Origin of the sequence: Bacillus cereus group sp. RP29 (genome assembly GCF_040459765.1) — a bacterium.
Taxonomy (GTDB): Bacteria; Bacillota; Bacilli; order Bacillales; family Bacillaceae_G; genus Bacillus_A; species Bacillus_A paranthracis.
Genome location: NZ_JARVHN010000001.1, coordinates 2,190,996 through 2,306,338 on the forward strand (window position 1 = coordinate 2,190,996; position 115,343 = coordinate 2,306,338).

Below are 115,343 nucleotides of genomic sequence, written 5' to 3' on the forward strand. Positions count from 1 at the left end.
GATTGAAGGGATAAGCATTGTTTTGCCACAAGCTAAATATTGTGCTAAAAGATTCTATAAGAGTCTTCTAGCTTCAGATGATTTTATTATTCCATTTATTAATGTATTGAAGAAGGCTAAAGCTACGAATAAAGAAGACGTTATTAAAATTTTGAAAGAAATAAGTGAGAAACAACCACAACAATATTTTGAAAAAGTTGATTTGATTTGTAAAGAGGTTATTTAATACTTTAATTATAAAATAACTTTAAAGTTTGCGTGTAGGATCATGAAAATAGCTTTAATATGTTTCATTAAAATATCAATCTAGATAAATAATATGGTTAATACTAGCTAGAGTGGCTTCGAAAAATATTTAAATAGCACGCCAAAAGCAATGGGAAATTTGAAATCAATCCTTGTAATGGGGTGTACTATTGAGGATTACTTTGTGTAATTCTATCCTAGAAAAGGATTGAATATTTATTAGAAGGTGAAGTTATGTGGAGAGAGAAGATTAGTCATATATCCAAAATAAGAGAGAAACGAAATCGAAAACTCAATTTACCTATCAACGAAAGGGAGTTATCAAAATTTCGTAAATCTGTAGTAGAAAAATTTGGTGAAGATGTCCTGCCACAGCAGTACTATGAATTTTTACAAACAGTTAATGGAATTGCATTTAATGGATTAATAATATATGGGATTGATCAAAGTTTTTTAGATTTTAAGCCAATAAATGAGGTAGATAGTTTTTTTGATGCTAATGAAATATGGGAATCAATTAAAGACGAAGATGAACTGATTTTTTTCGGAGATTCAGATATAGCTTGGTATTGTTATAATGTTTCCAAAAAGAAATTTGTTGAACTAGACAAGCCTTCAGGCGAGCATATGGAAACTTTTTGCGATTTTGATACTATGCTTAAATCTGCTCTCTCAGTAGCACTTAGCTAAATGTATCGTAGTCAATGTCTAACTGTTTAAGCTAAATGAAAATAGTGCAGGAGGATTCTATGGAAAGTAAGGAAAAAGCGATAAAAATCTATGATTTCATTAAAAAAGGTGATATAGAACAAGCGAAAGAGATCATTATTACTGATAAAAGTTTGCTTGATTTTGTAACGCCTTATGGAACGTGGCTACATGCTGCAGCTAGAGCTGGTGAACTGGATATGATAAAATTTCTTGTTGAATCTGGTATGGATATTAACCGTAATGAAGGTGTACCAAAATCAGCGCCTATTGCACATGCAGCTAGTGAGGGTGAAATTGGTATTGTAGAGTACTTATTTAATAAGGGTGCAATATTAGATGTTGGTGACCCGAATAGGAATCCTTTATTCTCAGCGATTTATGGTGGGCATCTTGATGTTGTAAAGTATATTGTTCAGAATGGTATTGATATTACTGTTAAGTATACAGGAGATACTATGAAAGATATGGGAGCTTATGAATTTGCTATTGAAAGAGGAGAAGTAGAAATTGCTGAATATTTAAAAATGTACACTTGAGATGGAAGCGATATATTGATGTAATAGAAAAGTTGAAAACTAATGATCATATTAATTTAATTATCCAATTCATTTAAAAGGAGAAATTTATATGGACAGCAAATCTGAGATCAAGAGATTATATAGTTGTAGATTTTTAAAAAATCAATCGGAATGTGAAGAGTTTGACAGTGTATTAGAAAACTTAGCAGATTGTGATGATGAGAAGCTTATTAAAGAGTTGTGTATAGTATTTGAGGATGAAACACAAGAGGAAGAAGTTATGTTTGGTCTAGTTCATTTTATTGAAGATTTTGAAATGGGAAAATATCTAACAGAGATGCCTAAAGCTTTACCAAAAATGGTTGAGAGTGCAAAAGAGTGGGCAATGCTACTAAACATAAGAATTTTAAATAATGATTTATATAGAAGTGAGTATGCTAAAGTACTTGTAGGAATGAATCATGATATACAACTAACGATAATTAATTTACTTAATGAAATTATTGCTGATAACCCTAAAAGATTTGAGAGGACTGCCAATGAGGTTCTTAGTCAATTACAAGGAGTTCATAAAAATAAATAAGAATTGTAGAACTACTGTATTATAGATAAAACTAAGAATACCCTAGCGAAGAGCTAGGGTGTTTGTGTTATATAGTTTCACCATATGCTTCCGAATTAGGAGCAGGAGTAATCAACGAACCTTTTGTAGCGTTTCCTATAATAGAATGAAAGTGTTTAACGTTTAAATATAGGAAGAAAAACAATTAAGCTTTTATTTTATTTAAAATGGATACTCTATTAGTAGTGAATAATAAATAATTTTGTTTTACTGTCTTAATTAAAATACGATCAGTTGTACCATATGCTGTTCCAATTCGGATTACGCTTTTTTCTTCAACACCAGCATATGTATTATCTTCCGTTACCTCAGTGATTTCACATAATGGAATATGAATTTTAGAGAATTGCCATGAAATAATTAGTTCATCTTTTGTTTTTTCAACATGAATACCTAACATATTACCAGAACCTTTCTATAATAAAATTTTACTCGTACTATTTTATTATACAAATTTATAAATTGTAATTGTATTTTTTTACAGAGAGTATACAATTAACAACGAGAAAATGTTCATTATTACTTTCATTCCTATTATAACGAATTCTACAATAGAAAACAGAACGTATATTTGGTATAATCGGAATATACTATATGAAACGATGTACATGAGTTTGGGATTTATGAAAAAAGGTAACATAATAATACATACGCTATAGGATTCAGTTCATGTTATACAAATCAATCGTTAGAAAGGAAAAGAAGTATGAATCAAATTTCATTCGAAGATTTATTTGAAGAAGAAAACAAACGAGAAAAGGTGGAGGTAGCTGAGCCCCCCGTGCCTTTATCGCCCTTACAAAAGGATATTTTAGAGTTAATTAATTCTGAAGAAATAAGTGCACTTGAGTTATGCGAACAATTAATACGAGCTGGTAAAATATCAGATGAGAGATTCACAACGAATAAGCCTAAAGCATATGGGCAAGTATGCTTACTATTAGAAGGTTTTGTTAAAGAAGGAAAGCTTATTTTTGTCAAAAGTGATGAGAAAAGAGATAGAGTATATAAATTGAATGAAGAAGATTCTAACGAATAAAATGTGTAAAGTATAGTAATGAAATAAGGAAGTCCTCATATTTGTGTTGAAAGATTATTTTCACATAAGCGTGGGGATTTTTTTTGAGGGAGGATGTATGAAAGATTGGGAGTATAATGAATTATTTCATGCAATTCGGGAGGCGTATGAAGAGTTATTAGATGAAGAGAGAGGGTATCGATATGCTATAGCAAAACTAGCGGATGAATTTGATAATTTAGGAAAGATTGAAGGTGTTATCGTTGATACTGCCATAGGAGAAATTGCAGTCGATCATCATATAGTTTTTGTTGGGCGTATTGAAGGTATAACAAAGAGGCTAAGTATGTTTAACCCTCAAGAGGCAGAAGGAGAATTGACAGTAGAGGAAATAAAAGATTTATTGGGAAGAATAAATAATGTAATAGAAGGATTGAAAAATGTAAAGGTTGCTTATAAATCTTCGGTTGAATAGTTCATGTTTCTGCAAATCTAGGAGACATAGTTAGACAAGAGAAAAGAAATATAGGAGGTGATGTTGTGGAGGAGAAAAATATAAATAAAAAAATAAGAAATGGTATTAAGCTTGGTGACATTAATGAAGTAAAACGTCTAATAGGTGATAATCCAAAATTTTATATTCGATGACACCATTTGGTACGTGGTTACATGTTGCAGCAAAGAAAGGACATATTGAAATTGTTCAGCATTTGATTAATAAAGGGAGAGATATGAATGCTAGAAATATTTGAAGCAACATATGGAACAGTCCTTTGTTGGGTATATGAAGATAATGTACATGTTGGTTTTTACGATTTAGTGAAAGACTGTATGACAGATATAAATAAGATTTTAAATGTAATTTATTAAGGTCTCTTATAACTATTTTAGATGTGTAGTAATTAATTGAGGAAATTCAGAGGGATGGTGCGAGATGAATAAAGTAGAATGGAGATCACCAGATAAGCCTTTATTGCGAGAAAATGTAAAGAATGTGGAAAAAGAGTTGGGCATTCATTTTCCTTTAGATTATATAGAATGTGTAATGAAGAATAACGGAGCACATGTTAGCCCAGAAGTATTTGAAGTTGAGGGGAAGAGAAAAGTTTTTGGTACATTACTAACTTATGATATGGATGATGATGAAAATATTATTGAGGTATTCAATGACTACAATGGCACATTACCTAGTGCATTGGTGCCATTCGCATTTGACCCAGCAGGAAATTTAATCTGCTTTGATTATAAAAATCATAAAGAAGATCCCATTGTCGTCTTTTTGGAACATGAGGGAGCATGGGAAAAGGAAATATTGATGGAAAGTGAAGGGGTTACGGCTCAGGAAGCAGAGGAAGTAGCGAGAGAAAATGTATTTTTTGTAGCTAATAATTTTACGGAGCTTTTAAATAAGTTACATGATTAATAGTGGGAAAGGGATTTAAACTTATTTGGCTGTGATAAAGCAAATAAAAGGAGTAGTAAAATGAAACCGAATTATTTTACAATCGCAATGTATCCGACTGTAGCATTTAACGAGGAAGAGATATTGAATCGTCTTCTAGATGTATTTGAGTCAAACGAAAAATCCGCTCCTACTCATTGGGGAAACTGTGAAACGGTGCAGGTAGAATATAATCGCCAGGAAATCATAGAAAAAGTAATTTCGGAGCGTAGAGTGTCTGAAGTTCAACTCTATCATGATAAAATGACGGGTTATATTCACTTAAGAATATAACCCTATTTATTAGAACCAGTAGTATATAAGGAGATTATCTCACGGGTTATTTGCAAATATTAGACGGGGGATATTTGACGCTGTAAAAGAAAAAATATTGACTCTTATATCATTATTGATGTTGTCCTCAATTTTCCTCATGTAGCACTTGAAAATCAGTAACAAGTGAAACGATTTTTCCTGCTTCATCGATTCCCCAATAGGAAGGATAAAATCCATCTCCATAACCTGAACGGAATATAATGATATTACTTCCTGTTTCCTCACAAACCACGCAATTTCCCCAATCTTCATCATGTTCTGTTAGTATGTCATCTATAAGATCATCATACAAACTAGTAAATTCTTCTCCTAGTTCTTGTTGTAACCTGTCTTCTATTTCTTCTAACTTACTAATTGCTTCAACATCTGCAAAGCACCCTAAGCTTGTATCAACTGGGTAACCAAAAATATAACCGTCTTCCAGTTCACTTACATTTTGTCCTGGTTTTGTTGCCATCTTCCATCCTACCGCTTTTGACTCCGACAATTTCAATTCAGCACCAGCAATGACTCCATCTTCCTTATGCCACCAAGCAACAATTGGATATGTACCTGGCTGAATTGTTTGTTCGAAGTGATTTTCATTAAAAATAAGAGGATCACAAGCGACAATTTTACCTGAAGTAACTTTCAACTGTTCTAGTGCTTCGGAACGCAGAGCCTCACTATCCGGTTTAGATAATTCACGTAATAACTTTGACATAATGTTTCTCTCCCTTTCCTTTTAAAATATTTGTTGGTGCTGCCTCCCATATATTTTTATATGAGTTACATTTGTGTTCCGTGGTATTTCTAGCGCCTTTGTATGTTTCTATAACTTCGATATTATCGCCATGAACTTCTAAAAACTCTGCGGCATATCGTACCCGCGTTTTTCTAATAGTTCCGCAACATATTCTTCATGCGTTTTACGTTTTCGGATATATTGCCCCGTACAAGTGTAGATGGAACAAACATTTATTCATTGAAAAATATAACAAATGAATTTGACTTTAAAATTAGAACCAGTTTTGAGGATGTAAATAATAATCCACCCGTTGATTATATTATTTTAAGGGTAAAAATGCATTAATTAAAAATTCAATAAAAGAAGATCGAACTAGATAGTCTTTCTAGATTAATCTTCTTATTTTATATTCTCAAGGGATATCCCACTTCACTGCGACTCATTGCAATATGTCTACTTCTGTGACACATTACACAATTGTACAGAGATAATGAAGTAATATGAAAAAAAATATAAAGATTTAAATTTAATCCTATATATTTTTTATAAATTCTAAAAGTAAATCCCTTATTTTTGGTATGATTGACAGAGACTATTTAATTTCTTATGAATATTCTTGAAAAGGAAGTCATGCTGTATGAAATCAATAAATGTAAATGGGAATATATATTATATTGAATCTGTTCCTTTTGAAGATAAGAGTGAGCAGGATGAAGAAGGATACTACGAATATTTTTACAAAGGAGTCAATTTATCGTTTCACTCGGACAAAGAAATAATTAAAGCCCGAATTTATGACGACGAAGAAATAATATATTTCTTAAAAAATCCATTTCTTGCTTTTGGTAAAGATTTTGAAGCTATAAAAGTATATATAATTAAAGAATATGATGTAAATAAATTTAAAATTCCAGGTGAAAAAAAGCCTATATAGAATTATAGCTATAATTCTATATAGGCGTTACCATGACCAATTATAATAAAACAGGAAAACTCACAAAGTACTTATGCCTGTGGGCTATGAAAGGAATGTATTCGAAATTGAGTAAATCAAGTGAAATAAGTAGATTTGAAAATAGATTCTCAGAAAATGTGATTGAAATAGCAGCTGTCACAGGGGCATTAGGAATCGGTGCATCAAAAGGCGGTGACAACATTTTGTGGACTGCGTCAATTGATTTGATTGCGTGGAAAGACTTACATAACAATGAAACGATTAGAAAAGAAGACATACGACTGGCATGGTTGGTTGATGATGCAGAATGGAGAAAATCAAAAGGCATTTTGACAGCAAATACAGTTGTAGCATTACAGGTGCGCAAGTCAGAAAATTCATTGATGCTTGTTAAGGTTTTGGAAACACCATATAAAGATGATGAGTTGGAAATCATCTTACAAGATGCAATGAAACCGCTTTTTTATCATGATGAGATGTTGGGTGTGTTCGAACTCGATAAAAGAGTGAAAACTTTTGAAAAGAGAATATCTTGGGCTGGTGAAGAATGTCATTTATATTTTGATTGGAGTGAAGACAAACATATGATGAAGTCTGCACTGGAAACAGCACATGCACTTTTCAAAGAGCAAGATGAATGGAAAATGAAAATGAAAATGTACGCTGCAAAAGAACTGGTAGAGTTAGCAAATGAATGGCTACAAGATGATGATGAAGCAGAAATCAACGAAATTACAAAAGAAATGTTCATTAATTCCATCACATTAAGCAGCTTAAGCGTTTATTCAGAAGGTGATTTTGAAATATTCTTTTCGGATGGAGATATATTTTGGGGACATTCTATCATTGTAAGCGGAAATATTCATGAGGGGCTCTCTTCGGCTGAGATTGCAGGATAAAGTGAAACTTCCATCAGTGAGGATTTTTCTTCATCCTTACTGATGGATTATTTAAACCACTCAGGCACTTACTGCCCAAAAGTAGCGCGATAAATTGTTATAGTTTTTGATTATTAGGCGTTTTCTTCTCGTCTATCTCTTCTCTTATTAAGTGAGAACTCCAAACCTCTTTAATAATTAATGAAATTTAAGGTTTACATATACGATGGAACTTGCATAGATGTTTTAAATAATCCCTTAGTATCTGATATGGACACGTTATTTGATAGTTGGCTATCTACAATGAAATATTTAGAATCAGCACAAGCAATGGCTATACCAAGTTTTGAGGAGGATCGGAGAGGTGTATCCTTTTCTCCAAATGTTTCTGGGAAGGATTATCTAAAAAATTAAAAGAAACGAGGTCGTAATTAGACTGGAATTTACATAAAAGCTTAGATGATGCAATTAGTTATTTCGGATAAACGTGATGTGATTTGTTAGGAGGTGAAGTTGAATGAGAAATGACTTAACATGGCCAGTACCGGATGAGCCAGTTTCAGCAGAATATATAAACATTGTGGGAAAAGAGATAGGGTGTATATTTCCAAGTGACTATGTAGAATGTGCTACAAATAATAATGGTTCAGCTATATTACCTTATAAATTTGAAATAGATACGATAACAAAGGTATTTGGAACTTTACTTTCTTATGATGTAGATAGTAGTGAATATATCGTTAAAGTATATAACCAGTATATTTCTACTCTGCCAAATGAATTGGTACCATTCGCATTTGATCCAGCAGGAAATTTAATTTGCTTTGATTATAAAAATCATAAAGAAGATCCAATTGTCGTCTTTTGGGAACATGAGGGGACATGGGAAAAGGAAACATTGATGGAAAGTGAAGGGATTACGGCTGAGGAGGCAGAGGAAGTAGCGAGGGAAAATGTATTTTTTGTGGCTAATGATTTTACGGAGTTTTTAAATAAGTTACATGATTAATAATATTATTCATATGAAATGGTTCGTATAAATGTAAGCAGCAATAAAAGGAGAGAGAATGATGGACTTAGAGCATTTAAAAAAAGATATTTGGTATGGAGAAGTTTCTAATCATACAATTGAAACTCTTAAGTCTAACTTAAGGGATAGTGCAACAGAGAAAGAATCCTTTATTTTAATTAATGAATTGTTAAAGCTTGGTGATTTCTCTGTAAAGAGGTTACTAATCGAACTTATGAATAGTACTCGAGATGAGCTTATTTTGAATTTATGCACTAGACTATTTTGTTCAGCAGCTACTCACGATGATTTATTAGAAACGAATAATTTGAAATTCCTTTCAAGTGCTTCAGAGGATGGAGTTCATAATTTTGTAGTAAGTGCTGGTGAAACTCTTTCATATCATGTAGTACCATATCTTTTAGCATTACTAGAAGAGTGGGAAGATACCTTTGTTGAAAAAGCTATAAGAAATGAACTTTCATGGATGCTTGGAATTGAGGACGAGTATTATGAAGTATCGTTAGAAGAATTTAATGAAGCTTATTCTAAATTTATCGAAAATAACGATACGCAAGAATACTATTATCGTAATAGACTATCTTTTCCTGGAGATTTGGCAAAGGAGTTAGTTTCGGAAGTTATGAGTTCTTTAAGAGATAGAACTACTTATAATGTTGTTACTATACCTTCCGTTTTATCAATTTGGAGTGGAATCAAATGTCCTATTCAATACGATACGATAATAAAAAATGAAAAACATAGAGAGTTGATGTCATATATCGATGTTTTAACAAAGAAAGAATGGAAGATTGGTAAAAAGTATTTTTATGGACATGTAGTCGTATAAGAAAGCAATATACGAGTAAAATCGAATACAGAGTGTATGATATACAGGAGGATAAAATGATCTCACCACAAGATTTTTTAGTGAATTGGAATGAAGAAATATACGGTTTAATTCATTATAATGAAAAAATCATTCACTCGTTTTCCTTCTCGAAAGAAACGAAAGACTTCTTAATTAAAGCAGGTTTTCCCGAGTCTGCTCCTCCATTTCTTACATTTGAACCTGCGGATAACGGTGGCGGGATAAGGTTGAGCGAGATACAAAATGAATTAGGTACGATGTATGATAAGTTTATATACTTTGGATTTACTGGTAGTGGAAATCCAATCTGTATTGATGAATCTAAATCACAACTCGTATATATAGATTATGACAATGAAAATAAAGTCGTTCTTATAAATAGTACGGTAGAGAAGTTTGCAGAATCTTTACTTGTCTATGTGGAATTTATAAAAGAAGTAAAGGCTGCCAATGGAAGAAAGGCTTATATTGAAAAAAATATACCTAAAGGTTTGGTGGAGTGGATTTCTAGTGCACTTCGAAAAATTGATGCAGCTGCTTTAACAGAAGGATGTTTTTGGACAGAGGAACTAGGGAGTTTTAGTGAATAAGTGTAGATAATACTAGATGGTATTTTTAGTGTGGGAAAAATAAAAATACATCTAGTAGCCCAATTAAATCTTAAAAGACATAAACACATCAAGAAGGTGAAAAAATGATATTACCAGAGGATTTTCGGGAGAAATGGGATGTTAATAAAGATGGCCCACTCATTACATTTCCTGAAAAAGAATTAATAAACAAAAACTTTTCAGCTGAAGTGAAACGATTTTTGTCTATAGGAGGCTTGCCAGAAACACCGCTACCATATTTAGAATTTACTTCATCTCAGTCTTTCGTAAGGTCTATTATAAATGTATTTCATATGCCAGAAGAGTTTCGAAAATATTGGTATTTAGGAACAACAAGCTCTGGAGATCCAATTTGTATAATTGAAAAACAAGAAAAAATAGTATTTCTAAATAATAGTGATGCGTATAAAGAAGTGTTTATGAATCCTTCTATACAACAATTTGCAGCATGTTTATTAGTATATTCAAAAATGATTGATAAGGCAGTAGAGATAAATGGTGAGGATGCCTTTATCGATAATAATATACCAGAGTGTACAATAAGTTGGTTGAAGGAAGAATTTAAAAAAATTGATGATAAGTGTATGGAAAAGGGTTCTTTTTGGTGTATGGAAATTGAGAGCTTATATGAATAATTGGAAGTGAAAGAAAAGAATAAATGGAGTACAAAGAAGAAAGTGAACGTATTTGGGCTGAGATTATTTGTATTTATTGGATTACCTATTATCGAAGGGTATCAGAATAGTAAACTAGTTGAAGAAGGTACATCATTACATGCAGAAATTGTAGGTAGGCATGTAGAGGAGGAATTCATATTTACACACCCAACATTAGTAGTTGAGGTAGACGGTAAAAAGCATAATGTATGGGTAAGTGAAGAGACATATAACGGAGCAGAGTGGTTAGGTAGACTAAAAGTCATCAAAACAAAAGATGGTAAAGTGGAGAAAGACCCTAGATATGAGGGTGAAGACTTAATCACGAGTTATTAAGGGACAAGATAAGGTTCCTATAGTGGTAGAAAGAAATGGTTCACTATTTGTTTTAAATAATGTAAGTGGAAAGAACGAATTCGAGGATTTCGAACGTGGTTGTTTATAGAGGTTTCGAATAGTTTAAATGAGTTGATTTCTAGTTTGAGATTACAAAAATAGTAAAGTGAAGAATGTTTATATGAATTATAGACCGGCTAGAGGGGCGTGGAAAAGTGGAATATAGTGGAATGGCTTCAGTTTGGTTTGGGATTTCTAAATCACTCCAAAATCTTGAGGAGTATGTCGAAATAGATTACACGACAAATGGTGATTCAGTTCATTCAAAGTTTGGAACAAGCTTTGAATTCGGTTATTATGATGAAGATAATATTGAAATTTGTTTTTATGAGAATAATAAAAGGGACGTTGAACATATTTTAAGTGATTTTTCTTATAGTGAACGAATTATTCCTAAAATAAAAAAGCTAGTAAATGGAGATAGTTTAGCGAACGATATTAACTTTGCTATTGTTCTTTATGATTTTAAATATAATGAAGTGAAAAGAGAGGATATGTTTGATGGTTTAGAGGTTACATTTATTGGTTCTATGCCGTACAGGTAGTTTGCAGGGAGCTGCAAATTCATTTCATAAACACATGGATAAACCTTGTAAAGGAGGGATACAAATGCATGCTTTGCCAAATCGTTTAGAAGAAATCTTTGAAGAAGATATATATAAACGGGAAGATAAAGGTCAGGTGAATGAAGTAATAAATAGGTTAGGTGTAGAAGTGTCTAATACATTTAGAGAGTTTTATTATCGATTTGCAGGACCATTTTGGGAAGAGCATGTTCCTTATGAATTACTTGACATTATAGATGAAGAGAATAATATAGAATATTACACAATTATTGCTCGAAAGGAACATGGATTTCCTAATAAGTATTTAGTATTAACGGAAATGACAGCAAATGCTGTATTGGCCCTTCATAGTGTAACCGATAAAGTTTACTCAGTAAATTTTGAAGGTAGAGATGAATTACTTTTAAATGGAGAATTAAAGGAGAGTTGGCCAACGTTTTATATGTTTTTGAAAGAGTATTTCAAGTGTTAAGTGTTGATGGAAGTTAACAATTCAGTTTTTGGAGAGATTGAATATAATTATGCTTGGGCTAAGTGTATGCCTATAACTTTTATAGGCAATGTAACTGAGATTGATTTGATGATAGATGGTGAAGAAGATGGAGTGTTTGATGAAGGGCAGTATGTAGCGTATCAATCATTAATAAAAAATTGGGAAGAGGTACAAATAAGTTTACTACAGTCTATATTAGACTATTATAAACAAAGGCGATGTGAATTAGGATATGATATTGGAGTGCGAGAAAGTTATCCATTAGTTGAAACAACTGATCAAATGCTAGAGATGGTCAGTTTAGATGGTATTGTTGTTCCGTATGCACATATTACGGAAGGACGAGAGGTTGGAATTACATTTAATTGTACGTGGGATATAGAAAATGGTGTAGGAGTTCGTTTATTAAATGAAAAGGTAATGGAAGTAGGTTATCAGGATATTATTTTTTAATATAAGTTAAAAGTAAATGAGGGGATATATAACCTGAATGAAAAAGGTGTCAACCTTTATCAAATTGACACCCAGATACGAATCTGTTTAACATCTTACATACTTACGTTTGAAACCAAGTCTTCCTCTATCAAGTTCTTTCTGAATACTCTCTGTAGCATTTAACAAACTGCTTTTTTTCTTATCACGTTTGATTTCAACTATACCAACTTCTTTTGCAGTCTCGACTGCTTTTTCATGTAGTGGTACATATGAAATTGCCACGGTGTTTAGGAAGTTATTCATAGCGGATTTTGTTCGTTCTGGAGAATGATGAATTGTATCTTTCACCATTTCAAGCATATCGGAAATTTTACTTTCGGAAAACTCATTGTCTTTGCGATTTCCTAATAGCCAACAGTAGCAACTCCAGCCGGCAGACATTTTAAGCTCGTCCCCACTTGCAATCCATTTATCAGCAACGTCTTGCGCAATATTTGACTCCGATAAAGTTACGGCTACAACATAATCAGATAGCATATAAAAATATGCCCCGTCTATCCAGCGATCAAAATCAGACTCACTCATAGCTTTTGGATCCGCAATAATCCCTGCAAAATACATAGCATCGTAGTTGCCTGTGGCATACAGTTCTTCAGCTAACTCTTGGTTTACTTTTATTTTTTTAGCGATTGGTTTCATAGCGCCTGTAGCTACGCCAAAAACTGGCTCGTGGGCACCGTTAGATATGTATATTTTTTTCGTACGTTCCTTACCTAGAGCCTCAAGTTCTTGCATAACTGTTTTAAAATCCAAAGTTGTGCACTTCCTTCCTTCATGTAAGAGCCTTTTTAAGTCTTTCATATTTCTTATTTTAATACTAATTGTATTTAAGAGGTATGTCTACTTTCTAAAGGCATCGAAACTTGGTTTGATTTTTAGATGAACTACATTACACTTTAGTGTAAATAAAGAGCTAATTAAAAGAATGGTATAATATAGAAAAAGTAAGTGATGAAAATTAAATAGGGGGAATTTAATTGGAAATAAAATTGAATCGATTATATAGAGAGATAGCGGAAACGGTTCATGCCATGATTCCAGAAGAATGGGAGAAATTTTATTTTTACGCTCAAATATCAGAAGATGGAGGGGGAACTTACTTTTACTATAATACACTTGAAGATAGAGAAGATTTTAATTATAGTGTGAAAATCCCGTTTTACTTTGCTGTTGATAAAATAGAATTTAGAAGGAATAAAAGAAAGTTATTTGAATTGAGTGATGAATTAAGAAATGTTTTCAAAGATAATCAGCAAGAGCTTTGGTATTCTTTTACAATGTCTCTGGAACATAGTGGGGAATTTAACATGCATTTCGATTATACAAATTGGTTCGATACAGAATATAGTTTTAGTGATCAGATGATTATTTGGAAACATAAATACTTAGGTGAAGTACCAATTGATGAAAATGATAAAGAGCTAATTCATAAGTATGAAAATGAATTTCCGAATAATCCTATTTGACTGAAAGGAAAGAAGAAATAGTTTTTATAAAAATCTCGACTTTTAAAGTAGTCAGTAAGTTATAAAATTGGTTCTGCAAGATAAAGAAGAACTACAATGGAAGTACACGGAATGGTTTCAATATGGTTCGGTAATATGCAAACGCAAGATCAGTTGGATACATATATAGATGTTACGTATGATGAAGAAGGAGACTCTATACCAGCAAGATTTTTTGTTGATTTTAATATTGATATGATTGATGTAGATGCAGATTTTATTGAAAAGGAAGTGTTAGAAGAAGCGAGTGATGACATTTCTATGTTATTAACGGGATGTTCATATGATGATAAAATACTTTCTCGAATTAAGGAAGTAGTTGAATTAAATAAATCCTATAATTCTATCGTTTTAATTTATAATTTTCAATATGACAATTCAGTAAGTAATTGTGAAGGTTTTAATTTTGTAACTGCTACAAGTTATCTATAGATACAAGAAAATTGCAGTAGAATAAAAAATACATTTGTATAGTTTTTTCAATGAATTTTTAGTATGCATGTTATTTTTTAATAAATTTACAAACGGAATTTAAAGGTAAGTATGAGGAGTTGTTTATAAATGATAAAGAAATTTACTAGAGTAGTACTAACTACGGTGATGCCAATTGGTCTTATCATGGGTTGTGGGAACGTTGAAAAAACTAAAGCAGAAGAACCGAAAACGGCGGAGAAAAAGGACTATACGGATTACTCATATGGAAGTAAAGGTATAGTAGTAAGCGGCAAAGCGAAAGAACGTCAACAATACGAGGTTGGATATATGGATGATAACAAGTTAATTGGGATTGACGAAAATATTGAGGACTGTATAGTGTTAGATAATAAAGATGAAGCAGGTCTTGTTTGGAAGCAAATAGAGCGTGGATCGATTATTGAAGTGCAATATGGTAAGGACCGCAATGATATTGTAGGCGTACAATTAGTAGGAGATCGTGAGCCATACGAAATTAGTGATAAGTTTGATCGAAATACGATAAACGAGATTGTTGGAAACGTTAAAGGGAATTTGTAATAGAAGCTAAAATAAAAAATATTTTACTATTAAGAAAGTCGATTCCTTATTAAAATAAGAAATCGACTTTTTATAATTATTTATTTTGTAAGTTGTCTTTCCAAAAATTATAGCTATTATCAATAACTTCTTTTAATTTGAAATAGTTTTCCCAAGTATCTTTCACGTGGTAGAGAGTTTCTTCGTCTATAAAAACGTCTGAGTAATCACTTATATACTTCCATTCCTCATCATTATTAAAGTAATACATCGCGAATTGGTTACCTTCGTCATTTAACATGTCATCTGCCAAAACGCCATCCCAGTTCATATAAATTTCTGTGCCGGTCATTTGTCTAAGTTTAAACTGTTTAATTTCGTTTGGAGACTCTTCTTCAAATTCTTCACTATATAAATTATGTTCAATTATCCATCCTAAAAACATACCAGTATGTACAAAAGCTTGATCAATTGATAAGTCCGCAGGAAAATCACCTTGATAATGGTACTTCGCTTTATCGTAAACAATCGTATGTAACAATTCGTTCATCCCCTTTAAATAACGTATTCTCTAATAAATTTGTACTGTTTGTTTTAATAGTTCAACTATGTTTTCAAGCCATTCTAGCGGTGTTATTTCTAGTCCTTCAAAATATATACCATCTGCTGAATATCATGTGTACCCTCGTTTTTCTTCATCATTTTTTGGTCTTCTTCATTTCAGGTATCGATATGAGAAATCTTTTCCAAATAAAACTCATTTCAATGTAAAAGGTTACATCTATATTATCGCAAGAATGTAAAAATGTTAATATTTTCAAAGAGAAAAGTACAAGGAAACAGCATTTATTTAATAGAGACTTGATAGTTATGAAAAATTATAAACATCCTTCTTGTTGAAGCAAAACAGTAAAAGGTATCCTAATCTATTTTTTGAGAAGTAGTAGTGTGCAAAAGGGGACAAGTTCTTTTGACGGCAATAGCAATTGGTTATAAAATAATGTCTGTTAAGGGATTTTCTAGAAAATATAATTCGCCTTCTGGGGATAAAATGAAAAGGTGGAATAAACATATTTTCATACATAGTAGATTCATAGTCTTTCACGAATGAGAAAATAAAGGGAGGTTGAGATATTTACACGGATAGTGTAGGTATCGATTACAGCAATGAATATAAAAAAACGAGTAATCGCACTATCAACAAGTTTAGTGATTTTAGGGAGTGCACCTTTATCAATATCAGCAGAAGAGATAAACAAATCTCATACTGACCAGCTTAGTATTGCACAAGGGGAACGTGGAACGAGCGGATTACGTTATTCTGATTTCAATCTAGAAACTCCTGATCACATGCAAATTAATGAAGCGGAAGTATCAGGAAATGAGAAAATTCTTTTAGAAGAATATAAGCATAAATATTCTGAATCAGAAGAATTACATAAAATGAAAGAAGCGAAAAAAGGTCAAGTAGCAGAAGAAGAAGCTATTTCAAACATTGAAAAGGCATTTGAACATGTAGACGGACGAAATGATGGTTCTACTCGCGAAATGAAGCCGGTTGAAAAACGGAGAGCTATTCAGTATAGCGCATCGATGACTACGAAGAAATATGGAACGCTTGCAGGTACTCCATTTGTAGAGTGGATTGTTCCAGCAGGAAACCCTGATATTCGCCCCGCTAATCCGATGAAAGCACGTTATATTACAATTCACGAAACTGCAAACACTGCCCGCGGTGCAAATGCTGAAAACCATGCGAAGTATTTATATCAACAAGCAACGGAAGGTACGTTCCGAACAGCTTCATGGCATTTTACTGTAGACGATAAACAAATTTATCAGCACTTACCAACAAATGAAAACGGTTGGCATGCAGGAGATGGCGATGGTTCCGGAAATAGAGAATCAATCGGTATCGAGATTGCGGTTAACCAAGATGGAGATTACAATAAAGCGCTAGAGAATGCAAAGAGACTTGCAGGTTATTTAATGAACAAAGAAGGTATTAGTGCGGACCACATTTATAGGCATCAACAATGGAGCGGGAAAAACTGTCCTGATATTTTAATTTCTCGTGGGAATTGGACTGGCTTCGTACAAGGTATTCAATGGTATGCAAATGTTAACGCACAAATTGATTCGCCTTTACAAGAAAGAAATGAGCTATTTGATTCCAATGAATATAATCCAGCTGAACCTAATATGGAGCTTGTAGTGAATGGTGATGGTATAAACGTACGTAGTGGTTCGGGACTTGAACATCATATCGTTCGTAAAGCTTCAAACGGAGATCGTTACAAAGTGTTAGCAGTTAAAAATGGTTGGTATAAAGTAGGTAACGATGAGTGGATTTTCTATAACCCAAGTTGGATTAAGATAAACTATAATGTGCCACATAAAGAAGTACAAAAACCAAAAGATGATATTACAGGTGGATGGTTTGAAGGGAACATTCGTAAGCTGAACAGCCTAGGAATTATGAACGGTGAAGGAAATGGTGTATTTGCGCCTTATCGTAATGTTACGAGAGCTGAGTTTGCAACATTAATCTCAAATGCTCTCAAGCTACCGGAAGGAAATAAGTCATTTGTAGATATTAACAAAGCGCATCCATCACTTCATAGCGGTATTAAACGTAGTGCAAGTGCGGGAATTATTAACGGTCGTGGCGGCGGGATTTTTGATCCTAATGCATCTATTACACGTGAAGAAGCATCGATCATGATTGACAACGCATTACAGTATAACGGTGTTACAGGTGAATTAGTTGCATTACCATTTACAGATCAACATCTAATCACATACAAACAACATGTTCAACGATTATACAGTTTAAAGGTAGTTACTGGTGTTGGAAATAATGTGTTTAATCCGAAAGGGACAGCAACTCGTGGTGAAGCAGCTGCCTTTTTAGTGAAGATGTTAGATGCAAGTCAAAAATAGAAAGAATGATAAAGGAGCTATCCAAAATGAGAATTTGGAACAGCTCCTTTTTATATAAGCCCTTATTAAGCCCCTTGCAAGCCCCTTATAAGCACCTACCAAGTAATAAATCACTAAGAAAAAACAAAACAAAAACAACTACAAAAACAAAAAAGCGCGAAAAAATAAAACCGTCGTTGTAGTAGTTAAAAAAGTTTGGAATTCAACTGCAAAAAACAATCCCTCACTCCTATATGTATATTGAAGGATTGAAATCTGCCTTTTTATAAGTGCGAGGGGGAGGTAAACATATGGCGGTGTACCGTAATGTGCAAGTGAACTTTTGGCAAGATGAATTCATATTAGATTTAACGCCAGAGGAGCGTTATTTTTACATATATTTGTTAACTGGTACGAAAACGAAGCAATGTGGAATTTACGTATTACCGAAACGTTTAGCAGAACTGGAAACAGGCTACAGTATGGAGACTGTTGAGAAGCTGTTAAATAGGTTTGTTGCATATGGGAAAATTTTATACGATGCGGAAACGAAAGAGTTATACATACTAAATTGGTTACACTATAACCCTATTTTAAATACGAATGTAGAAAAATGTGTGTTACGTGAGTTAAAGACTATAAAAAATAAAGAATTCATACATATGTTTTTACGTAAATGTCTGGAAGAAGAATGGAAGATTCCATTGTTGTTGCAACATTTTGGTATGCCAGAGGAAGAGGATACTAGTAGTTTACAAGAAGTTGTTGAAAAAATAGAAGATATGGAAGTGGAAGAGGATACTCAACATAGTGAAGTTTACAAATTTTACGAACAAAATATAAGTAGTCTATCTCCATATATTGTGAAGGAATTGAAGGGGTGGATACGAAAAGTTTCAGGAAATACCGTACTAGAGGCACTTAAAATTGCGTTTGAACAGAATAAGCGAACGTTTGCTTATGTGAAGGGGATTTTGAGGAATTGGTGTAAGAAAGGACAGGGGAATTTAATTGAAGGAAAGGAAGGAGAAGTTTGTTTACATGATCCATAACATGGGAAAAGAAGGATTTTTCCTTTTCAAAAAGGTTCTTTCAAAATAGAAGCGAATAGTTTGAGAAAGGAGGGGTTATATGGAAGTTGTTATAAAGAAGAAACGAACTAGGGGTAAGAAAATTTTCATTTGGTCTAGTAGTACCGTTCTTTTATTAGTTATTTGTACAGCGATTTTTTTAAACATATATACGCTGAAATCTGTGCCAAAGATAGATGGAACGATAAAACTAGAGGATTTACAACGTGCTGTTACGGTAAAGCGAGATAGTAAAGGAGTACCACATATTAAAGCGGAAAATGCACATGATTTATATTTTTCGCAAGGGTATGTACAAGCGCAAGATCGATTATTTCAAATGGATTTAAGTAGAAGGCAGGCTTCTGGGATGTTAAGTGAAGTTGTGGGGGAAGCAGCTGTTGATCGAGATAAGTTGTTTCGAACGCTCGGTTTACGGCGAGCAGCCGAAGCGTCTGTTAGTCAATATGATGGGGAGGCGAAAGATGCTCTGCAGTCATTTGCTGATGGGGTGAACGCTTTTATACGCGAGGCAAAAGAGGAAAAGAAATTGCCGGTCGAGTTTACTATATTAGGCTATGAACCTGCTGAATGGTCTATTGTTGATACGTTAACAATTGGAAAGTATATGGCGTTTGATTTAGGTGGACATTGGCATGGACAGGCATTTCGATATTGGGCGCTGAAAAATTTGCCGAAAGAGCAAGCAAATGAGTTATTTCCTACATATCCGAAAGATGCGCCTAGATTGCTAGCTGAACTCGAGAATACAAATGTGAATGTTGCACAAAGTTTTGCAAAAGCAATCATTCCACCAGAGTTTAATGGTAGTAATAACTGGGTTATAAGCGGTGAGAAGAGTGCGTCTGGTAAGCCAATTTTAGCGGATGATCCTCATTTATCACTTGCGACACCTTCTATTTGGTATCAATCGAAACTTGAGATGAAAGATTTACATGTGAGTGGCGTTATTTTCGCTGGCGTACCCGGGGTTATATTAGGACACAATGACAAAATAGCATGGGGCGTTACGAATACAGGTCCTGATGTGCAAGATTTATATATTGAGAAGAGAAATCCTAATAATGAAAATGAATTTCTGTATAACGATAAGTGGGAAAAAGCTACCGTTGTGGATGAATCTATTAAAGTAAAAGGCGGAAAGACAATACCGTATAACGTTACCGTTACGAGGCATGGTCCAGTCATTTCAGAGTTTGCGGATAAGGGGAAGAAGAAAACGAAAACCGTATTCGCTTTGAAATGGACTGCTTTGGAGCCTTCCGCTGAATTAAAGGCTGTATTAAATATGAATAAGGCGAAAGACTGGAATGAGTTTGAAACGGCTCTTCAAGATTTCCATACCCCAACTCAAAACTTTGTATTTGCATCAAACGACGGCACAATTGCTTATAAAGCAAATGGAAATATACCAGTGCGTAAAAAAGGTGATGGTAGTTTACCTGTTCCAGGATGGACAGATGAATATGAATGGGAAGGGTATATTCCGTATGATCAGCTTCCAAAAGTAATCAATCCAAAACAAGGGTTTATTTCAACTGCGAATAATAAAATTGTAGATGATAATTATCCGTATCATATTAGTAATACGTGGGCGCAGCCATATAGGCAAATGCGTATTCAAGAGTTTTTACAAGAGAAGGAAAAATATACAGTGAAAGATTTAGAAAAATTACAGATGGATCAAAAAAATTTATACGGGAAAGAGTTTGCTCCTATATTTTTAAAAGAGTTAAATAAAGCATCTTTAAATGAAGTAGAGAAAGAGGGCGTAAAACAATTAACGAAGTGGAATTTTTACGATAGTAAAGATGAAGCGGCACCGTTACTATTCCATTTGTTAATGAAAGAGATTTCAAATACGTTATTTTCAAAAGAAATACCGAAAGATGTGATGGAGTTATTTGAAGGGAAGTCACAAGTTGTGGATGAATTGATTCGAAAAGAAGTAGCAGGAGAAAATAGCGCTTGGTTTAAGAAATACGGGGGCTTCACAAAAGTTGTGCATACATCGTACGAGAATGTAATGAAGAAATTACAGAAGGAATATGGACCCGATGTTACAGAGTGGAAGTGGGGCGATTACCATCAACTTGCTTTTACACATCCAATCTCAAAATCATCTAGTATGTTAGCGTTACTAGCATTTAATCGTGAGAAACCAGTTCCAATTGGCGGAAGTCAAGTTACCGTTCAAGCGGCGAGTTACGGAGATAACGGTATTGTCAATCACGGAGCTTCTTGGCGATTCGTTATTGATACGAAAGATATGTCAAACGGTTATCATATTGTAGGACCAGGACAATCAGGACATTTTAGAAGTGATTGGTATCATGATCAAATAGATGATTGGGTAAATGGCACGTATCATACGACCACATTGAATACGGAGGGGATAGAAGGGAAGGTGTTAAATTTGGAGCCGAAGTGATAGAGTGTTTTTGTTTGTGGAGAGGACTAGTAATAATCTTTTTGATAATGAAATCTTATCATTTAGAACATAACCCAGTTCTTAAATCATTTTAACAGCCAGCCTACTATCATTTAATTGGATAGTAGGCTGTTTCCATCTTCGAAATACGCTGTAGCAACCTCTTCAGGATTACGATTATTTCTACATGCTGCAAGTACTGTAACTAATAAAGCCATTACAACTATTAACATGATCATTCCAGTTTTAAGGGAAATTAGTTAACAAAGACCAGATATTATTTGCAACAGAACTGTTCCTCTGTACCCCTTGTTTCATCATTTTTCTAGGCCATTCAACTTGACAAATGTTTTTTTATCAAACTACAATGAAAATCATTATCAATAATATAGGGAGGATATTTTTGTCAATAAATGAAAAACAATATATTTATAGGTTAATAACTAGATGTTGTTAAGTCGTATGTACTATTTTTAGTTTAGCGTTGCCCAGAATGTACACCAATTAATCTCACGAATTACAAGAAAACTATAATTGAAATGAGGCTTGCATTGTGAAGTTGGACGTGAATGAGTTAGCAGAGTATCTTGCCAATACTCCTTTCCGAGTAGAAGGAGTATATCGTTATGCTAAAAATCCAGGTGTGCCTTGTGCTGAGTCTACAGATTCTTTCCCAGGATTTGTATTTCCACTTACAGGGAAGACGCAATTTCAATTTAATGGTACGCCGTATATCCTTTCCCCAGGAAAAGTTATACATGGGGGTGCAAAAATGACATTAGCCCATAAAATGTTTGGTGAAATAAACTGGGAATATATTCTTGTTTTATATCGGATAAGCAATTCAGAACGAGAAGACTCTGGCTTTACTCATCAGCATTTTGAATTGTTAACAGGACAATCTCCTCGTCTTGTCGAATTACTTATGCGTCTTTGGGATGTGTATAATCAGCGAGGAGGCATTTCGATGTTTCAGACTGAAATGCTGTTTCGCGAAGCGTTGAATGAAGCTTTATTAAGTGTTGTCAATAGAGAAAACAACTATGAATCGCATACTTTATTCGAACGAATATCTAGTTATGTCCATAAATACTATTATAAAGATATTACAATAAATACGCTTACAGAACAAAATAATGTTAATCGAAATCGTCTTTCTTACGTGTTTAGAAAGCATGCAGGTATGGGGCCAGCAGAATATTTATTGAACTATCGTATAAAGATGGCTCAAAAAATGTTATGTACAAGTGGTGTGCCTGTACAACAAATTGCGCAGGCTGTTGGAATCGCAGACCCTTTTTATTTTAGTAGAGTTTTCAAGAAGCGAGTTGGCATTTCGCCTACTAAATATCGCGAGAAGTTCATCAATAATCCATACTAATGTCAACAGAGGTCCATTCTTATTTGAAAATCATTGTTCTATACTTATGGAGAGTTAAAGGAAACATTAGATTGAAAGTACTTTCATTGAAATCACTCCTTTGTACTATCTGAATGAAAAGTTCTGGCCTGAGCATTTTCTTTTTAAGCGTAATAACGACTTTTTTACTTAGATTACTGTAATATAGTGGAAGTTGAAAATGAGGAGGGATCATTATCCATTACCAACCTATTAAACTAAATGACGAGTTATCTAAAATTAACGATTATTGGTATCCACAAGTGATTAGTGAAATGAATGACGATCAAATTCAGCTTTTTAAAGCTAATGGAGATTTTATATGGCATGAGCATCCTAATACAGATAAGCTATTTATTGTGCTTGAAGGGGAGATGTTCATCGATTTTCGTGATGGACAGGTGAAAATTTCTAAAGGAGAGATGTTTATTGTCCCGAGGGGCGTTGAGCATAAACCGTTCACTGAAAAGGAATCCCACATTATGTTGGTAGAGCCTAAAAGGGAAATGGATTGATAATCGTAAAAAGATAAAAAAGGAGCGGAAATCCGTTCCTTTTTTATTTATCTTACTATTTTTGGAAACTCAGTGTGAATAAAATGTGAATAAGGGATGAATAGCATTTTTATCAATAAAAATTTATTGTTTTTTTTGTGGAATATATATGAAACGTTGTATAAAATAATCAAGAAAGCCAAAAATTACAGGGGGAAAGTTGTGAAGAAAAATAAGAGTTTAATAAGTTTTTTAGGAGTGTTTATTATGCTGTTTTCTTTTTGTTTTCAAGGAAATGTACAGGCAGATGTAAATACTGTTCAATCTGGAAAAATTAAATCAGGAAATGTAACGGTATGGGAAGTTGGAAATGTAGCGAAAGTGTTAGCTGATGTAGAGCGCTTAAATTTAAATACAGTAAATGTACCAATTCAGGTAGATATTCCGAATGTGACTTCTACGAACATGGTAATTAATCAAGCGCAAAAGCAACAGGCTATTATTTTAATTCAAGAATTATTAAAGCGTAATATTCAAGTTATAGTAGAACCGTTCCCATATATTCAGCAAGGAAATGTTGGAGAAACGGAATGGAATCCAAGTAATATTAATGATTTCTTCTGGAATTGGAAAACGGTTATTTTGCAAGACATCTTTAACTCGATTACAAGTAAATACAATGTGTACGGGCTCAAGATTGCTTCTAATTTCGTGAATATGGAATATGCAGAAGGATATTGGAGCGATACGATTGATTTTGTTCGCCAGCAGTATAAAGGAAATGTTTTGTATCAAATGAATTGGTGGTTAACAGCAAGCTGGGATCCTTCATATGAAGCGAAGTTTGTTGAGAAAATAAATCGTCCGTATTTAAAGAAGGTAGACATTGTTAGTATCGATAGTTGGTTTGAAGTTTCGGAAAAAAGAAATCCATCATACGAAGAAGTGAAGCAAAGTTTATTTGCGACGACAGTGTATAACCGTGGACAAAATGTTGTTCAACAACTAGAACAATTACATAAAGCAACAGGAAAACCGGTTTATTTTGGCGGATTTAACGTTCCAGCGCGTGAACTAGGCTTGCAAAATCCGTGGAATCCAGATGTTTCTAATGTGTTTTCAAAAGACGTACAATTAAACGGATGGCGCGCTTACCGTGACGTATTAGAACCAAAGCCATATTTTAAAGGTTTTTCAATTTGGTTTATTGGTTCTAATGATAGTACGCATGCGTATCAAATACATAGTCAAGAAACGGCGGCAGTTATTAACGGCTGGTACCGAAAATAATTTTTATAAAATAGGTAAGTTTTAAAGTTTGGCACATATATTTCTAGTGAAAGGCCTTTCACCATCTTATCACCTAGGGGGCAATCATAATGAAATTTTTGTCTTACCTTACAGTAATTTTGGTGATTCTTGGCGGTTTGAATTGGTTATTTGTAGCGTTAGATTACAATGTAGTTGAGAAATGGTTTGGTTCTATGCCGGCGCTTGTGGACACTATTTATTGGCTCATTGGTCTTTCTGCAATTTATCAAATTTTTGATCGGTTCTTTACGGACAATTAGCAATTATACTTTATTACTAGAGTGTTAAGTACGATTATGTACTTAACACTTTTTTATGTGTTTATAAAAACATTGGCACTTGCAAGCGATTCCATTGCGTCTTACGCCGTAATAATAGAAAACAAATTGACCGTGTCTTGTATTGTGGGTTATAATTCAGAAAGTTTAAAAAATACCAAAATGAGAAATAGGGAGGTCATCCGGGTGATGGAAAGAGTGTATAATTTTTCAGCAGGACCATCAATACTCCCTTTGCCAGTTTTAGAGAAAGTGCAAAAGGAGCTAGTAAATTATAACGGGACAGGCATGTCTATTATGGAAATGAGTCATCGATCTTCTTATTTTCAAAGTATTATAGAGGAAGCGAGTAGCTTACTTCGTGAATTAATGAACATTCCTGATGAGTATGAAATATTGTTTTTACAAGGCGGTGCGTCATTACAATTTTCTATGATACCGCTGAATGTAATGAATACGTATAAAAAAGCAGGATATATATTGACTGGCTCATGGTCTAAAAAGGCGATGCAAGAAGCTGAAAAAGTAGGAGAAGTGCAAGTGATTGCTTCTTCTGAAAATGAGAAGTTTACTACAATTCCTAAACTGGATGGTTTACTAGGCGATGAAAAACTAGATTATGTACATATTACAACGAACAATACAATTGAGGGAACGAAGTATGTGGACATTCCACATGTAGATAAAGTACCGCTCGTTGCGGATATGTCCTCAAATATTTTATCAGAACGATATGATGTTTCGAAGTTTGGTCTTATATATGCGGGAGCGCAAAAGAATTTAGGGCCAGCAGGCTTAACGATTGCAATTATAAAAAGAGATTTAATTGGGGGAGCAGATCGCTCTTGTCCTACGATGTTAAACTATGAAACTTACAGTAAAAATAACTCCTTATATAATACACCGCCGTCCTTTAGTATTTACGTAACGAAACTTGTACTAGAGTGGCTGAAAGAGCAAGGTGGAGTATCTGCGATTGAAGAACAAAATAAAATAAAATCTTCACTTCTTTACAATTTCTTAGATGAATCAAAATTGTTTACTTCACCAGTTGATCCTACGTATCGATCACTTATGAACATTCCGTTTACAACACCGTCAGAAGAGCTGAACAGTGAGTTTTTACAAAAAGCGAAAGAACGAGGACTTGTTACACTAAAAGGACATCGTTCAGTCGGTGGTATGCGCGCAAGTATTTACAATGCGATGCCAGCACACGGCGTACAGCAATTAGTAAATTATATGAAGGAATTTGAGCTTGAGAATAGATAGGGAGATGGGGATATGTTTCGTGTTCAAACGTTAAATCAAATTGCAGAAAAAGGTTTGCAAGTGCTTAGCGGAGAGCGCTATGAAGTAGGGGAGAGAATGGACCACCCAGACGGTATTTTACTTCGCAGCTATTCTTTACATCAAGAAGAATTTTCAAAAGATTTAAAGGCGATTGCGAGAGCTGGTGCTGGTGTAAATAATATTCCTGTCGAGCGATGTACAGAAAAAGGGATTGTAGTCTTTAATACGCCAGGGGCGAATGCTAATGCAGTAAAGGAACTTATTATCGCCAGTCTTATTATGTCTTCACGTAACATTATTAACGGAGTAAGCTGGACGAAAAATTTAGAAGGTGAAGAAGTACCGCAGCTTGTTGAATCAGGAAAAAAACAATTTGTTGGATCTGAAATTGCGGGAAAACGTCTAGGAGTTATCGGGCTTGGTGCAATAGGTGCTTTAGTTGCGAACGATGCGTTAGCTTTAGGGATGGACGTTGTCGGATATGACCCTTACATTTCAGTTGAAACAGCTTGGCGCCTTTCTACACATGTGCAAAGAGCATTTAGTTTAGATGAAATTTTTGCAACGTGTGATTATATTACACTGCATATTCCTCTTACGAATCAAACGAAGGGGATTATTGGTGAACACGCTGTAGAGAAGATGAAAAAAGGAATGCGTCTATTCAATTTCTCTAGAGGTGAACTTGTAGATGAAAAGGTTCTTCAAAAAGCGTTAGAAGAAGAAATTATTGCGCATTACGTAACGGACTTCCCAAATGAAAATGTGATAAAGATGAAAAATGTAACTGCGACGCCACACCTTGGTGCATCTACATCTGAATCAGAAGAAAATTGTGCGGTCATGGCAGCGCGTCAATTACGTGAATATTTAGAGACAGGAAATATTCGTAACTCAGTCAACTATCCAAACGTAGAATTGCCGTATATCGGAAAGAAACGTATTACAATCATGCATCAAAACGTTCCGAATATGGTAGGACAAATTACAGGATGCTTAGCAGAACATCATATAAATATTGCGGATATGATTAATCGTAGTAAACATTCTTGGGCGTACACGATGATTGATATTGATAACGGAATTGATGATATAATAAAAGAGAACATTGTGGAAAATATAAGCAAAATTACAGGTGTTGTAGCCGTTCGAATGATTGTGTAAAGGAGAGAGGAATGTGGCAAAAATCCGACCGTTTCGGGCCATTCGTCCAGTAGAAGAAAAAGCAGCACAAGTTGCAGCTTTACCGTATGACGTATTAAATAGTGAAGAAGCAAGAGAGGTTGTAAAAGGGAATCCGTATTCTTTCTTACACGTTGATAAAGCAGAAATTGATTTAGACCCAGCGCTTTCACCGTACGATGATCGCGTATATGAAAAAGCGGGTGAAAATTTAAATCGATTGATACGAGAAGAAGTGTTCATTCAAGACGAAGAGCCAGCACTATATATTTATGAACTGACGATGCAAGGAAGAACGCAGTCCGGTCTTGTCGTTTGTACATCTATTGATGAGTATGAAGACGATACAATTAAAAAACATGAAAGAACGCGCCATGAAAAAGAACTTGATCGTATTCGCCACGTAGATGTGTGTGACGCAAATACAGGTCCTATCTTTTTAACATATCGTACAAAAGAAGAAGTGAAACGTTTCATCGCAAACTGGAAAGCAGAACATACGCCAATCTATATATTTACAGCGGAAGACGGCGTTAGGCATATTGCTTGGAAAATAGATGATGAAGAAGTAATTGCAAGTTTAGTAAACTTATTTGAAGATATTCCTAATCTTTATATTGCAGATGGACATCACCGCTCGGCATCAGCTGCAAAAGTAGGGCTCATGCGAAGAGAACAATATCCGAACTACACAGGAGAAGAGGAGTTTAATTTCTTCCTATCAGTTTTATTCCCTCACGATGAATTATCAATTTGGGACTATAACCGAGTTGTGAAAGATTTAAATGGCTTGTCAGAGGAGCAGTTTTTAAATCAAATTACGCAGTACTTTTATGTAGAAGAAGCATCTGTTTCACCGTATAAACCAAATGAACCAAAAACATTTGGCATGTATGTGAACGAGAAGTGGTATAAGCTCACAGTGAAAGAGGAAACGTTTGATGCGAATGATCTTGTGAAAGGTTTAGATGTATCTATTTTGCAAGATCACTTATTAAGCCAAGTACTTGAAATACATGATCCGCGATCTGATTCACGTATCGACTTTGTCGGAGGAATCCGCGGATTAGAAGAACTAGAACGCCTTGTAAATAGCGGTGCATATAAAGCGGCGTTCTCATTATATCCGACATCAATGGAATCTTTATTAGCAATCGCAGACGCTGGAGAAGTTATGCCGCCAAAATCAACGTGGTTTGAACCGAAACTGCGTAGTGGGTTATTTGTACATTCTTTAAAATAATGATAGACTTCATTAGTTTGAAAAACCGAAATGATTTTAGTTTCGGTTTTTCTTATTTTAAAAGAGTTAAGGACATTCCTAGTATTACAAGAAATGTCCTTTCCACTAATTTATAGGATGTTTTGCTAAAATTTAAACTCTAAAATTAGTTTACTAGTTTGACCTGTAAACTGATAATTATAGAATCCTCGTAGGTTTTCTAAGTTACCGGTAGCTTTAATAATTGTTCCTGGGGAATCTAAATTTCCTTTATCAAATATACCTTGCTCTATAGCTGTAAATGTTCCTTGTTGCCCCTTATAAATCCCTTCAAAGTGTAAAAAACCAGAAATTTTAGCAGTAGCCAAGTGACCATCATTTATATTTGAGTCTAAATAATATAATAAGTATTCAACAAAAGCTTTTCCTTTTAATTCCCCATCAATATCATATTCAACATGAGCAATATTAATAGGAAAATCTTTTCTAGTGTCATCAATTGGTTTTTCATCCCATTTACTTACTGTAAATGTTACTTCCATACACGTAATCTCCCTCCAATTATATACTTTTAAAAAGTACCAATTCACAGACATATCTCATAGGAGTGATTTTATTCATTCCACGCCACTCTCTAAAATAGAAAAAGATACATTTTCACAATCAATTTCTGCCATTGCGCCGTAAGGTAAAATAAACTTCGGTTCAGTATGGCCAAAATTAAAATTATAAAGAATCGGCAAATCTTCTAAGTTATGTTCTTTCATTACTTGCAGTATTTCGTGTTTATATTCTTCATAATACATTTCGTCTTTTGGTTTACCAAAAATGATGCCTTTTGCTTTTTGCAGAATGCCTTGCGCTGCATAATTTCGTAACCAATACTTTATATAACTTGGTTCTGGATGATCTTCAGAAGTTTCAAAGAAGAGAATGCTATCCTCCCAATGTTTTTTCTCAGGCCAAAGTTCCGTTCCTTTTGCAAATTCCAGTACTTCTATACATCCGCCAATTAAACGCCCTTGTACAGTAGTAGAACCTTGAAGTACCTCATATCCATTGTTTTGCTGCATCGTCCGTCTTGTATCCTTATTTATCTCTATCCATTCTAAACGTTCACTCGTCCATTCAGGAGCTGGTTGAATTTCGCCAATCACTTCATTGGAAAAGAGAGTTCGATTTACCATTTCAACCGTATATGGATCCATCTCTACATTTTCAGCAAAGTCGGTCAAAATTGCCGGACCGTATAAAGAGGAAAGACCTGCTTTATGACAAAATAAATGTGAAATAGTAACGTCAGAGTATCCCATAAAAATTTTCGGATTTTCACGTATTACATTAAAATCTATATGAGGAAGTAAGCGAATGCTATCTTGACCGCCAATATTCGCAATAATTGCTTTCACGCGCGTATCTTTAAATGCTGTCATTAAATCTTCCGCACGAGCTTGTGGGTTGTTATAAATGAATTCGCTACCTTTTAAACTATTTGGCATGGGAACAACCGTAAGACCGAAAACTTCTTCTAACCTCTTTACCCCTTGCTCATATCGCCATCTTATTTCAGGATCACCTGCTCCTCCCCATGAAGGACTTACTGTTGCCACAACATCTCCTGCCTGTAATCTCTTTGGTTTTATTAACATGTTAACTCCGCTCCTACATAATGTAATGGACTACGATTATCAAACTGTAGTATTGAAAAATATGATGCATGACATTAGTTTCTTCATCATCAATTCGTTTACCTGCTGGGATTCAAGAATTCAGTTTTAGTGTTGAATTGCATTTGAAAATTATAGTATGTAACATTGTATGAGAAAGATGGTTGCTATTTTCTATAAATTGAAACTGTAATAGTTACAGGTTCGTCGTATCCAATCAAAAATAAAATCATCATGAATGGAGAGGTTACAGCTTTTCCTGAACAAGAAAGCTATCGTCTTTAGGCACTTGAGATGAAAGTGGGATTGGATCCGGAGTGTCACTAAAAATCGTAACGTTCGTGGTACTTTAAGTGTCTGAAGTATAGGGAGTTTCTTCGTTTTTTTTGTTGGGGTTTTTAGGGGAGTATTCTTTAATTATTAGATAGAGAGATAAAATAAAATACACCTAGTTAATAGGTGTATTTTTTAGAATTGAAAACCACATAACATCGAATGGTTTTCTTGTAAACATATAGGAACAGTAGTATAGATTGTTTTTAATTTTGTTAACTTACCAACCTGTACCATGTTCAGAATTAGCAGGAGCACCGCCAGTATTGCCATGAGCTTCAAATTTTGGAGCAGGGAAATGTGTATGTCCTTCTTGTTTAGGAGCCCCACCAGTGTCACCAATGTTTAATGCAGGAGCCCAAGTATCCGCATGTGAATCTAATTTTGAGCTTAAATCAGCATGTGTCTCTTGTTTAGGAGCAGGGAAATGTTCGTGCCCCTCAAGCTTCGGAGTCGGCGTATCACCAACATTTAAAGCAGGAGCGCCAGTATTACCATGCGCTTCTAACGTAGGAGCAAAGAAGTCAGCGTGACTCTCTTGTTTAGGAGCCATTCCTTCTCCATGAGTATTTGTATAAGAAGGAGCCCAAGTATCCCCTATATTGTATGATGAAATAGGAGGTCTGCCATGATCATAAGCAGGAGCGCCACCGCCATCTCCAATGCTTACTGATTTCGGAGCAGGAGTATCCCCAACATTGAAAGCAGGAGCGCCACCGTAGTCACCATGATTTTCTAATTTCGGAGCAAAAGTTTCACCGTGCTCAGCTTTTACAACGCCGCCATCCCCAATATTTACACCAAAAAGACCAAAGCTAAACACTGATAACCCTACAACAGCTGTACTAATTTTTCTTTTCAATCTATCTCTCTCCTTTTTATTGTTTTATTTCATTTTGTCTAAACGTGGTAGATAAAATGAAACGAATCGTAAAAAAATTCCAAATATATTATGATATACGAATAATTCTGTGTAATATTTTGTAAAACCTCCTTGAAATTTGAATTTTATGAAAATAAAATTCGACATGGTTCATTATTCAACTAGTTGAATAAATTTTGATTGAGTTTTTATAAAGGTATTCGCTAACCTTAGGACTGAAAGTAGTTCTTAATTTCTTTATACCGTGGTCATAAGATTATTTTAGCTTTGAATTAAATTAAAGCCCTCTTACTGTATATTTAAAAATCACAGTATGCAACATTGCATAAGAAAGAGGGTTGCTATTTTCTATAACCTGTAACTATAATAGTTACAGGTTGGTCGTATCCAATCAAATATAAAATCATCATGAATGGAGATGTTTCATAATGGGTATGAAAAAATTAATTTTAGCAGGTGCTTTAGGAATCGCAGCATTATCAGGAACAAATTTACCAGGACTAGAAGTAACAACAGCGAGTGCAGCTTCTATTGAATCGAATTTCTCGACGTTAGAAGGACGAGTAGTAGAAGTAGATAACGGTGTAATTGTCGTAAAATCTAAGCAATACGAAGAACCTGTTAGTGTATACATGGATACTTTCTCAAATGTGAAAGTAGGAGATGAGGTTAAAGCTACTGGATCTATGATGCGTAATTTTACAGAATATATGGTTGCAACTGCAATTGAAAATACAACAAACAAGTTAGGCATGCACATGAAAGAAGATGGCTCACCTGATTATGTAATTGGTGAAGTATCAAAAGTAGGAACAGACGGTGCTACTAAATATGTCGTAGTGGGGTATCCATCGTTAAACGGGAAGAAAGATATTATTGATGTTTTCTTAACAAAGGGACAAGTATTTCATGTGGGTGAGAAAGTGAAAATTGATATGAATTATGTGGGCTGGGGTGGAAGTTCTATTAATTGGAACACAGTTGATCATATCGAAAAAGTGCATGAAGTAAAAAACAACGTTGAAAATAATGACGATGTTTGGATTTGGTCTTAATTAGATTTCTGTAAATAATAAATGGATTATTCAGTACCTAGCAAATGGTCATACACATGACCATTTGCTAGGTACTTTTTTGTTTTGTATTTTTTGAGAATAAGGTATTCCTGACTAGAATATGATGTTTAAATCGGAGTAAATTTTAAAAATACAATAATGAAAGAGGTGTTTATATATGGAGCGAGATGAGAATTATTTACGAGCTAAAAAAAGAGTGGAGAATTTAAAAGCGTTTTATATTCATTTAGCATTATATATACTAGTTAACTTAATGCTTTTTTTTATAAATATAAGCTCTGATTCAAGTAAATTATGGTTTTTATATCCACTTGCAGGCTGGGGGATTGGTATCGTTATACATGGTTTGACAACTTTTCCATTCGGGATATTCGGAAAAGAGTGGGAAGAACGAAAGATTAAAGAATATATGGAGAAAGATAAGTAAATTTATTTTGGAATGTATGAATATAAATCTCTACAATCAAACGCTTAATGCGAAGCCTATTCTATAGCTTCGCCTATTTGTTTTGTACTCGAAGTTCATGCGAGTACGTGTTCCTATTCGGTTTTTAGCATGAATAACATGTGAAATCAAAACTTTACTTGTAGTACATAATAAATACAGTTGTTACCCTTTTAAAATTACATGTGGATATAGAATAAAGTTGATTTATCATCCTATATGAAAATAAAAATAAACCACTGTTCGATTTGAATATTCCACGATATAATGGTGAGAGTTTATGACAGAATAAATATTTACATAAGAAGTGAGGTACTGTATGAAAAAAAGAACGACAGACATTATTTTTATTATTATCGGTGCATTTCTTTTTGCGTTAGGTGTCAATTTGTTTGTTATCCCGAACGAGTTTGGTGAGGGCGGGGTAACAGGTATTACGATTATTACGTACTACTTATTTGAGTGGTCACCAGGTTTAGTCAACTTAATTTTAAATGCGATCTTATTAATAGTCGGCTATAAATTTTTGAATAAAATCACAACGATTTATACGATTATCGCTGTAGTTACGAACTCGCTATTTCTTCATTTAACAGAAGGATGGACGATTGCTTCGGATGAAATGCTCGTAAATGCCATTTTCGGTGGAATATTTATCGGGTGCGGGATTGGTCTCATCATTCGCGTCGGTGGAACGACAGCAGGTACTACCATCTTAGCACGGATGACGCATAAATATTTAGGATGGAGCATTAGCTATGGTCTACTGTTCTTCGATTTAATTGTTGCGTTTTCATCTTATTTCATCATTGGTGCAGAAAAACTGATGCTGACAATTATTATGTTATATGTAGGAACGAAAGTAATGGAATTTGTAATTGAAGGTTTAAATCCGAAAAAGGCCATTACGATTATTTCGGATAAACCAGATGAAATTGCAGGGAAGGTAACAACCTTAATGGGCAGAGGAGTTACCGTGTATTCAGGTCATGGCTATTACACGAAAACGCCGAAGGACATTCTTTACGTTGTTATTAATAAGCAAGAAGTAGTGAAGCTAAAGAGGATTGTTCAAACTACAGATCCAGCTGCGTTCATTGCTATACATGATGTTCGTGACGTATTCGGAGAAGGGTTTGTTGATATTTCGAAAGCTTAGAAATTATTTTTGCTTAAAATAATCTTAATACTAAAACGTGAGAATCTATTTTGAATAATCTTTTTTCAAAATAGATTCTTTTTTAATTAAACGCCATTCACTTTTAGTTCAACCTTTTGCGTTCTAATGGAAACGGCCGATAAAGCGCTCCAGTCTGTTTTTTAATTTTGAAATGTGAGAGTTGAATTACAATGGATTATATGTGATTGTTTAATCTACTCCCCATGAGTTCCGCCATTTGTTTTGCATCTGGATTTTCTTCATCGTACAATTTTTCAATAATATTAATATAATCCGTCTCATTTCGATTTTGACTTAATTTATATGCAGCCTGAATGTCTCCTACTTTAATTTTAAACCCAACTATGCCCTTCAGTTCATTTTCTAAGAGAGTGGGGGAAAGTTTATCCCATAATACTGGATTTTCACGATGCTCTTCATATTTTTTCAGCATTGTGGTTAATTCATCTATTAATTCCTCTTTATGTAAAATACTTGCTTTACCATATATATGGACGGCTTGATAATTCCATGTTGGAACTTCTTCATTTTCATACCAAGAAGAAGAGATATAAGAGTGCGGTCCCTGAAACATTACAAGAACATTCTCACAGGTTTCAAATGTTCTCCACTGGGGGTTCCCATAAGCCATATGTCCGGTAATAAAATAGTCATCACCTTTTTTAGTTAATCCAAAGGGCAAATGAGTTGCGATTGGTTTCTCTTTTTTTGTTGTGACGATTGTTCCAAAAGAGTTTTTTTGAACAAAATCCCAAATTTCATCAACATTTGTGACTTTAAAATACTTTGGAATATACATAATAGCCCACCTCTCAAAAAATTTATATGAGTGTTTTAATCATGATAAGGTCAACTTGTTCATCATCTCCCATATAAAAGGAGTGAGAGCCAGCTTGTACAAACCCTAATTTTTTATAAAAAGCAATAGCATTTTCATTTTTCTCCCATACGCCTAGCCAAATATTCTTTTTATTATTTGCTATTGCAATTTCGATAGCGTTATTTAGTAGATATTTGCCAAGACCATGTTTTTGAAAGGAGCTCTTTATATAAATTCTCTCGACTTCAAGTGATTCATCGCCCATTTCTTCAGACTGAGCATCATCAGTATTGATCTTCAGATACCCAGCAATTTTATCGTTGAAGTAGACAAAAAAGAATTGAGAAGAGTTATTGGATAATTCTTTTTCTAATTGCTTTAAGTTAAATGCCTTTTCCAAATAATGATGCATATTTTCGGGTGAATTTTGATGTTTAAAAGTTTCATTAAATGTTTCATAACTAATTTCTTGAAGTTTGTGTATATCTTTAAGGGTGCACTTTTCTATATGTGTAGTCATATTAATAGTTCGCTCCTTTATATAATCAATAATCTCTCTTATTTCCCTTTTTTACAAATTCCCAATCTTTTTCTATATTTTTTCTTACTCTTTGAAGAAGGTTAGAAATAGTTTCCGCTTCTGTTTCCGAAAATCCCTCTAATGCAACAGTATTGGAATAATCATTTTCTCTCTTAATGAAAGGATAAACATTTTTTCCTTTTTCTGTCGGGAAAAGTTTTTTAATTTTTTTGTTAGATTCATCTTCTTTCTTTTCGATAAATCCATTGATTTCAAGCTTTTTGATAGCCCGGGCTGCAGTTGTACGATCTACTTTTATCATCTCAGATAGCTTTTCTTGAATGATTCCTGGGTTTTCACATATTCGCACAAGATACAAATACTGACCTTTTGTAAGCTCATATTCTTTAAATTCTATATTACTGATAGAATCTAACGCCCTTGCAATCATGCCAATTTCACGAAGAATTTCTTTCATAATGAACTCCTTATCTTTTATTTTTGTTGCAAATGCAACAATTCGAAGTTACATTTAATATAAAATATTTTTATTGTAAATGCAACAAAAATAACGATGAAGAGGTTGATTAAAATGAAGTATATTTTTTATGTATTAGGAATTTTAATATTAACCCTTGGTATTTCTTTTACAATACAATCAGATCTTGGAACGTCACCTTTTGATGCACTTTTAGTAGGACTTTCTTTAAATGTGGGACTTACTGTGGGAAGCTGGGAAATAATAATAGCTTTATTATTAATATGTTGTAACTCAATTTTAAAAAGACATAGACCAGAGATAATAGGGTTGTTAACAGCATTCATCACGGGTATTGGTATTGATGTGTGGCTATTTTTATTACGCAATTTAATTACACCAGAAATATGGTACAGTAAAATGATTTATTTTGGAATTGGCTTAGTTATTACAGGATTAGGAACTGCGATATATTTACAAACAAATTTTGCTCCCATTCCAATTGACCAATTAACTTTAATCATACAAGAATTAACGAGAACGAATATCTTTATATCGCGAACATGTATTTACCTTATATTCTTAATAATGGCAACGATTTTACATGGACCAATTGGAATTGGAACTATATTAACCGTTTGTTTAGGTGGGCTATTACTGAATTTCTTTATGCCACTTACTAAAAAAGTATTAGATCACTTATTCGTACACCAGAGTACATCACCAAGTTATAAGAGTAATAAAGCAGCTGACCACAATGATAACAAGAGTATCTTCTAAGGAATCCTTTTCTTTTTCTTGCAAAAAATCCAATTGTTTCTTAATGTATTGATGTAGAAGGATGAATAAGAGAGGGTTTAATGAAGATGATACATATTTTATTAGCTGATGATGATAAGCATATTAGAGAGTTGTTACATTATCATTTACAAAAAGAGGGGTTTACAGTTTTTGAAGCAGAAGATGGAAAGGTAGCGCAAGAAGTATTAGAGAAGGAAAATATTCATCTTGCGATCGTAGACATTATGATGCCGTTCGTTGATGGCTATACGTTATGTGAAGAAATTCGGAAGTATCATGATATTCCTGTTATTTTATTAACAGCAAAGGATCAGTTAGTCGATAAAGAAAAAGGATTTATTTCTGGTACAGACGATTATATCGTAAAACCATTTGAACCAGCTGAAGTCATTTTCCGTATGAAAGCTTTATTACGCCGTTATCAAATGCTAAGTGCGGACATAATTACACTTCACGGGACGACAATTGATCGTAAAGGTGTTGAAGTAAAGTGTAACGGGCAGACGATTTTGCTTCCATTAAAGGAATTTGAATTATTATCACAATTAGCTAGTTATCCTGGGAGAACATTTTCAAGAGAAGAATTAATTGAGCTAGTATGGGGAATGGATTTTGAAGGGGATGAACGAACAGTTGATGTTCATGTGAAAAGGCTCCGAGATCGTTTCTCAAAACGAACGGATGATTTTCAAATTACGACAGTACGCGGACTCGGGTATAAGTTGGAGCTGAAATAAAATGAAATCATTATACTCTAGATTTGTTTTTATGACGGTCGGTATTATGCTACTCAGTAGTATTATCGGCTTTTTATTAACGAACGTATATTATCAAGTGAAGTTAAAACCGTATAATAGTGAAAAGATTTTAAAGTATGCGGAAGAAGTTAAATCGTTATATGAAAAGCAAAGCGAAGAAAATCAAGAGGCGTACTTACAATCTATTGCGAAGCTAGGGTATGAAATTTATATTGTCGATGATCAAAAGAATGGAAAGCGTATCGGCAATGCGTTTCGTAAGACGTCTATTAGTGATGATACCGTTCATAAAGTATTGCAAGGGGAAACGTTTAATGGTGTTTCTACATATCCGACTCGTCTATTTATTACTGGTTTTTTCGATAATGAATTAATAAATAGTGTCGGTGTACCGGTAAAGCACGGTGATAAACAGTACGCATTATTTATTCGTCCTGACATTCAAAACCAATTTGGCGAGATGCGAATTTTCTTAGCGGTATTACTTGGGTTTATCGTACTATTAAGTATTATCTTTATAGCGATTGCAGCAGGTTACATCGTTCGTCCCATTCGTAAATTTACGAATGCTACGCAAAAAATTGCGAGTGGGGAATATGAAATTGAATTAGATGTAAAACGAAAAGATGAAATAGGAACGTTATCTACAAGCTTCCAAAAGATGACGAAAAGTATTAAAGAACTCGATGAAATGAGACAAGAATTCGTTTCGAACGTTTCACATGAATTCCAGTCACCGCTTTCTTCCATACAAGGATTTTCGAAGACATTACAAACAGAAAAGATGAGCGTGGAAGAAAGAAACCATTACTTACAAATTATTGAGGGCGAAAGTAAGCGAATGTCTAGTTTATGTAAACAGTTACTTACGCTAGCGTCATTAGATAAAGAAGAGAAAGTTTTACAAATAAAAGAATTCAATTTGCAGAAGCAAATTAAAGACGTCATTTTTATGCTCGAATGGAAATGGCGTGAGAAAGATATCGCCGTTGAATTTGATGTGCCAGATATCACTATAAAAGGTGATGAAAACTTACTTCATCAAGTATGGAGTAATATCTTTACGAATAGCATTAAATTTTCAAACGACGGTGGGACCATTGAGTTTTTTGTCGAAGAGTTAGAGTCTAGCGTTATAATCTCGATATCCGATAACGGAATCGGCATGGAAAAAGAAGAAATGGATCGTATTTTTGATCGTTTTTATAAGGTGGATACAGCAAGGGCAAGAAACGTAGAAGGTAGCGGTTTAGGATTATCGATTGTGCAGAAGATTGTTGAACTGCATAACGGAACTGTTTCAGTTTATAGCACGAAAGGGGAAGGGACGACTGTTCGGGTGGAGCTTCCGATTTAATTTAACAATTAAATAAATGCAAAAAAAGGGACAAATTTGTAATTGGAAATTTGTCTCTTTTATTTAATAATAGTGTATAACTGAAAGAGAAAATGAAATGTTTTTTAAACTGAATGAAGTGAAAAAATCTAAATTAAGATAGCGGTTATTTGTATTAATGTTAATTTTAGGGGGAAGGTTCATTATCTAGTTCTTAAGACTTAATCCAAATTCAAGTGCGAAAAACAGTTGCTTTATCTTATAAAGTTAATAGAAGGGATAGAAAAATCTAAAAAATACATGAAGTATTTAATCGGATTGTTTTTGGGGAGTTAAAAGTATTAATTAAAAATTTAGTTTATATAGATAAAATAGTTTTTTGTGTAATAATTTAAAAGTAATATTTGACATGGGAGGATTAAAAAATGAATATTTCTAGTGATATACATGAAGCAATCAAAAATGATAAGTTGGTATTTTTTGTAGGTTCTGGTTTTTCTAAAATTCTTAATTTTCCAAATTGGAGAGGGATGGTTATTAAGGTTTTGGAAAAGCTTGAGAAAGAAGATCCTAAGTATACAAAATTAATGAACGCACTAGAATTCTTTCCTGAAATAGAAGTTCTGGAACAGATAAAAAATTCAGATTTAAAAAATAAAAAAATAGTATATGATGTTCTTAAAGATACGTTTTTATTAACAAATGATCATAAAAATCTTTTAGACAACCATAAGAAAATTGGTCAAATTACCTCGAAAATTATTACTACAAACTACGATAAAGCAATAGAGGAAGCGAATCCAGAAATTCGATCATTTGACCAAACCAATGAATATTTTTTAGCTGAAATGGGACAGTTAGATGGTTATATATTTAAATTACATGGATCCATTGATAATCCTACGAATTGTATTGTATTTAAGAATGATTATGAGGAATTATATGATGGAAGTTCTCCATCAATAGAACGATTGAAAAATATAATAAGTGATCATACTATAATCTTTTTAGGATTCAGTATGACAGATCCATTTGTGCAAATGCAGTTTGAATACATAAATTCATTATATAAAGGCCTTGGAAAGATACATTATATTTTAACTACCTCGGATGAAAAGGGATTAGAAAAGTATGGAGTGTCCCAAATAAAACTAGAGGGATGGGAGGAGCTACCAGGTTTTTTAGATGCGCTTTGTGAAAAAAAAAAGCTTTTAATGAAATAGCAACCAGTGTTGTCGTTCAAGATATTCCAAGTAAAGTTTTGGATGAGAAATTGGTTAAAATAGCTATTTTAGTGGCGGATCCAATAGACATGGATTTAGGGTATGATATAGAGAAGATTATTAAATGTTTTTCTAAATTACAAGTAGAGATAAGTCAGTACTATTTATCAGAGGAAAGCCTTAATAGTTTAATTGATTACGATTATATTTTTATTTTTTCGAAAGTAATGAAAAATAAGGTGATTATAGAGAGTACATATTTTAAAACGAGTCTTGTAACACTTTCAAAGATAGAAGAAATGATTTGGGAGGATTCTGTAAAAGGTATATTTGTATTTACTGATAAACGTATAAATAAGAGTGAAACGGAATTGTTGAATTTCCCTGTGGTTCAAGGGATATTTAAAAGTGAAAAAGAAGTGCAAAAATTAATATATAATGCCTTTAAAAAAAGCGACATTAACAAATTAACAAATTATACATTCTTAAATATGGAAAGGTTAAAATTGGAAATAATTGATCATGGGAAAGCACAAGAGAAGAAAATTGGTATTAGAAATAAAAGCACAGTCATTTCTGATGAAATCAATCCAAGGCGTTTAATTAACTTTGTTGGTAGGATAACTGATGTTGAAGATCTTGTAAGAAAGGTAGTAGAATTAGATAATCGAATCTTAACAATCAAAGGTTCCGGTGGAATTGGGAAAACGACAATAATATTAAAAGTTGCACTAGAACTATTGAAACGGAATTATTTTGAAGATGGTATTCATTTTATTGATTGCGAACATATTACTGAATATGAAAAGTTTGAGCACAAGGTAGCCGGTTGTTTCGATCTAGACATGTCATTAAATTTTAAAGAGCATTTAAGAAAAAATCCTAGGGGCTTAAACAAATTAATAATATTAGATAATTTCGAACCATTGTTATATATTCCAGAGGTTAATAAAATAAGGGAACTTGTTAATTTTATATGTGATTATTCAAAATGCGTAGTTACCTCAAGAGAGTGGATTGGGGTTGATTTTGAAGAAAAGCACCAGTTACGTTCGCTCACTACTGAAGAAGCATATGAATTGTTTATTAAATTGTATCCTGTAAGAATGGATGAAATTGATATAAGTATTTTGAAAGAAGAAATATTGGAAAAGTTATTAAACAATAACCCCTTAGCAATAAAAATAATAACCAAAAATATCCCTAAGAATATGAAAATGATGAGCTTGAAAAGTGAACTAATGAATGCTTTTTTTGACACGACTAATTTGGGATATAAAGATGTTTATACCGAAAACGCTGATAAAAACATAGAAAGAACCGAATCTTTATTTCAATCTATAAATTATTCATATGTACGATTGACATCAAAAGAACAAAGAGCATTAGAGATGTTATCACTGTTTCCGAATGGAATACACTTAGAAAATTTCGGTGATTTTTTCAACTCTCCTGAATTTAAAAAAGATATTAATAAAGTGACATATAAGGAGATAAAATTACTTGAAGATAAGTCATTAGTTGAGATAATCGGTCCGATAGTTAAATTACAATCTGTAATCGGAAGATTTGCGGAGTTTCACTTCGAAAGAAGGCCTAATGAGGAAAAAAGTATGTATTATAAACGAGCATTTCTTTATAATGATGTTGTATTAGATGTTATTATTAATCTTAATACTTTGAAAGCTCCTAAGGCATTTTCAATTTATGATCAAAATGTAGATAATTTGCAAAAAACGATTAGCTTTATTGATAAATTTGAATTAGATAAAAGCAGAAAGCTAGGTTATATTAACTCGTTACACTATGAAATTGTTGAGATATCAAATAAAATAATTGAAAGTATCGAGTTACTTAGTGATTATTTTGAAAAGAGTGAAGAAAGAATTTTAATTGATATGATAGTATGCCGACTAAGATATTATCAAGGTTCATTTGATGAAACATATAATATTTTAGAAAATATACTTCCGTTTGAAAATTTAGCGGATTTATTCACTTCAGATTTAGTTACGGAGCGAAGTAGCGCATTTCTTGCTGCATCTATATATGTGTTTGAAGGGAAAGATTTTGAAGTACTAAGAATTTTATTAAATAATTGGAGATATTCTAATATAGAATTGGTAACCAGTATATTGTTTAAATTAGGATATTACAATGCTTTGCGGAAAATTAGTGAATCAGAGTCATTTGAGCGTTTTGATTTGATGGGGAATGAAGATGATTTAGATACTGAGGAAATTAATAAATATATTAATAGTCTATCTAAAAAAGCCCATTTAGAGAAGATGCAAGCAACATACATAAAAGCTAAAACAGAATCTGTTTCAATTGATGAAATTGAGGAGCTAGTAGTAACAAATCCGTATTCTTTAGGATTGAGGAAATTAATGCAAGCATTTATCATGGAAGATTCTGAGAAAAGTACCTTGTTATTTAAATCGGCTATAAAAGATTTAGAACATATTAAATATTATTATGTTGAGGCTATTTACTTTTTAGCAAAACATTTAAAGAAAATAGGAGCAGAGCAATATCAATATTGGTTTGAAAAAGGATATAATCTGGCTAAACAACATTGGTATAGATTTTTATTACATCAATTCAGTTGTTTGAAAACTGGAGTATACAAAAAATATGATGAAGATGAATATCCAATCCCTATAATGTTTGATGAAAATAGAATTGAAGATTTAAATGACTACAAACGTAAGTCTTGTGAATTGGCGAAAAAGGAACTTCAATTTTCCATAAGAAAGCGTTAGTATTGTCTATATGAGGTTATAGCTTGATTACGAATGGAGTATATTTTTAGAGATAGAAGTGTACTTTAAAATGGGTTCCGATAATAAGAACGAAAAAGAACTATAGTTTTGTAGTATAATGAGAAAAGAAGCCAATTTCGTAATGAAAATTGGCTTCTTTTTGTTATAAAGCCGCACCTTTCCCGCGCTCTTCCTTAAACCGAACACCAAAAGTATCCGCTGTAATTTCATCAGCTTTCGGCAATGCTCGTAATTTCGGATGGAGTAGCCATACGAGAGAAATAAATAAAATCCCGATGCTAGCGAATGCAAAAATGAGTTGGCTACTAAATACATTTGCAGCATATCCGCCAATTAAAGAACCGAACGGCATAGCAATTGTGCCCATACTTCGCATAACTGAATTGATGCGGCCAATATATTGGTTTGGAATTAAAATTTGACTAATTGTCGCAAATAATATGTTGGTTGCACCAATCGGTACCCAAGCTAGGCCGAATAAGAAAATAGATAACCATTGAAACGGTACAATCGTAGAGAGGAACCAAAAGATAGCACCAGTCGCAAAGCTAATAATAGATGCGCGGCCAACGTTACGTTTGCCAACCCATGAACTGAATAAAGCACCAATCAGACTACCTGCTGATATAGCAGCTAAGAAGAATCCGTATGATTTCACGCCTCCTAAAGAATCAGCGAAAGAAGGGAGTATGGCCATCGTCATACCGATAGAAAAATTGGCAACAACTGAACCGATTAAGAATACGCTCATTAAGGAACGAAAGACGATTGAAAAACCTTCTTTTAAATCAGAGAAATATTGTTTAGTTGAAAGTGATGTGTTTGCTGCAGTTTGCTGTGGCATTTTCAATGAAAAGAACAAAAGGGCAGTAATCGCGAATGTGAAAGAGTCAATTACATATAAAGAGATTGCGCCAAGTAGTGCTACTAATATTCCAGAAAGAGTCGTACAAATTAAATCGATGCCTTGATACGCAAATGAGAAGAGTGAGTTTCCTTTTAATAATTGTGTTTTATGCAGTAGAAGTGGTAAAGCTTTTAACTGTGCAGGATAGGCGAATTGTTCGATAAAGGCTACGATGGGCATGATGATGAGTAGTAGTTGGACTGTTAATAGGTCGAAGTAGTGTGTAATAGGAATGATTAATATAAGAATGCATTGCAAAACTTGTGTGATGACGAGGGTGTTTTTAATTGGCCATCTATCAACGAATGGGCCGGTAAGAAATTGTAATGCAGAAGGTAGTAACGTAAGGAAACCAGCCAATCCAGAATAAAAAGGATTACCACTTAGCTTATATACGAGCCACATTGCTGCTACGTAATATAAGCTATCTCCTATGTTTGTAAAAATTCTCCCTAAAAATAATAAGAGGAAATTCCGGTTTTTTAATATGTCCACTTTATCTACTCCTTTATAATAAATTTATTCGGTAAAATAAATTTGACCGTTTATGTAAAAAAAATCGTATTACGATTTTTCTTCTTCTTTAACAAATTGCTGCATTGTTCTCTCTGCGATTTGAAGTGCAGTAGTAGAAATATAATAAGGTTTACTATTCGGATCTTTATCTGCACCTTTTGTGATTTCGTTTAATTCAGACATTAATTCATAAAACTTTTTTACCCACACTTGAAATTGTTCTGGCGTAGCATCAAACTCCCAGCAAGATGAAACGTAATTCCACTTAGCTGGGTCTTCACTTGCATTTCGTAATGTAAAAGCTTCCTCTGGTGCAGCGAGAATTTGGCTTTTCGTTCTTTCTATCATTTGTAAAAAGATTTGGCGACCTGATTCGCTTACTATTTCTAAATGAGGTAATAGTTCGGCAGCAGGGGTAAAGCCTCTAGCGACAGATTGATAAAATTTTTGAACGATGCCATTTTTTTCTTCTGTATATACGATTTCTATAAAGCCATTTTTCTCTAATTCTTTTAAATGATAATGAATTTTCGCCCTTGAAATGCCGAATTTTTCAGATAGTAGTTGTCCTGTATAAGGACGTTCACATAGACGCATCATCATTTCGACACGTAGTGGATCGCTCATTGCTTTTAGTTGGCTATAAGTAGTTAGTGTGAACATGGGCTTCAAAATGATCAACTCCTTGAATAAAATTACTCGGTCAATATTATTTGACTGAATTGTATCAAGGATTCTATTTATTTTCAATACTTTCCGAAAATTTAATCTTTCCTCTGTAATCTTCTGTTCATATTCCGTTCATATTTCTTTTTTATGATAAGTGCATAGAAAGAAAGAGGAAGGAGCGAGCGAAATGTTTTTAGCTCTGCGTGAATTGAAACAATCAAAATTAAGATACGGATTAATCGGATTGATTATGGTGTTATTATCATTTTTAGTCCTTGTGATTTCAGGATTAGCAAATGGATTATCATATGATAATGCTTCATCGATTCAAAATATGGAGGCAAACAAGTTCGTTTTAGCAGATGATGCGGAAAATAAATTACTTCGTTCACAAATTAAGAAAGACGATGTAGATAACGTAGTAAGTCAAGTAGGCGAGAAAGAGGCTGTTCCGTTTCGTGTGAAAGTTTCAACATATGAAAAGAAAGATAGTTCGAAAAAGGTTGATATCGCTATTTTCTCAAGTGAACGCGATACATTTTTAGAACCGAACATTATAAAAGGTGAGAAATTAAGTACAGCAAATAACGAAATGGTTGCTGACGAATCCATTAAAGAAAAAGGAATCGATATTGGGGATACAATTATCGATCCTGTTTCAAAGAAAGAATTTACAATCGTCGGATTTACGAAAGATCAAATGTTTAGCCATACACCAGTCGTTTATGTAAATGAAGACGTATGGGGGTCTATTTCACAACCAAACCAAAAAGATTATAGTGCAATTGCACTGAATACAGATAAAGAGATTAAAAATGCACATGTTATCGACAAAAAAGAAGTACTGCAAAGTATTCCAGGGTTTAAAGAAGAGCAAGGAACGTTAACGATGATCATTGCATTCTTACTTGTAATCGCTGCTTTATTAATCGGTGTATTCTTCTACGTCATTACACTGCAAAAAACACAGCAATTAGGTGTATTAAAAGCAATCGGTACGAAGAACTCGTATTTAGCAAATAGCTTAGTCGTGCAGGCGTTATTCTTATCAGTCGTTGCGATGGTAATTAGTATCGTTCTTGTACAAGGATTAGAACAAATTTTACCAGCAGGTATGCCGTTCTTATTAACAACACCGATGATTGCACAATATGCAGCAATCTTTATCGTCATTAGTATTTTAGGAACACTTATTTCGTTATATCAAGTATTAAAAGTTGATGCGCTAGAAGCAATTGGAGGCGGGATGTAATGACTTCATTATTAAAATTAGACAAAGTAAGTAAAGTGTACGGGGAAGGGAATACGGAAGTAACTGCCCTTCATCCGATATCGCTTGATGTAAAAGCTGGAGAATTTATCGGAATCGTCGGTCCTTCTGGATCAGGGAAAAGTACGTTATTATCAATCGCGGGTGCACTATTATCACCGTCAAAAGGGGATATTTACATTCGTGAGCAAAATATTACGAAGTTATCAGAAAAGGAAATGACAGACATTCGTTTGAAAAAAATCGGCTTCATTTTCCAGTTTGCAAATCTTGTTCCATATTTAAATGTAAAAGAACAATTACTTTACATTGCAAAGCTTAAAAAAGAAAACAAACAAGAATCAGAAAAGCGTGCGGATCATTTATTAGCGGCATTTGGATTAGGAGAAAGAAAAAATCATTATCCAAATCAACTATCTGGTGGGGAAAAACAAAGGGTAGCAATTGCTCGTGCGTTCATGAATAACCCAGATTTAATATTAGCGGATGAGCCAACGGCAAGCTTAGACTCAAAACGCGCACGTGAAGTTGTTGAAATGATGAAACGTGAAGTGAAAGAAAGTCAAAAAGCAGCAATTATGATTACACATGATGAAAGAATGCTTGATGTATGTGATCGTATATTGACGCTAAGAGATGGACAATTAATATAAAGAAAAAGGGCCAACCGTACATGTGAAGTGCACCCCAATTGTTAGACACAGTCTAACAATTGGAGGTGCATTTTTTATGGCTAAATTTTCTTCAAAAGAAAAAATCCAAGCGGTGAAACGATATTTAGATGGTACAGAAAGTGGAAAAATAATTGCTAAATCTGTAGGAGTTAACCCTAGCGTACTTCGTGAGTGGATTAGACGATATGAGTCTTCAGGTGAAAAGGCCTTTGAAAAGTGCTATACATTCTACCCAGCGCAGTATAAACTAGATGTACTTTATTATATGAATGAACACGGGACATCTATCAGAGAAACAGCGGCACTTTTCAATATACCGTCTTATGAAACACTTCGGAAATGGAAAATAGCTTATGAAACAGGAGGATTGGATGCCCTACAATTAAAGAAAAAGGGGCGTCCAACCATGAAAGATAAAAAAATAAAACCAGTAGATGAAGGATCAATCAAAGCCTTACAAGCGGAAAATGAGCGTTTACGTATGGAAAATGCATATTTAAAAAAGTTGAATGCCTTAGTTCAAAACAAAGAAAAATCACCAAACAAGACAAAGCGCAAGTAATCTACGAGTTAAGGCATGAATTTCCTATCAAGGAGTTACTTCAACTCGCAAACATTCCACGTAGTACGTACTATTACTGGATGAAACGTTTTAATCGTCCTGATCCAAATGCGGAGGTAAAAGAACTGATTCAAGCTATTTATAATGAACACGATGGGTGTTATGGCTATCGTCGTATTCGTGATGAACTTATGAATCGTGGACACAAAGTAAATCATAAAAAAGTGTATCGCCTTATGAAAGAATTAGGATTAAAATGTCTGGTTCGTATGAAAAAATATCGCTCTTACAAAGGGACAGTTGGGAAAATTGCGCCAAATATTTTAAATCGCAACTTCCAAGCTGAAAAACCAAATGAAAAGTGGGTTACAGATATTACGGAGTTTAAATTATTTGGGGAGAAGTTATACCTATCACCAATGTTGGATTTATTTAATGGTGAAATTATCACGTATACAATTGGTCCCAGACCGACCTATTCCCTTGTTTCAACGATGTTGGACCAAGCACTTTATTGTGTAACCGATCCGGATAAACTCCTCATTCACTCTGATCAAGGTTGGCACTATCAAATGAAACAATACCGTCATTCTCTTAAGAATTGTGGCATAACTCAAAGTATGTCTCGCAAAGGAAACTGTTATGACAATGCCGTTATTGAAAATTTCTTCGGTATCATGAAATCGGAATTTCTGTATCGAAAAGAATTTGAAAATATAACACATTTCAAACAAGAATTAGCAAAGTATATAGAATACTATAACCATAAAAGAATTAAGGCAAAATTAAAGGGTATGAGCCCAGTACAATACCGGGCTCATACCCTAGAGGCTGCCTAATGAAACGACCTGTCTAACTTTCGGGGGTCACTTCATACATGCGATTGGCCTTTGTATAATTATTTCTAATAAGTATAATGGCTTTATTTTGAGAATAACGTTTTAATTTTATTGCGCGCAATTAATAAAACGCCGCCTAAAACAGATAACATACCTAAAGCCATATTATTTGATTGCTCACTACCAGCGTTAGGAAGTTCTCTAGCATTATTGTTTGCATTTGTAGTACCAGTCTTTGTTTCTGTTTGTTTCGATTGAGATACTTCGTTGATCTTGTTATCTACATTTTGCTTAGTTGTATGTAACTCAGCTAATTTGTCATCAATTTTTTTCTCAGTATGTTTAAAGTCGTTGATTTTAATATCTAAGTCTTGTTTTTTCTTTGATAAATCGTCTGAAACAGTTTGTTTCGATTGCTTAATCTCGTTAATTTTATTGATTAAATCTTGTCTAGCTTCTTGTAATGCAGCTAGTTTGTTTTTTACATCTTGTTTAGCTAGTTCTAAGTTAGCGGAAAGGCTATCTAAATTACCTTTAATTTTCTTAAGTTCCTCTAACGTGTTACCAGTATTCGGTTTGTTTTCTTTTAGCTCAGCAAGTTTGTCCTCAGCAGTTTGTTTCGCTTTCTTTAACTCAGCTAACTTTTCATCGACTTGTTTTTTAACTTCCTTAAGTTCATTAATCTTTTGATCAATGTTCTCTTTATGCTGCTTAATTTCATTCACTTTTTCATCGACAGTTTGTTTATGTTCTTTAATCTCATTAACCTTATTATCGATATTTTGCTTATGTTCTTTCACTTCAGCAACTTTATCTTCTACTTGTTTTTTATGCTCTTTTATTTCAGCGATTTTATCTTCGGCGATTTGCTTGTCTTGCTGAAGCTTTGCATCGAACTCTTCTTTACGTTGCTTAATTTCGTTAATTTTTTCATCGGCAACTTGTTTACGCTCGTGTAGTTCATTCACCTTCGTATCAACATTTTCCTTAACTTTGTTAAGTTCATTCAATGTTTGATCCACGTTTTCTTTGTGTTGCTGCAATTTCGCATCTAACTCTTGTTTATGTTGCTTAATTTCAGCTAATCGATCTCCCGTACTTTGCTGAGGAGTAGCATCAGTTACTTCCGCATGAGCAGAGTTTGCGCCAGCAATCATTGCTAAAGCTAGTGTAGACGCAGCGATTGTTTGTTTTGTTTTCATATTTTTGTACCTCTTTTCTTTCATATGCATGAACTGTTTTGTGTAAAAATGAGCATATAGAAGTAGATTATCTTATCATTATATACTATGTTAGGTGCTTAGAGGAAGGATTTGCATAATAATCTATCATTATGTAATTTTTAAATTCTTTTATTTTGGGGTAGGGGACAAATCTTTAGCAAGATGAACAATTTCTTCAATAGTAAAGCTTACATCTTTACTATTGCGAATAACAAACAAATAATCAGCTTCGTTTTCTACAGGATCCACGACATCCTCGTGAAATGATTCAGCTTGTTGCCGATCGAGTACTTCTTTGAAACTAGAGTAGCTACCTCTAAAAATATTCGTACTTCGCGTGCTTCGAGCCACTCTTTCGTAAAGTACATCATCTGGAATGTCAAAATGAACGAGTATGCGTACATATTCATTTGGCGGAAATAATTCATTTAGTAAATATAGTCGTCCGTTTTTACTGCGATTGGAATTACAAATAATAAGGTGTAAACTCGTATGTTCTTTCGCATAATCAACAATGAATTTTGAAAGGCCGTGCTTAAATGTATTAGCGCCTTCAGCTGGTTGTAATTTTTCATAATGCGCGTTAATAAATTCTGCTTGGTTATCTTGATCCATAACGAAAGAGTGAGGGAACTCTTTTTCTAATTCTCTTGCAAATGTAGTTTTTCCGCTGTGTGTTTTTCCTACTGTAATAATGACGAATCGTTTCATATTGGCCTCCATGTGTATTGTTATAGTCTGGAATATTCTGTGTGAATCGACAATTTTCCTGCTAGAGAATATACAAAGTGTCGGAGTGATAGTAGGCTAAAAACTTGACAAAAAAACTTATTTATGCTATAATTTACCAATATAAAAATAAAGTGTATAATAGGGTTCTCCTGGCCAGGGGAACCCTATTTTTGTTGTGAAAATGAAGGAGTGTATGTGCGTGAAAAAAGGTGAAGCAAGTATAACGTCGTTAGTATCAGCTTTCGGAAGGGCATATCATAGTGAATTTGATAATCCGAAAATCTTTGATGATTATGTAGCTAAAGAGTTCATTTCTCAAAAAGAACGTAACGACATTGAAATGAATATGGTTCAAGGAATACATTTTTTCAATACAGACATTGCACAGCAGTTTCAAGATAATCCACAAGAAATATTAAAATGGATTACACAAGTGCAATTATCACCAACACCTTTAGCGCGTGCGGCATATTGTGAAAGAGTATTACTACACGAGATTACGCTGGGAACGAAACAATACGTTATACTCGGTGCGGGATTAGATACATTTAGTTTTAGACACCGAGAATTAGAGAGTAATATAGAAATATTTGAAGTGGATCATCCTTCTACACAAGGGTTTAAGAAGGAGAGAATAAAAGAAGCAGAACTTGAAGTTCCAAATAATCTTCATTTTATTTCGATGGATTTCACGAAAGGATTTTCCTATGAACAGTTACGGAATGAAGGATTTGAAAATAAAAAGACGTTCTTTAGTCTATTAGGTGTAACGTACTATTTAACGAAAGAGGAACTTTCTAGTTTAATAGAATGTCTATTTGCGATGGTTCCAGAAGGGAGCTCTATCGTTTTCGATTATCCAGATGAAAACTTATTTACAGAAAAGGGACTGTCCAATCGAGTGGAAAATATGGTGAAAATGGCTACAATAGGCGGAGAACCGATGAAATCATGTTTTTCTTATACCGAAATGGAAGCACTATTAGAGAAGGCGGGCTTACTCATTTATGAGCACTTATCACCAGAGGACATAAATAAATTATATTTTGAAGGACGAAATGATTATTTAGAAGCTTTTGAGACGGTGCATTATGTGCATGCGGTAAAGAGGTAGAGGATTATTAGGCATGGAGAGGAATCTCTGTGTCTTTTTTATGGGAGAACAAGTGGGAAACATTAATAGGAAGGGAAATTCGATAATTTAAAGAATATGAAGTATGAATGTAACAAATTAAGTAGTGATGCTAAAGGAGAACAGAATGTACACAATTGGACAAGTTGCAAAATTTTTAGATGTATCTAGAGATACTTTGAAGTTTTATGAGGAAAAAGATTTGGTCAAGCCAAAGCAAAGTGTTGAGAATGGGTATAGGAAATATAATCATTTTGATATATATGATATAACAACGGTCAATTTCTATAGGGAAATGGATATCGAAATAAAAAAAATTCAGGAATTAAGAAAAAGTAAGAGCGTAGAGGGAATAAAAGCATTGTTAGAAGAGAAAGAAAAAGAAGTTTTAGAGGAGATAGAGTATAAAAAACTTCTTTTAAAAAAGCTTCAAATTGCAAAAGAAGATTGCGAAAAAATAAAGCAATTCTTAGGGAAATACGTAGTAAAAGAAATGAAGCCTTTAGAAGTAAATGGAGAAATAGAGCATTTTACTGCGTATGATAAATATGAATCTTTGAAAAAGAATACGGATCGTTTAAAAAAGGCAGTTACTTTAACATCTCTACGAAGAGTTATAAGTTTTAATGAAGAAGGTATTATAGAAGATAAATTTATAATTGTAAGAAAAGTAGAGGACTTTGACAAAGAATTAGAAGGGGAAATTCTATCACATCCAAAATGTATGTATACAGTTATTGAAGATGGAAGGTGGTCGACTGGTGGGAATAGTATTGATCATATCGTGGGATCCAGTTTAAGAAAAGCAGCAATAGAACAAGGGCATGAGCTTTTGGGGCTAGTGTATATAAACATATTACTTACCACGTATGAAGATGAACTTGAGCGTATATTTTTAGAAATTTATGCACCTGTAAAATAATGCAGACATGTATTGACCTGTGAGTAACCCCCAGGTTTAAGCTGGGAGTATCTGTAAATATAAATACTATTATATTTGCGAAATACATAGTTTGAAATGGGGATTGTGCATGAATAGAGAAAAGAAATTAAAAAAGCCAGTAGCTAGTTTTATTGTACTAACCAATATTATTTTTCTGCCACTTTTTTTACTTGTAGGAGCTACAAGTATGTTGGGGTTCCCTGTATGGGTTTTTGATGTAATGTTTTGTATATCGTCTTGGTCTTCAACTTTTGCTTTTGTAATGCTATTTAAAAAAATTTATCCGGGGCAGAGCGTTATACAATTTGTAAAAGATAAATTCAGGACTAAACTTAAATTATCTGTGATTCTTACTGCAAGTATGATTCAGGCTTTTATATTTTTATTGATTTTGTTTCTAATATCTAAAAATAGTAAAGTAGGCTCTATTTTTACTGTATCTTCATGGGGAATACTAATCTATTTCTTTGTTAAAAATTTTCTTGCGGGGCCATTGGGAGAAGAACTAGGATGGAGAGGATTTGCACAAATTGAGCTTCAAAAGAAGTATTCACCATTAAAGGCTTCAATAATCATTGGATTTTGGTGGGGGATGTGGCATCTACCTATTTGGTTTACTACAGGATTTGTTGGCATGGACCTAATGAAATATATTCTATTTTTTATGATCTCTATCATATGTATAAAAATCGTCATGACTGCATTTTACAACTTGAATCAGAATTTAATTATTCCAATCATTATCCATCAATTCTTTAATTTTTTTATTGGTATTATAAACGGAAATTTAATAAATCTAATCATGTATAACGCGATATTTTATTTAGTGGTAGCAGTTGTAATGATTGTTATAAATCCAAAGAGAGTTTTGTATGGAGCGGAAAATATAAATAGTAGCAATCGAAAGTATTAAGTATATTGCTATTGGAAGGCGAGGAATTATGAAAATTATATAAGTATTTATAAAGGATTAGTCGTTGCTATAATCATTTTAATCCTTTCAATTGTTTTTCTATATTTCAACCCGCATAGCAGAAAAATGCCCGATAAGGAAGTATATATTACTGTATTTTTCATGCCCTTACTCCCTTCTTTTCTAGCAGTTATTAGGAGAAAAACTTTTATGATTTTTTACGGCATTTGGTTGTTACCAAGAACTTTTTATTTGAGTGTAGCTGCGATATCTACGTTATGGAATTTATATATTCTATCTTGAATGATTTATTTTACTAAGTTTTTGAAAGGGAAGGATGAGGAGTATAATGAAACAAGAATTATCTAAATTAGCAGATATACTAGTCAACCATTCTACGAAAGTACAGCCTGGTGACCAAGTGTTAATTCAAAGTGTTAATTCAAAGTGTTACGGAAATAGATCCTATAGTAGTTCGTGAAATTATAAAGTCAGTGGAAAAAGCAGGTGGATATGCACATGTATCAATGCGTGACGTTTCTGTTACGAGGCAATTGATTTTATCAGGATCTGAAGAACAATTTAAGTTATTAGCAGATTGGGAATGTTATCGACTAAGTAAAATGCAAGTGTATATTAATCTCCGTAGTCCCAGAAATGCATATGAATTAGCAGATGTACCAGCAGAAAAAATGAAGTTATATCAAAAGATATTCGGAAAAGCTCATAGTGAAGCGGTGTATAAAAAGAGATGGGTGACAACTCGCATTCCGAATGCGGCTTCTGCACAAGAAGCAAATATGAGCACGGAGGCTTATGAAAAATTCTATTATGATGTATGTACGCTAGATTACAACAATATGTCGAAAGCGATGGAGCCATTAAAAGAATTAATGGAAAAGACAAAACGAGTGAGGATAATTGGAGAAGGAACAGATTTGGAGTTTTCCATTGAAGGAATAGGCGTTTTAAAGGGGGATGGTACGGATAATATCCCGGATGGCGAAATATATACAGCACCTGTTAAAGATTCTGTAAATGGAGTAATAACATTTAACACAGCTTCCATTCAACAAGGTTATGCGTTTCAAAATATAAAGTTACATGTTAAACATGGGAAAATAATAGAGGCATATGCAAATGATACAGAGCGAATGAATCGCATTCTTGATACGGATGAGGGAGCAAGATATGTTGGAGAGTTCGCGCTAGCTTTTAACCCTTACATACTACATCCGATGAATAATACGTTATTTGATGAAAAAATATATGGTAGTTTTCATCTAGCGATTGGAGATTCGTTGCAAGGTGCAGATAATGGGAATACATCAGCGATACATTGGGATTTAGTAAACATTCAAAGGCCAGAGTACGGCGGTGGTGAAATTTGGTTTGATGATGTACTGATTAGAAAAGATGGGGGTTTTATTTTACCAGAGCTGTTAGGATTAAATGAAAAGAATTTAAAAAGGTAAAGTGCTTTTTGGAAGTTGTGTAAAGGAGATTAAAACCCTAGGACAGGGGCAATATAGGAGGAAGTTAAAATGGGAAAGAGTGAAATGTTTCAGGATTTTAACTTTAAATTAGTGATAATTGAAGCTTTATTAGATAAAGAGCCACTATTTCAAAAGGAATTGAAAGACTTAATAGATAAGTATACGAATAATTTCGAATGGTATGCAGGAGCTGGACCAATTGTTGAAATCAAAGATTTTTTAGAAGAGTTAACTTTGGAAATAAGTGATTTGGAAAAGATTGAATCCCTTTGCTTTGATGGCGGGAATGAAATTTATCATATTTTAAAGCCTGATTGGGACGGTGAAGACAGTTTATTTGATGTTATATCTGTTGAAGGATTTCAAAATCTAAAAAATTTAAAAACAGTGGAGTATATTTCAATGTGTTATCCGAAAGTATTAGAACCATTAAAACAAGCTGGAATAGAAATTGAGGATTAATGAAGAGAATTTAAAATAATAAAGTACTTTATTGAAATTGTGTAAAGGAAATTAAAACACAACATATTAAACGAAGTGATTTATCGTATAAATTTACATTCAGTTAATATTAGTAGGTTAATAGAAAAGTTAGTGTTAATTGTTGAATGGGGCGTGTAAAAACGACAAAATCTCTTAAAAAACACTTAACTTTTTACTCCATTTATCTTTACAATCCCTCCTTATAATGTGAATTGGACAAGCACCTAAGAGAAGGCAGAACATGTCAGTTTGTACATTCTATTATTAGGGGGAGAATTTGTATGAAAAAGACAGTTGCTTCGTTAGTGGTTATGACGGCATTATTACCGACATTTTCAGCACATGCGGAAGGGAAAGAGCAAGTTCGAAAATCAGCTACAACTTTTAATGTTATTAGTGATATTCAAGGGGATTTAGGAGACTTTGATCACGTGTTAAAAGATATGAACAAAGTGACGCCACTTTCTAGAGCGCTTATTATGAATGGGGATATAACGCCAACTGGACAACAGTCACAATATGATGATGTGAAGCGTGTATTAAACAAAAATAAGCATCCCGAGAATGTATGGTCAACTGTTGGGAATCATGAGTTTTATGCTGGTAAATGGACAGCTGATGGGAAGTTATCTCAAAGTACATGGCCAAATGGTGTAACTGAGGAAACTTTATTTAACCGCTATCTGAAATTTAGCGGACAAGAAAAGGTATATCATAAAAAAGAATTAGACGGTTATCCGCTTCTATTTTTAGGAACAGAAAAATATATGAAATACCACGATTCAAAAATGTGGGATGAAGTATATATGAGTGATGAACAATTAGGTTGGTTAAAACAAAATTTAGAAGAGTACAGCCAAAAAGATAAAAACAAGCCGATTTTCATTTTTTCTCATCACGTTTTACCTGATACGGTGTCTGGATCAAGACAATCACCGTACTTACAAGATTATTTAAATGTCGATAAGTTGTATGATATATTAAAAGACTATCCACAAGTTGTTTTCTTTACGAGTCACACGCACTGGGATTTAAACTTACCGGACTGGGCTGGTAAAAAGAAAATTGCAGGCGGAGATAAAAAAGGATTTACTGTTGTAAATACGGGCGGGATTGAAACGGGCTGGATGTCAGCTGGACCAAATGGAGGAGAGAAGACTGCTCCTGATGGTTATTCATTTAAACAAGGGTTGCAAGTGAAAGCATATGGTAGCGATGTAATGGTGACAGCTTACGATTACAAACGTGATAAGGAAATAAAGAAATTATTAATTAGTGATTCGAAAATTGCACAAATGGCACCCAATGTAACCGCTGATGATAGTAAAAACGTAGTTGTCGGTGCAACGGAGTATATGGAGTATAATGTAGAAGGAACGAATGAGTGGCTGACGTATAATCCAGGAAACCTGCCCAAATTTGACGGGGACAAAATCGTATACGTACGCCATAAAGGCGAAATGAATTTAGAACCAGGATTAACACAGTTACTCCGTTTTTCTGCAAATAAGTGATTGGAAGAGGGCCTGCTTTTTAAAGAGTGGGCCTTTTTGTATTGTCGATTTTTGTCGGTAAGTCGATATATTTGAAAAATCGCTGATATAAATTAAGAATCGGTCGATATAATTTGAAAATCGCCGATATAAGTTAAGAATCGCTGATATAAATTTCATGTACCGTATTGAAGTTATAATTTCATTCACCAAAGCCGAATTCCAACACATTTTTCCCCCAGAAAGATGACTTCATCATTTTTACATGCAATAATAGTAACGTTACATACATTGTGAAAGAAGTACAAAGGAGCGTTATTCATGAATTTAGCTAAATTCCCGAGAAAAAAATATACAGAGTCATATACACCGATTGAAAAATTAAACAATTTTTCAGAAGCATTTGGTGGGCCGACTATTTATTTTAAACGAGATGATTTACTTGGTTTAACAGCTGGTGGTAATAAGACGAGAAAGTTAGAGTTTTTAGTTGCGGATGCACAGGCGAAGGGTGCAGATACGTTAATTACAGCTGGTGGTATTCAGTCCAATCATTGCCGCCTAACACTGGCAGCTGCGGTGAAAGAGAAAATGAAATGTATTCTTGTATTAGAAGAAGGGCTTGAGCCAGAAGAGAAGCCAGACTTTAATGGAAACTATTTCTTATATCATTTACTAGGTGCTGAAAATGTCATTGTTGTACGAAACGGAGCAGATCTTATGGAAGAGATGCATAAGGTTGCGAAAGAAGTAAGTGAAAAAGGGAATACACCATATGTCATTCCAGTTGGTGGATCAAATCCTACTGGCGCAATGGGATACGTTGCTTGTGCGCAAGAAATTATGGCGCAATCATTTGATCAAGGAATTGATTTCAGTTCAGTCATTTGCGTAAGCGGTAGCGGCGGCATGCACGCTGGTTTAATTACAGGTTTTGCTGGAACACAAAGTAACATCCCAGTAATCGGAATTAACGTAAGTAGAGGAAAAGCAGAGCAAGAAGAGAAAGTAGCAAAACTTGTAGATGAAACTTCAGCTCACGTTGGTATTCCAAACTTTATCCCGCGCGAAGCTGTTACATGCTTTGATGAATATGTAGGGCCAGGTTACGCGTTACCAACGCCAGAAATGGTGGAAGCAGTGCAGCTGTTAGCAAAAACTGAAGGTATTTTACTTGATCCAGTATACACAGGTAAAGCAGTAGCGGGATTAATCGACTTAATTAGAAAAGGTACATTTAATAAAGAGGACAATATTTTATTCGTACATTCAGGTGGTTCACCAGCTTTATATGCGAATACATCTTTATTCGAGTAAGTATGAAAAAGCATTGGGTATCCAATGCTTTTTGTTATATACTGGAATTATTAGGAGGCCAGAAGGGGGAGTATATAAGTTCAAACTTAAAATGGATGATATACACGATACTCGGTATTTTTTATTTTATTAATTTTATTTGTAGCTTATGGAGTTTATTTATATTTCACTTAAGTGAAATGGTAACCGAACCAAAGGAAGAATAAAATAATTGCTGTATTAAATAGAGTAAAACATAACCCGATGATGGCTAAAATTTTCTTCTCAGCTCGGCTACAAAAAGAGATGACCGCTAATAGGATCGCTATGACATATGAAGGATAGAAATGTGTCTTTAGTTTTTATTATTATCTGTATATTAATAGTAACTGGCTGTTCAAATATACTAGGAAATGAAGAGCAAAGAATTGAAGTGCAAAAAGATATTGGTGATAATGAATATGAAGATTTTAAGGTAGTGACAGATAATAATGAAGTGATGCAAGTAAAGAAAATATTAAAGGATACTATTTTTGAAAATAAAAAAGTGGAAATGTCTCGTCCAGCTGATTATCATTTTATTTTTCAATTTAAAAATCCGAAAATAGAGGCGAAAGCTGTGTTGTATCAAATTTGGATAAGCCCTAATAAGGATACAGTGGAAATCATCTCGGGTGGTAATCGGTACGCTCAATTAGAAGAAAAAAATGCAGCTATTTTGTTTCGGATTGTTACAGGGGAAAAGTTAGCTGAGTAAACTATATTGGATTATAGGGATTCAGTTCATATTTTTCATTTTGAGAGATAATTAGTTTTCAACAATAATAGCTATCTTTTTATGTTGGAATAAACATTGAGAATCGGATAAAATGGAAATTAGACATTGGATTCATGCTCCTTAAGGTGTGCTTTAATCTGCCAACGGATAATAAAACTAGGAAATATATTGTTTTTATAAAGATTCGATGTTATGTTTAGTTTTCTTAATATAATATTTCCCTTATATAGGAGTGGCTATTTGAAGAAATTAATAGTATTAGTTTTATTGGCTACATGCTGTCTCACTATTGCAGGATGTTCTAATAATAGGGTTACAACAAAGGATGAGTCTAAAAATTCAACACCTGTAAAGATTAAACGTATCAATAAAGCGTGGTATAAACATATATAATAGTTTTCAAGAAACTTGAAATTGTTGATGATAAAGATATCATAAGGTGAAATTAGTTAGGCAGATTAGAGGTTGTGAAACCTGGTGACAATCAGGAAGCATGGTTCGCATTTAAATTAATAAAATATGCGGCATTAAAATATTCACAAAAAAGAGTCTACATGTAGGTCATTTTTTGTGGATATTTTTCATAAATAAGAGATATTCTATGCTGCCTGTCTCTAACTTGGACCTTCTAAAAATTACTTTACTAGGTTAAAATGTTTATAGAGTATCATCCTTCAAAATGCGATGGGTCCCATAATAACTCGATTGATGTGGTCCTTTTTCGCGTTATTTACTATCTTTATATATCTTTCTATTAAAAAATCTAACTTTAATAGATTAAATGAGATAAAACCTAGTTAAAAACAATGAAATTTCAGGAAAAATAAGGTACACTATTCAATGGTTTTGGTTTAAAATCAATTGACGTTAATGTATACGGGGGAAAGATTGATGAACAACAATACAGTAAATGAATCTGTTGAAGAAGTTGAGAAAAAACGGGTAAGATCCAAAAAACGTTTTACAAATTGGAAGCTTATCGCAGCAGGTGGCGGTGTACTTGCACTTCTCCTTGGGGGAATGAGTTATTATCAGGCAACTCACTTCAATTCTAATGTTACGATTAATGATACAAAAGTCGGTGGTATGAGCGCTGATGAGGCAATACAGAAATTAAAAACATCTGGACTAGCAAACAAAGTTTATATTGATCAACAACAAATTTTAGATGAAAAAGAGACAAAAACGGAACTGACGGAAAAAGATTTGCCGCAAGTTAAGAAACTATTAAAAAGCCAGTGGACATTTTTCCCTTCTTCAAAGGAAAAAGATTATTCATTGCTACCAAAAAAGGCAGAGCAGTATCGTAGTGAAACGATGAAAAAACTTGTAGAAGAAAAGCTCGTGTCTATGAATGAAAAATTAAAGGCACCTCAAGATGCTATGGCGAAGCTTGAACAAGGAAAAGTTGTAATTTCGAAGAGTGTTGATGGAAAACAATATGACGTTGCGAGTTTACTAAAAGATTACGATAAACAGAAGCATAAAAGCGAAATTCATCTAAAGTCTGCATACATACAACCTATTAAAGAAGACGATCCAATTATTAAAAAAGAAGAGAAAGCATTACAAAATCTTCTTACGCAGTCTGTTGATTATAAAGTGCAGGATGAAGTGTATTCGTTAAAAGCGAAAGATTTAATTCAAAATGCCTCTATGTCAAAGGATATGAAAGTGACAATCGATGCGAGCGATATTAAGAATAAGGTTGCTGAAATTAATAAGGCTAAATCTACATTACATAAAGACTTCGCTTTTAAAACACATTCTGGTTCGGTTATATCAGTAAAAGGACAAGGATACGGCTGGGCACTAGATGTGGAAAAAGAGACAAAACAAGTTGGGCAAGCCTTTGAAAAAGGCGAAAAATCACTTTCTGCTTCTAACATTCACGGGAATGGTTGGGAGAAAGAAGGGATCGGTTATAAAACAACATCGAATAATGGCATAGGAGACACATATGCAGAAGTATCCATTGCAGACCAACAAATTTGGATTTATAAAGATGGCAAACTAGTCGTTACAACAAATGTAGTAACGGGTAAACATAGCACGGGTGAAGATACATCACCAGGTGTGTGGTACGTTCTATACAAACGTACACCATATACGCTAAGAGGCAGCGCAGTAGGGAAAGCTGATTATGCAGTTAAAGTAGATTACTGGGTTCCATTCACAAATAGCGGTCAAGGATTCCACGATGCCGGCTGGCGAAAAGACTGGGGAAGTAATGCTTATTTAACAGGAGGATCAGGCGGTTGTGTAAACCTTCTTCCTAACGTTGCAAAAACTGTGTATGATAGTTTGAATACGTATGATCCAGTTATCGTGTACTAGAAAATAGCTACGTATTAAGAACTTAAACGAATAAATAAAGCACCTGATGGTACATGAAAAAACACCTCTTGCATTCGCATACAAAGTGTGCAAATGCAATGGAGGTGTTTTTGTTTGAATACAAGAGTTTATTGCTTATAAGAAGTAAAGTGGAGAGAGATTAAGATGAAGAAACAGGTTTTCAAATAGTCAATAAAATTGACACTGAATATCATTTTCATTTATGATGGAATCGTCGTATGTAATTGGACATGAATTTTATGAAAAAGTCTATTTCTTATATTCATATAATAGATTTCTATTAAGGTATCACATTCAAAAACTATCACTAATTTTTTTAATAATTTAAATGTAGGAAAGGGTAATATAAAATGAACTGGAAAAAAGGCGGATTATGGGTTATTATTTTTTTCGTTGTAAAAGGCACAATTTCTACACTTTTAATCGTTACAGGTGCTAAATATTTTGATTTGTCATTTATGCAACTTTTCGTACTAATATTGATTTTATTACTGATTTCTCTCATAAGTCGAAAATTACTGTATAGACATAAACAAAACAAAAAGCAAAAAGAGCTAAATATATAAGGAAGCCCCAGAGACCTTTGGATTTCTGGGGTTTTATTTATTCAATAGTGAGTTTTGGCTCCGTGATACGAATGGTACACCCCATCAGTTTTATCGGTTGTAAATCAAAAGAAAGATATATTTACAAGGACTCTTAACAAGTCTTACGAATCCAAAAGTCTCTTTATTCTTTATTGCGTTTCTGCCGCAGTTTATAGATACAAAGGCTTCAGGTCCTATACCTTTTATCATTTTAGGAATTACTTTTACAGTAACTGGACTATTGTGGTGTTTATTTGTTGCTTATTTCTCTTCCTATGTCACCAAAAAATTAAGAGGAAATCAAAAGGTAGGAATGATTCTAAATAAAGTAACAGGACTGATTTTTATTGGGATGGGGTTAAAGTTGCTTCAAACAAAGGCTCCTCAATAAACATGAATAAGAAAAAAATGCCCCCTTCAAGAGTTGTTATCTTTGCTTTAAGCTAATTTCTATATATTAAAAACCTCTTCAAATTTGAAGGGGTTTTTTGCATGTTATTTTGGTTTATCTAAAAATTTATTTTATAGTGAATGATCTATTTTAATCAATTGTCATGTGAATATGTCCTCCAATGACAAGGTTAAATCCATTCATTTCGTCATCGTAGCTTCGTTATCTTGCTATTACATTCCAAAATGCGTACAATAGCGTGCCTTCAAGGTTATACTGATGCTGGAGGTGATTCAAAGTGACATACGATTGGAAAATGAATTCGAAACAAACTAATTCACAATCAGATTCTTACAAGTGAATTCCATCAGTATACCATTTGGTTTATAAACGAATGTGGAAGTATCTTTCGGAAGATGAGCTTTTCATTAGCTAGAAGATTTTTAAACATCTAGTCATCATTTGAAACTAAAATCGTTTTTATATTAGGTTTCGAATTTTTATGTGGTACAGACATTAGTTGAAAGGTAGGTTTCGCCTGCTTTGACTTATATCGCAAACTTGATAATTTATAAAGCTGGATTTGATGGGGGGATATTATGAAAGGTAGCAATCATTTTAATTTTCACAAGCTTTGGTTAGGACAGTCTATAAGTTTATTAGGTACTCAGTTTACAATAGTAGCTTTGCCGCTTTTTGCATTAGAGGTGTTACAAACAAGTGAAGCAAATGCTGCTATACTTCGTGGGGTTATATTCGTCCCTTATCTAATTTTTGGGTTAGTAGCCGGTGCTTTAATAGACATTTTTCATAGGAAAAATATTTTGCTAATTTGTAGTATATGTCAAGGAGTATTGTTTTTATCAGTATTCATACTGACTGTAACAAATATTATAACGTTCCCCTTATTGGTAGTTGTCATGTTTTTAAATGGAATATTCACCACATTTTACAACATCGCTATTCCTTCTTTCTTACCGGAAATAGTAACAGATAAAGACAACTTAAAAAAAGGAAATGCTCAACTAGCACTTTCAGAGTCTCTTTCTATAGTAATTGGTCCTATGCTAGCTGGAATCGTCATTACTCTAGTTGGATTAACAGGTTCATTCACTGTTGACGCAGTAACGTATTATGTTTGTTTTATGTTTGTATTATTTATTTCAAAGTTTAAACCGCATACAGAGGGTTCTTTAAAAGACGTAAATATAAAATCCATATACCAAAACATATATGAAGGTCTGATATATTTCAAAAAACACCCTGTATTAGAGCCAATTGTGACATGTGGTGCTGTTTACGGTTTTTTTAAATACATACTAAATAGTATTTTAGTAATATTCCTTTATAAGGTAATGGGTCTATCTGAAATTGAAATAGGGTTTGTTGTAGGTTCAGCAGCGGTCGGATTTTTAATAGGTAATACGGTTCTCATGAAAAAAAGTCAACAAATTAATAATACAAAAATGCTTATTTATAGCGCTACTGTATCAGTTACCGGTTTGGCTTTTATACCGATAATGGGATATATGGGAACAATTTACGGTATAGTAGCCGCAAGTATTATACATGGTATGGGAGAAGGTGTATTTGGCCCTTACGCCGCAACTATACGACAACTTGCCTCACCAAATCACATGCTGGGCCGAGTAAATGCTGTACAGCGCACGCTTAATTGGGGAGCTTGGGCATTGGGAAGTTTTGCTAGTGCACTTTTAATTTCTATATTCGGGCTTCAAATTACATTATTTATAGGGGGATTTGGAACAACATTGTGTTTAGTGGCGTTGTTAAGACGAGGCATATTAAAAGGAACTGACATTGAATATACGAGTTCATTTTAGGGGAGCTGATATTGATGCATAAGGTATTAAAAGGAACTGACATAGAAAATAAACCACATATTTTATTTATAGGGGGATGGACAAAGCCTATACAAGATGCATTAGACAGTGGGTACACTGTTTCCTATATAGGATCTTACGCTAGACACATATATTTTGATGGATTTATCTTAGAAAAATGTTTCTATAAAAAAGAAATAGATACAACAAACATACCCTTATCTATATACTATGCTGAAGAATTATTTAAAGAGAAACCTTTTGATGTGGTTGTATCTTTCAACGAAACAGCATTAGATACGGCTTGTATAATTGCAAAGATTTTTAATGTTAAAGGACCTTCTTACAATGCTAATATGATAACTCGTAATAAAGACATGATGCGTGAAATTCTAGCAGGTAAAGACTTTTCGATAGATTCGACAGTTTGTAATAATACTGAAGACATTAATGAATTTTTGAATAAAAAAGATAGTGTTATAATAAAGCCGCCGATTGGGGCAGGGGGTAAAGGAGTATGTAAGCTAGACTCAGGAGATGACGTAGGGGTATTTATTGAAGAAAATGGTATTCAACTACCTGTTTTAGTGGAAGAGTATATTGCAGGTGATATAGTTTATACGGTTGAAACCGTTTCTTATAACAAAAAACATTCTATACTTGCTATATCAGCTGAAGTATGTAAAGAAGATACATTTCTAATAAACTATACGATTATGCCGGCACCTATAGATGAATCTCAAAAACAATTAATTATGGAGAAAGTAATGATGTTTTTGAACGACATGCAAATGGAAAATGGCATTACTCATACAGAAATAAAGTTAGACAAACAAAATAAGCCAATAATTATAGAGTCTCAAGTTAGAATAGGTGGGGGCAACATCTGGAAGATGGTGGAACTAACAACTGGCATATCTCAATTTGGATACTATTATGATGCGCTAAATACTGAGACTATAGATGAATTTAGATGTGTACCTTCAAAATGTCATGCTATGTCTTTAAGCTTGATTCCAAAACCAGGTTGCTTAAAAGAAATCAAGTATAAAGGGCTAACTAACATATCCGAGGTCGTATTAATTGATCTAGTAGTAAAAGAGGGCGATACCATACCAACTATTATAGATAGCACGCAACGCAAAGGGGCTATATTATTTACGGCTAATGATATAAAACATATGTATGAAGTTGCAGAGGAAATATGTAACAACATAACGTTTGTTTATGAGGATTTCTCAGAATGGAAACCTTCTTTTAAAAAAATATATGTAAAAAGAAATGTGGCAAATGACTGGTCTATATAACAAAGGATAATTTAAATCACATGTCTCTATTAACCAAAAATCGGATAAAAATGTATTAGCTAGAGCCATGTTTTTTGATGAAAATGACGAGTTTATATAACGAGTCCTTCAAGATCAATTACAATGAGCCGGTTTATCCTTAGTAGGACAAAAATTGGCTTTTTTGTATGAAAATGTGCTTAGTGTGGTTTTTGTTCGAAATACTGGAGAAATCCCATTGCTATCATGTAAAGAAATACATTCTTCCCTAAAATGAAATTTTAGTTTGATAGCGACGAGCTACTGATTGTGGAAAATCTCCAGGCTTCTATTAGCTGCTTAGTTGAAGAATTTGTTCCATAGCTCTTAAGGTATTGTAATATAAATAATAAAATTATCTTTCTGCCATTCATTTAAGTGGCTCAATCTCTACATCTTATGAATTCCCTGAAAGTACTAAAACTACGCAAAATAATTAACAATCCTATGCAATAAAGTTACTCCACTAAAGGGCCATATTGTGGTACTGTTAAGGAAAAGCGAGTAATTGCGTTGTACAAGGGGGTGTTGGGGTGAATGTAATTGCGTGGTTGATCGTTGCTTGTGAAATAGGGTTTTGGGTTGTTATAACTTTAGGTCTGCTCACACGATATATCCTTAAGAAAAATAAATTAGGATTGTTTTTCCTAGCTTTAACACCTGTTATTGATTTAATTTTATTAGTTGTTACGGGTGTGGACTTGTATCGTGGTGCGACTGCTACCCAAGTGCATGCAATAGCTGCTGTTTATATTGGAATCTCAATCGCATTCGGTAGGAGTATGATTGAGTGGGCTGATATACGCTTTCAATATTATGTGATGAAACAAGGAGCGAAACCAGTTAAAAGATTTGGCATGGATTATGCAAAACACTACTTTAAAAGCTGGGGACAACATGTGCTTGCTTTTCTAATAGGTGCCGGAATTTTATTTGTCTTAATCTATTTAATTAACGATTCTTCGCGAACAGAAGTGTTGGCTGGCTTTCTAAAAGTATGGACACTTGTGTTGGGTATCGATCTTTTGATTGCCATAAGCAATTTTATTTGGCCGAAAAGGAAAAAAGGGTAGCAATTTAATAATATCGCAATTGGGCGTGATTGTTGAGCAAACACAGGTAGAAAAATGATTAAACTTTTTTATGAAAAATGATTCACTAACAACAAAAAAACCAAGCATTTTGACCGAGTTTTTTTCGGAATATTTTGTTTTTATATCAAAAAATCAATTTTTGTAGCATGCTTTTGATCAAACTTTATTACAAACCAACAGCATTTATGGCAAGCTTATGGGTTAATAATTAATCCACGGCGAAGGTATGTTGATTTACGTTAATATTGAAGACGTTGATGATCCACTAAGCTTCGCAAGGAAAGTTAGAAGAGCGTTATGCAATTAACTTATTTATTAAGTTAGATGAGCAATAGGAAAGGATCTTTCGATGGAAGATCCTTTCCTATTATTCGTAAGTAATAGATTATGCTAATTAAAATATCTCGGATTATTAATGCTTTTTCAATGGTTTCACTAAATACTTGAGACAGCCTCTTTCCATTTTTTGCTTCAAGTTCTTTCATACATAAGATGAAGATTTTTATGAATTAGGTTTACTTGACTAGCAGACGAACGTATTTTTTGCAAGAATCGACATAATAATCTCCATTTTTATTGTAGTATCAGTGCTTAGTAGAAAATAAATATATACGACAAATTTTGACAAAGAAAGGATTGTATTTTTGTTATGCTATGAAAGTTATTGATTTGTAATGTGTATATAGGAGGATTTTTAAATGTCAAAGAAATTGTTATTATTTGCACTTATGAGTTTATGTGTAATTGCTTTAAGTGCTTGTAAAGGTAATGAAGAAAAGTTAAAGGGCGCGCCAAATGAGCAAAAAGTGGATGAAGACAAAAAAGTAGAAGAAGAAAAACGTAAACAAGAAGAGCAACAAAAAGTAGAAGAAGAAAAACGTAAACAAGAAGAGCAACAAAAAGCAGAAGAAGAAAAACGTAAACAAGAAGAGCAACAAAAAGCAGAAGAAGAAAAACGTAAACAAGAAGAGCAACAAAAAGCAGAAGAAGAGAAACGTAAACAAGAAGAGCAGCAAAGAGTCGCTGAAGAAAAACGTAAGCAAGAAGAGCAACAAAGAGTCGCTGAAGAAAAACGCAAGCAAGAAGAGAAGAAGGCTCAGCAACAGCAATCTACACAACAGGAGAGAACACAAAAACAAGAAAAACCGACACAAGCAACAGGTGGGAAACCAACAAGATCACAAATTTCAGTTGGTTCACATGTAGTTATTCAATTGGATAATGACTATAGTAAAACTGTAAGTGGCGTTGTGAAAGACATTTTAACACATAGTGAAACACATACATACGGCATTAAAGTTCGCTTACAAGATGGACAAATTGGCCGTGTTCAAAGTGTTAAATAATGAAAAAAAGATTTGACTACTTTTCAAATAAATTAAAAAACCCGGTTCTTTCGTAAAGGAACCGGGTTTTGCATTTTGTTGGTGCTACTACACCTCTATTGATTTATCAGATACAAAATAGATGTTTTTATAATTTGAAAGACGAGGAAACGAACTTGGAGGGAGTATTAGAAGCATGTTTAAGAAGATGAAATCAATGGAGAAAAGGAACTGGTTTTTAAGTCTGGGCTATGGACCTATCCTCTCGTTCTAATCCACTAAAAAAAGAACTTCCCCATACCCATTAGACTACTAAGCATTCCAATTCCATTCATAGTGCCTTTTCCTACTGTAAGTAAGTTTCCAAGCATTCCTGGCTGACCGTAACCTCCGTTATTCCCCCATCCCATGGGACTTATCTGTCCACCCCATCCTGGAGGGTTTCCGAAAATACCCCAGTTATTGTTACTGAATTTAAAAGCTTTAGCTGGCGGTGAGAGTAAGGCGGCAAGATGACCTTGTGCGAACATCCCTGTATGGTTGAATGGTTGAGCCCAGGGGATGGGAGGTTTTTGATAATTAAAACCTGCATGGCTTGGTAATGGAGTCCAATTAGCAGGATGTCCTTGGGGCATCATCCCTGCATAATGGATTGGCTGACCAAAAGAGAAGGGAGGAGGATCGGGAGTGAAAGTCATATAATTGGCTGGTGAATCCGAACCAATTGGATAGAAGCGACAACTCCAATCCTCACAAATCTTCAAACCACTCATTTCGTCAGCTTTATTTATTTGGGGCTGTGAATATAAAGATGACATTGAATTTTGGTTATTATATTGTTCCTCGTTTTCCTTTGAATTCACATACCAATATTGGTGCATAAGCTTATTCCCCTTACTTTAAAAATGTAATGTTAGACTTAGCCTATGTAATATTCCTTTTTATGGATGGTTACATAACTAGATTTCCAAGCCTGTATTTAAAGGAATGGGTGTGTGGGCTTGTTGGTTTATCCCGCTGTTTGTTGTGGGCTGTCAGTAAAAAAACATGGATTAAAGTTTCGCTTTATTTTAGAAGGGTATTTTCATTAGCTCTTTTTGTTTATTTTAACCTAATGTAATTTCGGTTAACAAACGTGTTTACATATTCATTCAAAATTTTAAGCTGGGTAAGTAGAATTGCTAAAAAGAGAATATCCATTCGAAGAGTTTGGCAAAATACTGCAAGGGTAATAAATTCTCGTGCAAATATGCAAACGAGTTAAATTAATCAATGGAATTGATAATGAAGGGGTAAATCAATCTATGAGTGAAACGTTACATAAAAGAAAACCACCATATGTAATGCTTGTAATCCTTTTTATTGGGGCATTTGTTTCATTTCTAAATAACTCGCTTTTAAATGTGGCCTTGCCATCAATAATGAAGGATTTAGAAATTCAAGATTATTCAACGATCCAGTGGCTTTCTACAGGATATATGCTTGTAAGTGGTATATTAATTCCGGCATCAGCATTTTTAATAACCCGCTTCTCCAATAGGAGTTTATTTATTACATCCATGTTGATTTTTATCCTTGGTACGGCTTTAGCGGCTGTAGCACCGAACTTCGGTTTATTACTTACTGGTCGGATGGTTCAAGCAGCAGGTTCTTCAGTGATGGGACCTTTGTTAATGAATATTATGCTAGTAAGCTTTCCGAGAGAAAAAAGGGGAACAGCAATGGGGATTTTTGGGTTAGTTATGATTACAGCTCCAGCAATTGGACCGACACTATCAGGTTATATTGTAGAGTATTATGACTGGCGTTTGCTTTTTGAAATGATTTTACCGCTAGCAATCATTAGCTTACTGTTAGGGATTTGGAAATCGGAAAATGTCATGAGACAAAACAAAAATGCAAAACTTGATTATCTCTCATTACTATTATCTTCTGTCGGCTTTGGCGGTCTGTTATATGGATTTAGTTCTGCAAGCTCCGATGGTTGGACAAATAAAGTTGTCGTAATAACCTTAATCATAGGCGCTATTGCCCTAATTGCATTCATTATTCGTCAATTAAAAATGAATGAACCGTTATTGGATTTACGTGTTTATAAGTACCCAATGTTTGCGCTTGCGTCTGTAATTGCAATTGTCAACGCAGTGGCCATGTTTTCGGGTATGATTTTAACACCAGCTTATGTACAAAACGTTCGCGGTATTTCACCTCTGAGTTCTGGGCTGATGATGCTTCCAGGTGCCGTAATAATGGGGATTATGTCACCAATTACAGGTAAACTATTTGATAAATATGGCCCTCGTATTCTTGGTATAGTAGGACTTTCCATTACAGCCGTTTCAACTTATATGCTAGCAAACCTACAACTCGACTCTAGTCACACACATATTATTCTTATTTACACACTGCGGATGTTTGGGATGGCGATGGTGATGATGCCACTTATGACAAATGGCCTTAATCAATTGCCAACGCGCTTAAATCCGCACGGTACAGCTGTTAATAATACAGCTCAACAAGTATCCGGTTCAATTGGTACTGCTATTCTTGTTACGATTATGAATTCTGTAACAAAAACAAAAGCTGAAAGTTTAATGGCTCATGTAGATCCAACAACCTTCACAGAAGCTACGAAGGCAATGGTAACGCAGAAGGCTTTGTTATCCGGAATTCAGCATTCATTCTATGTAGCGCTGGGCATGAATGTTGTTGCGCTACTATTAGTTTTTTTCGTTAAACGTGTAGATACAAGCGCGGAAGCTGTCGAGAGGTTAAATCGATAGAGCAAAATAAAAATCGAGATGATGATTTCTACTAAAAGGGGAAAAGAGATGAAAGAAAAAGTGAAATAATTACACAGAATGAAAAAGGATTTGATATGAATATCAAATCCTTTTTCATTAGCAACAGAGTATACTTGCTTATCGTATTTGTTTGAATTGACATGAGAAACTACTGGTTTTCCTAATACTACAACCTTTAGCTCTCAATTTCTAATAAACATTATAATAATATGCCTCATTGTAATATATTATTTTTTCTGCAAGGTATAAATCTAATGTCAATAGACGGTTTAGATTACCAACCTTATAAGTAATATCATAATCGTGAATAGTTAGGGAAAAGATAAAATAAGGTAATCAATTACATAACTTTATTCCAGGCGATTCATTACTATGTTCTTTTTATTGACTGGGATATTTTATCTCGCTATTTGCCGGGCAGTAAGACCCCCATCTCAAAATTCAGCGGAAGCAAAGAAGTTAGGTGGGGGGAGCAACTGCTCGCCCGATTGGTGAGGGCTGATTAAAGTTTCACTTTATTTCATGCTTTTTGAAAGGGTGTTTGTAATGGATAAAAAAGTATCTGCCATTCCTCAGCCGAAAACATATGGACCGCTGGGGAATCTCCCATTAATCGATAAAGATAAACCGACTCTATCGTTTATTAAGCTGGCAGAAGAGTATGGTCCTATTTTTCAAATTCAAACTTTAAGTGATACCATCATTGTCGTTTCTGGACATGAACTGGTAGCGGAAGTTTGTGATGAAACAAGATTTGATAAAAGTATAGAGGGTGCTTTAGCAAAGGTTCGTGCCTTTGCTGGAGACGGATTATTTACAAGCGAGACTGACGAGCCTAACTGGAAAAAAGCTCATAATATTTTGATGCCTACATTCAGTCAACGGGCAATGAAAGATTATCATGCTATGATGGTCGATATTGCCGTGCAACTCGTTCAAAAATGGGCAAGACTGAATCCGAATGAAAATGTAGATGTCCCAGGGGATATGACTCGCCTTACATTAGATACAATTGGTCTATGTGGTTTTAATTACCGATTCAATAGCTTTTATCGTGAGACCTCTCACCCTTTTATCACTAGCATGACCCGTGCTCTAGATGAGGCGATGCACCAATTGCAGAGACTGGATATAGAAGACAAACTCATGTGGAGAACGAAACGTCAATTTCAGCATGATATTCAATCTATGTTTTCTTTAGTAGATAATATTATTGCTGAACGTAAAAGTAGTGGGAATCAGGAAGAAAATGATTTACTTTCCCGTATGTTACATGTGAAGGATCCGGAAACGGGTGAAAAATTAGATGATGAAAATATTCGTTTTCAAATTATCACTTTTTTAATAGCTGGGCATGAAACAACAAGTGGATTGTTATCTTTTGCAATCTATTTTTTATTAAAGAATCCGGATAAATTGAAAAAAGCTTATGAAGAAGTAGACCGTGTTTTGACAGATCCCACTCCAACATACCAACAAGTTATGAAGCTTAAGTATATACGGATGATTTTAAATGAATCACTACGTCTATGGCCGACTGCTCCAGCATTCAGTCTCTATGCAAAAGAAGATACAGTGATTGGTGGAAAATACCCAATTAAGAAAGGCGAAGATCGTATCTCTGTTCTTATTCCACAGCTACATAGGGATAAAGATGCGTGGGGAGACAATGTGGAAGAATTCCAACCTGAACGATTTGAAGAGCTGGATAAGGTTCCTCATCATGCTTATAAACCATTTGGAAATGGCCAGAGAGCATGTATCGGTATGCAGTTTGCACTTCATGAAGCGACACTCGTAATGGGAATGCTTCTTCAACATTTTGAATTCATCGATTATGAAGACTATCAGCTGGACGTAAAACAAACATTAACGCTAAAGCCTGGTGATTTTAAGATTAGGATTGTACCTCGAAATGAAACTATTAGCCATACTACTGTTCTTGCGCCTACAGAGGAGAAACTGAAAAACCATGAAACCAAGCAGCAAGTTCAGAAGACTCCTTCCATTATTGGAGCCGATAATCTTTCACTTCTTGTTCTGTATGGCTCGGATACAGGGGTAGCAGAGGGCATTGCAAGAGAACTAGCGGATACAGCTAGTTTAGAAGGTGTTCAAACGGAAGTGGCAGCTCTTAACGATCGAATTGGAAGTTTGCCGAAAGAAGGAGCGGTTCTTATTGTAACTTCTTCTTATAATGGAAAACCGCCAAGTAATGCAGGACAGTTTGTGCAATGGTTGGAGGAATTAAAACCAGATGAGCTAAAAGGTGTTCAATACGCAGTTTTTGGTTGTGGAGATCATAATTGGGCTAGTACTTATCAGCGAATTCCAAGATACATTGATGAGCAAATGGCTCAAAAAGGAGCAACAAGATTTTCTAAACGCGGAGAAGCAGATGCAAGTGGTGATTTCGAGGAACAGCTCGAGCAATGGAAACAAAGTATGTGGTCTGATGCGATGAAGGCATTTGGATTGGAACTTAACAAAAACATGGAGAAAGAACGCAGTACTTTGAGCCTACAATTTGTCAGCCGTCTTGGAGGATCTCCTCTTGCGCGAACATATGAAGCAGTTTATGCATCTATATTAGAAAATCGTGAACTTCAATCATCTAGCAGTGAAAGAAGCACGCGACATATTGAAATATCCTTGCCAGAAGGGGCTACATATAAAGAAGGAGACCACCTTGGGGTACTACCAATTAATAGTGAGAAAAATGTCAACCGAATTTTAAAACGCTTTGGATTAAACGGGAAGGATCAAGTCATATTAAGCGCAAGTGGGCGCAGTGTAAATCACATACCTTTAGACAGTCCTGTTCGTTTATATGACCTTCTTAGTTATAGTGTCGAAGTGCAAGAAGCAGCCACTCGAGCACAAATACGAGAAATGGTGACATTCACAGTATGCCCTCCTCATAAAAAGGAATTGGAATCATTATTGGAAGAGGGAGTTTATCAAGAACAAATATTAAAGAAACGTATTTCAATGTTAGATCTTCTTGAAAAGTATGAGGCTTGTGAAATCCGATTTGAACGCTTTTTAGAACTTCTTCCGGCGCTCAAACCGCGTTACTATTCAATTTCAAGCTCTCCACTCGTTGAACAGGATCGTCTGAGCATTACGGTCGGTGTTGTAAATGCGCCTGCATGGAGCGGGGAAGGGACATATGAAGGAGTCGCTTCTAATTATTTAGCTCAGCGTCATAATAAAGATGAGATTATCTGTTTCATTCGAACGCCACAATCAAACTTTCAATTACCTGAAAATCCAGAAACACCAATTATCATGGTTGGACCAGGTACTGGAATTGCACCATTCCGTGGATTCTTACAAGCGCGTCGCGTTCAAAAGCAAAAAGGTATGAAGGTAGGAGAAGCACATCTATACTTTGGTTGTCGTCATCCTGAAAAGGATTATCTCTATCGTACAGAACTAGAAAATGATGAAAGAGATGGATTAATCTCTTTACACACAGCTTTCTCTCGCTTAGAAGGTCATCCTAAAACATATGTACAGCATATAATAAAAGAAGATAGAATCCATTTAATTTCGCTATTAGATAATGGAGCTCATCTTTATATATGTGGTGATGGAAGTAAAATGGCTCCAGACGTAGAAGATACCCTTTGTCAAGCCTATCAAGAAATTCATGAAGTTAGTGAACAAGAAGCAAGGAATTGGTTGGATCGTGTGCAAGATGAAGGGCGATATGGAAAAGATGTTTGGGCTGGTATATGAATGTTTCTTAATTAAATAAGTAATATGTAACGAATGAACTTCTTTCGAATAAGTGAATAACTCATTTATAACAATCCCGTGTTTTTATTCAATACGGGATTTTATTATTTTTAATAAGCTGGACGGATACTGTAGGAAAAGAAAAAATCTCATATGAAACTAAAGCTATATAATCTTAGTTTGATGAGTACGGTGTTAAACACGTCATTTAAAATATAAACCTTTGCGCACTGGTTGAACAGTTTTTAGCACATTGTTAAATCGCTGGGGAATTTATTAAATTAGGTATACTTTCTATAACGTATGAGATGAACTCCGAGTCAGATTTGAATCACGGTGGACGTCACTGAATCACCCGCTTATCTTAACGTGTATTTTGATTCTACTGCCCCTTTTAGTATATAGGGGTATCGCCACATTGCTATCAAGTTAAGGTTTTACAGTACTTCCTAAATGGAAATTTTATTTCTCTATAGTTAGTTATTTTGAGAAATGAGCTCATTTTTTATTTTTGGGGTGTGTACTTTTCTTAAGTTAATGGGCATGGAATACCGTCAGCATTCCGAAAAAATATATGCTAGGAACATGCAAGATTTTATACAGTTTTTCGGATAATCCAGTTACAAACGAGAATCATAAAACTACGTTAGATTAGGAATGTATAAAAAATGAATAGATTCATAGAATAAAAAAGGAGGTTCCCTTGTGAAAGTATCGTTCCTCCTTTTTCCTAGCTACTGATAATGAAATATTACATTAATCTTATATGAATATAATATTTAAGTATTTAAATATCTTATTTTTCATAAAAATGATGGAATGTTTTTTTATTGATTTTATTTTGTTGATTCGGTGCATCTATTAGTTATGATAAAAGTTTTTTGGAGGTGAATCATGTTAAATAAGAAAAAATGGGAAGGTCTTATATCAGATGATTTTTTGAGTGCAGCTGCATTAGATCCAAATTTGATTGGTCCTACATTACCACCTATCCCTCCTATAACATTTCCAACGGGAACCACTGGGCCAACAGGGAGCACTGGACCAACAGGAAGCACTGGGCCAACAGGGAGCACTGGACCAACAGGAAACACTGGACCAACAGGAAACACTGGACCGACAGGAAGTACTGGACCAACAGGAAACACCGGACCAACAGGAAGCACCGGCTCAACAGGAAGCACTGGCCCAACAGGAAACACTGGACCGACAGGAAGTACTGGGCCAACAGGAAACACTGGCCCAACAGGAAGTACTGGACCAACAGGAAACACCGGACCAACAGGAAGCACCGGCTCAACAGGAAGCACTGGCCCAACAGGAAACACTGGACCGACAGGAAGTACTGGGCCAACAGGAAACACTGGCCCAACAGGAAACACCGGATCCACGGGAGACAGCGGCCCAACAGGAAGCACTGGCCCAACAGGAAGCACCGGCCCAACGGCAAACACCGGACCAACCGCAACAATCTGTATTAGAACTGATCCGAATAACGGATGTTCTGTAGCAGAAGGGATAGCCACATTAGCAGAGGGATTTGCCTCTCATGCGGAAGGGGAGAACACAGTAGCAAGTGGAGATGACTCTCATGCGGAAGGAAACTTCACAATAGCATTTGAATTTGCCTCTCATGCGGAGGGAGTATCCTCAATAGCAGGTGGAATTGCCTCTCATGCGGAAGGAGAAAACACAAGAGCAAGTGGAAGAAGCTCTCATGCGGAGGGGACAGATGTAGTAGCAAGTGGGGATGCCTCTCATGCGGAAGGGACTCTCACAACAGCAAGTGGGGATGCCTCTCATGCGGAAGGGACTCTCACAACAGCAAGTGGGAATGCCTCTCATGCGGAAGGAGAAAACACAAGTGCAAATGGGACCGCTTCCCATGCAGAAGGAGTGTCCTCAATAGCGGATGCGGATTACTCTCATGCGGAAGGAGAAAATACCAAAGCAAATGGGATTGCCTCCCACGCTGAAGGTTCAGTCACAACAGCAGTTGGAACTGCCTCCCATGCAGAGGGATCCCTTACAACAGCACTTGGAATTGCTTCCCATGCAGAGGGAGCAGACACAACAGCGCTTGGATTTGCTTCCCATGCAGAGGGAGCAAACACAATAGCAAATGCAAATTACTCCCATGCAGAAGGGCTAAATACCGTAGTAAATTCAATTCATACAGGTTCTCATATTATGGGGCAAAATGGAGTCACCAGATTCCCATTTTCTTGGCATTTAGCAAATGGTCTTGCTGTTGGACCATCCTTAAATTCCGCTGTAATTGAAGGGCTAACAGGAAATCTTTATCTCGACGGTACTGTATTCTTTTCTGCTGCTGCGGATTATGCAGAAATGTTTGAGACGGTTGATAAAAATCCAATCGATGTCGGATACTTTGTAACTTTAGACGGGGACAAAATACGAAAAGCAAACGCAAATGATAATTATATCCTAGGAGTAGTAAGTGCGAATCCAGCAATGATTGCAGATGCAAGTGATTTACGTTGGCATAATCTTTTCGTAACAGACGAATGGGGAAGAACTCAATATCATGAAGTTGTTGTGCCAGAAATAAAAGATGACAAAGGAAGAGTGATTCACCCTTCCTTTACAAAAAGTGAACCTATATTAAATCCTGAGTGGGACTCTTCACAAGAGTATATCCCACGTCTACAAAGACCTGAATGGGTTCCAGTTGGTCTTGTTGGTAAACTTCTGGTTCGAGATGATGGTACCTGCCAAGTAGATGGTTATTGTAAGTCCAATGATGAGGGAATTGCTACAACATCAACTAAAGGATATCGTGTTATGAAACGCACAGGACCAAATCAAATTATGATTCTAGTTCGCTAAAAGACAAACCACCATTAAACTCCATTAATATAATTGAGTTAACAGGTTTCATTAGATTGTTATTTTCTTCTTGTAACTGAAAAGATTTATTGCTGTTTCAAATGTATGTATTCATTCATAACCTTACAGTAAAAGGGGGATGATTGAAGGTATGGTGTTTAATGAGGAACCAATTTCTCAACAGCTTGCCAGAATTATCAGTGGCCAAGAAGGATTCGTTGGTGGAAAATGCGTGGCAACAATAAATCAGCATAAAATAAAGGCAACTATCTTAGGAAAACGTTTTAGAATAACAAATTCCTCCTCATTCAAATCAAGAGATAATAACACTGGAAGGGCATTATGTCTAGGACGGGTAGCGCTCTTACAAAAAAAGTCAATAGATTTATTGCTACAATTCTTAAACGAGGAATAATTGTTTCGTCTATACACCATGAGTGGTTATGTGATTATTTGAATTTAATTTACGTTAATATCAAAGACATTGATGATTCACTAATTTTTGCAGGAAACGTTAGAAGGGCGTTATGCACGTAATCAAATTCTTTAGATAAATGAGTGATTATGTTAAATAGAAGATTTAAGTGAATGATTTTATAAAAAAGAAGGCGTTCCATATTTGGAATGTCTTTTCTTGATGTTTTAGTTGCTAATGTAGGTGATTAATTAATTATATGTTTCTTATCTTGTGGCAATAAGAACTGGGTAAGATATCCTTAGAGGTGTTTGGGTTGTCTGTAAGTTTCATATTTTATCAAATGTTATTAGAGCATTACAAAACGAAAAGGGAGAAATCGTCAGAGGAATATATCAAATTATTCATTTCTTCTATAATATATAGAGGTGGTTTTGACATAAAAAAATAATAGGTAATTCATTTGACAATTAAAATGACCTACTATAATATATATGCTATAGCATATAATTAATAAAATGAATACATTCACTGTGAATAATTGACTGGTATGCTATACTCTTTTATATATTAATTTATAGAGGTGATATATGAACTTACATGATTTAATAGGCTATCTTGTTCATCGTACTGATGTGAAAATGACGAATTATTTTACGAAGAAATTAAAGCCTTTTGGAGTTACGCCAGAGCAGTGGGGGATTATTAGTGTTCTTTGTAGCCAAAGGGCCACTACTCAAAAAGAGTTAGCAGAAGCGATTGATAAAGATCAAACTACTGTCGTAAGAATGATACAGTCAATGGAGAGAAAAGGGATTGTAAAGAAAGCTTTGAATGAGCAAGATCGACGTTCACACAACCTGTTTTTAACTGAAAAAGGTGACGAGTTAAAGAAAACAATCTTGCCTGTAGTGACAGACGCTCACCATTTCGTTACGAGTAATTTGAGCGAGGAAGAAATTAAAGTATTACAATCATTATTAAACAAATTATATGATACACGCTATTAATACTTGTTCCTTATTGATGCTATTCATAAGGAACAAACTTTATTTTATGTATTATATATGCTGTAGCATATAATTTGTTTTAAGGAATAGTGGAGATATCTTTATTTTGTATGAGATTCGATTCAGGATCACGTTTTTTCCTAGTACCAGTCAAAATTTCGTATTGTATATGCTATAGCATGTAAATGTATCAAATAAATAAGAAAGATGTGATTGCTATTTTAATATTAATCAATGTAGTAAAAGTTGTATTATTTCTGTTCTTTTTAATGACAGGTACGAAAATTATATCTGGGAAAATGGCAGATGAGTTTAAGCGATTTGGTTTACCTTCGTTTTTTAATTTCTTAACTGGAGCTTTTGAGATCGTAGGAGCGATTGGAATGTTAATAGGAATTTGGATTCCAACAGTAGCTTTATTAGCAGGATTGTTGTTAGGCGGTACGATGCTGGCAGCTGCATTAACTCTAATTGTACTAGCGAGAGATCCCTTTAAGAAAGCAATACCTGCGCTTGTTTTGTTTGTTCTTAGTTTAGGGATAAGTTTGTATCATATTTTTTAAATATAATTTAAAACTGTTTGCGTTCAAATTGCTACCGTTTTGTGGGTATTTTATAAATAGTATGATTTTCAAATTAGTGGTGGAATAATAGCAATACGAATGTAAACAGTATCATCGTTAGAATCAAAAAAATTATAATTAGTAAAAGAAATGGTAAGAATTTTATATTAAAAATAGGAGTGAGCAAAGATGGCATATTTATTACAAGTTGATTTTCCGTTTGAAGGTCCTTTTGGTGAAGAAATGGAAAAAGGATTTTGGGATTTAGCAAAAAGTATTAACGAAGAAGAAGGATTCCACTGGAAAATATGGACAGAGAATCAAGAAACAAAAGAAGCTGGAGGCATCTATGTATTTGAAGAAAAACAAGATGCTGAAAAATACGCGGAAATGCACAAGAACAGACTTGAAGCAGCTGGTGTAAAAGATATTAGAGTAAGAATTTTTAACATCAATGAAAAGTTAACGGAACTGAATCGTGGGTATACGAAATAATTCCGGCAGTCGGAGCAAGCGTAAAAGGAGGGGGATAATCCCCTTCTTTTTTTTATTCTTACATTGATGGTGAGGAACTCGTACAAAAAAATCCCTATATAAATAGGGATTTGTGTATCGGTATATTGTTCCTTGGAAAAGGTTGTATGAAGTCTAATATATGAGAATTCTTACATCTGTGAAAATTGGACTGAAATAATTATTTATAAAAGAGTAAGACCCTTACTGGGAGGTAAGGGTCACAGGAAATGCAAATTTATTTGTAATTTGCTAAGTTGATTATAACACATATGCTTGTCTATACATGTTACAAAAATGTGAACATATCTGTTGATTAGTAACTAAAGATAACGAAGATTGGATGAATTAAGCTGTTTTTAAAGGGTTATAACAGAGAAAATGTGAGAAAAGACCTGATAACAGGTCCGTTTTTGTTGTTGTTTTGAAGAATAATAAATAATGTCGTTTCTTACTCATTAATAGGAGCAAAATAGAAGAAATACATCATAGCCATTCTTTCTATGATGCTATAGAAAGAGTAGTGTGTTTTTTTATTATTGAAGCTACCCCGTTACCAGTAATCTAAGAGATCAGATCTCTTCAAAAAAGATAAAATATATTTCTTTGTTACCAAAAAACTTCAAAATTTCGTTGTGGGGGTGTAACAAAAGTTTAAGTTGATGGGCATGTGACGATACCCCATACCCATCAAGCTAAGATTTTTAATTACCACTAGGACAAAAATTTTATGTATCATTGACTACTGATAATGATGCTTTATATAGATTGCCCGGATAGATAGGGGATACAGCTCTTCTTTTATGGTACATTTTAATAAACAAGGGAGCAAGAGGTTTGAAAAAGTGGATTAAAATCACATTAAGCTTAGTTGTTGTTATAGCAGTTTGTATTTTTACTGGCTACAAAGTCGGTACGTATGTAGGTTCAGATGTTAAGGAAAAGCAGACTGAGAGAATTAAAGGGGAAGAGGTAATACTTGATCTCAATTCTGATCGTCATATAATCAATGCAATGCATAAAATGACTCATCAAAAAGTATTATCTCACGAAAAGCAAGGATTTATTAAAATGACTCCAGAAAACATCGAAACAGTACGTCGAGTAATTGATGAAAGTAATTGTGGAACCTTACAACATAAAGAACAGTACCTCAATATTTTTAATTATGTGTAAATTATTTGTAAATATGGAGAAGTAATGAATATAAATGTATTATCAAACAATCTCTTTGTTAGTCTGAAACTTCTGGTTATTCAAAGGTTGCAAGGATATTAAATTCTCCTTATTGATACCTAAAGTTATTTAGAATAATATATTGAGTTTTATTAAAAAGATTCTCAAAAGCCACTAAACTCTAGAAGCAAAGTCATGAGGAGAATACTACGTAGGATATTATTTTGGTTTGATAACTGAAAATTAAAACTCTACAAATGAGAAATGCTGTTGATTTGTCAAATTCTCTTGTTTACTATCTATTAATTTAAAAAAGAAAAATTTTCATTTAGGGCTTACTTCAAAATATTAGCTTGATAGCGATATGGCTCTACCTCATTAAGAAAAGAAATAGGAGAGAATTAAAATGTACCCTATAGAATAGAAACTTAAAAAATCTATTCTATGGGGTACAGATTAATCTATCGCCTTTTTTATTTTTTATCAAAAAATAAATTTAGATCAGTTTTATCCGTGTCATAAGCTAAAGCTTCAGCAATACAATCTTGAATAATTTCCAATTTAGCTTTTTCAAAGAATGGTACTGAAAAAATATAATCCGATCCTGCCCTTTGAATAATTAATACATTTTGCAAACCACTACCTAAAATACCAATTCCGATTAATAGTAAAATAAGTCCGAATATAAAGTTACTTCCCATGGTATTAAAGGAAAAAAGAAGAATAATCAATCCTAATATAATGGGTTTTATTCTATACTGAGAAGAAATCATTGTAGAACTAATATTTTTTAAAGGAATGTTTTGATTATCTTTTCCAGCAGGAATAAACCCTAATATAGTGTTTCCGGTGGATACTTTTACAAATCTTGAATCAACTGAAACAAATCCTTTAATCCAAAAAAACAAAAGTGACAAAGAAAAATCTGTTTTTTTCTCCATTTTCTCCTCCTAAAATGTAAAATATTCAATTTATGAAAATAGTATATCAAATTTTACGTAAATTGGGAATGGTGAAATTCATTCTTTGTAGGTAACACTTTTTTCTTTGTTGCTGCTTCCTGCAACCTTTTCACTGTTTGTTTTTTTGTTAATATTCAATTTATGAAAAAGATTATATTTAATAGAATTCTTCCAACGAAAACGAAAATTTCTTTTATCTTCCAAGTATTTATTAGGATTGGAAGTAGTATAAGGGCCAAAATTCTGATTCTTTTCTATCTCTCCGTCTCAAAAAACTCAATCCATTCCCCATCAGGACCCGCAAAGAATATGTAACGTGTTCCATCCGGTAATGTTTCGATTTCTTCTCCTAGTAGGAAGGTTACGCCGTGTTTCTGTATTCTTTCGATTTCATCCTCTAATGAATCTACCTTAAAGCAAATGTGATGTACTTTTCCTTCTGCCGGAAGGGAAGAGTTGTAGCCTTCAATTAATTCGAGTATCGTCTCTTTTGATTCTTCCACACCTAAAAAAGCGAGTTTTAAGTCTGGATTCGGGTGCCCCATTCGCTTAATGAGCTGTAAGCCGACTACTTTTTCATAAAAGGAAATAGATGTTTCTAAGTTTGCAACCATAAGTCCAACGTGTTCAATTCTTCTAACTGGCATGTAGATTCCTTCTTTCTGAAAATTATATACAATATATTATTGAAAATTGAGAAAATAAGCAAGATAAAAACCTTACAAATTTTAGCGTGTTATATGGTATAGTGAGAAAGTATGTTTGGGGAGAAGGAAGGAGATTATACGATGAATACACCTACTCAAACTCCTTCATTATCGGAAACGATGAAAGAGTGGCATTATGCATTAGCGTATGAAATTAAACATTGGAAAACGATAGGTGGTAGTAAAATTTCTATCATGAACGGTCGTTTTTTATATACAGATTATGAAAGTACAGTATACGTATTTCAGCTTATTTCGGAAGTAAGCTTACCTGAAGGTTCACCGATTCGAATTGAGTTCGATGGTGGGGAAGCGACAGGGGAAGTATTATCTGTACATGGATTAGAAATAGAACTGAAATTAAATGATTATATACAAGGTGAAATACGAGAAGCTGTTTTATACAGTGAACCGTGGCAGCTTTTAGAGCAACTGCAAGAGAGATTGAAGGAAGCGCGTAAAGATAAGCTGAAACGTAATCGTATAAAGCGTCTTGTTGATGGGACGAGTAGTCCGAAACATATTGAGAAGATGAAAAATCCGAAAAATGAATTGGCGTATCGCTCGTTTTATAATCCGACAACGTACGTATGGGGACCACCTGGAACAGGGAAGTCTTACAATTTATCACGTATTATTTCGGCTCATTATCAAAAAGGAAAGTCGGTACTTGTGTTAGCTCATAGTAATGCAGCAGTGGACGTATTAATGAGTGAAGTAACAAAGCAAATTGAAAAGAAAAAGAAATGGACGCCTGGTGAAATTGTTCGTTACGGTTATAGTCAACACGAACATATACGAAATCATGAAACGTTACTTGCGTCGAAGTTAGTTGAAACGACGAACGGGTCTTGGGGTGAGGAGAGACTCTATTTAGAAGAGACACGACAAGAGCTTCGTGAAAAGATTTTATCGTATAAAGCAACATCTGCTGATAAGAAGCGTATACAAGAGATAGAAAGTGATCTTCGAAAGCAAAAAGCGAAAATTAAAGAAGTAGAAAAAGAATATATTGAAAATGCGAAAGTGATTGGTGCGACTTTATCGAAATGTGCTATTGATTCACTTATTTATGAGCGTACATTTGATTTAGTTGTCGTAGATGAAGTGAGTATGGCGTTTGTTCCGCAAATTGCATTAGCTGCTTCACTTGGAAAACGTATCGTCGTTTGTGGTGACTTTTTACAGTTACCTCCAATTGCGATGGCAAACCATGAACTCGTTCGCAAATGGCTTGGCGAAGATATGTTTTACCATGCCGGGATTGTGGAGTCTGTTAATAAATCAGAAGCACATCCGAACCTGTTTATGTTGCAGGAACAAAGACGTATGCATGCGGATATATCTAAGTTTACAAACTCATTTATTTATAAAAATAGAGTATACGACCATCCGTCTGTTTCAGAACGTAAAGAACTTGCGCAATTGCAGCCGTTCGCAAATGAAGCAAGTGTTTTATTTGATACGAGCCAAATGGGAGCTTTTTCGTTAAAAGACGCTGCTTCAGGATCTCGTTTTAACATTATGTCTGGTTTAGTAGCAATGCAAATGATGTTAATTGGACTGTTAGACGGTGTGCAATCCATTGGTGTTGTGACGCCTTACAGGGCGCAGTCTCGCTTTTTATCAACGTGTATTAGAGAAATGTTACAGAGAACGAAATACCAAAACATACCTGTTTTAGCAGCGACAGTTCATAAGTTCCAAGGATCTGAAAGAGATATGATGATTTTTGATACAGTAGATAGTTATCCGCAAGAACGACCTGGCGTATTATTCTTTGACCATAAAAACCATCGCCTCGTCAACGTTGCAGTGACGAGAGCGAGAGGGTAACTAACTGTTACGATTTATTTAACCAATTATAACGAAAGTTAATTAAATATATCAGTAAGCCCTGCTAGTCAAGTGATTGGCTAGTAGTGAGGGTTAACTGCGGGCAATCCCTAAAGCTGATTGAACTACAACGTGGCTAGAAATGGCGAGCGTGAATGTTGCGAAAGCAGAAAAAATCAATCAGATCGTGCAAGGTTAAATCCTAAACACTAGAACAATGGGTCTTCCGCCTCGAATCATCTAAGTCAAAATGGATAAGATGAACGTTCAACGACTATCTCGTATAACTGACGAGAGTACACCACAAGCCTATGGTGGTGGAAAAATCCTCTATCTCTAAGTAGATAAACATATAGTCTGCGCTCATGTGAAAACATGAGAAGTTCATAAGAGAACTGGCTAAGGAATTGCGGCCCTAGTTGAACAAGATAAATTTTATTGAATCTATCAAACTTCATTGAATTCATCGAACGTACGTGCTACGATAGGTTCAATGAGGTGAGAATAATAATGAAATTTTCACGAGTTAGTCAAGTATCGGAATTAACAGGTTTGTATCCCAGTAGTCTTAGAAGAATACTAGTGGAACACGCTACGATTCAGAAGAACAAATCTTTCATTAAAGGAGTTACATTCTGATGATATTGGCGAAGAAAGTTAGACTGATTCCAACGCCTGAACAAGAACAAGTGCTTAAAAACCATGCTGATGCTGCAAGATTCGCTTATAACTATTGTAAAAGAATGAGTGATAGATACTATAAGCTATTTGGAAAATCTGTTTCACAGTTAGCTTTACAGAAACGATTTACAAAGATCAAGAAGCGAAAGAGATATGAGTGGTTAAAAGGCATTAATGCACAAGTGCCAAAACAGGCTTCAAAAGATTTTGATATGGCAAGAAAGCATTCGTTCAAAAAGTACAAAAATGGTTCTCACACTTCTTATAAATCAAAAAAAGATGTAATCCAAGGATTTTATGCCAATTATGAAAGACTAGTTATAGGAAAGAAAGTCGTTCATATTCAGTCTATTGGAGAAGTGAAAACAAGCCAACAACTACCAAGAAACAAAAAACCATCCAATCCAAGAGTTACATTTGACGGTCGTCACTGGTGGATTAGTGTGGGGTTCCAAGAAGATTTTGAATTCCAAGAACTAACGAACGAGTCGATTGGTGTGGATGTTGGGTTAAAAGAGCTGTTTGTAGCTTCTAATGGTATGAAAGAACGAAATATAAACAAAGATGCCAAGGTTAAAAAACTTTTGAAAAGGAAAAAGTCAGCACAAAGAGATATGTCTAGGAGATTTAAAAAAGGTGTAAAAATTCAATCTGCCGGATATGAAAAAGCGAAAGCTGAGCACCTGCGGTTATCTAGGAAAATTACGAATATCCGAAATAACCATATCCATCAAGCAACAGCTAAATTGGTGAAAACCAAACCAATGAGGATTGTTGTGGAAGACTTATCTATCTCAAACCTGTTAAAAAACAAAAAACTATCGAAAGCATTTTCCTTTCAAAAATTATACTTCTTCTTTCAATGTTTATCATACAAGTGCGAGAAATATGGCATTGCGTATGTAAAAGCTGATAAATGGTTCGCTTCAAGCAAGATTTGCTCATGTTGCGGCGTAAAATACGACCATTCGGTTCAACCAGAAGGACAGTGGAGTTTAAAAATACGTGAGTGGTGTTGTGCTTCATGCAATAGCCATCACGATAGGGATGTAAATGCTGCGATAAATTTATCAAGATGGGTAAAATTAAATGCTTGATACTAGGAGGTAACGATACTGCCTCGTGTGGAGTGTTATACCCCTCGTCCCTTTGGGGTTGCGAGAACACGATGAAGCACTAACTCGTGTAAATTTGATTGAATTGTATAGATTTAGTTAAGTTTATCGTATCGGAAGTTCATTCAATTATCAGATTGCCACTATATGCGCAAAAATTTATCGAGAAAACAAGCGTTGTCACAATTAACAGCTCATATAGAACGTCACGGAGATGTGTATGATCGCACGACATCAAGACAATTGTGGGAACGAAAAATATCGAAACGATTACGCTGGTTTATGGAAATGAATCTTGAGGAAACGAAAGGGCTATTAAAAGATATTTTAGCAGCAAAACGAAAAATTATTATTTCGCTTCCAAGTACAAAACAAGTGGATAAGCGAGTATGGCAAGCGTTAATGCGTACAAATGCGCAAATAACGGTGTATAGTGATGGACCAGTTCCACTGAAAAATGTAAAGTTACAAAGACAAAATAAAGCTTTCCCGTTTATCGTAATTGATGATGAAATCTTCTGGGCAGGCGCACCGCTCACATCTCAAATGATATTTGAGGGGAGTACGGAATTTCCGTACGTATGTGCAAGACTGCAAGCACCTGAGACAATTGGTGTATTAAAAGGATTTTTAGATATTCGGTAAATTCGGATAGGAATTCCTTGACTTTTATTTGAAATGAACTTAGAATGAATGTAATTTAATATAATTTTATGAAAATTCTTATCACGAGAGGTGGAGGGACTGGCCCTATGATACCTCGGCAGCGGATTCGTTATGAATACTGTGCCAATTCCAGCAAGGTAACTTGAAAGATAAGAAAGAAGCTCATTTTGACTGTATATACAGAAGCCTCTTTCTATCTTTTAGAAAGAGGCTTTTTTACGTGAAAATAAAAGGAGGAAGAAAAATGGGAGCGACAGGAGTAGCGTCACAAAGAAAAACAATTGAAGAGAGTATCGAAAGAAATAAGGAAAAGTACATAGAAACAAGTCATGATATTCATGCGAATCCGGAGATTGGTAACCAAGAGTTTTATGCATCTAGAACGTTAAGTTTATTGCTAGGTAGTGCAGGATTTCAGTTACAGCACAATATAGCTGGACATGAAACGGGATTTATCGCGCGAAAAAGCTCTGGAAAACAAGGACCAGCAATCGCATTTTTAGCTGAGTATGACGCTTTACCAGGACTTGGCCATGCGTGTGGTCACAATTTAATTGGCACAATTAGTGTTGCAGCAGCAATCGCGTTATCAGAAACGCTTGAAGAAATTGGCGGGGAAATTGTCGTTTTCGGAACACCAGCTGAAGAAGGAGGATCGAACGGTAGCGCAAAATCGAGTTATGTAAAGGCAGGCTTATTTAAAAATATTGATGCAGCGCTTATGATTCATCCGAGCGGAAAGACAGCAACAACGAGTCCTTCACTAGCAGTCGATCCACTTGATTTTCATTTTTACGGAAAAACGGCTCACGCCGCAGCATCACCTGAAGAAGGGATTAACGCATTAGACGCGGTGATTCAGCTGTACAACAGTATTAACGCACTTCGCCAACAACTTCCGTCAGACGTGAAAATTCATGGCGTTATTACAGAAGGCGGAAAAGCACCTAACATTATTCCTGACTACGCCGCAGCAAGATTCTTCATCCGTGCTGCAACGAGAAAAAGATGTGCGGAAGTAACAGAAAAAGTAAAAAATATCGCACAAGGGGCAGCACTAGCAACAGGCACAAAAGTAAAAATCCATCAATTCCAAAATGAAATCGATGAACTACTCGTAACAAAAACATATAACGACGTCGTAGCGGAAGAACTAGAATTACTCGGGGAAGACGTAAATCGTAAAGAAAGATTTGGTATTGGTTCAACCGATGCAGGAAACGTTAGCCAAGTCGTACCGACAATCCACCCGTACATTAAAATTGGTCCGGATGATTTAATTGCACATACGAATGAATTTAGAGAAGCGGCACGTTCAGAATTAGGGGATAAAGCATTAATTACATCCGCAAAAGCATTAGCAAATACGGCGTATCGATTAATTACGGAAGAAGGGTTGTTAGAGAAGGTGAAGGAGGAGTTTAGAGAGGCGCAGAGAAATCAGGGATAGGTGATTGAAAGGAGTGGATGATCCACTCCTTTTTCTTTTTTGGAAAGCTGGTGCCTATCACTTTATTAGAACGACAATTTCTCCTCAAACTCACTCTTTAAAACAATTAAAGGAGACGATAAGCCGAATTGCATTAAAGAGTCTAAAAATGCAGCGAGAGAATCCATCGAATCGCTCATGACCTTCATCATATAATTAAATTCCCCGCTAATTCGATATAAATCAGTTACTTCAGGAGCGGCATTACAATATTGGATAAAATCAGAGCATTGGCTCGTTTTAAACATGATGAATGCTTGAATGTTTTTATTAATTTTAGAAGGCTCAAATTTCGTTCGGTAAGCCGCTATAACGCCTTGATCTTCAAGTTTATTCATACGCTCCTTTACAGCTGGTTGTGTCATGGATATGATCCGTCCTATTTCTGAAACGGAAATTCTTGCATTTTCATACAACAAGTTCATTATTTTATGGTCGATTTCATCTAGTTTTACTGCATTTTGCATTGTGTAGCCTCCTTATTTTATTTTTTTAAGTGAATCACAAACTATAACTATAATATCATAAGTGAACGAACTAAATTACCTATAAATCTATATTTAAAATAATTGGTTTTTACATAAAAATATAAGTATAGGTTTTTATCAAACGTAAATTTAGGAAGGATGGAAAAAATGAAGAATCTTGATGGGAAAGTAGCGTTAGTAACAGGGGCGAGTCGAGGAATTGGTCGCGCGATTGCGATGAGATTGGCAAACGACGGTGCATTAGTTGCGATTCACTACGGCCGAAATAAGTCAGCTGCAGATGAAACAATTTGTGAGATTGAATCTAATGGAGGAAAGGCGTTCTTAATTGAAGCAGATCTCAAATCAATTGAAGGTGTCAAAAAGCTAGTAGAACAATTAAAGAATGAATTACAAATAAGAGTTGGTACATTAGAGATTGATATTTTAGTAAACAATGCAGGGATAGGTACACAAGGGACGATTGAAAATACGACAGAAGAAGTTTTTGATGAAATTATGGCCGTAAATATTAAGGCGCCGTTCTTCTTAATTCAGCAAACATTACCGTTACTACGAGCAGAAGGGCGCATTATTAACATTTCATCAGCTGAAGTACGACTTGGTTTTACAGGGTCCATTGCATACGGCTTAAGTAAAGGTGCATTAAATACGATGACACTGCCTCTAGCTAAACATCTTGGAGAAAGAGGTATAACTGTGAATACAATTATGCCTGGATATACGAAGACAGATATCAATGCGAAATTGCTAGATAATCCAGAAATACGAAATTTTGCTGCGAATTCATCTGTGTTCGGACGAATAGGGCAAGTTGAAGATATTGCAGATGCAGTAGCATTCCTTGCTTCTTCTGATAGCCGCTGGGTAACGGGGCAGATTATAGATGTTTCTGGTGGGTTTTGTTTGTAGGGGCACTACTCCATACCTATTAAGCTAACCAAGTAAATTACTAGATATGAGACGCCCCTCGTTTCATATCTGGTAATGTATAGAAAGGTAGGGATGCTAAAGAGGCCTATTCAATTGATACTTTTGTTTTATAATCAAAAGAATACCTCCAGTATTTTGAAAAACCTCCACGTTAAGATTATGAACGATTTTATACAGTTTTTTGACTGATTCAGTAACAAACAAGGAACCTAAAACTGCACTATAATAGGGATGTATAAAAATTATATAGGTAGATAGAACACAAAAGGAGCTTCCCTTGTTAGAGTAGGGTTCCTCATTTTTCCTTGCTAACAATAATGAGACATTATGTTGACTTAACATGAATACCATATACACTCAAAATCACGCGAGATATCGTTTGATTATAATGTTAAAATGAAAGAGAAGGTGTAAAATAATGAATAAGCTTTTAGGTTTCTTGTTTGTTGCGGTTGGTATGTGCTTTTTCATGTTAACTTTGACAATGAACATTCAGAATGTTACATGGGCTGTAATGTTAGGAGTGAGCATTGTATCTAATATAGCGGGTACAACCTTATTGTTCAGATACATTAATGAGTATAAGAAACAAGCAATTTAATTGTTTTTATAGTGTTGAAAAAAGCAAACTCCTCTCTGTTTGGGGAAGAGTTTGCTTTAATATTAAAAATTAGTTTCCTATAACGAATTTTACGTCAATTAACATCTTTTGCGTGGGACTATTTATTTTTTACAGTAGTAAATATTACATTTTACTTTTAGTAACTATCTTAGCGTATAAAATCCGCGTTTTGCCACCAGTCCCCTAAGTAGTTGAATAATCACTTTTTAGAGGTGTTGTATTATGATTTTTAACTGGAAACCAAGTTGGTATGAATTAGATCAAACTATAGTTGTAGGTAACACTGATTATTTTTATCTTGTTAAAGATAAAAAATCATTTGCAAATAATTTAATTAACAATGAGGACATTGAAGTGCGTGGAGAGGTATTAAAGATAACGCATTCTGAATTAGGAGAATTGTTAGGGATATATACAATTGGGTTAAGCTATAAGTTCTTTTTAAAAGATGGTAAATATATAGCAGTAGACGCTGAACAGGATATTGGTCAAATTGAGTATCCCATTGATTATAAAATAAATGATTGGAATTTTAATGTTGAAATAAATATTCTCGAAGTGACTGGTTTTTCATCACAACAGAGGCATGAGAGTTTATTAAAAAACGAAAGATTAAGGGTAGCAAAGGAAAGAATAGAAAGATATAAACGATTATTAAATATTGAATAAGATGTCTTAAAGTCGGTTTCCTAATTTAGAAATCGGCTTTTGGGGATTTTTTTATAACAAACGGTGTCATAACTTAATGTTACTAATATTTTGCTTAGCGTGGTTTTTTCAAAAATACTGGCGATACCCTATACCCATCAACTTAAGAATTTTCACTACCCTTAAGTGTAAAAAAACGTTATTCTTTCTAAAAAAGCTAGACTAGAAAGGATGACATTTTCTTATGAATCTCTCGCTTCAAGAAGAACTACAACCATTTGCGGAAGAATTACAACGATATATTACACCTGTATTTTTAGAAGAACTTGCAATCTTGATAATCCAGTCGCATCACATATCTCTTGCCGGTTTTTTCGAAAGTGTATATTCCTAATCCACTAATATTTGTACAACGATAGCCTTTTTGTAATTGCTCATTCAGCCATTGCTCCTCTTTTTCTATATCAAAAAATATCTTAGCTTTCTTCATTCGATTCACTTCCTTCGTACAGGGATAAAATATGTAATAGCCTATTTTGCTCCATTTTCAAAATGGCACTTCCTTCCGCAGTTATCATATAAACTTTTCTCCGACCTGACTCTCTTGGACAGTATAACTGATTCATATTCATCGGTAATCTCAAATGAGATGAATAATATCATGAAAACTCTCACTTTATTCACCGTTTTTTTAACTGTTCCAACACTTGTATTTAGTTTTTTGGAATGAATGTCTCTATACCTCAAACTTCATGGGGGAAAACAATTGTTTTATCAATAATTTTTATTATATGGATAGCGCTGGCGTTATGGAGAAGGAAAATATTCTAATTTATTACTACTTCAAAAGTATGAGCATCAGCAAACCTTTTTACGTAAGGATTGACGATTTTTTTATAGGTAAGAAATTACGCGTGTTAAATATTTAACTTTATTAAAAATTGACTGATTAAAATAAAGAGGTAATAAAATGAATAATCTTGATAAAATTCAAGCAATGGTAATTTCCATTGGAAAGAAAATGCAAATAGAGTTATTTGAGCAAATACCAGTACCAAAACTTACAACATCACAGTTTTATATTTTAAAAATTATAAACTATTACGGTGCATTAAGAGCAAGTGAGCTGGCGAGAGAAATGAATGTAAAGCCAAGTACAATTACAGTTACAATTAATCGATTAATTGAACAAGGATTAGTCAATCGTTATCACGATAGAGAAGATCGCCGCGCCGTTATCATTGAACTAACAAAAAAAGGAGAATCTGTAGTTGAAGAAACTATTATCGCTCGTAATGAGCATATTGCTAAATACTTATCCCTTTTAGAATTTCAAGAGAAAGAGAAATTATTACAATTACTTGAAAAGTTAAGGGCGATAATATGCGGGAAACCAGAGAAAGAGTAACAAGACTTGAGAGAGCTTTAAAGTGTATGTAGTTTGATTTTTCATGAACTGTTCTACATCTGTTAGGTTTTATGATGTATTCACGATAATAAATCGTAATATCGCATAATAAGATACATCTTTATTGCAAGATTCATTATTTTGTTGTAGATCCTTACGCTGTGTTTTCAAAAGATAGAATGTCAATTTTGGTAATCCTAGCATTGTACACAATTTTATTACAAACATGTTATCTTTCACTTCATTCCAATATATCATAGCGGAACTTGGGTCTTTGTAGTAATGGAACAAGAACGGCAATAAGACTTAATTGTGTTAGCAAAAATCAGGGTTTTTTGCTAATGATAAAAACGGTATTAAATAAAGCTTGGATGTGTTAATACTACGTTATCAAAATAGCTTGTAGATTAAGCCTTTTTTAAAACTGATGCATATGGGGGAAAACCCCATATACAACAGTTTTAAAACATTAGATACTTTATTTACCAAGTTAATACTAGTTACATCAGTATAGGAAACAGTGGAAATCTAAATCTTTGTTTATATGTTAATTACCTCAAACGTATCCCTTCGAAGGCGTTTATAACCAAATCATGTACATAGGAATCATCCAACTTTTCACCAGTTACTAGCAAACGATAAAAAATTGGTCCGTAAATGAGATCGATGCTTAATTCAATATCGAGGTTTTCTTTTAATTCTCCTCTTTTAATTCCCTTCTCCAGAAGTTGCTTTGCTTGCAGTCGACGTGGTTGGAAGTATCGAACACGATATTCCTCTGCTAGTTTCGAATCAAATTGTCCTTCGCCAACTAACTCATTGATAATGGTTCCTTCTCGACTGATTAAAAAATTGGCTAAACTTGTGGCGTGAATTAAAATATCATTCAACGCTGAACCTGTGTCAGGTACAGGCAATCTGGCAGCAGCAGCAGAAAGAAAACCGTCCATTACCACAGCAGCCTTATTTGGCCACCATTTATAAATCGTAGCTTTGCTGACTTTAGCACGTTCTGCAATTTTATCGACTGTGACTGCTTTAAAGCCACTTTCCAATAATAACTCATAGGACGCAGAAAGGATGGCCTTTTGGGTTTCAATATTACGTGGTCGACCTCTTTTACTTTGCACATTAATCATTCCTTTCAAAACATAAACTATACGTTTAGTATACTTAATACGAACAAAAAACGAAATAGCCTATTTACAAAACTGAACGTTTAGTATATATTTTAGTTAATTAATGAACTGTACGTTCAGTTTATTAATTAACTAACATCTTGTAATGGTATGGATATATTTGGGTTCCAAAAATCACAAATTACATTGCTAAAAAACATTTAGAAAAGGGGGGGGAAAGAGAGGAAATTGGACCTTTTAAAAGCAGAATGGAAATTAGCTCAGACTTAATTTATTACAATAAAAAATGGCATCGCAGTAGTACTTGCCAAAGTGATTTAGTAATTTTGAAATAAAAGTATGGGAGGAAATACTTATGTCTAATTTTAAAAATAAAGCAATTGATAAGGACATTTCATCAGGTTTAATCATTCTTTTAGCAACTGCATGTGGTATTATTGTGGCTAATCTTTATTATGCACAGCCTTTAATTGGGCTAATTAGTAATGAAATTGGGCTTTCTAATAGTAGCGCTGGATTAATTGTAACGCTAACTCAAATTGGATATGTTGTTGGCTTATTATTTCTTGTGCCTTTGGGGGATATTGTTGAGAATAAAAAATTGATACTTATATTGTTATTTTTAAGTGCATTTGCACTCATTTCTATGGTTTTTGTAAAAAGCGCAACCTTGTTGTTAATTGCTTCATTCTTTATCGGACTGGGTTCGGTCGCAGCGCAAGTGCTCGTACCTCTTGTATCATATCTTTCATCTGAGAATGCACGCGGTCGCGTAGTTGGCAATGTCATGAGTGGTCTGTTATTAGGTATTATGCTTGCGCGACCGATATCTAGTCTAGTAGCCGATATGTGGGGATGGAATGCAATATTTGCTTTATCTGCTACTGTAATTATTGTTTTAGCGTTTGTATTATCGAAAGTACTCCCTACTAGGAAACCAAAGGCAAAAACAAATTATATAGCCTTACTTAATTCAATGTGGCAACTGCTACGTACTACTCCAATTTTACGCCGTCGCGCCATTTATCATGCTTGTGTATTTGGGGCTTTTAGTTTATTCTGGACCACTGTTCCATTATTATTATCTAGTCCTGCTTTTCATTTTTCTCAGACTGCCATAGCATTATATGCACTTGTCGGAATTACAGGTGCAATAGCCGCTCCAATAGGTGGTCGTCTAGCTGATCTTGGCTGGACACGACCCGCCACTGGGATAGCTCTCACTGTTGTTATTATTTCTTTAATACTCCCACTTTTTATTCAAAGTAGCTCGCCCTTTGGAATAGCTGTTTTAGTAATTGCTGCAATTCTGTTGGACATGGGAGTATCTGCAAACCTTGTGCTTAGCCAACGTTTAATTTTCTCGTTGAGTCCAGAAATTCGTAGTCGATTAAATGGACTATTTATGGCTATTTTCTTTTTAGGAGGTGCTGTTGGATCCTTTATTGGAGGATGGGCATATGCCTTAGGAGGATGGAATCTAACATTATGGATAGGAATCGCTTTTCCGACCATAGCCTTGCTTTATTTTGCTAGAGAAAAATAGTTTTATAATCAAATTTAAACAGCCCAGATTCGTTTGAATGCTTCTTCATTAGTATGTCCGAGTTTTATAGATTAATTGCGGTTATTTTGAAGTTTTTATATCAGAACCAGACTTTTTTTCTATATTGCTGTAATTGAAAAAGACTCACCTTGTTGAATATATTTGAAATGCAATAAAAAAGAGCTTGTGCCAAAACACAGACTCTCTTTAAGTTGAAATGAATATATATATAGCCACCACTTTAGAGAAGGAAACGGTAGAGAGAATAGAATATGGCTAGATTTAATCTTTAAAAATGAACTTCATCAGGTGGTCGACTGCAATAAAATTGATAAAGAAGATTATTTACTGCAATGGAACGCAGCCCAATTAAAGATATTGAAATTAAGCATTTACTCCAAAATGCATTAGTAGACGAAATAAATAGTCATGAAATATTCATGAAAAGTATTAATATTATTTACTATCATGAGGGATATACCGAATATAATATAGAGGATTTATAAAACAAAAAGGGCTGAGATAGCCTTTTTGTTTTACACTTTGACGAGTATTTTTTATGAAAAAATACGTTATTCTTTTTGTAAAATTAATAAGAAAGGATGACGTTTTTGTATGTCTATTTCTGTATCCGATAAATTACAACTATTTACTTAAGAAATTCAAAGATTTTTATCGCTAAATATCTTACGAAATCTTGCCAGAGAGTTTGGTTTCTTGTGATGAACCCGTAAATTTCAAACAAAAGATATACCCAATTCATGAGTAAGAATGAAAAAAGAAAAAAATTCTATAATGTTTTATTTAATATCAGTTTATAGGGAAATTCATGTAATTAAATATGAAATAATACATATTATAATGATTTATTAAGATAAAATGTTATATTTTTGGATGGAATATATAAATGGAGGAAATGTAATGAACAAGAATTTAAAATTCACCCAAATGATGATTGGGATTAGTACAATGGCATTATCATTTGGAAGTATTCAAACGCAGGTATCAGCAGAAGAAACAGCACCCTATAATATCTTACAGATGAAACCAATGGGGACAGAAACTTCAAAAGATGAAATTGTACATGCTACAAAAGCGGACGAAACTTTGACTTTTGAAGAGCGTTTAAAAATAGGAGATTTTTCACAACGTCCTACTCCGGTTATGAAACGTGATGAAATTCAATTAAAGCAAAGCTATACTTTGGCAGAACTGAATAAAATGCCTAATAGCGAACTCATTGATACATTATCAAAAATTTCTTGGAATCAAATTACGGATTTATTTCAATTCAATCAAGATACGAAAGCATTTTATCAGAATAAAGAACGCATGAACGTTATCATTAATGAATTAGGACAACGAGGAAGGACGTTTACAAAAGAAAATTCAAAGGGCATTGAAACATTTGTTGAAGTATTACGTTCTGCTTTTTATGTGGGATATTATAATAATGAATTAAGTTACTTAAAAGAGAGAAGCTTCCATGACAAGTGTTTACCCGCATTGAAAGCGATTGCGAAAAATCCAAACTTCAAATTAGGTACAGCTGAGCAAGATAGAGTCGTAACTGCGTATGGAAAATTAATTGGTAATGCCTCTAGTGATACTGAAACAGTACAGTATGCGGTAAATATTTTAAAACAATATAATGATAATCTTTCTACGTATGAAAGCGATTATGCGAAAGGACAAGCCGTATATGAAATTGTAAAAGGAATTGATTATGATATACAGTCTTATTTGCAGGATACGAATAAGCAACCTAATGAAACAATGTGGTATGGAAAGATTGATAACTTTATAAATGAGGTTAATAGAATTGCTCTCGTGGGGAATATAACAAATGAAAATAGTTGGCTAATTAATAATGGCATTTATTATGCAGGTCGTTTAGGGAAATTTCATAGTAATCCATACAAAGGATTGGAAGTTATTACACAAGCGATGAGCTTGTATCCTCGTCTAAGTGGACCTTATTTTGTAGCAGTAGAACAAATGAAAACAAACTATGGTGGAAAAGATTATAGTGGAAATGCAGTAGATCTACAGAAAATACGTGAAGAAGGGAAACGACAATACTTACCTAAAACATATACATTTGATGACGGATCAATTGTCTTCAAGACGGGAGATAAAGTAACAGAAGAAAAAATTAAGAAATTATATTGGGCAGCCAAAGAAGTAAAAGCACAATATCACCGTGTAATTGGTAATGATAAAGCGCTAGAACCAGGTAACGCTGATGATGTACTAACAATAGTAATTTATAATAATCCAGATGAATATCAATTAAATAGACAATTATATGGATATGAAACAAACAACGGTGGAATTTATATTGAAGAGAAGGGGACCTTCTTTACATATGAGCGTACGCCAAAGCAGAGTATTTATAGTTTAGAAGAGTTATTCCGTCATGAATTCACTCATTATTTACAAGGAAGGTATGAGGTTCCTGGTTTATTTGGAAGCGGAGAAATGTATCAAAATGAACGATTAACTTGGTTCCAAGAAGGAAATGCAGAATTTTTTGCAGGATCTACACGTACAAATAATGTTGTTCCGCGTAAAAGTATGATAAGTGGCTTATCATCTAATCCAGCAAGCCGTTATACAGCAAAGCAAACTTTGTTCTCAAAATATGGATCATGGGACTTTTATAAGTATTCCTTTGCACTACAGTCATATTTGTATAATCATCAATTTGAAACATTTGATAAGCTTCAAGATTTAATCCGTACAAACGATGTGAAAAATTATGACTCATATCGTGAATCATTGAGCAACAATACACAATTGAATGCAGAATATCAAGCGTATATGCAGCAGTTGATTGATAATCAAGAAAAATATAATGTACCGCAAGTAACAAATGATTATTTAATTCAACACGCACCAAAGCCGCTAGCTGAAGTGAAAAACGAAATTGTGGATGTAGCAAATATAAAAGATGCCAAAATTACAAAATATGAGTCGCAATTCTTTAATACATTTACCGTGGAAGGCAAGTACACAGGTGGTACATCAAAAGGTGAGTCTGAAGATTGGAAAGCGATGAGTAAACAAGTAAACCAAACTTTAGAGCAGTTATCCCAAAAAGGTTGGAGTGGTTATAAAACAGTTACAGCCTATTTTGTAAACTATCGTGTGAATGCAGCTAACCAGTTTGAATATGATATTGTTTTTCATGGTGTCGCAACAGAGGAAAAGGAAAAAACAACTACTACAGTAAATATGAATGGACCATACAGTGGGATAGTAAATGAAGAGATTCAATTTCATAGCGATGGTACAAAAAGTGAAAATGGAAAAGTTATTTCTTATCTATGGAACTTTGGAGATGGTACTACAAGTACAGAAGCAAATCCTACCCATGTATATGGAGAAAAAGGAACATACACTGTGGAACTAACAGTAAAAGATAGTAGAGGAAAAGAAAGCAAAGAACAAACAAAAGTTACTGTAAAACAAGATCCGCAAACAGGTGAATCTTATGAAGAGGAGAAGGTACTCCCGTTTAATACGCTTGTAAAAGGAAATCTGATTACTCCTAATCAAACAGATGTTTATACGTTTAATGTTACAGATCCAAAAGAAGTAGATATTTCTGTGGTAAATGAACAAAATATTGGGATGACATGGGTGCTTTATCATGAATCAGACATGCAAAATTATGTAGCTTGTGGTGAAGATGAAGGAAATGTTATAAAGGGGAAATTCGCAGCGAAACCAGGTAAATATTATTTAAATGTATATAAATTCGATGATAAAAACGGTGAATATTCATTATTAATAAAATGAATTTATTTCTAACATGTATAGAATGGCTATTTTAAAGAGGAGTCTGTTAATATAGGCTCCTCCTACTTTTTATTTACATATTGGGAGAGCACCACATCACCATCAAGCTAATACTTTCATATCCCCCTAAATTAAAATTTTCTTTCTCTACAGATAATTATTCTGAGAAGCCGTTCATTTTTTGTTTTGGGGGTATTTCTTTTTCTAAAGTTGTGATGGGTATGTATGGTGACCTCTATTAGACAATAGTGAATGAACAATTTCGGGGTTCAGTTCAACTTTATTCAAAATAAGATTTTTTTGCAGTAAAATCAATGGTAGTGGAACTTTTTTAATCGAAATTTTTTAAAAATTAACATAAATACTTGCGATATTTAAATTAGTACTATATAGTTCTAGTTATGACAAAGGTAAAATTAATGAATCAAAAACGTGTGATTGAAGTAGCTGCAACATTATTTTTAGAAAAAGGGTTTGCTTATACAAGTATGGATGAATTAGTACGTGTAAGCAAAGTTTCAAAGTCTAATGTGTATTATCACTTTTCTAATAAGGAAGTATTATTAGAAGCGGTCGTTGATTATTGGATTGAAATGTATCAATCTGCAATTGATGACATAATTTCTCAGAACCAATTTTTAGTTGAAGATCGTATCCAACTGTTTTTAAAGCAATTATCACAAGGAGTTCAATCGAGAGAGTATAAGGGAAGCTGTCCATTTATTACTCTTTATATTCAAAGTCCTACACAGGCCACGCAAATAAAAGAAAAAATAGGTCTTTTTTTTACAGGATTACAAAAGAAAGTTTCTCTATTACTTAAACAAGGGATAGAGAATGGAGAATTCAGAAATACGATTCATATTGATGAGGTTGCATCACTTTTTATTACAAATCTTGAAGGAGCGTTATTTATTTCAGAAACATTGAAAGATGCAACTGTAATCACGAAAACAGCAGATCATTTTTTAAAATTGCTTCGATAAAAGAAGCATTTTTTTTACATCAAATTAGTACTAAGTAGTACTAAAAAGGGGATCTTATATGAGAACAGTATTTTTAACTGGTGGAACAGGCTTTATTGGAAAGCAATTAGTGAAAGAATTAGCCAAAGAGGATGTTAAAATTCTTCTTTTAGTGAGGTCGAAAAGTAAAGCAACAAGCATTTTTCAAGAAAGAGACATCTTAAAAAAGGATGTTATGCACTTTATTGAAGGTGATTTGACGAAAATAGATTTAGGTCTAAGTGGTGAAGATAAGGAGAGGGTATTGAAAACGGATGTGATTATTCACGCAGGAGGCCCCATGGATATTCAAGCGACAAGTAAAGATGCAGCTTCCGTATTTTTAAATGGCGCCAAACATATTAGTGAATTAGCTAAAAGTATTCATCAATTGAAGGGTTTGCAACAATTTATTCATGTTGTAGGTTATATGAGTCCCTTTGATGATAAAAATAGCAAGATTGCAATTGATGTGTTTAAAGAAGGAAACAATTATTTGAAAATAAAAAATCCATATGAGAGAACAAAATTTTTAGCAGATCTTTATATCCGTCAGCAGGCATCAGCAGTAGGTTACCCGCTTTCTGTAATTAATCCGCCAACTGTAGTTGGTAGTAGTAAAACAGGAAGTACAGAGCAGATAGCAGGATTAGGTTTGCTTGTGATGAGTATGCGAAGAGGGCTCATGCCAGTGATTCCTGGAGGTAAGGGATATAGGTTACCACTTATTTCAAACGATGAACTTGCGAAGTTTATTGTGCAGGTTTTCAGATTGGAGCAACCGACTATTCAAACATATACACTTGTTGAAGACAAACAGCACGATCAAAACATTGCTGAATTATTAAGTATTATGTCGGAAAGTATGAATATGAGGGCACCAAAAATCTCTGTTCCAATGCCATTTATGAAAGCAATTATGAATAGTGGAGGAAGTAAAATAACAAAAATTCCTTCTGATGGACTGAATTTTATTACAAAACAAAAATTTTCAAATGTTTCAGCGAAAAAAATTATGGGAGGAGATTGGTTTAAGGAGACGAGTGTAATGAAATTTTTCCCTGCCGTAGTAGCTGATCTGGATTATCGAATGATGTATCAAAATGGCCAGCATAATCATTTATTTAAACGAACATTATGCGATAACACTACCCTTTACCAATTACAAGGAGTGGGTCAACCGTTTATTTTATTACATGGTTTATTGAGTGATGGAGAGGATTTATTTCCTTTAGCACAAGAGCTTCATGAAAAAACTGGTCAACCTGTATGGATCTTGGATCTTCCAGGTTTGGGACGTTCTCCTTTTAAACGAGAGAAAAATCTTCTAGATATCTATTTGAATGTAGTGAAAAAGTTATTGGAGAAAGCTACGAATGGTGCACATCTAATTGGCCATTCATTCGGTGCGTTTATTCTTCTGGAAGCATTGGTACAAGAGTACATAGATAAGAAGTATGCAATCACTTTACTTCAGCCACCTGTTGTTAAAAAAAATGCTAAATCCCTAAATGTTCCTCAATTTATGAACAAATGGACATTAAAACTGGCAACTACTAATTTGATAGGGCGTTATTTATTAAGTAATGGTTTGTTTGAAAGTATGGAGAGCATCCCTGAACATTATATTGAAAAGATAAGTAAAAGTTTTACTTATCCTAGAATTTTAAATACTACGGTTCAGCTTAACAGTTTATTACTGAAAAACGATCAAGGTGATTTCAATGAAGTAACAAAGTATAATCTTCACATTATTTGGGGGGATTATGACAGAGCTTATGCTGCTCCATCGCATCTTGGTAAGGTTGATTTTGTTCCATATGGCCATCATTTTCCTCTTAGCCATCCGAGTGAAACGGCAACATTAGTAATAAAAAATAGTAATACTAGCAGATGAGAGTGTGGGATAAATAAAAAGTGTGTAGTAAGATCGTTGTGTCTTTGAAATAAAATCGTACTGTTTGGGGTCCCGCCCCATGCCAATCAAGCTAAGAAAAGCAAATATCCCAAAACGAGAAAATGGGCATCTCCAGGTGAAAATGCGTAATTTTTTTGTTTTAGGGGCATTATAAAGCCTTCAAGTTGATGGATGTGGGAATACTATCAATATAAGCAGTATACCCCGTTGTATCTGTACTGGATTTATCAAAAGAGGATGCTGAAATGATACCATTGCTTCTGGCTTGTATAGCAGAGGCATTTATTCATTTCAATCCAGATTCTTTTTTAGCTAAGGATGAATTTGATCTCTTATATTGGTGTAGAAAGAACTTCAAAGGATTTCATAGTATCTCTGATGATGGATTCTTACAGGATTTTAAGCAGGTATACGAATGTTATCAAGCATTGCAGAACGTTGGGAAACAAGAGAACAATATAAAAATAAATATGTAATAGCAAGGAGAAGAGCAACGCATGTATAATATACTTAAACGTCAATATAATTACTTTATCCGAGGAGTGATTCGGATTAACGAAGAAGTACAAAGGGAATTGGACCTATTGGCTCAAAAGATTCGTGAAACTGTGTCTTCTGTCCAAAAAATCATCCTTTTTGGCTCTCATGCATATGGCACACCAAATGAAGACAGTGAATTTGATCTCTGTATTGTTGTAGAAGGTGTAGGAGCAAGAAAAAGGGGAGTCATTAATCGTATCAATTGGGGTATTTACGATGTTATGGAAACACCAGTTGATTTTTTAGTGTATGGGCCAGAAGAGTTTCTAGAACGTGCTAGTCGTACCGTAACTATGGAACATAAGATTGCACTAAATGGTAGAACAGTCCCAAAAACTCATAACCTTTTAATGCTGCACAAATCGTGTCGGAAATTAGATGAGGAATCCTCATTGATTTTAGAACAGTGCGTGCAGCTAAATGGTTATGCTACAGATATTCGTTTATCCGTATTTTGAATCACTTACTGTTTAAGATAGATTAATGACTATACAACATGCTCAAAAAGTACTGAGTTTTTATAAAGAAAAGTTAAACATGCTAAATATGCATGAAATCGTAATCGATTAAACATAGAGGATATACATAAAAGAGAGTGCCTATAAAGGGACTCTCTTTTTCTATCTAAAAAAGAGGAGGAATGCTTCATAGTAGAATGAAATGATACTTTGCTATGGGGATAACAATATAATGATGGATAATTATCACACAATTGTTGTTTTGTAGGTACAGTGGCGGTACTTTTAATTAAAGCACAAGGAATCAATCACGATGCATTTCTTTTAGTACCTGTTCGTGAAGCAGAGGAATGCCTTCTTCTCGAAACCAAGCACCTACACGTGAAAAAGTAGAAATATGAGGCACAAATGATAAACCACAAAACTCATGAAAAAAAGGTTATCATACAATCCGTCCCTTCTGTAGATAGTTCAGGTTACTCTTATTCTTTCAGGAGAACGAATTTCTTTATGTATGTATTTTTGAATGTTTGTGAGCTTTATAACACCATTTCTATACTTTAATATCTGAAAAATCTGTCACGAAATATTCCGAATTTTGAAGTTGCTAATTACATATGATTCCATTTATTATAATTATTGAGCCGGCTCCAAATAATGGAAGCTTTCTGGTATAGCAAAGTAATTTTCAATGTTTATCAACTTATTTTCATAAAGCTATTTTATATCAGAATCCACTTTCATTTTATTTTATATGAAAACAAAGCAACTATAATAGAGGGGGATTTAAAAATGGAAAAAAAATCTTTTAAAATCCGTTCAGTTAATGACAATGAACAGCTTTGGACAAAGTTAGCTGATCAAATGGAAACACTTGAAAACAGGGATGAAATGAAATGCTTCAACTGCTCAATTTGTTGTGATAATTGCTGCTTTAATTGTTGCTTCCAAATCTAATTTATACTTACAGTAAATAAACACTCGAAATACTTATACCTTTTAATAAACTTAGTTACTAAATTCATTATTTTCTGTTCTTGCCTAGCAAGAACAGAAAATAATTATACAAGGGTGATTTGATGATTATTAACAAGTATCATTTACGATATCCTTTAAACGAGGAAGTTCTAATGATTAATACCTTAACTGGTGCTGTAGATTTTTTTTCTCATGACTTAATTAATTTTATCGATACATTGTCATATAGAGATTACAAAAATTTAACTAACGAAGAGAAAAATGCTACTAAAATTTTAATTGATAGAGGTTACGTATTTAAGAACACAGAGGATCGGGACCATAGACTATGGCAGGCTAAAAATATTGTAGACGCTGGAAATGAAATGCAGTATGTTATTTGCCCTACATATACATGTAACTTTCGTTGCCCATATTGTTTTGAAAGCCATAGCCTTCATGAGAAAATAACAGCTTTAACCGAAGAACAACTCCAAGCAGTTATGCAAGCCATAGACATCTTTCATAAAGAAAGTGGTTATAAAATCGGTATGATTAACCTTTTTGGAGGCGAACCACTCCTTCCTTTTACTAAAAAAATAGTCAAACAAATCTGTGAAGAAGCTGTTAAGCGTAACTTCAAAATTGGTTGCAATACAAATGGCTATCACCTTTCTTCTTTTGTAGAGATTTTCCAAAACTACCGTGATCGACTGAGTATTATGGTTACAGTTGATGGACCGAAGAATATTCATGATCAACGACGTATTATGACGGGAGGTCAAGGTACATTTGATCAAATTCAAAAAGGTATTTGTGATTCACTTAATCATGGCATTCGTACCATTGTAAGAGTCAATATAGACCAAACAAATATTGATTATGTTTCACTTCTTGTAGACTATTACAAAAAAAACAAGTTATTTGAAAATGAAAATTTCTCAATTTCTTTTTCGCCTGTCACAGATCATACATGTAAAGGCTTAGGAGAAGATTTAATGAAGGGTTATGAAATTGTAAAAAAATTACAAAAAAATATTCCTGATTTTGAAAAATTAGAAAAACAAAAATCTCTTAACTTCGGAGCTGATATGTACCGTTTCTTTAAACCAATTATGCAGTTAGATTCAGAATTAAAAAATAAAATTGAAATGGTTGTTCCCAATATAGTCTATTGTGAATCTGCTGAAGGGAAACGAGTTGTATTTGGACCTGATAACCATATATATGCTTGTCCTGATTTAGTTGGAAGATCAGAGTTCAAAATCGGCGATTATTTCCCTAAATTCTCTCGCCAAGATTGGAAGTGGGAAAAGTGGAAACAATTCAATTCCTTTACCATTCCACAATGTAAATCTTGTGCCTCATCACCTATATGTGGAGGAGGGTGTGCTGCTGAAGCTCTTATAGTTCATGGGAACTTGAATCAACCAAACTGTCCACAAACAGATAAAAAGGTTTTCGAATATTTAAAAACTATTAAAGAAGAGATTTCAATATAAGGAGAGGAACTAAGCTATGATAGCAAGTACCTATAATTCAACATATAAATTATCTGATGGAAATTACGTTCTAATCAATTCACTAAGTGGCGCACTCGATGTAATTAATACAGACATAAAAAAAGTATTAGATGATATTAAGCGTAATAAAAAATTAACTCTTTATCCTGAATTAGAAGAACTTCTCTCATTTTTAACAAAACGTGGCTATCTTTTTAATGACCGTGATGAAGAATTAAATAAACTTACTATTATTCGTGATCGGATGACTGAATCTTTAGCAAATAGTAATTCCGGAGTTACATTCAACGTATGCACAACATATATGTGTAACCTTAGATGTCCTTATTGTTACCAAGGTCATGAAATACATAAAATTTCACATGCTTTAACCCCTGCTGAAGTAGACAAAATGTTCCAAGCAGTTGATAACATTTTGTCTATGGAGAATGAACGTGGTCGATTTGAGAATGCAACCCACCGCATGATGTTATATGGTGGTGAACCATTGCTTCCAACAACTCGAAAGACAGTTGAACAAGTTGTTAAACGTGGAATAGAAGAATACGGTTTTCGTATGTACGCCATTACAAATGGTACATTCTTGCATGAATTCTTAGATTTTCTAGAGCCTTACAAAGAGAACTGGGATTATTTTCAAATCTCTATTGATGGACCGAAACATATTCATGATCAACGACGTATTACAGCTGGTGGCACAGGAACATTCGATCGAATTGCTGCTAATATTTCACTGGCATTAGAGCGTGGTTTCGCAGTAGGCTTACGTACTAATGTGAATAAAGATAATCTTGCATATGTAAAAGAATTAGCAACCTTTATCGAAGATCAACATTGGAATACTTATCCTAATTTTGGTTGGCAGGTATCTCCTGTTACTGATCATTACGGAGATAATCTACCAAATCACCTTCCAGAGCATGAATTACTCGCCGAAATTTATAATATTTTCGGAGATTTAGAAGAATTTATGGATAAATTTAACGCAAAACTGGGTACAGACCTTAACATTCGTACTTCTAGAATCCGTCAAGCCATACGAACTTTTGACTGGGAGAAGGTAAGTGAACTTGATTCCTGCTCTTCTGTCATGCATAGTTTACCTTATTTTAAAGAATGTAGTGCGAGAGAACAGCGTTTCTATGCATTTGGTGCAGAAGGTTTAATATACGCTTGTCCTGAGGCCGTAGGTAAGCCAGAAACTGCAGTGGGTTCCTTTTTTCCTGAATACAATTTAGATGCTGATAAGCATGCTATTTGGGATCAAGATATTACTGACTCCGAACAGTGTAGTAGTTGTAGTATCTCACTATTTTGTGGTGGAGGATGTGCTTATGCTAATTTAATGCGAAATGGTGCCATTAATAAACCTTACTGTAATGATTCACATCAAACCATTTCGACTTATATTAAGAAAAATGAAACTGCCTTTTTAGAACTAATTAAATAAAAAGATATAACTCCACAAATACCTTCACCATTGTGGGGTTACTTTCTCTTAAAGGATGTGATCAATTTGACAGCATCGCAAAATATCTTTCCAAAGTTAATTCCATACGAAGTTTATAATATGGATGTTTGGGAGGAGGGGCCTCGTTATTTAATAAAATTTGATAACGGATTACAATTAAAAGTCACTGAATCACTGAGAAATTTATTCAATTATATGGATGGAACCACATCCATAGGAGATATATGTACAATGGTACAAACGAATCACGATGGCAATATTACTATAAATGAGTTAACAGAACTGATAAATGAACATCTATTACCAAAAGGGGTTTTAGTTGGTTCTGAAAAAAAAGCATCTCATCACTCTGCAATTACATTTAGAATAGCAATATTCCACGCTTCTTACTTAAAAAAGGCATCCAAATATTTCGAATTCTTATTCTTTCGGGGCGTATTTGTTTTATTTAGTATTTTCTTCAGTATAAGTCTAATACATTATTTTTTTCAGGCTAATACTGAAAATATATCAAACACATTTGGATCCGTTTATAAATTTACTATTGCAATTTTGCTGCTATTATTTTCTATTATTATCCATGAACTTGGTCATATAGTTGCTGCTTATCGATATAAAATACAACCTAAAGACGTCGGAATGGGTCTTTATATGATGCGGCCTGTTTTATTTGTTGATTTAAGTGATACCTGGCGATTGCCTAGACGACAAAGAGTAGTTATTGACCTGGGCGGAATTTACTTTGAATTATGGATATTTATATTATTTGAGTTGTGTTATTTTATTTCAGGATTCCAGGAATTTTTTGTAGCAAATCAATTCATACTCATTACAGTTCTATATAACTTATATCCATTTTTACAATATGACGGTTTTTGGGTTCTTACTGACATTCTAGGAATTGCAAACTTGCATACTAGAACCTTCCAATTGGTGAAAAGTGGTCTCCTGGGATACTTTTTTTTCAAGCCTGATTATCGAAAGCAATTTAATGATACAATTAAGAGGATGAACAGGCACTATAAAATAGCATTTCTTACATATGCTAGTATATATTTTTGTTCAGTTATCACTGCTATCTGGTTCATTCTTCGATATACCATCTATTTATTCACATCGCTAGATTCGTTCACATGGGGAAATGCAAAAGGTGCCATTATTGTAATAATTATAGTTTTAATTAGAACAATAGTTGTCTTTACATTAAAATTTAAAAGGGCCGGGAGGGAAAAGGATGATAAACAAACAAACCATCCTTCAAGTAGAAAAAATCAAGAAAGCTTATGAAACCGAAGCAGGAACAATTCAAATTTTAAAAGGGCTTAGCACTAAATTTTATTCTGGAGAGATTGTTAGTATTATTGGTCCTAGTGGAAGCGGAAAATCCACACTACTTGGAATACTGGGATCATTGGATACCCCTACCGAAGGACGTATTATTATTGAACAACAAGATATTACCTCCATGTCAGAAGAAAAGCTAGCTGATTTCCGTGCAAAAAAGATTGGTTTTGTTTTTCAATCGTATAATTTAATCACAACAATGACCGCTCAAGAAAATGTTATGATGGCACTTATGTGCGCTGGAGTAAGAAGCCAAAAAGAAATGATAACAAAGTCTAGGGAAATGTTGGACCTTGTTGGGATGAAAGAACGATATCATCATTTACCAAGCCAGCTATCTGGAGGTCAACAACAGCGTGTAGCAATTGCTCGTGCATTAGTAAATAATCCAGCCATTGTTATTGCTGATGAACCAACTGGGAACTTAGATTCCAAAACAGGAAAAAATATTTTGGACTTAATTTTTCAACTACGTGACCAACTCCAGATGACGTTTATTATTGCTACACATGATACGCATGTGGCAAAACTTTCAGATCGTGTTTTAAAAATGGAAGATGGCCTCCTCGTTCAAGAAACCTTTAACGACCATACAAAATCTAGTGAGCAAGAAGGTGGCATAACACCATGCTACTAAAATCTGCACTACGTAGTTTAGCACGTAATCGTTTAAGAACTTTTTTTACTGTGTTCAGTATTTTAATAGGAGTAGCTAGTTTCTTTTCTATGTCTATGTTGGTAGAGCTGGTTCCGCGATCTATTCACGAATCCTCTAAAATTCTTTTAGGAGGGGATGTGTCAGTTCAATCCTATTTAAAACCGATGGATCGCGAAACTCTTATTTCTTCCATTCCTAAAGAAGAACAGAAAGCGCTCACAACTTCTTTATTAGGTCAAAGTATGGTCAAATCTGATCGGAAAACAACAAGTTTAATTGTAAAGGGAATTGAAACGAACCACTATCCTTTCTTTGGTGATAATCTGTTTCCTAATATTCGTACTTTACATAAAGATGAACTACTACTTTCCAAAAATACAGCTGACCGTTTGCAAGTCAAAGTAGGAGATAGAGTTGAGATTCCTAACCGTTCTACTGGGGCAATGACCTCTTATAAAATTAGTGGTTTAGTAGAAGGTGTCCAAGAATCCTATGGCGATGCTTCAATTTTTGGAACTGCCTATTTACATTTAGATCAAGCACAGCAGCTTTTAAATGTACCTGCAGGCACAATTAATGAAGCATTAATCTTATTAAATGAAAATGTTAATATCTCTTCTTTTAAAAAGAATATTCAAAAACAATTACCACAAAGTAGTGTAATAGATGTTCAGGATAAGGAGCTAGAGAAACAGAAAGATTTACGGATGTTGTTACCATTTCTTCAGCTTTTCAGTATATTAGCTCTTGGAATTGCCGCTATTACTACTTCTAATACAATGAAAGTCATTATTGCTTCACGTACGCATGATATCGCTGTTATGAAGTCCGTAGGAATGAAAACTAAATATATTATTCGATATTTTCTATTAGAAGCATTATGGCTAGCGATTCTCGGAACAGTTGGTGGGATTGTACTCGGCTTATTAGCTAGTGTTTGGCTGACGTCCTATCTAGCAGACGTGCTTTCACTACCGCTACATTGGGGAATTTCATGGTCCGTAATTTTTACAACAATTATTGTGGGATTAATTGTAACCTTCTTAGCTTCTTGGATACCAGTAAAAAGTGGAATGTGTGTATCACCACTTCAAATGTTACGTGATACTGAGAACACAAGTGTGAATTATGCTTTACCATTTAAAAAGAAATTTCAACTTTTTATATTTACTTGTGGCATTCTTTCTATTTATGTTTACAATATAGCTTTCACAACAAATACAAATGGCAACGCAGTCTTTAAGTGGTTTCTTGCTCTTTTACTTACAACTGCAGTTCTGTTATTTATTTTTACTTTTGTCCGATTTATAGGGTTTATATATTCTTTATTATTCAGATTAATTGGCGCCATGAAAAGCATAATGCCACAAAGCCTCTTTCTTGCTTTACACAACATGGCTACTACAAGTAAACGAAATGGTTTATTGGCAGTTACCTTAACTATTGGTGTTGTTTCTGTTGTCTCTAGTCATGTATTTGCAGACAATTTAATTGAGTCAGTTCAAGGTCAATTGGAAAGAGAGGCAATGGGAAATATCCTTATTACAAGTTCCATTCATGACGAAGGGAACGTTGAAAAGCAGCTACAATCTATTAAGGACATAAAAGGATCGAAAAAAGGTTATCAATTAGATGGAAGACTCCAAAATATTAACGGAGTGGACGCAGCATCTATATTCATGAAAAATATAAAAGATGATAAATTTTTTAGCTCAACTAAAATTTCAATAGAAGGGGTAGATACCTCTCTTAACTCTAGATCCTATATGATATCTGAAGGGCGTGATTTAGCTCTATCGGATGCAAAGGGGAAAAAAGCAATTCTTTTGGACAGCTATAAGAAATTAGGTGTAAAAGTCGGTGATACAGTTGACATTCAAATTGGAAATGAATTAGTAAACTGCGAAATTATAGGTTTCTTTAAATCTGGTGTAGTTAAAACCGTTGGCATCCGTATTCCAACTGAAACATTAGCTACATATGGGAAACCAAGCCGAATTACTTATTCCTTAGATAGTGATCCTAAAAAGATAAATACTATATTAACAGAATTAAATGAAAAACTTCCTGGTTCAGCAATGGCATATTCAATTGCTGCTACAGCAATCGATAGTCTTCAGTATATTATTCAAATGCAAAGTGCTTTCTTCTCAATTGTAGCGTTGTTCGCATTTTTAACAGCTGTTCTTACAATTGGAAATCAAGTTGTCATTCGCTTAATGCAACAGACACGAGATGTTGCTATTATGAAAACAGTTGGTATGTCTTCTAGTAATTTGATGAAGTCTATCTTATTAGAAAACACGATTATCTCCCTATCGGCTGGATTAGTTGGCGCTGGAATTGCCCTAGCCTTTTCAGGCATCACTTTACGCTTCTTATTCCAAATGCCGATGAAAATAGATATGACTTGGTCCATTTTAGGTATACTTTTATCTGTTATAACAACAATAATTGTTGTATGGATAGCAGCAAAACAATCATTATCGGCTAAACCTATACACCTTTTACAAAATAAATAAAGAAAGAAAAAAGTGTATTTTGATTATCTAGTCAAAATACGCTTTTTCTATTTTCTTTAAAACAACACATATCCTATGTTTATCAGGTTAAAATTAAAGAATACCCCAGAACGAAAATCTGGAGATCCCTCCCTCACATGCTTGTTCCCATTTAAAAACTGGATTAGATTAAACCTAGTTGATTTAAACGTGTTTCTTATCTCTTATCTTTCTAATTTATTGATTAATAAAATGTAGACTGATCATTAGGTTTTATATTATAAATAGTTTTTATTAAAATAAAGTATTAGACTCAATAGTAGCTATGTAATTATTATACAGTTAATAAGAACAATTCTGAGAAGATGTACGTAGTAATAAAATGGGAGAGGAATAATTTGAATCAAAATAAACCGATAGAAACAGAAGAAAAAATATCTATCATACAAAAAATGAAAAAATGGGCTAGAAACTAAAAAAAACAACTTCTTGTACTTTATTTGGCATATCGAGATGAAAGAGTCCCTTGGTATGCTAAATTATTTACAATGCTTGTTGTTGCGTATGCTTTTAGTCCTATAGATTTAATCCCAGACTTCATTCCAATCTTGGGGTATCTTGATGATTTGATTCTTGTACCATTAGGTGTATACTTGGCATTAAAACTGATTCCTAAAGAAGTGTTGGAGGATTGTAAAAGAAAGGTAGAGGAAAGACAGATAACAAGCAAACCAAAGAATTGGATAACAGGCATTATTATCATTACTCTCTGGATCCTTGTCTTTGTATGGGCTGTAAAAATTGCAAACCTGATTATTTTCAGGATGAAAGAATAAAGAAAGCTACAGAGTATATACAGCTAGATATGGAGGTATTAATGAGCTCTCTCCAAACAGGACAAACATATGGAATATCCGATGCCTATGTAGGTATGACTGATAAAGTACTAACCCGTATGATTTTTATAAATTAATATATGTATTATCTTATAAAAAAACTCAACAGGATTTATTCTGATGAGTTTTTTTGTTTATATAATTTATCAATAATTATTCTTTTTTCTCCGGCTGATAGGAAAGAATAACGACACCTGAACTGGTCGTTCTTGTTTCGATCAGTTTTAAAGCTTTTGTATCGTTTCCGGTTTTAAAGAGACGCTTTCCGCTTCCTACGATAACGGGATTGACTATAAAGTGATATTCATCAATGAGGTCATGTTGCATTAATGTTTGTGTAAGATCACCACTGCCATAGATTAAAAGGTTCTGACCGGGCTGTTCCTTCAGTTTCGATATTTCTTCTATAACATTATCCTTGATAAGATTTGTATTCCATTCGGTTTTTTCTAAAGTTGTTGAAGCAACAAATTTAGGAATGCTGTTCATCTTATCAGCAAAACCTTCTTCATCAGTCATAGAAGGCCAGGCAGCTGCAAAACCTTGATAGGTTACTCGCCCTAGTAGAAGCGCTTCACTTTCAAACAGTAAATTGGATTGAAACTTTGCTACTTCTTCATTGAAGTATGGAGCAGTCCAAGCTGGTTCCTCCATGACACCATCTAGTGAGAGGTACATCGATACAATTATTTTTCCCATTTTGTTCTCCTTTAGTTTTAAATTGAGATGTTTACATATTGGTAAAACAATTATTAATTCTCCAGCTAGAGAAAATTTACCTTTTTAATAGTTTCGACAAAATGTATTTATGTATGTTTTGGAATAAACTAATATATATTCATAACTTTGAAATATTGTATAACTTCTAATTTTTATGCATTATTGATTAGCATTGCTTATTGTGCTAACGAATCAGGATAGTGTGGCGACCGACTAAATAGTTGCTTATCCTCAATTATTAGAAGGGGAGTTTTATTATTTCGCGAATTGATTAGACATAGACGAGTGCTATAATTTTCTATATATACATAAAGAGGTGATTACGTATGAATCAAAGACCGTCAGAAGAAGAATACGCCGGGAGCTCCGGCGTATATATCCGATTAGTGCTGGACGGTAACATCATCGACATTTTACTTGCTCAGGAAAAGCAAATGACCGAACTCCTGGCATCATTGACCGAAAGCCAGGCCGCATATCGGTATGCGGAAGGAAAATGGACACTGAAAGAAGTTGTGGGCCACATTACAGACGCGGAACGCGTCATGACCTACCGCCTGCTCCGGTTCGCAAGAGGGGACCAGACGCCTTTGACCGGTTTCGATCAGGAATTATTCATACCTCCTTTCGGAAGCTGGACAACCGCGCAATTGGCCGAAGACTACCGGGCCGTACGGCAATCAACGATTACATTACTGCGCGGGCTACCAGCGGAGGCGTGGATCCGCAAGGGCACAGCCAACAACCTAAGCATTACGGCGCGCGCCCTCGCGTACAGCATTGCAGGACACGAGCTTCATCACATGGGGGTTATCCGAAACCGGTACTTGAGTTAATCGTCGGCAGAGGCCTTTGGAATGGAACGAACACCACTCATACAACCTTAGATACCGTTCTTATTAGGGTCCCGCCCCACAACCATCAACTTAAGGATTTAGACTATTTTTGAAATAAAAAGCACGTTACTATTCTCTTATGTTAATGAGAAAGGGTAACGTGCTTTTTATGAATATGCACCAAAAACAAGAGTTATATCGATTTTTCTCATTTTGGGGTATTTGTTTTTCTTAGATTGAGGGTGACGGGGCACTACTCTATAATGATCAAATTAAAATTAAAAATAGTTATAGAGACTCCATTTCTCGGAAATGTTGTAACTATTAAGTTGTAAAAAGAACCATAGTTTTTCATTTTTGAAAAGGCTATGGTCTTTTTTAGTTGTAGCAAAGTGATGATGCGAGGAAGTTTTTTTGATAAATCAAAAAAACTTGATTAACAAGTTGCATATAGAACTCATCTACGTATATACTATAAACATCAAAAAAAATTGATGAAGGGAGAGTGAACTACAGTGGCGCAAAATTTCCAGCTCTATGAGAAAAAGTTTAAAGCATTAGCGGATCAGAAACGTCTAGAAATCATGTATGAGCTTTGTCAGAGAGGCCAAACGTGTGTATGTGATTTAACAGAGATTTTTGAAATGACACAATCTAAGTTGTCCTATCATTTAAAGATTTTATTAGACGCAGGTTTAATTGTAAAAGAAACAAAAGGTACGTGGAGTTATTATGATTTAAATGATGCGGAAGTGAATAATTTATTATCAGAAGAATTGTGCTGTATCTTTAGAAAAACAGGCAAAGGTAGCTGCTGTTAAAATTTTAATTTATTAATCAAAAAAAATTGATTAATGATATGTAAAGAGGAGGAATAAGGTATGAGATATGTTCACGTTGGTATAAACGTTACGAATTTAGAGAAGTCCATTGAATTTTATGAAAAAGTATTTGGTGTATCACCAGTTAAAGTGAAAACGGATTATGCAAAATTTTTATTAGAGACGCCAGGACTTAATTTTACGCTGAACGTACGAGATGAAGTGAAGGGAAATCAGGTAAATCATTTCGGTTTCCAAGTGGATACAGCTGAAGAAATTACATTACATAAAGAAAGATTAGAAAAAGAAGGTTTCTTCGCGCGTGATGAGATGGATACGACTTGTTGCTATGCAGTACAAGATAAGTTTTGGGTAACAGATCCCGATGGGAATGAGTGGGAATTCTTTTATACGAAAGCACATAGTGATGTTCACAAAATTGAAGAGTCATCTTGTTGTACGATTTCTAATGAAGTAGCTAAAAATTCTTGTTGTTAATAGGAGATGGAAAATAAAATGAAACGTTTATCTTTTCTAGACCGATATTTAACACTATGGATTTTTCTAGCGATGGCTGTTGGGATTGGTTTAGGGTTTGTGTCCCCTAGTGTAGTAGACGGACTGAATACATTACAAGTTGGCACGACGTCTATTCCGCTTGCAGTTGGTTTAATTGTCATGATGTATCCACCATTAGCGAAAGTTCGCTATGAGGAAATGGGCCAAGTATTTAAAGATGTTAAAGTGTTAG

At 34.2% G+C, this 115,343-nt stretch carries 105 protein-coding genes, 19 pseudogenes and 1 riboswitch (2 of these 125 cut by a window edge); of the genes and pseudogenes, 99 read left to right on the plus strand and 25 right to left on the minus strand.

Going from position 1 to position 115,343, the window contains the following annotated elements; translation table 11 throughout:
* The 4 genes from QCI47_RS11625 to QCI47_RS11640 form a co-directional block, all read left to right on the plus strand.
* Nucleotides 1-226, plus strand: partial view of an Imm30 family immunity protein gene (locus tag QCI47_RS11625; RefSeq protein WP_220779524.1) — the 3' end only. It extends 245 nt beyond the left edge of the window; only the last 226 of its 471 coding nucleotides appear in the window; its start codon lies off the left edge, out of view; the stop codon is at nucleotides 224-226.
* A gap of 254 nt (nucleotides 227-480) precedes the next feature.
* A complete protein-coding gene (locus QCI47_RS11630) occupies nucleotides 481-936 on the plus strand; it encodes a YrhA family protein (protein WP_270727371.1) in 456 nt (151 codons plus the stop codon).
* A 59-nt stretch (nucleotides 937-995) separates the two neighbouring features.
* Entirely contained in the window at nucleotides 996-1,493 is a 498-nt protein-coding gene (locus QCI47_RS11635) for an ankyrin repeat domain-containing protein (RefSeq protein ID WP_062922580.1), read from the plus strand.
* Between the two features lie 91 nt (nucleotides 1,494-1,584).
* Nucleotides 1,585-2,058 (plus strand): Imm30 family immunity protein, encoded by a 474-nt coding sequence (locus QCI47_RS11640; protein ID WP_000377534.1) that lies wholly within the window; start codon nucleotides 1,585-1,587, stop codon nucleotides 2,056-2,058.
* A gap of 184 nt (nucleotides 2,059-2,242) precedes the next feature.
* On the opposite strand, the gene QCI47_RS11645 is transcribed toward QCI47_RS11640, so the two are convergent.
* Entirely contained in the window at nucleotides 2,243-2,497 is a 255-nt protein-coding gene (locus tag QCI47_RS11645) for a SunI/YnzG family protein (protein WP_000900622.1), read from the minus strand.
* Nucleotides 2,498-2,803: 306 nt separating this feature from the next.
* Between QCI47_RS11645 and QCI47_RS11650 the strand changes: the two genes are divergently transcribed.
* From QCI47_RS11650 to QCI47_RS11675, 6 genes and pseudogenes are all read left to right on the plus strand, one after another.
* The gene (locus QCI47_RS11650; protein WP_063245632.1) at nucleotides 2,804-3,136 is read left to right on the plus strand and encodes a DUF3895 domain-containing protein; all 333 of its coding nucleotides are present in this window, start codon (nucleotides 2,804-2,806) and stop codon (nucleotides 3,134-3,136) included.
* 97 nt (nucleotides 3,137-3,233) lie between these two features.
* Nucleotides 3,234-3,590: an Imm3 family immunity protein gene (locus tag QCI47_RS11655; RefSeq protein WP_270694690.1), complete on the plus strand. Its 357-nt coding sequence runs from the start codon at nucleotides 3,234-3,236 to the stop codon at nucleotides 3,588-3,590.
* 65 nt (nucleotides 3,591-3,655) lie between these two features.
* Nucleotides 3,656-3,858, plus strand: a pseudogene (locus QCI47_RS11660) (ankyrin repeat domain-containing protein); the annotation flags it as partial.
* Nucleotides 3,851-3,985, plus strand: coding sequence for a hypothetical protein (locus tag QCI47_RS11665; protein WP_270694689.1), 135 nt, complete (start codon nucleotides 3,851-3,853; stop codon nucleotides 3,983-3,985). The pseudogene QCI47_RS11660 and the gene QCI47_RS11665, both read left to right, overlap by 8 nt.
* A 64-nt stretch (nucleotides 3,986-4,049) precedes the next feature.
* Entirely contained in the window at nucleotides 4,050-4,538 is a 489-nt protein-coding gene (locus tag QCI47_RS11670; protein WP_270694688.1) for an SMI1/KNR4 family protein, read from the plus strand.
* Nucleotides 4,539-4,598: 60 nt separating this feature from the next.
* Nucleotides 4,599-4,850: a hypothetical protein gene (locus QCI47_RS11675; RefSeq protein ID WP_000804106.1), complete on the plus strand. Its 252-nt coding sequence runs from the start codon at nucleotides 4,599-4,601 to the stop codon at nucleotides 4,848-4,850.
* A 127-nt stretch (nucleotides 4,851-4,977) separates the two neighbouring features.
* Here the strand turns inward: QCI47_RS11675 and QCI47_RS11680 are convergent, their stop codons facing one another.
* The gene (locus QCI47_RS11680; RefSeq protein ID WP_071743231.1) at nucleotides 4,978-5,595 is read right to left on the minus strand and encodes a DUF4241 domain-containing protein; all 618 of its coding nucleotides are present in this window, start codon (nucleotides 5,593-5,595) and stop codon (nucleotides 4,978-4,980) included.
* A 661-nt stretch (nucleotides 5,596-6,256) separates the two neighbouring features.
* On the opposite strand from QCI47_RS11680, the gene QCI47_RS11685 reads away from it, so the two are divergent.
* From QCI47_RS11685 to QCI47_RS11740, 12 genes and pseudogenes are all read left to right on the plus strand, one after another.
* Nucleotides 6,257-6,553 (plus strand): hypothetical protein, encoded by a 297-nt coding sequence (locus QCI47_RS11685; RefSeq protein ID WP_002024464.1) that lies wholly within the window; start codon nucleotides 6,257-6,259, stop codon nucleotides 6,551-6,553.
* An 86-nt stretch (nucleotides 6,554-6,639) separates the two neighbouring features.
* Nucleotides 6,640-7,473: a DUF2262 domain-containing protein gene (locus tag QCI47_RS11690; protein ID WP_270727492.1), complete on the plus strand. Its 834-nt coding sequence runs from the start codon at nucleotides 6,640-6,642 to the stop codon at nucleotides 7,471-7,473.
* A 249-nt stretch (nucleotides 7,474-7,722) separates the two neighbouring features.
* The gene (locus QCI47_RS11695; RefSeq protein ID WP_001989093.1) at nucleotides 7,723-7,866 is read left to right on the plus strand and encodes a hypothetical protein; all 144 of its coding nucleotides are present in this window, start codon (nucleotides 7,723-7,725) and stop codon (nucleotides 7,864-7,866) included.
* A gap of 103 nt (nucleotides 7,867-7,969) precedes the next feature.
* Nucleotides 7,970-8,461 carry an SMI1/KNR4 family protein gene (locus QCI47_RS11700; RefSeq protein ID WP_270727359.1) on the plus strand — a complete coding sequence of 164 codons (492 nt, stop codon included), beginning with the start codon at nucleotides 7,970-7,972 and terminating at the stop codon, nucleotides 8,459-8,461.
* A gap of 61 nt (nucleotides 8,462-8,522) precedes the next feature.
* Nucleotides 8,523-9,311, plus strand: a complete 789-nt coding sequence (gene imm47 / locus QCI47_RS11705) for an Imm47 family immunity protein (RefSeq protein WP_071743228.1) — start codon at nucleotides 8,523-8,525, stop codon at nucleotides 9,309-9,311.
* A gap of 56 nt (nucleotides 9,312-9,367) precedes the next feature.
* Entirely contained in the window at nucleotides 9,368-9,922 is a 555-nt protein-coding gene (locus QCI47_RS11710; protein WP_270727355.1) for an SUKH-4 family immunity protein, read from the plus strand.
* Between the two features lie 104 nt (nucleotides 9,923-10,026).
* A complete protein-coding gene (locus QCI47_RS11715) occupies nucleotides 10,027-10,578 on the plus strand; it encodes an SUKH-4 family immunity protein (RefSeq protein ID WP_076875117.1) in 552 nt (183 codons plus the stop codon).
* Between the two features lie 3 nt (nucleotides 10,579-10,581).
* Nucleotides 10,582-10,935: pseudogene (locus QCI47_RS11720) on the plus strand (hypothetical protein); the annotation flags it as partial.
* Between the two features lie 7 nt (nucleotides 10,936-10,942).
* Nucleotides 10,943-11,097 (plus strand): annotated as a pseudogene (locus QCI47_RS11725) (SecY-interacting protein Syd); the annotation flags it as partial.
* A 53-nt stretch (nucleotides 11,098-11,150) separates the two neighbouring features.
* A complete protein-coding gene (locus tag QCI47_RS11730; protein ID WP_061182944.1) occupies nucleotides 11,151-11,540 on the plus strand; it encodes an immunity 22 family protein in 390 nt (129 codons plus the stop codon).
* 64 nt (nucleotides 11,541-11,604) lie between these two features.
* Nucleotides 11,605-12,033 (plus strand): SMI1/KNR4 family protein, encoded by a 429-nt coding sequence (locus QCI47_RS11735; RefSeq protein WP_140385490.1) that lies wholly within the window; start codon nucleotides 11,605-11,607, stop codon nucleotides 12,031-12,033.
* A 6-nt stretch (nucleotides 12,034-12,039) separates the two neighbouring features.
* Nucleotides 12,040-12,507 (plus strand): DUF6985 domain-containing protein, encoded by a 468-nt coding sequence (locus QCI47_RS11740; protein ID WP_061182946.1) that lies wholly within the window; start codon nucleotides 12,040-12,042, stop codon nucleotides 12,505-12,507.
* A gap of 87 nt (nucleotides 12,508-12,594) precedes the next feature.
* Here the strand turns inward: QCI47_RS11740 and QCI47_RS11745 are convergent, their stop codons facing one another.
* Nucleotides 12,595-13,302, minus strand: a complete 708-nt coding sequence (locus QCI47_RS11745; protein ID WP_000346328.1) for a DNA alkylation repair protein — start codon at nucleotides 13,300-13,302, stop codon at nucleotides 12,595-12,597.
* Between the two features lie 224 nt (nucleotides 13,303-13,526).
* Between QCI47_RS11745 and QCI47_RS11750 the strand changes: the two genes are divergently transcribed.
* The 3 genes from QCI47_RS11750 (at nucleotide 13,527) to QCI47_RS11760 (ending at nucleotide 15,068) form a co-directional block, all read left to right on the plus strand.
* The gene (locus QCI47_RS11750; protein ID WP_076873571.1) at nucleotides 13,527-14,015 is read left to right on the plus strand and encodes an antitoxin YezG family protein; all 489 of its coding nucleotides are present in this window, start codon (nucleotides 13,527-13,529) and stop codon (nucleotides 14,013-14,015) included.
* A 96-nt stretch (nucleotides 14,016-14,111) separates the two neighbouring features.
* Nucleotides 14,112-14,486: an immunity 22 family protein gene (locus QCI47_RS11755; protein WP_076873572.1), complete on the plus strand. Its 375-nt coding sequence runs from the start codon at nucleotides 14,112-14,114 to the stop codon at nucleotides 14,484-14,486.
* A gap of 129 nt (nucleotides 14,487-14,615) precedes the next feature.
* Nucleotides 14,616-15,068: a hypothetical protein gene (locus QCI47_RS11760; RefSeq protein ID WP_001989083.1), complete on the plus strand. Its 453-nt coding sequence runs from the start codon at nucleotides 14,616-14,618 to the stop codon at nucleotides 15,066-15,068.
* 76 nt (nucleotides 15,069-15,144) lie between these two features.
* Here the strand turns inward: QCI47_RS11760 and QCI47_RS11765 are convergent, their stop codons facing one another.
* Nucleotides 15,145-15,588 carry a DUF7832 domain-containing protein gene (locus QCI47_RS11765; protein ID WP_078419236.1) on the minus strand — a complete coding sequence of 148 codons (444 nt, stop codon included), beginning with the start codon at nucleotides 15,586-15,588 and terminating at the stop codon, nucleotides 15,145-15,147.
* A 626-nt stretch (nucleotides 15,589-16,214) separates the two neighbouring features.
* Here QCI47_RS11765 and QCI47_RS11770 point away from each other — a divergent pair.
* The 3 genes from QCI47_RS11770 to QCI47_RS11780 all read left to right on the plus strand — a co-directional run bounded on the left by QCI47_RS11770 (nucleotide 16,215) and on the right by QCI47_RS11780 (nucleotide 21,491).
* Nucleotides 16,215-17,990: an S-layer homology domain-containing protein gene (locus QCI47_RS11770; RefSeq protein ID WP_309422848.1), complete on the plus strand. Its 1,776-nt coding sequence runs from the start codon at nucleotides 16,215-16,217 to the stop codon at nucleotides 17,988-17,990.
* A 290-nt stretch (nucleotides 17,991-18,280) separates the two neighbouring features.
* Nucleotides 18,281-19,021, plus strand: coding sequence for a DnaD domain-containing protein (locus QCI47_RS11775; protein WP_242301686.1), 741 nt, complete (start codon nucleotides 18,281-18,283; stop codon nucleotides 19,019-19,021).
* A 79-nt stretch (nucleotides 19,022-19,100) separates the two neighbouring features.
* Nucleotides 19,101-21,491 carry a penicillin acylase family protein gene (locus tag QCI47_RS11780; RefSeq protein ID WP_076867733.1) on the plus strand — a complete coding sequence of 797 codons (2,391 nt, stop codon included), beginning with the start codon at nucleotides 19,101-19,103 and terminating at the stop codon, nucleotides 21,489-21,491.
* 113 nt (nucleotides 21,492-21,604) lie between these two features.
* Here the strand turns inward: QCI47_RS11780 and QCI47_RS11785 are convergent, their stop codons facing one another.
* Nucleotides 21,605-21,730 carry a hypothetical protein gene (locus QCI47_RS11785; protein ID WP_100655532.1) on the minus strand — a complete coding sequence of 42 codons (126 nt, stop codon included), beginning with the start codon at nucleotides 21,728-21,730 and terminating at the stop codon, nucleotides 21,605-21,607.
* A gap of 314 nt (nucleotides 21,731-22,044) precedes the next feature.
* Here QCI47_RS11785 and QCI47_RS11790 point away from each other — a divergent pair, with 314 nt between their 5' ends.
* The 7 genes from QCI47_RS11790 to QCI47_RS11820 all read left to right on the plus strand — a co-directional run bounded on the left by QCI47_RS11790 (nucleotide 22,045) and on the right by QCI47_RS11820 (nucleotide 28,691).
* On the plus strand, nucleotides 22,045-22,872 hold the full coding sequence (locus QCI47_RS11790; protein ID WP_270727343.1) for a helix-turn-helix transcriptional regulator: 828 nt from the start codon (nucleotides 22,045-22,047) through the stop codon (nucleotides 22,870-22,872).
* A gap of 293 nt (nucleotides 22,873-23,165) precedes the next feature.
* On the plus strand, nucleotides 23,166-23,405 hold the full coding sequence (locus QCI47_RS11795) for a cupin domain-containing protein (protein WP_000997182.1): 240 nt from the start codon (nucleotides 23,166-23,168) through the stop codon (nucleotides 23,403-23,405).
* A 201-nt stretch (nucleotides 23,406-23,606) separates the two neighbouring features.
* Nucleotides 23,607-24,674 carry a glycoside hydrolase family 113 gene (locus QCI47_RS11800; protein WP_000739777.1) on the plus strand — a complete coding sequence of 356 codons (1,068 nt, stop codon included), beginning with the start codon at nucleotides 23,607-23,609 and terminating at the stop codon, nucleotides 24,672-24,674.
* Between the two features lie 89 nt (nucleotides 24,675-24,763).
* Entirely contained in the window at nucleotides 24,764-24,955 is a 192-nt protein-coding gene (locus tag QCI47_RS11805; protein ID WP_000670803.1) for a DUF378 domain-containing protein, read from the plus strand.
* 207 nt (nucleotides 24,956-25,162) lie between these two features.
* A complete protein-coding gene (gene serC / locus QCI47_RS11810) occupies nucleotides 25,163-26,245 on the plus strand; it encodes a 3-phosphoserine/phosphohydroxythreonine transaminase (RefSeq protein ID WP_270727340.1) in 1,083 nt (360 codons plus the stop codon).
* A 12-nt stretch (nucleotides 26,246-26,257) separates the two neighbouring features.
* Nucleotides 26,258-27,430, plus strand: coding sequence for a 3-phosphoglycerate dehydrogenase family protein (locus QCI47_RS11815; protein ID WP_071743215.1), 1,173 nt, complete (start codon nucleotides 26,258-26,260; stop codon nucleotides 27,428-27,430).
* 13 nt (nucleotides 27,431-27,443) lie between these two features.
* Nucleotides 27,444-28,691 (plus strand): DUF1015 domain-containing protein, encoded by a 1,248-nt coding sequence (locus QCI47_RS11820; RefSeq protein WP_076873577.1) that lies wholly within the window; start codon nucleotides 27,444-27,446, stop codon nucleotides 28,689-28,691.
* Between the two features lie 125 nt (nucleotides 28,692-28,816).
* On the opposite strand, the gene QCI47_RS11825 is transcribed toward QCI47_RS11820, so the two are convergent.
* The 3 genes from QCI47_RS11825 to QCI47_RS11835 form a co-directional block, all read right to left on the minus strand.
* Nucleotides 28,817-29,212 (minus strand): DUF3224 domain-containing protein, encoded by a 396-nt coding sequence (locus tag QCI47_RS11825; protein ID WP_000454104.1) that lies wholly within the window; start codon nucleotides 29,210-29,212, stop codon nucleotides 28,817-28,819.
* 75 nt (nucleotides 29,213-29,287) lie between these two features.
* Nucleotides 29,288-30,319: a S66 family peptidase gene (locus tag QCI47_RS11830; protein WP_074543657.1), complete on the minus strand. Its 1,032-nt coding sequence runs from the start codon at nucleotides 30,317-30,319 to the stop codon at nucleotides 29,288-29,290.
* Nucleotides 30,320-30,890: 571 nt separating this feature from the next.
* The gene (locus QCI47_RS11835) at nucleotides 30,891-31,532 is read right to left on the minus strand and encodes a hypothetical protein (protein ID WP_000823366.1); all 642 of its coding nucleotides are present in this window, start codon (nucleotides 31,530-31,532) and stop codon (nucleotides 30,891-30,893) included.
* 449 nt (nucleotides 31,533-31,981) lie between these two features.
* Between QCI47_RS11835 and QCI47_RS11840 the strand changes: the two genes are divergently transcribed.
* The 3 genes from QCI47_RS11840 (at nucleotide 31,982) to QCI47_RS11850 (ending at nucleotide 34,233) form a co-directional block, all read left to right on the plus strand.
* Nucleotides 31,982-32,608, plus strand: coding sequence for a F0F1 ATP synthase subunit alpha (locus tag QCI47_RS11840; protein ID WP_000525529.1), 627 nt, complete (start codon nucleotides 31,982-31,984; stop codon nucleotides 32,606-32,608).
* A 178-nt stretch (nucleotides 32,609-32,786) separates the two neighbouring features.
* Nucleotides 32,787-33,056, plus strand: coding sequence for a 2TM domain-containing protein (locus QCI47_RS11845; protein WP_000438991.1), 270 nt, complete (start codon nucleotides 32,787-32,789; stop codon nucleotides 33,054-33,056).
* A 337-nt stretch (nucleotides 33,057-33,393) separates the two neighbouring features.
* Nucleotides 33,394-34,233: a YitT family protein gene (locus QCI47_RS11850; RefSeq protein ID WP_000747496.1), complete on the plus strand. Its 840-nt coding sequence runs from the start codon at nucleotides 33,394-33,396 to the stop codon at nucleotides 34,231-34,233.
* A gap of 196 nt (nucleotides 34,234-34,429) precedes the next feature.
* On the opposite strand, the gene paiB is transcribed toward QCI47_RS11850, so the two are convergent.
* Genes paiB through QCI47_RS11865 form a run of 3 tightly spaced genes read right to left on the minus strand, consistent with a single transcriptional unit; the run spans nucleotide 34,430 to nucleotide 36,072 of the window.
* A complete protein-coding gene (gene paiB / locus QCI47_RS11855; RefSeq protein WP_000275821.1) occupies nucleotides 34,430-35,053 on the minus strand; it encodes a protease synthase/sporulation negative transcriptional regulator PaiB in 624 nt (207 codons plus the stop codon).
* Nucleotides 35,054-35,075: 22 nt separating this feature from the next.
* Nucleotides 35,076-35,594, minus strand: coding sequence for a spermidine/spermine N(1)-acetyltransferase (paiA, locus tag QCI47_RS11860; protein ID WP_000207065.1), 519 nt, complete (start codon nucleotides 35,592-35,594; stop codon nucleotides 35,076-35,078).
* Between the two features lie 25 nt (nucleotides 35,595-35,619).
* Entirely contained in the window at nucleotides 35,620-36,072 is a 453-nt protein-coding gene (locus QCI47_RS11865) for a MarR family winged helix-turn-helix transcriptional regulator (RefSeq protein WP_000658984.1), read from the minus strand.
* Between the two features lie 114 nt (nucleotides 36,073-36,186).
* Here QCI47_RS11865 and QCI47_RS11870 point away from each other — a divergent pair, with 114 nt between their 5' ends.
* The 5 genes from QCI47_RS11870 (at nucleotide 36,187) to QCI47_RS11890 (ending at nucleotide 42,955) form a co-directional block, all read left to right on the plus strand.
* Nucleotides 36,187-36,852 (plus strand): YczE/YyaS/YitT family protein, encoded by a 666-nt coding sequence (locus QCI47_RS11870; protein WP_270722666.1) that lies wholly within the window; start codon nucleotides 36,187-36,189, stop codon nucleotides 36,850-36,852.
* Between the two features lie 80 nt (nucleotides 36,853-36,932).
* Nucleotides 36,933-37,610, plus strand: coding sequence for a response regulator transcription factor (locus QCI47_RS11875; protein ID WP_000781974.1), 678 nt, complete (start codon nucleotides 36,933-36,935; stop codon nucleotides 37,608-37,610).
* A gap of 1 nt (nucleotide 37,611) precedes the next feature.
* A complete protein-coding gene (locus QCI47_RS11880; protein WP_309422846.1) occupies nucleotides 37,612-38,988 on the plus strand; it encodes a sensor histidine kinase in 1,377 nt (458 codons plus the stop codon).
* A 404-nt stretch (nucleotides 38,989-39,392) separates the two neighbouring features.
* Complete coding sequence (locus tag QCI47_RS11885; protein ID WP_353811793.1) at nucleotides 39,393-40,190, plus strand: SIR2 family protein; 798 nt, start codon at nucleotides 39,393-39,395, stop codon at nucleotides 40,188-40,190.
* A 38-nt stretch (nucleotides 40,191-40,228) separates the two neighbouring features.
* The gene (locus QCI47_RS11890; RefSeq protein WP_353811794.1) at nucleotides 40,229-42,955 is read left to right on the plus strand and encodes an NB-ARC domain-containing protein; all 2,727 of its coding nucleotides are present in this window, start codon (nucleotides 40,229-40,231) and stop codon (nucleotides 42,953-42,955) included.
* A 163-nt stretch (nucleotides 42,956-43,118) separates the two neighbouring features.
* Here QCI47_RS11890 and QCI47_RS11895 read toward each other — a convergent pair whose 3' ends face one another.
* On the minus strand, nucleotides 43,119-44,378 hold the full coding sequence (locus QCI47_RS11895; protein ID WP_309422843.1) for an MFS transporter: 1,260 nt from the start codon (nucleotides 44,376-44,378) through the stop codon (nucleotides 43,119-43,121).
* 69 nt (nucleotides 44,379-44,447) lie between these two features.
* Nucleotides 44,448-45,071: an ArsR/SmtB family transcription factor gene (locus QCI47_RS11900; protein WP_017560894.1), complete on the minus strand. Its 624-nt coding sequence runs from the start codon at nucleotides 45,069-45,071 to the stop codon at nucleotides 44,448-44,450.
* 184 nt (nucleotides 45,072-45,255) lie between these two features.
* Between QCI47_RS11900 and QCI47_RS11905 the strand changes: the two genes are divergently transcribed.
* The 3 genes from QCI47_RS11905 (at nucleotide 45,256) to QCI47_RS11915 (ending at nucleotide 48,413) form a co-directional block, all read left to right on the plus strand.
* On the plus strand, nucleotides 45,256-46,320 hold the full coding sequence (locus QCI47_RS11905; RefSeq protein ID WP_000477775.1) for an ABC transporter permease: 1,065 nt from the start codon (nucleotides 45,256-45,258) through the stop codon (nucleotides 46,318-46,320).
* The gene (locus QCI47_RS11910; RefSeq protein ID WP_000202584.1) at nucleotides 46,320-46,991 is read left to right on the plus strand and encodes an ABC transporter ATP-binding protein; all 672 of its coding nucleotides are present in this window, start codon (nucleotides 46,320-46,322) and stop codon (nucleotides 46,989-46,991) included. The genes QCI47_RS11905 and QCI47_RS11910 overlap by 1 nt, the downstream gene beginning before the upstream one ends.
* Before the next feature lie 76 nt (nucleotides 46,992-47,067).
* Nucleotides 47,068-48,413 (plus strand): IS3-like element ISBth10 family transposase gene (locus tag QCI47_RS11915; protein ID WP_152692390.1). Its coding sequence is split into 2 segments (ribosomal slippage): nucleotides 47,068-47,509 and nucleotides 47,509-48,413, totalling 1,347 coding nucleotides; the frame shifts between segments, so codons are not numbered across the junction.
* 83 nt (nucleotides 48,414-48,496) lie between these two features.
* On the opposite strand, the gene QCI47_RS11920 is transcribed toward QCI47_RS11915, so the two are convergent.
* Both QCI47_RS11920 and QCI47_RS11925 read right to left on the minus strand, forming a co-directional pair.
* Entirely contained in the window at nucleotides 48,497-49,615 is a 1,119-nt protein-coding gene (locus QCI47_RS11920; RefSeq protein ID WP_309423289.1) for an LPXTG cell wall anchor domain-containing protein, read from the minus strand.
* Nucleotides 49,616-49,765: 150 nt separating this feature from the next.
* Nucleotides 49,766-50,359: an AAA family ATPase gene (locus tag QCI47_RS11925; RefSeq protein ID WP_309423287.1), complete on the minus strand. Its 594-nt coding sequence runs from the start codon at nucleotides 50,357-50,359 to the stop codon at nucleotides 49,766-49,768.
* Between the two features lie 202 nt (nucleotides 50,360-50,561).
* Here QCI47_RS11925 and QCI47_RS11930 point away from each other — a divergent pair, with 202 nt between their 5' ends.
* The 16 genes and pseudogenes from QCI47_RS11930 to QCI47_RS12005 all read left to right on the plus strand — a co-directional run bounded on the left by QCI47_RS11930 (nucleotide 50,562) and on the right by QCI47_RS12005 (nucleotide 67,847).
* On the plus strand, nucleotides 50,562-51,482 hold the full coding sequence (locus QCI47_RS11930; protein ID WP_309423285.1) for a class I SAM-dependent methyltransferase: 921 nt from the start codon (nucleotides 50,562-50,564) through the stop codon (nucleotides 51,480-51,482).
* Nucleotides 51,483-51,627: 145 nt separating this feature from the next.
* Nucleotides 51,628-52,422, plus strand: coding sequence for a MerR family transcriptional regulator (locus QCI47_RS11935; protein ID WP_000288010.1), 795 nt, complete (start codon nucleotides 51,628-51,630; stop codon nucleotides 52,420-52,422).
* 109 nt (nucleotides 52,423-52,531) lie between these two features.
* Nucleotides 52,532-53,356, plus strand: coding sequence for a CPBP family intramembrane glutamic endopeptidase (locus QCI47_RS11940; protein ID WP_309423283.1), 825 nt, complete (start codon nucleotides 52,532-52,534; stop codon nucleotides 53,354-53,356).
* Between the two features lie 349 nt (nucleotides 53,357-53,705).
* Nucleotides 53,706-54,831: pseudogene (locus QCI47_RS11945) on the plus strand (aminopeptidase).
* A 69-nt stretch (nucleotides 54,832-54,900) separates the two neighbouring features.
* On the plus strand, nucleotides 54,901-55,314 hold the full coding sequence (locus tag QCI47_RS11950; protein ID WP_309423281.1) for a DUF6892 domain-containing protein: 414 nt from the start codon (nucleotides 54,901-54,903) through the stop codon (nucleotides 55,312-55,314).
* Nucleotides 55,315-55,616: 302 nt separating this feature from the next.
* Nucleotides 55,617-56,849: a DUF4073 domain-containing protein gene (locus QCI47_RS11955; RefSeq protein WP_071743196.1), complete on the plus strand. Its 1,233-nt coding sequence runs from the start codon at nucleotides 55,617-55,619 to the stop codon at nucleotides 56,847-56,849.
* A gap of 300 nt (nucleotides 56,850-57,149) precedes the next feature.
* Nucleotides 57,150-58,145, plus strand: a complete 996-nt coding sequence (gene cuyA / locus QCI47_RS11960; RefSeq protein WP_076872484.1) for a D-cysteate sulfo-lyase — start codon at nucleotides 57,150-57,152, stop codon at nucleotides 58,143-58,145.
* A gap of 313 nt (nucleotides 58,146-58,458) precedes the next feature.
* Complete coding sequence (locus tag QCI47_RS11965; protein WP_000654992.1) at nucleotides 58,459-58,881, plus strand: YhfM domain-containing protein; 423 nt, start codon at nucleotides 58,459-58,461, stop codon at nucleotides 58,879-58,881.
* A 912-nt stretch (nucleotides 58,882-59,793) separates the two neighbouring features.
* Entirely contained in the window at nucleotides 59,794-61,239 is a 1,446-nt protein-coding gene (locus QCI47_RS11970; protein ID WP_061130619.1) for a L,D-transpeptidase family protein, read from the plus strand.
* Nucleotides 61,240-61,610: 371 nt separating this feature from the next.
* On the plus strand, nucleotides 61,611-61,826 hold the full coding sequence (locus QCI47_RS11975; RefSeq protein WP_001104100.1) for a hypothetical protein: 216 nt from the start codon (nucleotides 61,611-61,613) through the stop codon (nucleotides 61,824-61,826).
* Nucleotides 61,827-61,935: 109 nt separating this feature from the next.
* Nucleotides 61,936-62,238, plus strand: a pseudogene (locus tag QCI47_RS11980) (LysE family translocator); the annotation flags it as partial.
* 599 nt (nucleotides 62,239-62,837) lie between these two features.
* Nucleotides 62,838-64,082 (plus strand): MFS transporter, encoded by a 1,245-nt coding sequence (locus tag QCI47_RS11985; RefSeq protein WP_309423279.1) that lies wholly within the window; start codon nucleotides 62,838-62,840, stop codon nucleotides 64,080-64,082.
* 14 nt (nucleotides 64,083-64,096) lie between these two features.
* Nucleotides 64,097-65,389 (plus strand): ATP-grasp domain-containing protein, encoded by a 1,293-nt coding sequence (locus tag QCI47_RS11990; RefSeq protein ID WP_000549727.1) that lies wholly within the window; start codon nucleotides 64,097-64,099, stop codon nucleotides 65,387-65,389.
* A gap of 551 nt (nucleotides 65,390-65,940) precedes the next feature.
* Complete coding sequence (locus tag QCI47_RS11995; RefSeq protein ID WP_001100682.1) at nucleotides 65,941-66,480, plus strand: hypothetical protein; 540 nt, start codon at nucleotides 65,941-65,943, stop codon at nucleotides 66,478-66,480.
* 250 nt (nucleotides 66,481-66,730) lie between these two features.
* A pseudogene (locus QCI47_RS12000) lies at nucleotides 66,731-66,808 on the plus strand (DUF1259 domain-containing protein); the annotation flags it as partial.
* A gap of 391 nt (nucleotides 66,809-67,199) precedes the next feature.
* Nucleotides 67,200-67,847 (plus strand): YwbE family protein, encoded by a 648-nt coding sequence (locus QCI47_RS12005; protein ID WP_086708323.1) that lies wholly within the window; start codon nucleotides 67,200-67,202, stop codon nucleotides 67,845-67,847.
* A 257-nt stretch (nucleotides 67,848-68,104) separates the two neighbouring features.
* Here QCI47_RS12005 and QCI47_RS12010 read toward each other — a convergent pair whose 3' ends face one another.
* Nucleotides 68,105-68,707 (minus strand): hypothetical protein, encoded by a 603-nt coding sequence (locus QCI47_RS12010; RefSeq protein ID WP_309423275.1) that lies wholly within the window; start codon nucleotides 68,705-68,707, stop codon nucleotides 68,105-68,107.
* 423 nt (nucleotides 68,708-69,130) lie between these two features.
* On the opposite strand from QCI47_RS12010, the gene QCI47_RS12015 reads away from it, so the two are divergent.
* The 8 genes and pseudogenes from QCI47_RS12015 to QCI47_RS12050 form a co-directional block, all read left to right on the plus strand.
* Nucleotides 69,131-70,609 carry a DHA2 family efflux MFS transporter permease subunit gene (locus QCI47_RS12015; RefSeq protein ID WP_000005128.1) on the plus strand — a complete coding sequence of 493 codons (1,479 nt, stop codon included), beginning with the start codon at nucleotides 69,131-69,133 and terminating at the stop codon, nucleotides 70,607-70,609.
* A gap of 567 nt (nucleotides 70,610-71,176) precedes the next feature.
* Nucleotides 71,177-74,374 (plus strand): bifunctional P-450/NADPH--P450 reductase, encoded by a 3,198-nt coding sequence (gene cypD, locus QCI47_RS12020; protein ID WP_353811795.1) that lies wholly within the window; start codon nucleotides 71,177-71,179, stop codon nucleotides 74,372-74,374.
* An 894-nt stretch (nucleotides 74,375-75,268) separates the two neighbouring features.
* On the plus strand, nucleotides 75,269-77,224 hold the full coding sequence (locus QCI47_RS12025; protein WP_353811796.1) for a peptidase G2 autoproteolytic cleavage domain-containing protein: 1,956 nt from the start codon (nucleotides 75,269-75,271) through the stop codon (nucleotides 77,222-77,224).
* Nucleotides 77,225-77,375: 151 nt separating this feature from the next.
* Nucleotides 77,376-77,761: pseudogene (locus tag QCI47_RS12030) on the plus strand (DUF1259 domain-containing protein).
* A 468-nt stretch (nucleotides 77,762-78,229) separates the two neighbouring features.
* Nucleotides 78,230-78,649, plus strand: coding sequence for a MarR family winged helix-turn-helix transcriptional regulator (locus QCI47_RS12035; RefSeq protein WP_001048553.1), 420 nt, complete (start codon nucleotides 78,230-78,232; stop codon nucleotides 78,647-78,649).
* Between the two features lie 185 nt (nucleotides 78,650-78,834).
* Nucleotides 78,835-79,212, plus strand: a complete 378-nt coding sequence (locus QCI47_RS12040; protein ID WP_000284352.1) for a DoxX family protein — start codon at nucleotides 78,835-78,837, stop codon at nucleotides 79,210-79,212.
* Between the two features lie 189 nt (nucleotides 79,213-79,401).
* Nucleotides 79,402-79,707, plus strand: a complete 306-nt coding sequence (locus QCI47_RS12045) for a monooxygenase (protein ID WP_000323761.1) — start codon at nucleotides 79,402-79,404, stop codon at nucleotides 79,705-79,707.
* Between the two features lie 855 nt (nucleotides 79,708-80,562).
* Nucleotides 80,563-80,886, plus strand: a pseudogene (locus QCI47_RS12050) (DUF6241 domain-containing protein); the annotation flags it as partial.
* 488 nt (nucleotides 80,887-81,374) lie between these two features.
* Here QCI47_RS12050 and QCI47_RS12055 read toward each other — a convergent pair.
* Together QCI47_RS12055 and QCI47_RS12060 are read right to left on the minus strand one after the other, a co-directional pair.
* Nucleotides 81,375-81,842 (minus strand): hypothetical protein, encoded by a 468-nt coding sequence (locus QCI47_RS12055; protein WP_000412699.1) that lies wholly within the window; start codon nucleotides 81,840-81,842, stop codon nucleotides 81,375-81,377.
* A 275-nt stretch (nucleotides 81,843-82,117) separates the two neighbouring features.
* Entirely contained in the window at nucleotides 82,118-82,510 is a 393-nt protein-coding gene (locus QCI47_RS12060) for a VOC family protein (RefSeq protein ID WP_001145288.1), read from the minus strand.
* A gap of 111 nt (nucleotides 82,511-82,621) precedes the next feature.
* On the opposite strand from QCI47_RS12060, the pseudogene QCI47_RS12065 reads away from it, so the two are divergent.
* From QCI47_RS12065 to QCI47_RS12080, 4 genes and pseudogenes are all read left to right on the plus strand, one after another.
* A pseudogene (locus QCI47_RS12065) lies at nucleotides 82,622-84,403 on the plus strand (DEAD/DEAH box helicase); the annotation flags it as partial.
* Nucleotides 84,404-85,044: 641 nt separating this feature from the next.
* Entirely contained in the window at nucleotides 85,045-86,184 is a 1,140-nt protein-coding gene (locus QCI47_RS12070) for an RNA-guided endonuclease InsQ/TnpB family protein (RefSeq protein ID WP_095842799.1), read from the plus strand.
* Nucleotides 86,185-86,319: 135 nt separating this feature from the next.
* Nucleotides 86,320-86,847: pseudogene (locus QCI47_RS12075) on the plus strand (phospholipase D-like domain-containing protein); the annotation flags it as partial.
* Between the two features lie 75 nt (nucleotides 86,848-86,922).
* Nucleotides 86,923-87,024, plus strand: a riboswitch (SAM riboswitch).
* Between the two features lie 88 nt (nucleotides 87,025-87,112).
* Complete coding sequence (locus QCI47_RS12080) at nucleotides 87,113-88,318, plus strand: M20 family metallopeptidase (RefSeq protein ID WP_309423268.1); 1,206 nt, start codon at nucleotides 87,113-87,115, stop codon at nucleotides 88,316-88,318.
* A gap of 65 nt (nucleotides 88,319-88,383) precedes the next feature.
* Here QCI47_RS12080 and QCI47_RS12085 read toward each other — a convergent pair whose 3' ends face one another.
* Nucleotides 88,384-88,824: an Lrp/AsnC family transcriptional regulator gene (locus tag QCI47_RS12085; protein ID WP_001178573.1), complete on the minus strand. Its 441-nt coding sequence runs from the start codon at nucleotides 88,822-88,824 to the stop codon at nucleotides 88,384-88,386.
* 168 nt (nucleotides 88,825-88,992) lie between these two features.
* Between QCI47_RS12085 and QCI47_RS12090 the strand changes: the two genes are divergently transcribed.
* The 3 genes from QCI47_RS12090 (at nucleotide 88,993) to QCI47_RS12100 (ending at nucleotide 91,069) form a co-directional block, all read left to right on the plus strand.
* Entirely contained in the window at nucleotides 88,993-89,757 is a 765-nt protein-coding gene (locus tag QCI47_RS12090) for an SDR family oxidoreductase (protein ID WP_309423266.1), read from the plus strand.
* A gap of 439 nt (nucleotides 89,758-90,196) precedes the next feature.
* Complete coding sequence (locus QCI47_RS12095) at nucleotides 90,197-90,379, plus strand: hypothetical protein (RefSeq protein ID WP_001037653.1); 183 nt, start codon at nucleotides 90,197-90,199, stop codon at nucleotides 90,377-90,379.
* Nucleotides 90,380-90,622: 243 nt separating this feature from the next.
* Entirely contained in the window at nucleotides 90,623-91,069 is a 447-nt protein-coding gene (locus QCI47_RS12100) for a hypothetical protein (RefSeq protein ID WP_000577089.1), read from the plus strand.
* A gap of 310 nt (nucleotides 91,070-91,379) precedes the next feature.
* Here QCI47_RS12100 and QCI47_RS12105 read toward each other — a convergent pair.
* Nucleotides 91,380-91,538, minus strand: a pseudogene (locus tag QCI47_RS12105) (DUF2812 domain-containing protein); the annotation flags it as partial.
* Nucleotides 91,525-91,650: pseudogene (locus QCI47_RS12110) on the minus strand (PadR family transcriptional regulator); the annotation flags it as partial. The pseudogenes QCI47_RS12110 and QCI47_RS12105, both read right to left, overlap by 14 nt.
* On the opposite strand from QCI47_RS12110, the pseudogene QCI47_RS12115 reads away from it, so the two are divergent.
* Together QCI47_RS12115 and QCI47_RS12120 are read left to right on the plus strand one after the other, a co-directional pair.
* Nucleotides 91,650-91,879, plus strand: a pseudogene (locus tag QCI47_RS12115) (CorA family divalent cation transporter); the annotation flags it as partial. The pseudogenes QCI47_RS12110 and QCI47_RS12115 overlap by 1 nt on opposite strands.
* A 139-nt stretch (nucleotides 91,880-92,018) precedes the next feature.
* Complete coding sequence (locus QCI47_RS12120) at nucleotides 92,019-92,456, plus strand: MarR family winged helix-turn-helix transcriptional regulator (protein ID WP_061130810.1); 438 nt, start codon at nucleotides 92,019-92,021, stop codon at nucleotides 92,454-92,456.
* Nucleotides 92,457-92,525: 69 nt separating this feature from the next.
* Here QCI47_RS12120 and QCI47_RS12125 read toward each other — a convergent pair whose 3' ends face one another.
* Together QCI47_RS12125 and QCI47_RS12130 are read right to left on the minus strand one after the other, a co-directional pair.
* Complete coding sequence (locus QCI47_RS12125; RefSeq protein WP_164690926.1) at nucleotides 92,526-92,714, minus strand: hypothetical protein; 189 nt, start codon at nucleotides 92,712-92,714, stop codon at nucleotides 92,526-92,528.
* 293 nt (nucleotides 92,715-93,007) lie between these two features.
* Complete coding sequence (locus tag QCI47_RS12130) at nucleotides 93,008-93,586, minus strand: TetR/AcrR family transcriptional regulator (RefSeq protein ID WP_001190900.1); 579 nt, start codon at nucleotides 93,584-93,586, stop codon at nucleotides 93,008-93,010.
* A 364-nt stretch (nucleotides 93,587-93,950) separates the two neighbouring features.
* Between QCI47_RS12130 and QCI47_RS12135 the strand changes: the two genes are divergently transcribed.
* The 8 genes and pseudogenes from QCI47_RS12135 to QCI47_RS30280 form a co-directional block, all read left to right on the plus strand.
* Nucleotides 93,951-95,141 carry an MFS transporter gene (locus QCI47_RS12135; RefSeq protein WP_048556936.1) on the plus strand — a complete coding sequence of 397 codons (1,191 nt, stop codon included), beginning with the start codon at nucleotides 93,951-93,953 and terminating at the stop codon, nucleotides 95,139-95,141.
* Between the two features lie 231 nt (nucleotides 95,142-95,372).
* Nucleotides 95,373-95,647 (plus strand): annotated as a pseudogene (locus QCI47_RS12140) (protein adenylyltransferase Fic); the annotation flags it as partial.
* Nucleotides 95,648-96,062: 415 nt separating this feature from the next.
* Entirely contained in the window at nucleotides 96,063-98,945 is a 2,883-nt protein-coding gene (colA, locus tag QCI47_RS12145) for a collagenase ColA (protein WP_309423262.1), read from the plus strand.
* 419 nt (nucleotides 98,946-99,364) lie between these two features.
* Complete coding sequence (locus QCI47_RS12150; RefSeq protein ID WP_309423260.1) at nucleotides 99,365-99,931, plus strand: TetR/AcrR family transcriptional regulator; 567 nt, start codon at nucleotides 99,365-99,367, stop codon at nucleotides 99,929-99,931.
* Between the two features lie 58 nt (nucleotides 99,932-99,989).
* Complete coding sequence (locus QCI47_RS12155; protein ID WP_353811797.1) at nucleotides 99,990-101,846, plus strand: alpha/beta fold hydrolase; 1,857 nt, start codon at nucleotides 99,990-99,992, stop codon at nucleotides 101,844-101,846.
* A gap of 192 nt (nucleotides 101,847-102,038) precedes the next feature.
* Nucleotides 102,039-102,343, plus strand: a pseudogene (locus QCI47_RS12160) (hypothetical protein).
* 21 nt (nucleotides 102,344-102,364) lie between these two features.
* Nucleotides 102,365-102,736, plus strand: a pseudogene (locus tag QCI47_RS12165) (nucleotidyltransferase domain-containing protein); the annotation flags it as partial.
* Nucleotides 102,713-102,977, plus strand: a pseudogene (locus QCI47_RS30280) (HEPN domain-containing protein); the annotation flags it as partial. The pseudogenes QCI47_RS12165 and QCI47_RS30280, both read left to right, overlap by 24 nt.
* Before the next feature lie 163 nt (nucleotides 102,978-103,140).
* Here QCI47_RS30280 and QCI47_RS12170 read toward each other — a convergent pair.
* Nucleotides 103,141-103,304 (minus strand): annotated as a pseudogene (locus QCI47_RS12170) (ISNCY family transposase); the annotation flags it as partial.
* A gap of 353 nt (nucleotides 103,305-103,657) precedes the next feature.
* Here QCI47_RS12170 and QCI47_RS12175 point away from each other — a divergent pair.
* From QCI47_RS12175 to QCI47_RS12210, 8 genes and pseudogenes are all read left to right on the plus strand, one after another.
* Nucleotides 103,658-103,822: a hypothetical protein gene (locus tag QCI47_RS12175; RefSeq protein WP_000412664.1), complete on the plus strand. Its 165-nt coding sequence runs from the start codon at nucleotides 103,658-103,660 to the stop codon at nucleotides 103,820-103,822.
* A gap of 173 nt (nucleotides 103,823-103,995) precedes the next feature.
* Nucleotides 103,996-105,324 carry a radical SAM/SPASM domain-containing protein gene (locus tag QCI47_RS12180; protein ID WP_229132733.1) on the plus strand — a complete coding sequence of 443 codons (1,329 nt, stop codon included), beginning with the start codon at nucleotides 103,996-103,998 and terminating at the stop codon, nucleotides 105,322-105,324.
* Between the two features lie 16 nt (nucleotides 105,325-105,340).
* Entirely contained in the window at nucleotides 105,341-106,795 is a 1,455-nt protein-coding gene (locus tag QCI47_RS12185; RefSeq protein WP_048555288.1) for a radical SAM/SPASM domain-containing protein, read from the plus strand.
* Nucleotides 106,796-106,861: 66 nt separating this feature from the next.
* Nucleotides 106,862-108,103: a zinc metalloprotease gene (locus QCI47_RS12190; protein ID WP_000127304.1), complete on the plus strand. Its 1,242-nt coding sequence runs from the start codon at nucleotides 106,862-106,864 to the stop codon at nucleotides 108,101-108,103.
* Nucleotides 108,051-108,797 (plus strand): ABC transporter ATP-binding protein, encoded by a 747-nt coding sequence (locus QCI47_RS12195; RefSeq protein ID WP_000608860.1) that lies wholly within the window; start codon nucleotides 108,051-108,053, stop codon nucleotides 108,795-108,797. Before QCI47_RS12190 ends, QCI47_RS12195 begins: the two co-directional genes overlap by 53 nt.
* Entirely contained in the window at nucleotides 108,788-111,340 is a 2,553-nt protein-coding gene (locus QCI47_RS12200; RefSeq protein ID WP_061130814.1) for an ABC transporter permease, read from the plus strand. Before QCI47_RS12195 ends, QCI47_RS12200 begins: the two co-directional genes overlap by 10 nt.
* 479 nt (nucleotides 111,341-111,819) lie before the next feature.
* Nucleotides 111,820-112,155: a YkvA family protein gene (locus QCI47_RS12205; protein WP_048555286.1), complete on the plus strand. Its 336-nt coding sequence runs from the start codon at nucleotides 111,820-111,822 to the stop codon at nucleotides 112,153-112,155.
* A pseudogene (locus tag QCI47_RS12210) lies at nucleotides 112,116-112,280 on the plus strand (IS4 family transposase); the annotation flags it as partial. The gene QCI47_RS12205 and the pseudogene QCI47_RS12210, both read left to right, overlap by 40 nt.
* 88 nt (nucleotides 112,281-112,368) lie before the next feature.
* Here the strand turns inward: QCI47_RS12210 and QCI47_RS12215 are convergent.
* Nucleotides 112,369-112,914, minus strand: coding sequence for a dihydrofolate reductase family protein (locus QCI47_RS12215; RefSeq protein ID WP_353811798.1), 546 nt, complete (start codon nucleotides 112,912-112,914; stop codon nucleotides 112,369-112,371).
* A gap of 347 nt (nucleotides 112,915-113,261) precedes the next feature.
* Between QCI47_RS12215 and QCI47_RS12220 the strand changes: the two genes are divergently transcribed.
* The 4 genes from QCI47_RS12220 to arsB all read left to right on the plus strand — a co-directional run.
* Nucleotides 113,262-113,771: a DinB family protein gene (locus QCI47_RS12220; protein WP_353811799.1), complete on the plus strand. Its 510-nt coding sequence runs from the start codon at nucleotides 113,262-113,264 to the stop codon at nucleotides 113,769-113,771.
* A gap of 515 nt (nucleotides 113,772-114,286) precedes the next feature.
* Nucleotides 114,287-114,592, plus strand: coding sequence for an arsenical resistance operon transcriptional regulator ArsR (gene arsR / locus QCI47_RS12225; protein ID WP_000068188.1), 306 nt, complete (start codon nucleotides 114,287-114,289; stop codon nucleotides 114,590-114,592).
* Between the two features lie 60 nt (nucleotides 114,593-114,652).
* Nucleotides 114,653-115,090, plus strand: coding sequence for an ArsI/CadI family heavy metal resistance metalloenzyme (locus tag QCI47_RS12230; protein ID WP_061130817.1), 438 nt, complete (start codon nucleotides 114,653-114,655; stop codon nucleotides 115,088-115,090).
* A gap of 18 nt (nucleotides 115,091-115,108) precedes the next feature.
* Nucleotides 115,109-115,343: the 5' portion of an ACR3 family arsenite efflux transporter gene (gene arsB, locus QCI47_RS12235; RefSeq protein WP_309423251.1), read on the plus strand. It continues 806 nt past the right edge of the window; only the first 235 of its 1,041 coding nucleotides appear in the window; the start codon lies at nucleotides 115,109-115,111; its stop codon lies off the right edge, out of view.

Excerpts from the sequence above, each read along its gene's own strand:
- QCI47_RS11630 (WP_270727371.1), top strand. The coding sequence starts at position 481 with ATGTGGAGAGAGAAGATTAGTCATATATCCAAAATAAGAGAGAAACGA.
- QCI47_RS11635 (WP_062922580.1), top strand. The coding sequence starts at position 996 with ATGGAAAGTAAGGAAAAAGCGATAAAAATCTATGATTTCATTAAAAAA.
- QCI47_RS11640 (WP_000377534.1), top strand. The coding sequence starts at position 1,585 with ATGGACAGCAAATCTGAGATCAAGAGATTATATAGTTGTAGATTTTTA.
- QCI47_RS11645 (WP_000900622.1), bottom strand. The coding sequence starts at position 2,497 with ATGTTAGGTATTCATGTTGAAAAAACAAAAGATGAACTAATTATTTCA.
- QCI47_RS11650 (WP_063245632.1), top strand. The coding sequence starts at position 2,804 with ATGAATCAAATTTCATTCGAAGATTTATTTGAAGAAGAAAACAAACGA.
- QCI47_RS11655 (WP_270694690.1), top strand. The coding sequence starts at position 3,234 with ATGAAAGATTGGGAGTATAATGAATTATTTCATGCAATTCGGGAGGCG.
- QCI47_RS11665 (WP_270694689.1), top strand. The coding sequence starts at position 3,851 with ATGCTAGAAATATTTGAAGCAACATATGGAACAGTCCTTTGTTGGGTA.
- QCI47_RS11670 (WP_270694688.1), top strand. The coding sequence starts at position 4,050 with ATGAATAAAGTAGAATGGAGATCACCAGATAAGCCTTTATTGCGAGAA.
- QCI47_RS11675 (WP_000804106.1), top strand. The coding sequence starts at position 4,599 with ATGAAACCGAATTATTTTACAATCGCAATGTATCCGACTGTAGCATTT.
- QCI47_RS11680 (WP_071743231.1), bottom strand. The coding sequence starts at position 5,595 with ATGTCAAAGTTATTACGTGAATTATCTAAACCGGATAGTGAGGCTCTG.
- QCI47_RS11685 (WP_002024464.1), top strand. The coding sequence starts at position 6,257 with ATGAAATCAATAAATGTAAATGGGAATATATATTATATTGAATCTGTT.
- QCI47_RS11690 (WP_270727492.1), top strand. The coding sequence starts at position 6,640 with ATGAAAGGAATGTATTCGAAATTGAGTAAATCAAGTGAAATAAGTAGA.
- QCI47_RS11695 (WP_001989093.1), top strand. The coding sequence starts at position 7,723 with ATGGACACGTTATTTGATAGTTGGCTATCTACAATGAAATATTTAGAA.
- QCI47_RS11700 (WP_270727359.1), top strand. The coding sequence starts at position 7,970 with ATGAGAAATGACTTAACATGGCCAGTACCGGATGAGCCAGTTTCAGCA.
- imm47 (WP_071743228.1), top strand. The coding sequence starts at position 8,523 with ATGGACTTAGAGCATTTAAAAAAAGATATTTGGTATGGAGAAGTTTCT.
- QCI47_RS11710 (WP_270727355.1), top strand. The coding sequence starts at position 9,368 with ATGATCTCACCACAAGATTTTTTAGTGAATTGGAATGAAGAAATATAC.
- QCI47_RS11715 (WP_076875117.1), top strand. The coding sequence starts at position 10,027 with ATGATATTACCAGAGGATTTTCGGGAGAAATGGGATGTTAATAAAGAT.
- QCI47_RS11735 (WP_140385490.1), top strand. The coding sequence starts at position 11,605 with ATGCATGCTTTGCCAAATCGTTTAGAAGAAATCTTTGAAGAAGATATA.
- QCI47_RS11740 (WP_061182946.1), top strand. The coding sequence starts at position 12,040 with ATGGAAGTTAACAATTCAGTTTTTGGAGAGATTGAATATAATTATGCT.
- QCI47_RS11755 (WP_076873572.1), top strand. The coding sequence starts at position 14,112 with ATGGAAGTACACGGAATGGTTTCAATATGGTTCGGTAATATGCAAACG.
- QCI47_RS11760 (WP_001989083.1), top strand. The coding sequence starts at position 14,616 with ATGATAAAGAAATTTACTAGAGTAGTACTAACTACGGTGATGCCAATT.
- QCI47_RS11770 (WP_309422848.1), top strand. The coding sequence starts at position 16,215 with ATGAATATAAAAAAACGAGTAATCGCACTATCAACAAGTTTAGTGATT.
- QCI47_RS11775 (WP_242301686.1), top strand. The coding sequence starts at position 18,281 with ATGGCGGTGTACCGTAATGTGCAAGTGAACTTTTGGCAAGATGAATTC.
- QCI47_RS11780 (WP_076867733.1), top strand. The coding sequence starts at position 19,101 with ATGGAAGTTGTTATAAAGAAGAAACGAACTAGGGGTAAGAAAATTTTC.
- QCI47_RS11785 (WP_100655532.1), bottom strand. The coding sequence starts at position 21,730 with ATGATCATGTTAATAGTTGTAATGGCTTTATTAGTTACAGTACTTGCA.
- QCI47_RS11795 (WP_000997182.1), top strand. The coding sequence starts at position 23,166 with ATGAATGACGATCAAATTCAGCTTTTTAAAGCTAATGGAGATTTTATA.
- QCI47_RS11805 (WP_000670803.1), top strand. The coding sequence starts at position 24,764 with ATGAAATTTTTGTCTTACCTTACAGTAATTTTGGTGATTCTTGGCGGT.
- serC (WP_270727340.1), top strand. The coding sequence starts at position 25,163 with ATGGAAAGAGTGTATAATTTTTCAGCAGGACCATCAATACTCCCTTTG.
- QCI47_RS11815 (WP_071743215.1), top strand. The coding sequence starts at position 26,258 with ATGTTTCGTGTTCAAACGTTAAATCAAATTGCAGAAAAAGGTTTGCAA.
- QCI47_RS11825 (WP_000454104.1), bottom strand. The coding sequence starts at position 29,212 with ATGGAAGTAACATTTACAGTAAGTAAATGGGATGAAAAACCAATTGAT.
- QCI47_RS11830 (WP_074543657.1), bottom strand. The coding sequence starts at position 30,319 with ATGTTAATAAAACCAAAGAGATTACAGGCAGGAGATGTTGTGGCAACA.
- QCI47_RS11840 (WP_000525529.1), top strand. The coding sequence starts at position 31,982 with ATGGGTATGAAAAAATTAATTTTAGCAGGTGCTTTAGGAATCGCAGCA.
- QCI47_RS11845 (WP_000438991.1), top strand. The coding sequence starts at position 32,787 with ATGGAGCGAGATGAGAATTATTTACGAGCTAAAAAAAGAGTGGAGAAT.
- QCI47_RS11850 (WP_000747496.1), top strand. The coding sequence starts at position 33,394 with ATGAAAAAAAGAACGACAGACATTATTTTTATTATTATCGGTGCATTT.
- paiB (WP_000275821.1), bottom strand. The coding sequence starts at position 35,053 with ATGTATATTCCAAAGTATTTTAAAGTCACAAATGTTGATGAAATTTGG.
- paiA (WP_000207065.1), bottom strand. The coding sequence starts at position 35,594 with ATGACTACACATATAGAAAAGTGCACCCTTAAAGATATACACAAACTT.
- QCI47_RS11865 (WP_000658984.1), bottom strand. The coding sequence starts at position 36,072 with ATGAAAGAAATTCTTCGTGAAATTGGCATGATTGCAAGGGCGTTAGAT.
- QCI47_RS11870 (WP_270722666.1), top strand. The coding sequence starts at position 36,187 with ATGAAGTATATTTTTTATGTATTAGGAATTTTAATATTAACCCTTGGT.
- QCI47_RS11875 (WP_000781974.1), top strand. The coding sequence starts at position 36,933 with ATGAAGATGATACATATTTTATTAGCTGATGATGATAAGCATATTAGA.
- QCI47_RS11880 (WP_309422846.1), top strand. The coding sequence starts at position 37,612 with ATGAAATCATTATACTCTAGATTTGTTTTTATGACGGTCGGTATTATG.
- QCI47_RS11885 (WP_353811793.1), top strand. The coding sequence starts at position 39,393 with ATGAATATTTCTAGTGATATACATGAAGCAATCAAAAATGATAAGTTG.
- QCI47_RS11905 (WP_000477775.1), top strand. The coding sequence starts at position 45,256 with ATGTTTTTAGCTCTGCGTGAATTGAAACAATCAAAATTAAGATACGGA.
- QCI47_RS11910 (WP_000202584.1), top strand. The coding sequence starts at position 46,320 with ATGACTTCATTATTAAAATTAGACAAAGTAAGTAAAGTGTACGGGGAA.
- QCI47_RS11920 (WP_309423289.1), bottom strand. The coding sequence starts at position 49,615 with ATGAAAACAAAACAAACAATCGCTGCGTCTACACTAGCTTTAGCAATG.
- QCI47_RS11925 (WP_309423287.1), bottom strand. The coding sequence starts at position 50,359 with ATGGAGGCCAATATGAAACGATTCGTCATTATTACAGTAGGAAAAACA.
- QCI47_RS11930 (WP_309423285.1), top strand. The coding sequence starts at position 50,562 with ATGTGCGTGAAAAAAGGTGAAGCAAGTATAACGTCGTTAGTATCAGCT.
- QCI47_RS11935 (WP_000288010.1), top strand. The coding sequence starts at position 51,628 with ATGTACACAATTGGACAAGTTGCAAAATTTTTAGATGTATCTAGAGAT.
- QCI47_RS11940 (WP_309423283.1), top strand. The coding sequence starts at position 52,532 with ATGAATAGAGAAAAGAAATTAAAAAAGCCAGTAGCTAGTTTTATTGTA.
- QCI47_RS11950 (WP_309423281.1), top strand. The coding sequence starts at position 54,901 with ATGGGAAAGAGTGAAATGTTTCAGGATTTTAACTTTAAATTAGTGATA.
- QCI47_RS11955 (WP_071743196.1), top strand. The coding sequence starts at position 55,617 with ATGAAAAAGACAGTTGCTTCGTTAGTGGTTATGACGGCATTATTACCG.
- cuyA (WP_076872484.1), top strand. The coding sequence starts at position 57,150 with ATGAATTTAGCTAAATTCCCGAGAAAAAAATATACAGAGTCATATACA.
- QCI47_RS11965 (WP_000654992.1), top strand. The coding sequence starts at position 58,459 with ATGAAGGATAGAAATGTGTCTTTAGTTTTTATTATTATCTGTATATTA.
- QCI47_RS11970 (WP_061130619.1), top strand. The coding sequence starts at position 59,794 with ATGAACAACAATACAGTAAATGAATCTGTTGAAGAAGTTGAGAAAAAA.
- QCI47_RS11975 (WP_001104100.1), top strand. The coding sequence starts at position 61,611 with ATGAACTGGAAAAAAGGCGGATTATGGGTTATTATTTTTTTCGTTGTA.
- QCI47_RS11985 (WP_309423279.1), top strand. The coding sequence starts at position 62,838 with ATGAAAGGTAGCAATCATTTTAATTTTCACAAGCTTTGGTTAGGACAG.
- QCI47_RS11990 (WP_000549727.1), top strand. The coding sequence starts at position 64,097 with ATGCATAAGGTATTAAAAGGAACTGACATAGAAAATAAACCACATATT.
- QCI47_RS12005 (WP_086708323.1), top strand. The coding sequence starts at position 67,200 with ATGTCAAAGAAATTGTTATTATTTGCACTTATGAGTTTATGTGTAATT.
- QCI47_RS12010 (WP_309423275.1), bottom strand. The coding sequence starts at position 68,707 with ATGCACCAATATTGGTATGTGAATTCAAAGGAAAACGAGGAACAATAT.
- QCI47_RS12015 (WP_000005128.1), top strand. The coding sequence starts at position 69,131 with ATGAGTGAAACGTTACATAAAAGAAAACCACCATATGTAATGCTTGTA.
- cypD (WP_353811795.1), top strand. The coding sequence starts at position 71,177 with ATGGATAAAAAAGTATCTGCCATTCCTCAGCCGAAAACATATGGACCG.
- QCI47_RS12025 (WP_353811796.1), top strand. The coding sequence starts at position 75,269 with ATGTTAAATAAGAAAAAATGGGAAGGTCTTATATCAGATGATTTTTTG.
- QCI47_RS12035 (WP_001048553.1), top strand. The coding sequence starts at position 78,230 with ATGAACTTACATGATTTAATAGGCTATCTTGTTCATCGTACTGATGTG.
- QCI47_RS12040 (WP_000284352.1), top strand. The coding sequence starts at position 78,835 with ATGTATCAAATAAATAAGAAAGATGTGATTGCTATTTTAATATTAATC.
- QCI47_RS12045 (WP_000323761.1), top strand. The coding sequence starts at position 79,402 with ATGGCATATTTATTACAAGTTGATTTTCCGTTTGAAGGTCCTTTTGGT.
- QCI47_RS12055 (WP_000412699.1), bottom strand. The coding sequence starts at position 81,842 with ATGGAGAAAAAAACAGATTTTTCTTTGTCACTTTTGTTTTTTTGGATT.
- QCI47_RS12060 (WP_001145288.1), bottom strand. The coding sequence starts at position 82,510 with ATGCCAGTTAGAAGAATTGAACACGTTGGACTTATGGTTGCAAACTTA.
- QCI47_RS12070 (WP_095842799.1), top strand. The coding sequence starts at position 85,045 with ATGATATTGGCGAAGAAAGTTAGACTGATTCCAACGCCTGAACAAGAA.
- QCI47_RS12080 (WP_309423268.1), top strand. The coding sequence starts at position 87,113 with ATGGGAGCGACAGGAGTAGCGTCACAAAGAAAAACAATTGAAGAGAGT.
- QCI47_RS12085 (WP_001178573.1), bottom strand. The coding sequence starts at position 88,824 with ATGCAAAATGCAGTAAAACTAGATGAAATCGACCATAAAATAATGAAC.
- QCI47_RS12090 (WP_309423266.1), top strand. The coding sequence starts at position 88,993 with ATGAAGAATCTTGATGGGAAAGTAGCGTTAGTAACAGGGGCGAGTCGA.
- QCI47_RS12095 (WP_001037653.1), top strand. The coding sequence starts at position 90,197 with ATGAATAAGCTTTTAGGTTTCTTGTTTGTTGCGGTTGGTATGTGCTTT.
- QCI47_RS12100 (WP_000577089.1), top strand. The coding sequence starts at position 90,623 with ATGATTTTTAACTGGAAACCAAGTTGGTATGAATTAGATCAAACTATA.
- QCI47_RS12120 (WP_061130810.1), top strand. The coding sequence starts at position 92,019 with ATGAATAATCTTGATAAAATTCAAGCAATGGTAATTTCCATTGGAAAG.
- QCI47_RS12125 (WP_164690926.1), bottom strand. The coding sequence starts at position 92,714 with ATGATATATTGGAATGAAGTGAAAGATAACATGTTTGTAATAAAATTG.
- QCI47_RS12135 (WP_048556936.1), top strand. The coding sequence starts at position 93,951 with ATGTCTAATTTTAAAAATAAAGCAATTGATAAGGACATTTCATCAGGT.
- colA (WP_309423262.1), top strand. The coding sequence starts at position 96,063 with ATGAACAAGAATTTAAAATTCACCCAAATGATGATTGGGATTAGTACA.
- QCI47_RS12150 (WP_309423260.1), top strand. The coding sequence starts at position 99,365 with ATGAATCAAAAACGTGTGATTGAAGTAGCTGCAACATTATTTTTAGAA.
- QCI47_RS12155 (WP_353811797.1), top strand. The coding sequence starts at position 99,990 with ATGAGAACAGTATTTTTAACTGGTGGAACAGGCTTTATTGGAAAGCAA.
- QCI47_RS12175 (WP_000412664.1), top strand. The coding sequence starts at position 103,658 with ATGGAAAAAAAATCTTTTAAAATCCGTTCAGTTAATGACAATGAACAG.
- QCI47_RS12180 (WP_229132733.1), top strand. The coding sequence starts at position 103,996 with ATGATTAATACCTTAACTGGTGCTGTAGATTTTTTTTCTCATGACTTA.
- QCI47_RS12185 (WP_048555288.1), top strand. The coding sequence starts at position 105,341 with ATGATAGCAAGTACCTATAATTCAACATATAAATTATCTGATGGAAAT.
- QCI47_RS12195 (WP_000608860.1), top strand. The coding sequence starts at position 108,051 with ATGATAAACAAACAAACCATCCTTCAAGTAGAAAAAATCAAGAAAGCT.
- QCI47_RS12200 (WP_061130814.1), top strand. The coding sequence starts at position 108,788 with ATGCTACTAAAATCTGCACTACGTAGTTTAGCACGTAATCGTTTAAGA.
- QCI47_RS12215 (WP_353811798.1), bottom strand. The coding sequence starts at position 112,914 with ATGGGAAAAATAATTGTATCGATGTACCTCTCACTAGATGGTGTCATG.
- QCI47_RS12220 (WP_353811799.1), top strand. The coding sequence starts at position 113,262 with ATGAATCAAAGACCGTCAGAAGAAGAATACGCCGGGAGCTCCGGCGTA.
- QCI47_RS12230 (WP_061130817.1), top strand. The coding sequence starts at position 114,653 with ATGAGATATGTTCACGTTGGTATAAACGTTACGAATTTAGAGAAGTCC.